This is a genomic window from Vibrio sp. 10N.286.55.E10 (assembly GCF_002872555.1).
Classification (GTDB): domain Bacteria; phylum Pseudomonadota; class Gammaproteobacteria; order Enterobacterales; family Vibrionaceae; genus Vibrio; species Vibrio crassostreae.
The window spans coordinates 57,672-145,759 of the sequence record NZ_MCSD01000006.1 but is presented as its reverse complement, the minus strand read 5'-3'; the positions used below and the strand labels follow the sequence as shown (position 1 = coordinate 145,759).

General features: G+C 45.8%; 84 protein-coding genes (1 of these 84 only partly in view). 34 read left to right on the top strand and 50 right to left on the bottom strand.

What is annotated here, in order from left to right; all coding sequences use genetic code 11:
- The 9 genes from BCV39_RS05690 to fkpA form a co-directional block, all read right to left on the bottom strand.
- Positions 1–233, bottom strand: a 233-nt coding sequence (locus tag BCV39_RS05690; protein WP_240698606.1) for a GTP-binding protein, incomplete at its 3' end; no start/stop codon positions are given.
- 147 nt (positions 234–380) lie between these two features.
- Complete coding sequence (gene fusA / locus BCV39_RS05685) at positions 381–2,477, bottom strand: elongation factor G (RefSeq protein ID WP_017061101.1); 2,097 nt, start codon at positions 2,475–2,477, stop codon at positions 381–383.
- A 166-nt stretch (positions 2,478–2,643) separates the two neighbouring features.
- On the bottom strand, positions 2,644–3,114 hold the full coding sequence (rpsG, locus tag BCV39_RS05680; protein WP_010435163.1) for a 30S ribosomal protein S7: 471 nt from the start codon (positions 3,112–3,114) through the stop codon (positions 2,644–2,646).
- 106 nt (positions 3,115–3,220) lie between these two features.
- Positions 3,221–3,595 carry a 30S ribosomal protein S12 gene (gene rpsL / locus BCV39_RS05675; protein ID WP_004737194.1) on the bottom strand — a complete coding sequence of 125 codons (375 nt, stop codon included), beginning with the start codon at positions 3,593–3,595 and terminating at the stop codon, positions 3,221–3,223.
- Positions 3,596–3,777: 182 nt separating this feature from the next.
- Positions 3,778–4,053, bottom strand: a complete 276-nt coding sequence (gene tusB / locus BCV39_RS05670; RefSeq protein WP_048659145.1) for a sulfurtransferase complex subunit TusB — start codon at positions 4,051–4,053, stop codon at positions 3,778–3,780.
- Between the two features lie 8 nt (positions 4,054–4,061).
- Positions 4,062–4,418: a sulfurtransferase complex subunit TusC gene (gene tusC / locus BCV39_RS05665; RefSeq protein WP_102433290.1), complete on the bottom strand. Its 357-nt coding sequence runs from the start codon at positions 4,416–4,418 to the stop codon at positions 4,062–4,064.
- On the bottom strand, positions 4,415–4,804 hold the full coding sequence (gene tusD, locus BCV39_RS05660; protein WP_017063709.1) for a sulfurtransferase complex subunit TusD: 390 nt from the start codon (positions 4,802–4,804) through the stop codon (positions 4,415–4,417). The genes tusC and tusD overlap by 4 nt, the downstream gene beginning before the upstream one ends.
- Positions 4,798–5,523: a transcriptional regulator gene (locus tag BCV39_RS05655; protein WP_004729851.1), complete on the bottom strand. Its 726-nt coding sequence runs from the start codon at positions 5,521–5,523 to the stop codon at positions 4,798–4,800. Before BCV39_RS05655 ends, tusD begins: the two co-directional genes overlap by 7 nt.
- 205 nt (positions 5,524–5,728) lie before the next feature.
- Positions 5,729–6,505, bottom strand: coding sequence for an FKBP-type peptidyl-prolyl cis-trans isomerase (gene fkpA / locus BCV39_RS05650; protein WP_048659147.1), 777 nt, complete (start codon positions 6,503–6,505; stop codon positions 5,729–5,731).
- A gap of 131 nt (positions 6,506–6,636) precedes the next feature.
- On the opposite strand from fkpA, the gene BCV39_RS05645 reads away from it, so the two are divergent.
- The gene (locus BCV39_RS05645) at positions 6,637–7,614 is read left to right on the top strand and encodes a PQQ-binding-like beta-propeller repeat protein (RefSeq protein WP_102433291.1); all 978 of its coding nucleotides are present in this window, start codon (positions 6,637–6,639) and stop codon (positions 7,612–7,614) included.
- A 5-nt stretch (positions 7,615–7,619) separates the two neighbouring features.
- The gene (locus tag BCV39_RS05640; RefSeq protein ID WP_009848930.1) at positions 7,620–7,847 is read left to right on the top strand and encodes a SlyX family protein; all 228 of its coding nucleotides are present in this window, start codon (positions 7,620–7,622) and stop codon (positions 7,845–7,847) included.
- A 115-nt stretch (positions 7,848–7,962) separates the two neighbouring features.
- Here the strand turns inward: BCV39_RS05640 and BCV39_RS05635 are convergent, their stop codons facing one another.
- The 5 genes from BCV39_RS05635 to kefG all read right to left on the bottom strand — a co-directional run bounded on the left by BCV39_RS05635 (position 7,963) and on the right by kefG (position 12,557).
- The gene (locus tag BCV39_RS05635; RefSeq protein WP_102433292.1) at positions 7,963–8,928 is read right to left on the bottom strand and encodes an isoaspartyl peptidase/L-asparaginase; all 966 of its coding nucleotides are present in this window, start codon (positions 8,926–8,928) and stop codon (positions 7,963–7,965) included.
- A 218-nt stretch (positions 8,929–9,146) separates the two neighbouring features.
- On the bottom strand, positions 9,147–9,737 hold the full coding sequence (gene slyD / locus BCV39_RS05630; RefSeq protein ID WP_102433293.1) for a peptidylprolyl isomerase: 591 nt from the start codon (positions 9,735–9,737) through the stop codon (positions 9,147–9,149).
- A gap of 94 nt (positions 9,738–9,831) precedes the next feature.
- A complete protein-coding gene (locus BCV39_RS05625) occupies positions 9,832–10,032 on the bottom strand; it encodes a YheV family putative zinc ribbon protein (RefSeq protein ID WP_029235422.1) in 201 nt (66 codons plus the stop codon).
- Positions 10,033–10,189: 157 nt separating this feature from the next.
- Positions 10,190–11,986: a glutathione-regulated potassium-efflux system protein KefB gene (gene kefB / locus BCV39_RS05620; protein WP_102433294.1), complete on the bottom strand. Its 1,797-nt coding sequence runs from the start codon at positions 11,984–11,986 to the stop codon at positions 10,190–10,192.
- Positions 11,973–12,557: a glutathione-regulated potassium-efflux system ancillary protein KefG gene (gene kefG / locus BCV39_RS05615; RefSeq protein WP_048659151.1), complete on the bottom strand. Its 585-nt coding sequence runs from the start codon at positions 12,555–12,557 to the stop codon at positions 11,973–11,975. The genes kefB and kefG overlap by 14 nt, the downstream gene beginning before the upstream one ends.
- A gap of 174 nt (positions 12,558–12,731) precedes the next feature.
- Between kefG and BCV39_RS05610 the strand changes: the two genes are divergently transcribed.
- The 6 genes from BCV39_RS05610 to crp all read left to right on the top strand — a co-directional run bounded on the left by BCV39_RS05610 (position 12,732) and on the right by crp (position 18,520).
- On the top strand, positions 12,732–14,654 hold the full coding sequence (locus tag BCV39_RS05610) for an ABC transporter ATP-binding protein (protein WP_048659152.1): 1,923 nt from the start codon (positions 12,732–12,734) through the stop codon (positions 14,652–14,654).
- Complete coding sequence (locus tag BCV39_RS05605) at positions 14,651–15,121, top strand: TIGR02444 family protein (protein WP_048605369.1); 471 nt, start codon at positions 14,651–14,653, stop codon at positions 15,119–15,121. The genes BCV39_RS05610 and BCV39_RS05605 overlap by 4 nt, the downstream gene beginning before the upstream one ends.
- 275 nt (positions 15,122–15,396) lie before the next feature.
- Entirely contained in the window at positions 15,397–16,389 is a 993-nt protein-coding gene (locus BCV39_RS05600) for a hydrolase (protein ID WP_102433325.1), read from the top strand.
- A gap of 97 nt (positions 16,390–16,486) precedes the next feature.
- Positions 16,487–16,699: a YheU family protein gene (locus tag BCV39_RS05595; protein ID WP_004729649.1), complete on the top strand. Its 213-nt coding sequence runs from the start codon at positions 16,487–16,489 to the stop codon at positions 16,697–16,699.
- Positions 16,700–16,776: 77 nt separating this feature from the next.
- Positions 16,777–17,646, top strand: coding sequence for a phosphoribulokinase (locus BCV39_RS05590; RefSeq protein ID WP_004729650.1), 870 nt, complete (start codon positions 16,777–16,779; stop codon positions 17,644–17,646).
- Between the two features lie 241 nt (positions 17,647–17,887).
- Positions 17,888–18,520 carry a cAMP-activated global transcriptional regulator CRP gene (crp, locus tag BCV39_RS05585; RefSeq protein ID WP_004729651.1) on the top strand — a complete coding sequence of 211 codons (633 nt, stop codon included), beginning with the start codon at positions 17,888–17,890 and terminating at the stop codon, positions 18,518–18,520.
- Positions 18,521–18,704: 184 nt separating this feature from the next.
- Here the strand turns inward: crp and BCV39_RS05580 are convergent, their stop codons facing one another.
- The 18 genes from BCV39_RS05580 to pilM all read right to left on the bottom strand — a co-directional run bounded on the left by BCV39_RS05580 (position 18,705) and on the right by pilM (position 39,396).
- Positions 18,705–19,496: a DUF1338 domain-containing protein gene (locus BCV39_RS05580; protein ID WP_102433295.1), complete on the bottom strand. Its 792-nt coding sequence runs from the start codon at positions 19,494–19,496 to the stop codon at positions 18,705–18,707.
- Between the two features lie 213 nt (positions 19,497–19,709).
- The gene (gene astD / locus BCV39_RS05575; protein ID WP_102433296.1) at positions 19,710–21,167 is read right to left on the bottom strand and encodes a succinylglutamate-semialdehyde dehydrogenase; all 1,458 of its coding nucleotides are present in this window, start codon (positions 21,165–21,167) and stop codon (positions 19,710–19,712) included.
- A 39-nt stretch (positions 21,168–21,206) separates the two neighbouring features.
- Complete coding sequence (astA, locus tag BCV39_RS05570) at positions 21,207–22,226, bottom strand: arginine N-succinyltransferase (protein WP_102433297.1); 1,020 nt, start codon at positions 22,224–22,226, stop codon at positions 21,207–21,209.
- Between the two features lie 107 nt (positions 22,227–22,333).
- Entirely contained in the window at positions 22,334–23,545 is a 1,212-nt protein-coding gene (locus BCV39_RS05565) for an aspartate aminotransferase family protein (RefSeq protein WP_048662993.1), read from the bottom strand.
- A gap of 464 nt (positions 23,546–24,009) precedes the next feature.
- Positions 24,010–24,588: an aminodeoxychorismate/anthranilate synthase component II gene (locus BCV39_RS05560; protein WP_048605375.1), complete on the bottom strand. Its 579-nt coding sequence runs from the start codon at positions 24,586–24,588 to the stop codon at positions 24,010–24,012.
- 200 nt (positions 24,589–24,788) lie between these two features.
- Positions 24,789–27,383, bottom strand: a complete 2,595-nt coding sequence (locus BCV39_RS05555; protein ID WP_102433298.1) for an ExeM/NucH family extracellular endonuclease — start codon at positions 27,381–27,383, stop codon at positions 24,789–24,791.
- Positions 27,384–27,768: 385 nt separating this feature from the next.
- Entirely contained in the window at positions 27,769–28,785 is a 1,017-nt protein-coding gene (gene trpS / locus BCV39_RS05550; RefSeq protein ID WP_016796005.1) for a tryptophan--tRNA ligase, read from the bottom strand.
- A gap of 151 nt (positions 28,786–28,936) precedes the next feature.
- A complete protein-coding gene (locus BCV39_RS05545) occupies positions 28,937–29,623 on the bottom strand; it encodes a phosphoglycolate phosphatase (RefSeq protein ID WP_102433299.1) in 687 nt (228 codons plus the stop codon).
- A 102-nt stretch (positions 29,624–29,725) separates the two neighbouring features.
- Entirely contained in the window at positions 29,726–30,400 is a 675-nt protein-coding gene (gene rpe, locus BCV39_RS05540) for a ribulose-phosphate 3-epimerase (protein ID WP_017068835.1), read from the bottom strand.
- A 203-nt stretch (positions 30,401–30,603) separates the two neighbouring features.
- Positions 30,604–31,449 carry a Dam family site-specific DNA-(adenine-N6)-methyltransferase gene (locus BCV39_RS05535; RefSeq protein ID WP_048659159.1) on the bottom strand — a complete coding sequence of 282 codons (846 nt, stop codon included), beginning with the start codon at positions 31,447–31,449 and terminating at the stop codon, positions 30,604–30,606.
- A gap of 69 nt (positions 31,450–31,518) precedes the next feature.
- On the bottom strand, positions 31,519–33,036 hold the full coding sequence (locus BCV39_RS05530) for an AAA family ATPase (RefSeq protein WP_055319910.1): 1,518 nt from the start codon (positions 33,034–33,036) through the stop codon (positions 31,519–31,521).
- A 79-nt stretch (positions 33,037–33,115) separates the two neighbouring features.
- A complete protein-coding gene (aroB, locus tag BCV39_RS05525) occupies positions 33,116–34,204 on the bottom strand; it encodes a 3-dehydroquinate synthase (RefSeq protein WP_017061124.1) in 1,089 nt (362 codons plus the stop codon).
- A gap of 25 nt (positions 34,205–34,229) precedes the next feature.
- Positions 34,230–34,748 carry a shikimate kinase AroK gene (gene aroK, locus BCV39_RS05520; RefSeq protein WP_017061125.1) on the bottom strand — a complete coding sequence of 173 codons (519 nt, stop codon included), beginning with the start codon at positions 34,746–34,748 and terminating at the stop codon, positions 34,230–34,232.
- A 176-nt stretch (positions 34,749–34,924) separates the two neighbouring features.
- The gene (locus BCV39_RS05515) at positions 34,925–36,619 is read right to left on the bottom strand and encodes a type IV pilus secretin PilQ family protein (RefSeq protein ID WP_102433300.1); all 1,695 of its coding nucleotides are present in this window, start codon (positions 36,617–36,619) and stop codon (positions 34,925–34,927) included.
- Positions 36,620–36,678: 59 nt separating this feature from the next.
- Positions 36,679–37,197, bottom strand: coding sequence for a pilus assembly protein PilP (locus BCV39_RS05510; RefSeq protein ID WP_102433301.1), 519 nt, complete (start codon positions 37,195–37,197; stop codon positions 36,679–36,681).
- Entirely contained in the window at positions 37,184–37,795 is a 612-nt protein-coding gene (gene pilO, locus BCV39_RS05505) for a type 4a pilus biogenesis protein PilO (RefSeq protein ID WP_048659164.1), read from the bottom strand. The genes BCV39_RS05510 and pilO overlap by 14 nt, the downstream gene beginning before the upstream one ends.
- Entirely contained in the window at positions 37,788–38,387 is a 600-nt protein-coding gene (locus BCV39_RS05500) for a PilN domain-containing protein (RefSeq protein ID WP_102433302.1), read from the bottom strand. Before BCV39_RS05500 ends, pilO begins: the two co-directional genes overlap by 8 nt.
- On the bottom strand, positions 38,371–39,396 hold the full coding sequence (pilM, locus tag BCV39_RS05495) for a type IV pilus assembly protein PilM (protein ID WP_102433303.1): 1,026 nt from the start codon (positions 39,394–39,396) through the stop codon (positions 38,371–38,373). The genes BCV39_RS05500 and pilM overlap by 17 nt, the downstream gene beginning before the upstream one ends.
- A 151-nt stretch (positions 39,397–39,547) precedes the next feature.
- Here pilM and BCV39_RS05490 point away from each other — a divergent pair, with 151 nt between their 5' ends.
- On the top strand, positions 39,548–42,109 hold the full coding sequence (locus tag BCV39_RS05490; RefSeq protein ID WP_170960798.1) for a PBP1A family penicillin-binding protein: 2,562 nt from the start codon (positions 39,548–39,550) through the stop codon (positions 42,107–42,109).
- 111 nt (positions 42,110–42,220) lie between these two features.
- Here the strand turns inward: BCV39_RS05490 and oxyR are convergent, their stop codons facing one another.
- On the bottom strand, positions 42,221–43,114 hold the full coding sequence (gene oxyR, locus BCV39_RS05485) for a DNA-binding transcriptional regulator OxyR (protein WP_102433305.1): 894 nt from the start codon (positions 43,112–43,114) through the stop codon (positions 42,221–42,223).
- Here oxyR and BCV39_RS23315 point away from each other — a divergent pair.
- From BCV39_RS23315 to BCV39_RS05470, 3 genes are all read left to right on the top strand, one after another.
- Complete coding sequence (locus tag BCV39_RS23315; RefSeq protein WP_102433306.1) at positions 43,113–43,292, top strand: hypothetical protein; 180 nt, start codon at positions 43,113–43,115, stop codon at positions 43,290–43,292. The genes oxyR and BCV39_RS23315 overlap by 2 nt on opposite strands.
- A 44-nt stretch (positions 43,293–43,336) precedes the next feature.
- The gene (locus BCV39_RS05475) at positions 43,337–44,065 is read left to right on the top strand and encodes a glutathione peroxidase (protein ID WP_102433307.1); all 729 of its coding nucleotides are present in this window, start codon (positions 43,337–43,339) and stop codon (positions 44,063–44,065) included.
- 289 nt (positions 44,066–44,354) lie between these two features.
- Positions 44,355–45,821 carry a dihydrolipoyl dehydrogenase gene (locus BCV39_RS05470; protein WP_055319906.1) on the top strand — a complete coding sequence of 489 codons (1,467 nt, stop codon included), beginning with the start codon at positions 44,355–44,357 and terminating at the stop codon, positions 45,819–45,821.
- A gap of 240 nt (positions 45,822–46,061) precedes the next feature.
- Here the strand turns inward: BCV39_RS05470 and BCV39_RS05465 are convergent, their stop codons facing one another.
- On the bottom strand, positions 46,062–46,409 hold the full coding sequence (locus tag BCV39_RS05465) for a RidA family protein (RefSeq protein ID WP_004729674.1): 348 nt from the start codon (positions 46,407–46,409) through the stop codon (positions 46,062–46,064).
- Positions 46,410–46,496: 87 nt separating this feature from the next.
- On the opposite strand from BCV39_RS05465, the gene BCV39_RS05460 reads away from it, so the two are divergent.
- On the top strand, positions 46,497–46,745 hold the full coding sequence (locus BCV39_RS05460) for a DUF3624 domain-containing protein (RefSeq protein ID WP_080967687.1): 249 nt from the start codon (positions 46,497–46,499) through the stop codon (positions 46,743–46,745).
- A gap of 254 nt (positions 46,746–46,999) precedes the next feature.
- Here BCV39_RS05460 and argH read toward each other — a convergent pair whose 3' ends face one another.
- The 4 genes from argH to argC all read right to left on the bottom strand — a co-directional run bounded on the left by argH (position 47,000) and on the right by argC (position 52,352).
- Positions 47,000–48,874, bottom strand: a complete 1,875-nt coding sequence (argH, locus tag BCV39_RS05455) for an argininosuccinate lyase (protein WP_017061136.1) — start codon at positions 48,872–48,874, stop codon at positions 47,000–47,002.
- 347 nt (positions 48,875–49,221) lie between these two features.
- On the bottom strand, positions 49,222–50,433 hold the full coding sequence (locus BCV39_RS05450) for an argininosuccinate synthase (RefSeq protein WP_017632086.1): 1,212 nt from the start codon (positions 50,431–50,433) through the stop codon (positions 49,222–49,224).
- 113 nt (positions 50,434–50,546) lie between these two features.
- Positions 50,547–51,335: an acetylglutamate kinase gene (gene argB / locus BCV39_RS05445; protein WP_102433308.1), complete on the bottom strand. Its 789-nt coding sequence runs from the start codon at positions 51,333–51,335 to the stop codon at positions 50,547–50,549.
- A 12-nt stretch (positions 51,336–51,347) separates the two neighbouring features.
- The gene (gene argC / locus BCV39_RS05440; protein WP_102433309.1) at positions 51,348–52,352 is read right to left on the bottom strand and encodes an N-acetyl-gamma-glutamyl-phosphate reductase; all 1,005 of its coding nucleotides are present in this window, start codon (positions 52,350–52,352) and stop codon (positions 51,348–51,350) included.
- Between the two features lie 154 nt (positions 52,353–52,506).
- On the opposite strand from argC, the gene argE reads away from it, so the two are divergent.
- The 3 genes from argE (at position 52,507) to BCV39_RS05425 (ending at position 57,420) form a co-directional block, all read left to right on the top strand.
- Entirely contained in the window at positions 52,507–53,643 is a 1,137-nt protein-coding gene (gene argE / locus BCV39_RS05435; protein WP_102433310.1) for an acetylornithine deacetylase, read from the top strand.
- A 251-nt stretch (positions 53,644–53,894) separates the two neighbouring features.
- Complete coding sequence (ppc, locus tag BCV39_RS05430) at positions 53,895–56,531, top strand: phosphoenolpyruvate carboxylase (protein ID WP_170960799.1); 2,637 nt, start codon at positions 53,895–53,897, stop codon at positions 56,529–56,531.
- A 349-nt stretch (positions 56,532–56,880) separates the two neighbouring features.
- Entirely contained in the window at positions 56,881–57,420 is a 540-nt protein-coding gene (locus BCV39_RS05425) for a PadR family transcriptional regulator (protein ID WP_102433311.1), read from the top strand.
- A 137-nt stretch (positions 57,421–57,557) separates the two neighbouring features.
- On the opposite strand, the gene metF is transcribed toward BCV39_RS05425, so the two are convergent.
- From metF to BCV39_RS05410, 3 genes are all read right to left on the bottom strand, one after another.
- On the bottom strand, positions 57,558–58,457 hold the full coding sequence (gene metF / locus BCV39_RS05420; protein ID WP_029405383.1) for a methylenetetrahydrofolate reductase: 900 nt from the start codon (positions 58,455–58,457) through the stop codon (positions 57,558–57,560).
- Positions 58,458–58,733: 276 nt separating this feature from the next.
- Positions 58,734–61,145: a bifunctional aspartate kinase/homoserine dehydrogenase II gene (locus tag BCV39_RS05415; RefSeq protein ID WP_102433312.1), complete on the bottom strand. Its 2,412-nt coding sequence runs from the start codon at positions 61,143–61,145 to the stop codon at positions 58,734–58,736.
- A gap of 2 nt (positions 61,146–61,147) precedes the next feature.
- Positions 61,148–62,329, bottom strand: coding sequence for an O-succinylhomoserine (thiol)-lyase (locus tag BCV39_RS05410; protein WP_102433313.1), 1,182 nt, complete (start codon positions 62,327–62,329; stop codon positions 61,148–61,150).
- A gap of 208 nt (positions 62,330–62,537) precedes the next feature.
- Between BCV39_RS05410 and metJ the strand changes: the two genes are divergently transcribed.
- The gene (gene metJ, locus BCV39_RS05400; protein WP_004415993.1) at positions 62,538–62,858 is read left to right on the top strand and encodes a met regulon transcriptional regulator MetJ; all 321 of its coding nucleotides are present in this window, start codon (positions 62,538–62,540) and stop codon (positions 62,856–62,858) included.
- Between the two features lie 163 nt (positions 62,859–63,021).
- Here the strand turns inward: metJ and BCV39_RS05395 are convergent, their stop codons facing one another.
- Entirely contained in the window at positions 63,022–64,311 is a 1,290-nt protein-coding gene (locus BCV39_RS05395; RefSeq protein WP_102433314.1) for a malic enzyme-like NAD(P)-binding protein, read from the bottom strand.
- Positions 64,312–64,643: 332 nt separating this feature from the next.
- Positions 64,644–64,862, bottom strand: coding sequence for a 50S ribosomal protein L31 (gene rpmE, locus BCV39_RS05390; protein WP_004729688.1), 219 nt, complete (start codon positions 64,860–64,862; stop codon positions 64,644–64,646).
- A 331-nt stretch (positions 64,863–65,193) separates the two neighbouring features.
- Here rpmE and priA point away from each other — a divergent pair, with 331 nt between their 5' ends.
- From priA to rraA, 7 genes are all read left to right on the top strand, one after another.
- Entirely contained in the window at positions 65,194–67,395 is a 2,202-nt protein-coding gene (priA, locus tag BCV39_RS05385; RefSeq protein ID WP_102433315.1) for a primosomal protein N', read from the top strand.
- Positions 67,396–67,635: 240 nt separating this feature from the next.
- Complete coding sequence (gene cytR, locus BCV39_RS05380) at positions 67,636–68,640, top strand: DNA-binding transcriptional regulator CytR (protein ID WP_048659182.1); 1,005 nt, start codon at positions 67,636–67,638, stop codon at positions 68,638–68,640.
- 122 nt (positions 68,641–68,762) lie between these two features.
- Positions 68,763–69,302, top strand: coding sequence for an SPOR domain-containing protein (locus BCV39_RS05375; RefSeq protein WP_029405385.1), 540 nt, complete (start codon positions 68,763–68,765; stop codon positions 69,300–69,302).
- Between the two features lie 223 nt (positions 69,303–69,525).
- Positions 69,526–70,074: an ATP-dependent protease subunit HslV gene (gene hslV / locus BCV39_RS05370; protein ID WP_004729692.1), complete on the top strand. Its 549-nt coding sequence runs from the start codon at positions 69,526–69,528 to the stop codon at positions 70,072–70,074.
- 58 nt (positions 70,075–70,132) lie between these two features.
- Positions 70,133–71,473, top strand: coding sequence for an HslU--HslV peptidase ATPase subunit (hslU, locus tag BCV39_RS05365; protein WP_048605412.1), 1,341 nt, complete (start codon positions 70,133–70,135; stop codon positions 71,471–71,473).
- Between the two features lie 155 nt (positions 71,474–71,628).
- Positions 71,629–72,546, top strand: coding sequence for a 1,4-dihydroxy-2-naphthoate polyprenyltransferase (locus BCV39_RS05360; protein ID WP_048659183.1), 918 nt, complete (start codon positions 71,629–71,631; stop codon positions 72,544–72,546).
- 73 nt (positions 72,547–72,619) lie between these two features.
- Positions 72,620–73,138, top strand: a complete 519-nt coding sequence (gene rraA / locus BCV39_RS05355) for a ribonuclease E activity regulator RraA (RefSeq protein ID WP_102433316.1) — start codon at positions 72,620–72,622, stop codon at positions 73,136–73,138.
- 110 nt (positions 73,139–73,248) lie between these two features.
- On the opposite strand, the gene zapB is transcribed toward rraA, so the two are convergent.
- A complete protein-coding gene (gene zapB, locus BCV39_RS05350; protein WP_008219652.1) occupies positions 73,249–73,491 on the bottom strand; it encodes a cell division protein ZapB in 243 nt (80 codons plus the stop codon).
- 324 nt (positions 73,492–73,815) lie between these two features.
- Here zapB and glpX point away from each other — a divergent pair, with 324 nt between their 5' ends.
- The 3 genes from glpX to BCV39_RS05335 all read left to right on the top strand — a co-directional run bounded on the left by glpX (position 73,816) and on the right by BCV39_RS05335 (position 76,113).
- Complete coding sequence (glpX, locus tag BCV39_RS05345; protein ID WP_048659185.1) at positions 73,816–74,823, top strand: class II fructose-bisphosphatase; 1,008 nt, start codon at positions 73,816–73,818, stop codon at positions 74,821–74,823.
- Between the two features lie 199 nt (positions 74,824–75,022).
- Complete coding sequence (locus BCV39_RS05340; RefSeq protein WP_102433317.1) at positions 75,023–75,643, top strand: metalloregulator ArsR/SmtB family transcription factor; 621 nt, start codon at positions 75,023–75,025, stop codon at positions 75,641–75,643.
- A gap of 122 nt (positions 75,644–75,765) precedes the next feature.
- Positions 75,766–76,113, top strand: a complete 348-nt coding sequence (locus BCV39_RS05335) for a DUF3135 domain-containing protein (protein ID WP_102433318.1) — start codon at positions 75,766–75,768, stop codon at positions 76,111–76,113.
- A 54-nt stretch (positions 76,114–76,167) separates the two neighbouring features.
- On the opposite strand, the gene BCV39_RS05330 is transcribed toward BCV39_RS05335, so the two are convergent.
- Both BCV39_RS05330 and BCV39_RS05325 read right to left on the bottom strand, forming a co-directional pair.
- Positions 76,168–76,596 carry a DUF805 domain-containing protein gene (locus BCV39_RS05330; protein WP_048659188.1) on the bottom strand — a complete coding sequence of 143 codons (429 nt, stop codon included), beginning with the start codon at positions 76,594–76,596 and terminating at the stop codon, positions 76,168–76,170.
- 45 nt (positions 76,597–76,641) lie between these two features.
- Positions 76,642–76,989 carry a 5-carboxymethyl-2-hydroxymuconate isomerase gene (locus tag BCV39_RS05325; protein ID WP_017061157.1) on the bottom strand — a complete coding sequence of 116 codons (348 nt, stop codon included), beginning with the start codon at positions 76,987–76,989 and terminating at the stop codon, positions 76,642–76,644.
- A 249-nt stretch (positions 76,990–77,238) separates the two neighbouring features.
- Here BCV39_RS05325 and tpiA point away from each other — a divergent pair, with 249 nt between their 5' ends.
- Complete coding sequence (tpiA, locus tag BCV39_RS05320) at positions 77,239–78,009, top strand: triose-phosphate isomerase (protein WP_017061158.1); 771 nt, start codon at positions 77,239–77,241, stop codon at positions 78,007–78,009.
- Positions 78,010–78,159: 150 nt separating this feature from the next.
- Here tpiA and pfkA read toward each other — a convergent pair whose 3' ends face one another.
- From pfkA to BCV39_RS05305, 3 genes are all read right to left on the bottom strand, one after another.
- Positions 78,160–79,122: a 6-phosphofructokinase gene (pfkA, locus tag BCV39_RS05315; protein WP_017061160.1), complete on the bottom strand. Its 963-nt coding sequence runs from the start codon at positions 79,120–79,122 to the stop codon at positions 78,160–78,162.
- Positions 79,123–79,439: 317 nt separating this feature from the next.
- Positions 79,440–80,348 carry a CDF family cation-efflux transporter FieF gene (gene fieF / locus BCV39_RS05310; protein ID WP_102433326.1) on the bottom strand — a complete coding sequence of 303 codons (909 nt, stop codon included), beginning with the start codon at positions 80,346–80,348 and terminating at the stop codon, positions 79,440–79,442.
- A 164-nt stretch (positions 80,349–80,512) separates the two neighbouring features.
- Positions 80,513–81,022, bottom strand: a complete 510-nt coding sequence (locus tag BCV39_RS05305; protein ID WP_102433319.1) for a CpxP family protein — start codon at positions 81,020–81,022, stop codon at positions 80,513–80,515.
- A gap of 187 nt (positions 81,023–81,209) precedes the next feature.
- On the opposite strand from BCV39_RS05305, the gene BCV39_RS05300 reads away from it, so the two are divergent.
- From BCV39_RS05300 to trmL, 4 genes are all read left to right on the top strand, one after another.
- Positions 81,210–81,899: a response regulator gene (locus BCV39_RS05300; protein WP_048659190.1), complete on the top strand. Its 690-nt coding sequence runs from the start codon at positions 81,210–81,212 to the stop codon at positions 81,897–81,899.
- Positions 81,899–83,278 carry an envelope stress sensor histidine kinase CpxA gene (gene cpxA, locus BCV39_RS05295; RefSeq protein WP_102433320.1) on the top strand — a complete coding sequence of 460 codons (1,380 nt, stop codon included), beginning with the start codon at positions 81,899–81,901 and terminating at the stop codon, positions 83,276–83,278. The genes BCV39_RS05300 and cpxA overlap by 1 nt, the downstream gene beginning before the upstream one ends.
- Positions 83,279–83,354: 76 nt before the next feature.
- A complete protein-coding gene (locus BCV39_RS05290) occupies positions 83,355–83,972 on the top strand; it encodes a superoxide dismutase (protein WP_102433321.1) in 618 nt (205 codons plus the stop codon).
- Positions 83,973–84,049: 77 nt separating this feature from the next.
- Positions 84,050–84,529, top strand: a complete 480-nt coding sequence (trmL, locus tag BCV39_RS05285) for a tRNA (uridine(34)/cytosine(34)/5-carboxymethylaminomethyluridine(34)-2'-O)-methyltransferase TrmL (RefSeq protein WP_009844716.1) — start codon at positions 84,050–84,052, stop codon at positions 84,527–84,529.
- Positions 84,530–84,672: 143 nt separating this feature from the next.
- Here the strand turns inward: trmL and BCV39_RS05280 are convergent, their stop codons facing one another.
- Positions 84,673–85,197, bottom strand: coding sequence for an FxsA family protein (locus BCV39_RS05280; RefSeq protein WP_076656755.1), 525 nt, complete (start codon positions 85,195–85,197; stop codon positions 84,673–84,675).
- Between the two features lie 284 nt (positions 85,198–85,481).
- On the opposite strand from BCV39_RS05280, the gene aspA reads away from it, so the two are divergent.
- A complete protein-coding gene (gene aspA, locus BCV39_RS05275) occupies positions 85,482–86,933 on the top strand; it encodes an aspartate ammonia-lyase (protein WP_102433322.1) in 1,452 nt (483 codons plus the stop codon).
- A 180-nt stretch (positions 86,934–87,113) separates the two neighbouring features.
- Positions 87,114–88,088: the 5' portion of an anaerobic C4-dicarboxylate transporter gene (locus tag BCV39_RS05270; protein ID WP_102433323.1), read on the top strand. The gene runs 333 nt beyond the window's last position; the window shows 975 of its 1,308 coding nt (coding positions 1–975); its start codon is at positions 87,114–87,116; the stop codon falls past the right edge of the window.

The window sequence follows — 88,088 nt, the reverse complement described above, 5'->3', positions numbered from 1 at the left end:
GCGTAGTGACGTGCTGGAGTGTCGTACTCAACGTGAGAAGTTGCGATTGTGATACCGCGCTCACGCTCTTCTGGAGCGTTATCGATAGATGCGAAATCTTTAGCAACACCGCCGTATACTTTTGCAAGAGTAGTACAGATAGCAGCAGTTAGAGTTGTTTTACCGTGGTCAACGTGGCCGATAGTACCAACGTTTACGTGCGGTTTCGTACGTTCAAATTTTTCTTTAGACACAATCGTGTTCCTTCCTAGTTATGATTCGCCACGTTCATTATTGAGCGAGACGCGCCAGAAATTGCTATTTTATGCGCCAACTCTCGTTAGCGCAATATTTGGACGCATTGTTCTTTCAAAAAATGAAAAAAAATGCCTTCCTTTTGTTTAACCACGCTCTGCAATGATTGCTTTTGCAACATTGTTAGGCACTTCAGCGTACTCACTAAACTCCATAGAGTAAGAAGCACGACCTTGTGTCGCAGAACGTAAATCAGTTGCGTAACCGAACATGACAGACAACGGAACTTGTGCACGAATTATCTTCAGGCCAGCTGTCCCCTCGTCCATACCTTCGATGATGCCGCGACGACGGTTAATATCGCCAACAACGTCACCCATCCAGTCTTCTGGAGTAGTTACTTCAACTTTCATCATAGGCTCAAGCAAAACTGGTTGCGCTTCAAGTGCACCCGTTCTGAAAGCCATAGAGGCAGCGATTGTAAACGCCATCTCACTTGAATCTGTTTCATGGTAAGAACCATCATATAGTGTAGCTTTGATATCCAAAACTGGATAGCCAGCAAGCACACCATTGTTCATCTGCTCTTCAACGCCTTTAGCGACTGAAGCAATAAACTCTTTCGGTACGATACCATTGGCAATTTCATCCACAAAGACAAAGCCTTCGCCAGCTTCTGATGGTTCCAGTTTCAGCCATACGTGACCGTACTGACCTTTACCACCATGTTCACGGATAAATTTACCTTCCGCTTTCGCTGTACCACGAATAGTCTCACGGTAAGCCACTTGCGGGTTACCAACGTTGCAGTTCACGCTAAATTCACGCTTCATACGGTCAACGATGATATCTAAGTGTAGTTCACCCATACCAGAAATTAGAGTCTGACCAGTTTCCGCATCCATATCAACGCGGAACGATGGGTCTTCCGCTGCTAGTTTACCTAGAGCGATAGTCATTTTATCTTGATCAGCTTGAGAGCTTGGCTCTACAACGATCTGAATAACTGGGTCTGGGAACTCCATGCGCTCAAGAACAATCTTATGGTTCTGGTCACAAAGGGTTTCACCAGTAGTCACATCTTTCAGGCCAATGATGGCTGCGATGTCACCTGCTCGTACTTCTTTTACTTCTTCACGCTTGTTTGAGTGCATTTGAACAATGCGACCTAAGCGTTCACGTTGTTTCTTCACAGAGTTGTAAGCTGTTTTACCGCTTTCAACAACACCAGAGTAAACACGGATGAAAGTTAAAGTACCAACGAATGGGTCTGTTGCAATCTTGAATGCTAGCGCTGAGAACGGTTCTTTGTCGTCTGCGTGACGCTCTGCTTCGTTCTCGTCTTCATCGATACCCTTAATTGCAGGTACATCGACTGGAGAAGGAAGGAAATCAACAACTGCATCTAGAACAGCTTGTACACCTTTGTTTTTGAATGCACTACCACAAGTAGCAAGTACGATTTCATTATTAAGGGTACGAGTACGAAGACCTTGTTTGATTTCAGCTTCTGTTAGTTCACCTTCTTCAAGGTACTTATCCATCAGCTCTTCATTTGCTTCTGCAGCAGCTTCAACAAGTTCTGTACGATATTCTTCAGCCATTTCTTGCATGTCTGCAGGGATATCTTCGTACGTAAAAGTCATGCCTTGGTCAGCTTCGTTCCAGTTAATTGCCTTCATCTTGATAAGATCGACAACGCCTTGGAAGTTTTCTTCAGCACCAATGTTCAGTTGAATTGGAACAGGAGTTGCGCCTAGGCGGTCCTTGATCTGTTCAACTACGCGCAAGAAGTCTGCGCCGGTACGGTCCATTTTATTAACGAAAACCATACGTGGAACTTGGTACTTATCAGCTTGACGCCATACTGTCTCTGACTGAGGTTCAACACCAGATGAGCCACAGAACACAACAACTGCACCATCAAGTACACGCAAAGAACGTTCTACTTCGATTGTGAAGTCAACGTGTCCAGGAGTGTCGATGATGTTGATACGGTGGTCCGAGAACTGAGCTTCCATACCACGCCAAAACGTAGTGGTTGCTGCTGAAGTGATCGTAATACCGCGCTCTTGCTCTTGCTCCATCCAGTCCATGGTTGCTGCACCATCGTGAACTTCGCCGATTTTATGAGAAAGACCGGTATAGAACAGAATACGTTCACTTGTGGTTGTTTTACCTGCATCTACGTGAGCAACGATACCGATATTACGGTATTGCTCTATAGGAGTTTTACGAGCCACGGTTGAATCCTCTTATTAGAGACTTAGGGACTATTGCTATGCCTAGATTATGCGTTAAAAGCGATGCTTCGCTAAAAATTGCTTGCCCTAGAAATAGCAATAGTTCCTAGCATAAGCATAGGAACTAAAGAAGTGCTGCAAGGAACCTTGCAGCACTAAAAAGGTATTACCAACGGTAATGTGCGAACGCTTTGTTTGCGTCAGCCATGCGGTGAACGTCTTCACGTTTCTTAACCGCAGTACCTTTGTTCTCAGACGCGTCTAGCATTTCAGCAGCTAGGCGTTGAGCCATAGATTTTTCACCACGCTTACGCGCAGCTTCAACTACCCAACGCATAGCAAGAGCGTTACGGCGAACCGGACGAACTTCTACAGGTACTTGGTAAGTTGAACCACCTACACGGCGAGATTTAACTTCTACCGCTGGGCGAACATTTTCAAGAGCTTCTTCAAATACAGCTAAGTGGTCTTTACCAGACTTCTCAGCCATTGAATCTAGTGCAGTGTAAACGATTTTCTCTGCAGTAGATTTCTTTCCGTCAACCATAAGGATGTTAACGAATTTTGCCAGCAATTCAGATTTGAACTTAGGATCTGGAAGGATCTTACGCTGACCTATTACGCGACGACGTGGCATGGATATTCTCCGTTGTCTTCTTCAGGTTTTTTCCAAAACTTTTCAGAATAATAAATAAAATAGTGTTTGGCCTTACTTAACGCTTTCTTTTAAAAAAGAAAATGCATTAAGACTTAGGACGTTTCACACCGTACTTAGAACGACCTTGTTTACGGTCGTTAACGCCAGCACAGTCTAGCGCGCCGCGAACAGTGTGGTAACGAACACCCGGAAGGTCTTTTACACGACCGCCACGGATTAGTACAACACTGTGCTCTTGAAGGTTGTGACCTTCACCACCGATGTACGAAGTTACTTCGAAACCGTTGGTTAGACGTACACGACATACTTTACGTAGTGCCGAGTTAGGTTTTTTAGGTGTAGTAGTGTAAACACGAGTACATACACCACGTTTTTGTGGGCACGCTTCTAGTGCAGGCACGTTGCTTTTAACAACTTGCTTTACACGAGGCTTGCGAACCAACTGGTTAATAGTTGCCATTAACTAGCTCCTGAAATTTACTTGAAAGTAAGCTTTGTGAAAAATCTATCCCTAATCACAAGTCGTAATTAGGGACGCAAAATTCTATTCAGCAGTGGGAGGTGTGTCAAGAAATATACAGATCTTTTTTAGCCGTCTAGAGCTCAGGATGGTCTAATTTTAACCAAACTGATAAAACACGCTTACCAAGTCACTGATTTGTCTTTCAAAACCGTCAGTTTAACGAAGCCATCGAAGTCAACTTGATCAATGGTACTTGAGACAAGTAGTTGTAAACCTCGGCTATCGAGATCTGGTTTTAACACCGACACCTGCTCTACTGCGCAGATTTGAGTGAATAACTCATGATTTGGAAGGCAAACATACACCGCATCTTCCACCAAAAGGAACTGATCCTGTGGCTGAGAGTAGGTCAATGCGAGTTTAAGTTTGTCGACTGATTTTACGATATGAAGCATAGCGTCCCTTAGAAAGTCAGTATCTGTTGGCACTGAGATAACTTCTGCGTTAACTCGTCGGCTTCAACGGTGGTCACATCGATCAACAGGTTGTCTGCTGAAAGACCAAACTGACTCAGACTATGCTGACACACATACACCTGTTCGATGTCGTAAAGGTCCATAAGTTTGAATGCAGAGATGTAGTCACGCGATAGTGTTTCGTCGGGCTGCTGCGCTTTAAGAAGCTGAGTCACCCCATCACCAACAAAGAACACGGCAATGTCTTCACTGTATGCGGACGCAGCAAGCAGGGCGTCTAACCCTTCTCTACCCGCAGCGGTCGTATGAGGGTAACTGTTAAATATAAAGGCTAACTTTCTCAAAACTGCACCACCCTATCTTGCGTTAGTAGTGCTTCCGATAAGCTCCCTAATCCGGCCTGAGTAAATCCAGTTGCTAGGTTAGAGGCACTTAGTTGATGTTGCTCTGCTTCTTCAGAGCTAATCACTCCGCGTCTTAGCGCAGCAGCCACACAGGTTTCAAGGCTAACATCGTGCTCATCAGCCAGCTTTTGCCAAGCTGAAGCTAAGTCAAATTCATCGTTAGCCGGTACGGTAAGGTCTGAGCCGTTACTGACGCCATCTTGATAGAAGAACACACTGTGAAGTTTGTGGCCCTGTTTAATCAGAGCCACGGCAAACTGGTAGGCACTTCTTGCTGACTGTGAGCCATACACCGGCCCATTAACTAGGAGTGTATAGCTTAGCAACCCTCTTCATCCTCTGTTTTACGTTGGCGGATGTATAGGTACACGGTGTGCTTAGAGATGTTCAGTCGCTCAGCAACGCGGTTAATCGCGTCTTTGATGTCGAAAATACCTTTATCGTACAACTCCATCACGATCTGACGGTTCTTAGTATTATTCGATACCGATTTGTCAGCGTTAATTTCTTCTATGGTGCGTTCAACCGTTTGGTCGACAAGTTCTTCAACGTCACTAGCGAAGTTAACCGATGATGCGGCTTCGTCTGCGTCTTGCGTAGGCATGAACGATTGCAGTACTTGTGAGAATGGCGCGTCTAGGTTCACGTTAATACACAGTAGGCCAATCACTCGGTCTTCACCGTTGCGGATAGCAACCGTGATCGACTTCATCAACACTCCACCTTTAGCGCGAGTGAAATATGAACGTGAGAAGTTACGCTTAGAACCTTCAATATCTTTTAGCATCTTCAATGCAAGATCGGTGATCGGCGAGCCAACCTGACGACCTGTATTTTCGCCGTTGGCAATTTTAATCGCAGAAGTATTGAGGTCTTCTAAAGAGTGCAAAACGATTTCACAAAACGGACCAATAAGGCTCGCAATACCGTCAACAACGGCCTCATAAGATCTTAGAATGATTTTATCGTGTTCACTGAATGGCATAACGTGGACTGATTCCATTTCAAGTAACACATCTGCATTGACTGTTTCTGTAGTAGTCACTTATTCCTTACCTTCGTGTGAAAAATCAACAAATTTATGTAAGTTTATCAGAAAATTTTAATTGCACACCTAGCTAACATTGCAACTAGTGATTTAGAACAAGTTTAAAAATCAAATACTCATCTTCAAATCATAAAAAAAGCCTAACTCAAAGTTAGGCTTTTTATTCAATCAACGTATTTTAGTACGAGGCTTTTGACCGATATTACTGTGCAGGAGCTGCTTCAGCGTTATCGATGTTTAGTAGCTCTACTTCGAATACTAGCGTTGAGTTAGCTGGGATAGTCGGTGTGTCTTGCTCACCGTATGCTAACTCTGGCGGGATAACGAACTTGTACTTAGAACCGACTTGCATCAGCTGTACGCCTTCAGTCCAGCCTGGGATTACGCGGTTTAGTGGGAATGTTGCTGGTTCGCCACGATCGTAAGAGCTATCGAACTGAGTACCATCAGTTAGTGTACCTTTGTAGTGTACTTGAACTGTATCGGTGTCTTTTGGAGAAGCGCCTTCACCTTGTGTCATTACTTGGTAAAGTAGGCCAGATTCAGTTTGCTTAACGCCTTCAGTTTTAGCGAACTCAGCACGGAAGTCATCACCAGCTTTCTTCACTTCTGCAGATTTTTCTGCCGCTTGTGCTTGCATCGTTTCAGCAACACGCTTGTCTAGAGCTTCAAGAGCTGCGCGAGTTTCTTCTTCGTTAAGTGCTGTTTTCTCTGCAAATACGTCTTCGATACCTTGAAGAACCATATCTTTGTCTAGGTTGATACCTAGCTCGCTTGGCTTATCAATGCTTGTGCTTAGGTAGTTAGCGAAAGATACACCGATTGCGTAAGCCGCTTTGTCATCTTCTGTTTTAAAGTTTACTGCTTCAACTTTAACTTCTTCTACCTGTGGAGCTTCTGCCTTTGGTTCTTCTTTCTGACAACCAACTGCTAGCATAACCGTTGCGGCAAGCAGTGATACTTTTAAAACTGATTTCATTGAATTCTCCAATTAATGGCCAAGCCATTGGTTATTGTGCACAAATCTAATGATTAGATTGGTGTGAATACGTTAGTTATAACAATATACTAGTCATATGTCTTTCGACAAAAACCGGATTATTAGACGTGATGCAAATATTTTTCCATTCATTGCTATGTGCAATTGTCATCACCTTGTTAAATGGATGTTTTTTCTTCCAAGGTGATGAGCAACGTTGGGAAATTGAACCCAACGGTGCCACCAGCTTTGCACTCAGCAGAGATGGACGCTTCGCCCTGCTCTACTCTCAGCAAAAACAACTACTGCTTTGGGATCTCGCCCAAAACCAAGAGTTGGCTCAGCTTGGCCCACAAGATCAGTTAGAAAACCAAGTATCACGTATCCGTATCTCGGACAATGGCCGTTTTGCCATTACCGCGAGCCAAATGAACTTCGCCGTTTGGGACTTATCTTGGACTCAAGCACAAGGGCTATGGTCTATCTCAGACGGCTTGATTCGCGATGTCGATATCTCTAGCAATGGTGAAAAAGTACTGCTTGGCCTTTCTAATGGCAAAGCCATCTATGTGGACTTAGTCACCGGACGCCGTCTGGAGTTCCTCGCTCACCGAGAAAAAGTGAATTCCGTGTCCCTTTCATCCAATGGTCGCTACGCCTTATCCGGTGGCAACGACTACAAAGCCTACCTTTGGGATACTGAGTCGGGCTTGGTATTGCGCTCCTTTGAGCATGAACAAAGAGTAGTACGAGTCGCGCTACAACGCGATGGTGAGCTGGCTTTTACCTCTGATGGCGGCAACCAAGCAATGATTTGGGATCTTGAAACGGGCGAACCTCAAGCACAACTGCAAAGCTGGTCTCGACAGTTGATTTTCTCGAGTGCTCGTTTTTCTGATGACGGCAGTATGTTGGTGACAGGCACACCATCTAGCCAAGTGAGTGTGTGGAATACTCAGGATGGCAAACGAATTTCTCGCCACGATGCTGAGCCACTAAAAGATGCTCGCCCTCCTCGTGCGGTAGTGTATGATGCAGCCTTTGATGATAAGAACCGTGTGATATCGGGCACCTCTGCGGGCATTGCCCAAGCTTGGAATGTGGATTAAGAACGATGACAGAAAAGCGAGTTGAACAACTAGAAAGCCGCGTTAATGACCTAGAGTGTCAGCTAGCTTTCCAAGAACAGACCATTGAAGAACTCAATGAAGCGCTTAGCCAACAGCAAATGTTGATCACGAGAATGCAAGATCAGATGAAGTTCGTGGTTGGCAAAGTGAAAAATATGGATGGCTCTAACCTAGCAGACGCATCAGAAGAGACGCCACCTCCACACTATTAAGTTCAATTCAAATGGGCTACTGCTCATTTGCCATAATTGAAAAACAAAGGGCGGCAGAAAATATCTGTCGCCCTTTGTTTATGTACTTGGTAATTTAATTTACGCCTGTATGAGATTACTCATCAGCATAAATCTTCACTTCTACACGGCCTTGAGTATCAACGCTTGCACGATACATCCCAGAGCTGTTCATACCAAAATGAATATCGCCTTGGTCATCGATAGCGATCAAGCCACCTTCCCCGCCCATGGTTTTCAGTTCACCTTGGATAATGTGTTCACAAGCGGTATGCACATCTTCTTTGAGATAACGCATTCGTGCCGCCACATCACTCGCAACCATCTTTCTTAAGAAGAACTCGCCCATCCCGGTTGTTGAGACAGCAACGTTGCCATTTTCAGCCATGGTTCCTGCACCAATAATCGGAGAATCCCCGACACGACCGTATTTCTTATTGGTCACGCCACCGGTACTGGTGGCTGCCGCTAAGTTGCCCGCTTGGTCTAATGCGACTGCACCGACCGTGCCGTACTTTTTGTCGTCAGGGTATTTCTCAGCTTGCTGTTCATCATATTTCGCTTCAGACAAAGCAAAAATGCCTTTCTCTTTCATCGACTGAAGCTGGTCATAACGGCGTTCAGTAAAGAAGTAGTCTTGCTCAGTAAACGTATATTCATGCTCAAACGCAAACTTCTCGGCGCCTTCACCAATCAATAGTACATGGTCGCTTTTCAGCATCACATCACGCGCAAGTTCAATCGGGTTTTTGATATGACGAACGCCTGCAATTGCCCCCGCATCCATTTCGCGGCCATGCATCACAGAAGCGTCCATTTCAACAAATTCATCATGCGTTAGAACCGAGCCTTTGCCGGCATTAAAGTGGGGACTGTCTTCCATCACCTTAACCGATGCGACTACCGCATCCAGAGCATCACCACCCGATTGCAATATTTTATAACCAGCCAAAACCGATTTTTCCAAAGCCTCGGTAATACCCGCTTTTAATTCATCGCTCATTTGCTCTCGCAAGATGGTTCCTGCACCACCATGAATGGCAATTGAAAAAGGCTGTGACATACAAACTCTCCACTGACGTCGTCTTATAATATTGTGCTATCAATACCACATCCATGGTTCGATGTCTGATAGCGAAAACCAAACTTTTTGCGAATGCTTAGACTTTCGGACACTTGGTTTGGTGGATAAAAGCGAGATCAAAAAGCTAGAATCCTAAACACAAAAAGCCTCCACAAGGGAGGCTTTCAAGATTCTTAAACTAAACCGTTAATTCGGTATTATTGAGAACCACAGCTACCGCCGCCGCAGCAGCCGTCTTTTTTCTCTTCACCGTGGTCATGGCCTTCGCCACCACAGCAACCGCCTTCGTGGTCATGATCGTGGTCGTGACCGCCACAGCCGCCTTCTTGGTGTACGTGACCGTGTTGAACTTCTTCTTCAGTCGCTTCACGAACCGCTACAACTTCAACGTCAAACGTTAGAGTTTGGCCAGCTAGCATGTGGTTACCATCAACAACAACTTCGTCGCCATCTACTTCAGTAACTTCTACTGGGATTGGACCTTGGTCAGTATCCGCTAGGAAACGCATGCCAACTTCGATTTGCTCAACACCTTGGAATACGTCAGCAGGAACACGTTGAACTAGTGCGTCGTTGTGCTCGCCGTATGCGTCTTCTGGAGTAACCGTTGCAGAGAACTTGTCGCCAGCTACTTTGCCTTCAAGCTCTTTTTCAAGACCTGTAATTAGGTTGTTGTGACCGTGAAGGTAATCTAGTGGAGCTTCTGCAGTTGATTGGTCAACTACTACGCCATCTTCAAGTTTCACTTGATATGCAACACTAACTACTACGTTCTTTTCAATTTTCATGAGAGCTCCAAGGAGGTTTGGACTAAGCTCGAACAGTTGAGCTTAGGAAAAATTCTGTACCCGGATATTATGGGGATCAATTAACGAAACTCAATCATTCAGGCTTAAAAATACCGATCATTTCTTGATTCGCGTGTTCAGATTTCTCTACAGTTTTCGGTTTACGCTGTTCTGTGAAGTCACAATCGACACATTCCACCAGCTCGATATTATTTTCAATCCACCAACGGAGTGTGTCTTGAGTATTACAACTTGGGCAGCTTGCTCCTGCGATAAAGCGTTTTTTCTGTTTCACGTTCTTATCCTTTACTACTCTGGATTCGTAGTTCTTCCACTCTAGATCTATTTAAGAAAAAGCAGAGACCACGTTTATTATTAGATTAGTTATCTAGACTGTTATTTCTTAGCTCAAGCTATATCTCTAAACTCAAGCTATTAGTTATCAATTCAGTCTACTGCCAATAGTTTCGAGACTGGTGATCGTTTTCCATCTCGTGTCCAAAAATCTCTTCAAGCTCTTTACGAGCCTCTTTCGCTCTTTGGGCCAACTCGGCATCTTCGTTATGCTGAGGCAGTAACTCTTTGAGCATACCATTATCCAACTTTCTAAAGTGTGCTTCTGCTCGCTTCGCTTTATATGGATGCATACCAAGTTCAGTCAATGTTTGACGACCTAAATCCAGTGCACCAAGGAAGGTTTCACGAGAGTAGTTACTCACACCGTGGTTAAGTAATTGATATGCTTCAACACGGCTTCGTGCACGAGCTAAGATCTTTAAGCGCGGGAAGTGCTGCTTACATAAATCGACGGTTTTCATGATTTCATCGGGAGAGTCAGTACACAGCACAATCGCCTCTGCTTTGTCAGCACCAGCTGCGCGTAACAGCTCGAGGTGAGTCGAGTCTCCGTAAAATACTTTGTAGCCAAACTTTCTAAGGATATGGATTTGGCTGGCATCACTCTCAAGAACGGTAATACGAATCTTATTGGCATACATCAAACGACCAATGATCTGACCAAAACGACCAAAGCCTGCAATGATCACTCGAGGACTGCGATCGACAACATCCGAAGACATTGCGTTTTCGCTGATTTGGTTAAGTTGACGAGCAAAGAATCGGTCTTGCAGCTTGAGCATCAATGGCGTGGTCACCATCGACAAACTCACAACCACCAGTAAGAACGACACTTGTTCACCACTTAAGATACCTTGAGCACTCGCCGCGGTAAAAATAACGAAAGCGAACTCACCACCTTGGCTGAGAATCATCGCCATGCGACTACGGGCTTTGGCTTGAGTACCGAAAACACGAGCTAGCCCATACAGCACTAAGCCTTTCAAAACCACGAGAGCTAATACAGCAATCAGTATCGCGAATGGGCTTTCAGCAAGTAAGCCTAAATTCACCGCCATACCCACAGAGATGAAGAACAGACCAAGCAACAACCCTTTGAATGGGTCAATCGCAATTTCAAGCTCATGTCGATATTCACTTTCAGCCAGAAGTACGCCCGCTAGGAAAGTACCCAATGCCATCGACAAGCCAATCTGTTGCATGATGACGGCAATACCAATCACAAGTAACAGCGCTGCAACAGTAAATAGCTCACGCACACCACTCATAACGACGTAGCGGAACAAAGGCCTCAATAAGAAGTGGCCACCGACCAGCAGACCAATCACACCACCCAGCATCCAAAGCATGTCCGCCCAGCTGCCGCCTGTATTACCTGCTAGCAAAGGTAGCATTGCTAGCATAGGGATTACTGCAATATCTTGGAAAAGTAACACTGCAAAGCCAGACTGCCCCGCTTCTTTACCACCGAGTTCACGCTCTTCAATAACCCGCAACGCGATTGCGGTCGAAGACAAAGCTAAGCCCATACCTATCACTAGGCTAGTTTGCCACGTTAAACCGAACATACAGGCGATGGCGGTAATAATCAGGGTGGTGATCAGCACTTGCGCGCCACCCAGCCCGAGAATGGGGGCTCGCATCTGCCACAATTTTTTGGGGTTAAGCTCTAAGCCAATCAGGAAGAGCAGCAGTACTACCCCGAATTCGGAGAAGTGCAGAATCGCCTCTACGTCACTGATTAAGCCAAGTCCCCAAGGGCCAATCGCGACACCAGCTAACAAGTAACCGAGTACTGAACCCAAGCCAGCTCGCTGCGCGATAGGAACCGCAACCACAGCAGCCGCTAAAAATATAACGCTACTTTGTAGAAAATCATTAGTCAGAGCCATCATCTGCTCCTATATCTTGTAGCGGGTCTCGCAACCAATTTCGATACGCTTCTGCGTGTTGGTAACGCGTCATATCGGTAACATTTCGTGCCCAGTGTAAAACCAAAGGGGATATCCAATTCATCTGACACAAAGCAGCGGTAAGCTCGAATGGTTGCAAAATCTCTTGTAATGGATATTTATTATAGCCTGCGGCACCAAACGCCTCTTCTTTACCACCGGTTGTGATAACGCTACGCCAGTGTTTGCCCTTAAGTGCGCTTTGCTCACCAAAGGCAAAACCCTTACCTAACACGCGATCAAACCACTCTTTCAACAACGAAGGACATGAATACATAAACAAAGGGTGTTGGAACACAATCACATCATATTCAAGCAGCAACTCATGCTCGGAAGGCACATCAATAAAGAAGTCCGGATAGATGGCGTAGAGATCGTGGATTTTGACATTCCCAAGTGACTCTATCTTTTTAACCATGATCTGGTTAGCGATAGAGGTTTGCGGCTCAGGGTGCGCATAGATGACCAGCACCTTTGGCACGGGTTTGTCTGTCGAGGGAGTATTACTCATTCCTTTGAAACATTCCTTTGAAGGCTAAACGGTGGCAAGGCCACAAGAATTTAAGCAAAAGTTATTAATATGTTATTGGCATCATAACGCAAATTGCATTGTGATCGACTTTTATCTGGTTTCAGCCTACTATGCAGGCGTCTGTTCACCTCTAATTTCTATGCTATTTCAATTATGATTACTTTCTCTGATATTCAATTGCTACGCGGCGGTAAGCCACTCCTCGACCAAGCATCTGCGACTTTTCACCCTGGCGACAAGATCGGTTTGGTTGGTAAAAACGGCTGTGGTAAATCTACGCTATTCGCCTTAATTAAGGACGAACTGTCTATTGATGCAGGCTCATTCAGCAAACCTGCCCATTGGGAAATGGCTTGGGTTGCTCAAGAAACACCAGCATTAGAAAGAACAGCAATTGAATACGTGATTGATGGTGACCGTGAATACCGCGGCCTTGAAGATCAACTAGAGAAAGCTGAACAGGCCGACAACGGCACCTTGGTCGCAGAGATCCACGGCAAGATTGAAACCATTGGTGGCTACAGCATCAAGGCTCGCGCTGCCGAGCTGTTAGACGGCCTAGGCTTTAGCCAAGAACAAATGGCGTGGAACCTGACTCAATTCTCAGGTGGTTGGCGTATGCGTTTAAACCTAGCGCAAGCCCTACTATGTCGCAGTGACCTACTGCTACTCGATGAACCTACCAACCACTTGGATTTAGACGCAGTAATGTGGCTAGAGCGTTGGTTACAAAGCTACCCTGGTACGCTAGTGCTTATCTCGCACGATAGAGACTTCTTAGACCCTATCGTCAACCGCATCGTGCATGTTGAAAATCAACAGCTCAATGAGTACACGGGTAACTACTCATCGTTCGAAACCCAACGAGCGCAAAAACTGATTCTGCAACAAGCGATGTACCAAAAGCAGCAGAAACAGATGTCTCACATGCAGAGCTACATTGACCGTTTCCGTTACAAAGCGTCAAAGGCTCGCCAAGCGCAAAGCCGTATTAAAGCGCTAGAGAAAATGGAACAAGTACTACCTGCTCAGTTTGATAACCCATTCAGCTTTGAGTTTAGAGAGCCAGACGCACTACCAAACCCAATCATGATGATGGATGAGGTATCTGCGGGCTACGACGACAACCTAATTCTAGAAAAGATTCGCTTGAACCTAGTACCGGGCAGTCGTATTGGTTTGCTTGGTCGAAATGGTGCTGGTAAATCCACGCTGATTAAGTTGCTTTCAGGCGAACTGAAACAACAAGGCGGCGAACTGAGCTATTCGCAAGGCGTTAAGATTGGTTACTTTGCACAGCACCAATTGGAAACGCTGCACCCTGAAGAAACCCCGCTGCAACACATGATGCAGATTGCGCCTAAACACACCGAACAACAACTGCGTGATTACCTAGGTAGCTTCGGTTTCCAAGGTGAAAAAGCGCTCGATAAAGTAGCACCTTTCTCCGGTGGTGAAAAAGCACGTTTAGTATTAGCGCTACTGGTATGGCAAAAACCAAACCTGTTGCTACTCGATGAACCAACCAACCACTTGGATCTCGACATGCGTCAAGCGCTGACTTTTGCCCTGCAGACGTTTGAAGGCGCAATGGTTATCGTATCGCACGACCGTTACCTATTGCGTGCAACTACCGATGATTTATACCTTGTACACGACCGCCAAGTAGCACCGTTTGATGGTGACTTAAGCGATTACTACAAGTGGCTAACCGAACAGCAGAAAGTTGAGCGCAAAGAAGCACAAGCATTGGCACCAGCAAAAGACGGTGCCAACAGTGCAGCAGCGAAAAAAGAGCAAAAACGTAAAGAAGCCGAGTTCCGTAAACTGACGGCACCACTGCGTAAAAAGCTTACTCAATTTGAAAAACAGATGGATAAATTAACTCAGGCTCTTGAAGAAGCCGAGCAAGAATTATCCGACACTTCACTGTATGAAGCTGAAAATAAGGCTAAACTGAATAAAGTACTCGCTCTCCAAGCGAGCAGTAAGTCACAGCTAGAAGAAGTTGAAATGGATTGGATGTCCACTCAAGAAGAGCTTGAGCAGATGGAACAGGATATGGATAGCTTATGAGCCCAGAGCACGCCCCAATATCACTAACACTGGAACGACTATGGCAATTTAGCCTTCAGTACTACAGTGTGCGCGGTGTAAAGGATGCGTGCCTAGCTTTGCAAAACCAGTTCCACGGCAACGTCAATTTACTGTTGCTTCTCAAATGGCTTGATGAGCAGCAATTGTCTTTTGCTGAAGAAGAGTGGCACAAAGTACAACAATGCTTGAGCCGCTCTGAAACCCTGCTTCATAGTTATCGAGAGCTACGTAAACACCTCAAAGCACACGTTGTCGACTCACTATACCGTGAAGCCTTACAGTTTGAGTTACAGCTTGAAAAGCAACAACAGTCCGATCTCGTCGACTGTATAAACTCCCTACAGCTTTACGCTAACCAGCAATCACCGCTCGCGTTTCAGTACTGTCGTTTATTAGGAGCAGAAAACCTCTACGACGCTTTTTCTGAACCAGCACCTCAGCCCTAGCTCATTCTCTTTCCTTTTTCTTCAATCAAGATCCAAGCTTAACTGCTCCCTGTCTCTCTTCATTTGCATGCACTGACTAATACGCACAATTAAGTGTTTAACGCACCTAACATTGATATTATTCAACTGGTTACCCATAGCCTGTTTTTGTGTCTCGTATAAGTGAAAGCCTTGCGCTTATGCCGAGAATCAACCAAGCTCAAATAAAAACGTGGGCGTTTCACTGCAAGCTCAACACGTTATCAAAGCCCATCAAAGAAGCATGGATCGTTTTTATGACAATATTTACCGCAGCCGCTGGTCTCTCTAATCCGCACTTACAAACCTTAGTGCCACGGTTTATTAGAAAACAGGCGCTGTTTCATCCTCACTGGCAAACCTTAGAAACTCCCGATGGTGACTTTCTTGATCTTGCTTGGAGCGAATCACCAGACTGTGACAACCCAAGCAATGATGATCGAAGTAACAAGCCGATATTCGTTCTATTCCATGGTTTAGAAGGTAGCTTTGAGAGCCCTTACGCCAACGGACTGATGAATGCGTTTGCTAAGGATGGTTGGTTGTCCGTGATGATGCACTTCAGAGGTTGCAGCGGAAAGCCAAATCGCTTAGCTCGTGCTTACCACTCTGGAGAAGTCGAAGATGCGCGCTTCTTTTTAAGGCATCTACACTCAAGGTTTCCCAATAACCCTAAGGTTGCGGTTGGCATATCGCTAGGCGGCAACATGTTGGCTAATTATCTCGCCGACTATGCTGATGATCCGTTAATCTCAGCGGCGACGATTGTTTCAGCCCCCTTTGACCTTGCTTGTTGTTCAAGCCGTATTGAACAAGGCTTCTCCAAACTCTATAAGAAGTACCTGCTCAATTCTTTGAAATCGAATGCATTGAAGAAACACAAGCTGCTGCAAGAGAAGATTGGTATATCAGCGGAAAGCATCAAGAAGATCGACAAGCTGTATGAGTTTGATGAGCGAATTACTGCGCCTCTGCACGGCTTCAAGAATGCACAAGATTATTATGCTCAATGCTCTGCCTTGCCGAAGTTGAATCGGATTAAGCTACCCACACAGATCATTCATGCGAAAGATGACCCTTTCATGACTGACGATGTGATTCCAAAATTCGTTCTACCTGACAATATCGATTATCGTCTGTTTCAAAAAGGCGGCCATGTGGGGTTCATTACCGGTAGCACGCTCAAACCAAGGTTTTGGTTAGAAGAAGCATTACCCGCCTACTATGAAAGTATTCAAGATTCGGCATAATGGCCGAGCCTTTTAAGGGCTGAGTGATAGGCGTCGCTAGACACACTAATCAACACATCAATAAACCTATTTATGAACATAAAAGAGAGAAGTATTTATGATCATCCCATGGCAAGACATCGCACCAGAAACGCTGGAAAACCTCATTAAAGAATTCGTGCTACGTGAAGGCACAGACTACGGTGACGTAGAGGTTTCACTGCAAAACAAAATTGACCAAGTGAAACATCAATTAGCCTCAAAGGAAGTCAGCATCGTGTTTTCTGAGCTGCATGAAACCGTTGATATTCAAGTCACAAAACGCTTCTAAGCTGCGCTCATAAAGGAGCCGTGTTATAGTTGTAAACGATTGCTAACAAGTAAGTTACTCAAAAGACAAGGGTTGTCATGTCCGCTAAACATCCAATTATTGCGGTGACGGGTTCATCTGGAGCCGGCACCACCACTACCTCAGAAGCCTTCCGCAAAATGTTCAATATGATGGACGTGAAGGCAGCTTGGGTTGAAGGGGATAGTTTCCATCGCTTCACTCGACCAGAGATGGATGTCGAGATCCGTAAGGCGCGCGAGCAAGGTAAGCACATCAGCTACTTTGGTCCACAAGCTAACGATTTTGGCGCATTAGAAGAGTTCTTCCGTCAATACGGAAATGAAGGCACGGGTAAAGTCCGTAGCTATCTACATACCTTCGATGAAGCCGTTCCTTACAACCAAATGCCCGGCACCTTTACGCCATGGCAAGAGATCCCTGAAAACTCGGATGTGATGTTCTACGAAGGCCTTCATGGTGGCGTAGTCGATGGCGACATTAACGTCTCGCAACACGTCGATCTGCTTATCGGCATGGTACCGATCGTAAACTTGGAGTGGATCCAGAAATTCGTTCGTGACACACGCGATCGTGGGCACTCTCGCGAAGCGGTGATGGATTCTATTGTTCGCTCAATGGATGATTACCTTAACTACATTACCCCGCAGTTTTCGCGTACTCATATCAACTTTCAGCGTGTCCCTACCGTAGATACATCGAATCCACTTAACGCCAAGGGGATTCCAAGTTTAGACGAAAGCTTCGTAGTTATACGTTTGCGCGGCATCAAAAACGTCGATTTCCCTTACCTTTTGGCTATGATTGATGGCTCATTTATGTCACGTCATAACACGCTCGTGGTGCCAGGAGGCAAGATGAGTTTTGCTATGGAGCTCATTGTAAGGCCAATTCTACAACAACTAATCGAAACCGGAAAAATAGGTTAACAAAACGACATTCTGGTTGATTACTTTTCATACCGTGATCATGTGCACAATTTTGCGTAAAAAATCGTAGCTTGGTCACGATTAAAATCAAGAAATAGTACCTGAAAAAGGATACTATTCTTAAACGAAACACAAGATAGCTTGCAGCACTCAACGAGTGCTCTTATCCTAACTGAGTCAATTCAGGCTTAGCTAAAATACGGAAAGCGGCAAGCATACCCTGCAGAGGAAGTGAGATATTATGGTTCTAGGTAAACCTCAAACCGATCCAACATTAGAGTGGTTCCTTTCACACTGTCATATTCATAAGTACCCTTCAAAAAGTACTTTGATTCATGCTGGTGAAAAGGCAGAAACCTTGTACTACATCGTTAAAGGTTCTGTGGCTGTTCTTATCAAAGACGAAGAAGGTAAGGAAATGATTCTTTCTTACCTAAACCAAGGCGACTTCATCGGTGAACTTGGACTTTTCGAAGAAGACCAAGAGCGTACTGCATGGGTTCGTGCTAAATCTCCTTGTGAAGTAGCTGAAATTTCTTTCAAGAAATTCCGTCAACTTATCCAAGTGAACCCAGATATCCTGATGCGCCTTTCAGCGCAAATGGCAAACCGTCTACAAGTAACTAGCCAAAAGGTTGGTGACTTAGCGTTCCTTGACGTTACCGGTCGTATCGCTCAAACGCTACTTAACCTAGCGAAACAGCCAGATGCAATGACTCACCCTGATGGCATGCAAATCAAGATCACTCGTCAAGAGATTGGCCAGATCGTTGGTTGTTCTCGAGAGACAGTAGGTCGTATCTTGAAGATGCTTGAAGAGCAGAACCTAATTTCTGCACACGGTAAAACTATCGTGGTATACGGCACTCGTTAATCTCGATTAACTGAGCCAAAAATTTGAAAGCCACCAAATGCAAATTTGGTGGCTTTTTTGTTTTCTTAAGATCCAGAGAGCAGATGCGAGATGCGAATAGAGGACCTACCGCGTCCCAGCGCAAACACTCTCGATGCGAAGCGTACCCGCACCTTTAGGGCAAAGCCCGTGCTCGTATCTTTCTTTAACCGTTGGTGCTTTCAAAGATTTTGTCAGCTGATGCCGCGACAAATCCGGTATAAAGATCACCATTGGCCATCGCATAACGCTTAGCGAACTCATAGAAGCCACCAGGAATCATCTCATTGCCTTCAACAAATGAAACTGGGACTTTATCTGCCATTGTTGATGATTGCTCTAATAAGACCTCTGGAGAGCCTTTAACCTCACCGCCAGATGCGTTGATAGTAAAGCCAGACTCGCTCAGGTAGTCATTCACCGCCTGCACTTCATCAAAGTTATTCAGCTGGTTCACACTTACCGTAAAGTGGTTTGCACCATATCCATGAGCCGCTAGCCAAGATGCGTATTCGCTCTCTTTAGCTAGTACTTGGAAATCAGCGAGGCTCAAATCCCATTGGCGACCACCAAACAAGAACTCATGACCTTGAAGCTTGCTTGCATCAACCTGCTCAACTAACTTAGCAACGATCTGTTGTAATTCACTAGAACACTCTTCGACCTTCAATTCACTAATGAACACTTTTGGCTGCTTCGGGTCTGGGTGCTCGTAGTGTTTAGCCACTAGCTTCTTGCTCTCAAACAGGTAGTCGCCACACGCCTTGTAACCCAGTTCAAGGAAAGGCTTAGCTAGTGTTTCAATACCGAGAGGGGCAACATTAAAAGTACGCAGTGCAATATGGTCGTTGATCAGCGCTTCATCTTCTTTCAGCAAGTGATGCACTTTCTCAGCCGATGGACACAGCCTGTGAATGTAATCGTCCCATAGTGATTTAAAGAGTAGATCGGGCGTCATGGTGACTCCTTGTCAGAGGTTCTAGCAAGCTAGTAATTTGGATTAGAAAGGGAGAGGCTGAGACACAGAGTCAGCAGCCATCAGCCTGTGACATACTTGTTCTATTATTATCTACCGCCCAATCTAGGTGTCGGACGTGATGGAAAAGGGAAGCGATAACACCACTTCCCTGTTTCAAGCTTAACCAATGAGCCTAAGACTCATTAGCCTAAATTAAAGCTCAATACCTGGGCTAAACGTAGCTGGCAGTTGAGTTTCACCGCCTTCCATTGAAGCCATAGGGTAAGCACAGTAGTCAGCCGCGTAGTAAGCACTTGGGCGTAGATTGCCTGAAGCACCCGGGCCACCAAATGGTGCATCACCACTTGCGCCTGTTAGCTGGCGGTTACGGTTAACAATACCCGCACGGATATGGTCAACGAAGTATTCCCACTCCGAATCATCTGTTGATACTAAGCCAGCAGACAAACCAAAGCGTGTGTCGTTAGCTAACTCAACCGCTTGCTCTAGCGATTGGTAACGAACCACTTGCAGCAATGGGCCGAAGTACTCTTCATCTGGCAGTTCAGCAATGTTGGTTGCATCGATAATACCCGGAGAAACAAACGCCGCTTGACCCGCTTTTGCTTCTACTAGGCTGACACCACCTAACGATTGCAGATTAGCTTGCGCGTCTAGAATAAATTTAGCTGCAGCTTCAGAGATCTGAGGGCCCATGAAAGGTGCAGGTTCAGCGAATGGCTGATCGACACGAATCTTTTGCGTAGCTGCGACCAGTTTATCTAGAAGCAGATCGCCCTTCTCGCCAACAGTCACATACAAGCGACGAGCACATGTACAACGCTGACCCGCACTGATGAACGCCGATTGGATGATAGTGTATACCGTTGCGTCTGCATCACCGTATTGGTCGCTGATCACCATAGGGTTGTTGCCGCCCATTTCTAGTGCCAGCATCTTGCCCGGTTGGCCCGCGAATTGACGATGCAGGATATGACCAGTATTCGCACTACCCGTAAATAGCACGCCATCAAGACCTTTAGCATCAGCCAGTGCGATACCTGTCTCTTTAGCGCCTTGCACTAGGTTGATTACGCCAGCAGGAAGACCCGCTTCTTGCCATAGCTTCATTGCGAATTCACCCGTCCAAGGTGTCTGCTCTGAAGGCTTGAATACTACGGTGTTGCCCGATAGCAGAGCTGGAACAATATGACCGTTAGGTAGGTGACCTGGGAAGTTGTAAGGGCCAAATACAGCCATAACACCTAATGGACGATGACGCAGTACGATTTGGTTACCTGCCGCTTCACGCGAAGCTTCACCAGTACGCTCGTGGTATGCACGAATAGAGATAGCGATCTTGCCCGCCATCGCGCCCGCTTCAGTGCGAGTTTCCCAAATCGGTTTACCCGTCTCTTTTGCAATAATCTGTGCAATCTCTTCGCTGTTCTCTTTTACCTTCTCAGCAAAGTTCAACACGATCGCTTCACGCTCTGCAAAGCTCAATTTTTTCCAAACCAAGAAGGCTTCACGAGCTGCTGCTACTGCAGATTCAACCTGCGCTGGTGTTGCGCTATCACCCTGCCACACTACTTCATTGTTGTATGGGCTTACTGATGTCATGGCGTCACCTTGACCTGCCACCCACTGTCCTGCTATCCACTGAGTCATACTTCTATCCTTAAAATCTTCGACAGATAATCGCCGCTCTTACTGAGCCAACATGCGAACAAATTCGCCTTCTTTTACTTCAAGAGCGCTCGCTACTTCAGATGATAAAATCACTGTGTCGCTTGCTTGGTCATACGCACCTTTCGCGGCTACTGCGCGGAAGTTCTCAAACGAGGTATTACCAATTAGGAAGTCTTTAGAGCTAGAATGCTCTGCAATTTGAACCTGTGCTCTAATTGAGTGACGCACCGATTCGATGTTTCTTAGATCACACTCAACCGTTGGGCCTGCATCAAAGATATCGACATAGCCACGGTTAGTGAAACCTTCACGTTCCAACAACTTAAGTGCAGGGCGCGTATTGTCATGAACCTCTCCAATCACCGCCTGAGCTTCTTTGCTCAATAGGTTCACGTAGATAGGTAGCTTTGGCATTAGGTCAGCAATGAAACCTTTCTTACCTATACCGGTTAGGTAATCCGCAAGCGTGAAATCAATCGAGAAGAAATGCTCTTGCAGCCATTGCCAGAAAGGAGAATTACCTTCTGCATCCGATACACCACGCATCTCAGCAAAAATCGTTTTCGAAAAACGCTCTGGGTGCTCAGACATGATCAGGAAGCGACACTTCGACATCAAACGACCATTCAATCCACCACGGAAAGCTGGGCGCAAGAACAATGTGCAGATCTCACTGCATCCTGTGTAGTTATTACCGAAAGTCAGTAGCTTCACGACGTTATTCACGCCAAGCTTTTGCGATGAGTGAACCACTTTGCTGATGTGGTACGAATAAAACGGGACATCCCAGCCAATTGAGGCTTCAATGCCAGTCGTACCCGCAACTTCACCGGTTTCTGTGTCGAAGCCAACCATCAGGTAGCCTTCGTCACCGGGCTCAGTCACGTTTTGCTTGGCAAAGCTGTATTCAGAGTGAGTAATACGGTTAGTTAACAGTTCTTCGTTAACCGGAAGAGATGTGAATCCGTGACCAGATTCAACCGCGCAGGTATGCAGCGCATCGTAATCAGATAATTTTATTGGGCGAACAACTAGCATCAATATTCCCTCCAGATGCAAAATAGGCCCAAAACCAGAAGCTTGGGCCTTTAGCAGAACGTCATGGGAGCGCTCTATTGGCGATCATTCCTATGACGCCGCTCAGGCTAAACTAGCGTAGCGATTGCTTTGTCTAGTTTTGATAAGCCTTCTTCAATTTCTTGTGTAGTAATAACCAGTGATGGCGTGAAACGAACCACGTTTGCACCCGCAACCAGTACCATCAAGCCTTGTTCGCCTGCTGCTACCAATACGTCACGTGCACGGCCTTGCCACTCTTCGTTAAGTGCAGCACCTAGTAGTAGGCCTTTACCACGAACTTCACTGAAGATTTGGTACTTGTCGTTAATCTTAGCTAGACCATCGCGGAACAGAGCTTCACGCTCTTTCACGCCAGCTAATGTTTCAGGTTGGCTAACCACATCAACAACCGCCTCAGCAACAGCACACGCCAGTGGGTTACCACCGTAAGTAGAACCGTGCGTACCAACTTTTAGATGTGTCGCGAGTTCAGTGGTCGTAAGCATTGCACCGATAGGGAAACCACCACCTAGAGATTTAGCCGTGCTTAGAATATCTGGTGTCACACCTAGGCCTTGGTAAGCGTAAAAGTTACCGGTACGACCATTACCCGTTTGCACTTCATCAAAGATAAGCAGTGCATTGTGTTTATCACACAGTTCACGAACCGTGTTCACGAATTCAGACGTTGGAGAGATGATACCGCCCTCGCCTTGCAGAGGTTCCATCATGATTGCACAAGTACGATCAGAGATGTGCGCTTCTAGCGCTGCAATATCGTTGTAAGGCAGGTGAGTCACATCGCCCGGTTTAGGACCGAAACCATCAGAGTAAGCTTCTTGACCACCAACCGTTACGGTAAAGAAAGTACGACCGTGGAAACCTTGTTTGAATGCAATGATTTCAGATTTCTCAGGACCGTGAACATCCGCCGCCCAACGACGAGCTAGCTTCAATGCTGCTTCATTCGCTTCTGCGCCAGAGTTGGCAAAGAATACTTTTTCTGCAAAACATACGTCGGTTAGCTTTTTCGCTAGACGCAGTGCAGGTTCGTTGGTCATCACGTTACTTAGGTGCCAAATCTTGTTTGCTTGCTCAGTAACTGCGTTAACCATTGCCGGGTGACAGTGACCCAAACAGCTCACAGCGATACCACCAGCAAAGTCGATATACTCTCGGCCTTGTTGGTCCCAAACGCGTGCGCCTTCCCCTTTTACTGGGATCATTTCCATTGGGTTATAACAAGGCACCATCACCTCATTAAACAGACTACGTTCTACTTTATTTTCCACTGTCATCGTACATTCCTTCTCGATACCGCAAGCTTCGCAAATAAGCGTAATGGTTCATAAGTGAGACAAAGATATTTTGTCTCGCCATAATCCCGCTGCAGCATTATATTTACATTTAATTAACCTTTTCAATAGTAGATTATTCTTTAGCCATCCCTCACAACCAGCTAAACGTCACTACCTATGACTATTTATGCATCAATTAATCTGTTTTATGAAGCTTTTTTTACCTAAACGTATGACTAGTAATAGCAAAGCCTTACTGGCACAGCGGTATATAGGGTTCGAGAGGAAATAACGCGAATAATTTTGCATAGGCTAAAAACTTAGCGAAGCGAGAGAGAAATGTTATAAAAAGTGATCGGCGTCAGAGGGAGAGAGACGCGTAAAGCCCGAATTTAAACGCTTAACGAATGGGCTGACAGGTTTAACTGGCTTATTTAGGCGGAGAAAGGGTCAAATTTAAACACTTAGCGTGCTAGGAAGTTAGCGAGAAGTTGGTGTCCTTGCTCTGTTTTAATCGATTCAGGGTGAAATTGCACCGCATCAATCGGCAAGGTTTTGTGTTGATAACCCATGATCTCATCCATGCTGCCATCTTCAAACTCCGTCCAAGACGTCAGTTCAAAGCAATCTGGTAGCGTGCCATTTTTCACCACTAGTGAGTGGTAACGTGTCACGGTCAATGGGTTGTTCAATCCCTGAAAAACACTCTTGCCATTGTGGCGTATCGGAGAGGTTTTACCGTGCATCACTTGTCTGGCTCTCACCACTTCACCACCAAACACTTGGGCAATGGCTTGATGACCAAGACACACTCCTAAGAGCGGCAGTTTACCAACGAAGTGTTCGATGACTTGTAGAGAAATGCCCGCATCATCCGGTGTACAAGGACCCGGCGAGATAACAAGATGACTAGGATTTAGCGCTTCGATGCCCGCAATATCAATCTCATCGTTGCGAACAACTTTTACAGTTACCCCTAACTCACAGAAATACTGATACAAGTTATAGGTAAAGGAGTCGTAGTTATCGATGATAAGTAACATGGGTCGAAATCGTTTGCTAAATACTAAAGGATTGGGAGATATAGGGGCGGTATTGTGCAATACCCATAGCGAAAGGCAAGTGGAAACTGCATTTCGCCAATAATTAAGGCCAACCTAAGTTGACCTTAATTGTTTACAGATAGCCTTAAGTTACCTGAATTGGCTTGCTTGTATGGCTTGCCAATCTACTTACGATTTAGCTACTTGCGACGACGCCACATTGCTAGACCAAACAATGACATCAATGCACCCAAGCCGAATGAACCGCCGACTCTGAGCTCAAGAACCGCAGGATCATGATCCGATGAACGGAAGTGATCTTGGTACTTAGGCAGATCGCCTTTATACTCTTCGTTGTAGTCAAACAACGTCGATTCGCCACCGTTAATGTGCCAGTCAGTTGCATCCACAACCATGTCTTTCAGGCTGTCGCTGATCAACAGGTGATCCAGTGCGCCCACTTCGTCATTGTATGAGTAGCTCCAGCTGTCTGGGTGCTTTTGAGCCACAGCATTAATGTAACCGTAGTTCTTAGTAATCACCGCGCCGTTATCACCAAACTGTTCAACACCATCAATGTAAGTGTTACGAGCCGCTTTGATTTGCTTACCGTATTTCTCTTCAGAGTAATCCGTTAGCACCAGCATTGGATCTTCCATGCCGTACGAGTTCATATCACCCAGGATCACTTTGTGACCTTTGATACCATCGAGCGCTTCACCCAGTGCCACCGCCGCAGCTACGCGGAAGTTCTCACATGAGCCTTGCTTGTCGGCATCAACACCACCTTGACCACCCTGTTCAACCGGTGCTGCATCTTCCCAACACTTAGAGCCTTTAGATTTAAAGTGGTTAATCGCTACGGTCAGTTTCTCTTTGGTACCTTTGACCTTGAAAGTTGGCGCTAATGAGTCACGCTGGTAGTTCTTACCGTCCTCAATCACCTTACCTGAATCGTCTAACACCTCTGGTGCTTGTTGGCTTGGCATCGCGATAACGCGGCTGTCTTTTAGCTTAACTACCTTCTTACGGTAAATAACACCCGTTGTGATTACGTCAGTACCAATCGAGTCCATCTCGTCGGTTACGCCATCTTCATTTGAATCAACAGCGACAAACGTATAACGGTCTTTCTTACGCTCAATGCGATCATTCAGCTGGTTAACAAGCTGTTGAATCGCTGAACCTTCACCAAAGCCGTTGTTCTCAATTTCCATCAAACCAATGATGTCAGCGTCTAGACGAAGAATCGCGTTCACAATCTTCTCTTGCTGCATTTCAAACTCAGTGATGGTGTTCGCGCCACGGTTGTTGCCGTGCTGGTTCGCGTCACCGCCAAATGGAGAGTTGAAGTAGTTCAATACATTGAAGGTCGCAATACGCAGGTCACCTTCATCCATGTCTGGTTTGTCAGTACGTGGGTCGTTACGAACGAAGTTTTCAGCCGAGATCTGGTTAGTCGCAATTAAACGGTATTCACCGTAGCTGTAAGTCAACACACCTTCTAGGCCGACAATGGTGTCATCGATACGGATGTAGTCTTCGGTCGAACCATCTTGGTCGATGTCGGTACGGCCAAAATCTGGGTAGAAAGGAACTTGTCCGTCACCCGCTTTTTGATCCGTTTCAACGAAAAGGCGACGATCAGCGTTGTCTTCTGTTTGTTGTTTCGCTTCATCAGAACCGGCAGCAAAAAGCTGGTTCGGCTGCATGTTGATACGCTCATGGGCTAATACCATGTTGTTACGACGACCTGCGTAGTCATAACCGAAGGTACGCGTCACTCGCATATCAAGCGCTTCGGTTGTTTTCAGCAACATGCCTTCGTAGCGTTCAAGCGTTGCAGCGAAGTTCTCATCACTGTCTAGCGCTTCAATCGCCGTCGCTTCAGGGGATTGCTGTTCGCCCTGCTTTAGCCATTGGTTGTTTTCAACTTTAAGCTGAGTGTGGCTGTAGTATTCTTGAACCTTACCTTTCACACACACCACATCACCCGCAACTAAATCTGAGCTTGACTGGTTAGTGTGAATAAATAGACCTTCAGAGGTACTTGAATTGAAGTCATCCTCAATCGCTTGCAGATAGAAGCCTTTGGTTAGGCCAGTAGTCACTGCGCTAACTACACCTTTTACGAAGTATTCATCGTCGGTGATGTACGGGTAGCCATCGATGAACGGTGATGTTGCACCCTCGCCTTGGATCTCTTGAATGGTGGTAAATACCGGGTCTGAGCCATCTTCTGTACAAGTAAAGGCTTCTGGCAGCTCAACACTGTCTAGTGAACCTAGCCCTTCAATACTGTCTTTTGGTAGCGATACCCATTGTGAAGCATCAAACGTCGCAGAAGGTGTTTGTGTCGCACGAACCAAAGTAACATCTTTGCCCCAGTCCACATCGCCCATCAAACCAACAACATCATGCACCGAACCATCTGCATTCAAGATAGCTAGCGGGTCGTCACCATTATGATTAGCCAATGAAGCATTTAGAATGTCAGCGACCGCCTTAATCTCATCACTAGCACTGGTATGAGCAACAACAAGCACCTCACCGGGCGCTAAAACGTGGCCATCTAAAGGTAAAGTGGCGCCCCATGATCCGTTGCCATTGGCAGACTTCGCCAGTGAGTAACCATCTAAGTTAATGCTGCTATCGCCGTTATTGGCGATCTCAACCGCTTTGTTGTAGCTGCCGCCTTCCACATATTGTGAAATAAACAAATCAGCGTGTGCGCTTGTGGTTAACAAGCTACCAATTGCCACTGCTAGCAATGAAGGTTTGTGTAAAAGAGCCATCCGTTTCACCTGAGTTCATTGATTTATAGTCACTGCCATCTATGGGCAGTCATGTATTTTGTGGTAACTATCAGGTTTATTTATGAAAGGAATAAGTCAGTTGGCAAGAAAATGAGGAACTTATCACTTTGGAATCATCAATTGTTTGGCACGTTATATATTTCCAACATATATAGAAATGAGTATGAATTTATAAAGTTCAGAAGTGCTGAATAAGATCATCTGCACAGCATTAATATGATGGATATGCTAGTCAGATACTGCGTAAATTATCAATTCAAACAAGGGGTTTTCGAGGAAGGTAAATGGAATGGGCATTAAAAAGCCCAAAGTAAACAAAAGCTACTTTGGGCTCAAATTTTCAAGCGAGTCGTGTTAGTTCACCCTATGGGCGAGTAACAAAACCTACTGCTTCGTATGCTTTTTTCAGTGTTACTGCAGCACGCTCAGACGCTTTTTCAGCACCCGCTTTCATTACTGCGTCCATGTAAGCACGATCAGCACGGATACGGTGGTATTCAGCTTGAATCGGCTCAAGCATCTCAACTAATGCTGCGCCTACATCTTTCTTGAATGGACCGTACATCTCAACACCTTGGTATTGCGCTTCGATCTCTTCAAACGTTTTACCTGTCGCTGCTGAGTAAAGACCCATTAGGTTAGAGATACCCGCTTTGTTTTCCCAATCGTGAGCAATACGTGGCGGTGTTTCTGCATCAGTTTGCGCTTTGTTGATCTTCTTGATGATCGACTTAGGCTCTTCTAACAGAGTAATCACGTTCTTACGGTTATCATCCGACTTAGACATCTTCTTAGTCGCATCTTGCAGGCTCATTACACGTGCATTCACTGTTGGAATGTAAGGTTCTGGCACTTGGAAGATTGGCGTTTCAGGACCGTAGATGTTGTTGAAACGAGTTGCGATATCACGCGCTAGCTCTAGGTGTTGTTTCTGGTCACTACCTACTGGCACTTGGTGAGCACCGTAAAGCAGGATGTCTGCAGCCATCAACACTGGGTAGTCGTATAGGCCTACGTTTACGTCGTTTGAGTGACGTGCAGACTTATCTTTAAACTGAGTCATACGGCTCAGTTCACCCATTTGCGTGTAACAGTTAAGAAGCCAACCAAGTTGAGCATGCTCTGGTACGTGTGACTGAACAAATAGCGTGCTCTTCTTTGGATCAACACCGACAGCAAGACAGATTGCGAGTGCGTCTAGAGTCGCTTCATGCAGTGCTTTCGGGTCTTGGCGAACCGTAATTGCGTGAAGGTCTACAACACAGTATTGGCAATCGTAATCATCTTGCATCTGTTGCCATTGACGTAGAGCACCCAAGTAGTTACCGATACTTAGTTCACCAGATGGTTGAACACCACTCAATACGATGGGCTTGCTCATGGTTTTAATTCCTTTGCTTATTCGCTAAGTTTATTGAACGCTTAGCTTCTTAACTTAAATATAGAAAAGCCGCACAGCTCTTTCTGCGCGGCTCATCCAGTGTACTCATTGATAAGTATTTTGCTAGTGGGTTAGCTAACTTTTGTCCGCTTTATGCTGAAACTAGAACGACATCTAGTAATTGAGCAACGTTATCCGCCACATAGTCAGGGTTTGATGCTGAAATTGGCTCACCGTGATTGTAGCCATAAGTCAGACCAAACGAGTAGCAACCCGCATTCTTAGCCGCTTTGATGTCGTTGCTTGAATCACCAACCATCAACATCTCTTCCGCTTTAACGTTGTGCTTTTCTAGCAACCAGTTCAGCGCTACTGGATTCGGTTTTTTCTCTGGGAAAGAGTCGCCGCCTAAAACATCAACAAAGTACTTATCGATACCGTGTTGCGCCAGAACGTCGGGTACAAACTTCGATGGTTTGTTGGTCACAAGCGCCATAGTGAAACCCGCATTATGCAGCTCTGCCAGCGTCTCTTTTACTGATGGGTAAAGGTGGCTCAGCTTGTGGCCGCCCTGCTCGTAGAAATCATCAAACAAGATGCGTGCTTTCTTCAGCAGCTCAGGATCTAGGCTTGGATCAACAGTTAGGTTACGGCTGAGTGAACGCCCGATAAGCACGTCAGCACCATTGCCAACATAGTCGCGAACTTGTTCTTCACTCACTGAAGGGAAACACAGCTCCTGACAAGCTTGGTCAGCGGCGACAGCTAAATCAGGCACGCTGTCTAACAAGGTTCCATCCAAATCAAAGGCGATCAGTTTTATTGAGCTTAATGACATCTTACTTTCCTATTAATTATATTCGTCTTATGTGTTGAGCGATAAGACGTAAAAAAGGGGCCAATGAGCCCCTTAATATTCAATCTATCTGTAGTTTTACGATTATGCGTTTACTTTTGCAAGCTCTGCACGCATCTCATCAATCACTTCTTTGTAATCCGGTTGGTTGAAGATAGCAGAACCCGCAACGAACATATCTGCACCCGCTTCTGCGATTTCACGGATGTTATCCACCTTCACACCGCCATCAATCTCAAGGCGAATGTCGCGGCCTGACTCATCAATCAGCTTACGAACAGCACGTAGTTTATCTAGCGTGTGAGGAATGAAAGATTGACCGCCGAAGCCAGGGTTCACAGACATTAGTAGAATCATGTCTACTTTGTCCATGATGTAATCTAGGCAAGAAAGCGGTGTTGCAGGGTTAAGAACCACACCCGCTTTACAGCCGTGCTCTTTGATTAGCTGTAGAGTGCGATCGATGTGCTCTGAAGCTTCAACGTGGAAGGTAATCATTGATGCGCCCGCTTTTGCAAACTCAGGAACAATACTGTCCACAGGCTTAACCATAAGGTGAACATCGATAGGAGCAGTAATACCGTAGTCGCGCAGCGCTTTACAAATAGGCGCGCCAAAAGTCAGGTTAGGTACGTAGTGGTTGTCCATCACATCGAAGTGCACAACATCAGCACCAGCTGCGAGTACTTTTTCTACGTCTTCACCAAGACGAGCAAAATCTGCAGACAAAATCGATGGAGCGATTAGAAAATCTTTCATACCAAACCTCTTAAGAGTGAGTAAATTACGAATGTCACCGTCTTAGTGATATCTCATACACAAATACAAGACTCAAGCCCAAGACTATTTGGTGTGCAATTCTACCTAAGCACCTAAGCAGATCCTAGCAGTTCGAAAGATTAGTTTAAGAAAGTATCCGTTGGTCACTCAATTTAATGAGTTTGGCGGCTGTTCTGACCAGACTATTCCGCTGATGTGTGTTGCTGGTTTTTCTCTTTATGGAAAAGCGCCAGCAGCTCATCAACTTTATTACGCCCAGCCCCATTACGGCTGATGGTGCGTTTCACCTTAACCACGTTCAACTCCGCACCATGATATAAGCGACGCGTTAGTGTCGTATCGTGATTTGAAATCAAAACAGGAATACCACGCTCCATTGCTGCTTTTTCAGCAACATCCGCCAATGCAGCTTGGTCATCTAAGCTAAAGCCATTACCTGCGTATGAGGTAAAGTTAGCCGTGTTCGACAACGGTGCGTATGGAGGATCGCAGTAAACCACACAGCCCTTGCGCGCGCGGCTAAAGGTTTCATGGTATCCCTCACAGACGAAGGTGGCCTTTTTCGCTTTCTCGGCAAAAAACTCCAGCTCGGCTTCTGGGAAGTAAGGTTTTTTGTAAGAACCAAATGGGACGTTAAAGCCGCCCTTCTTGTTGTAACGACATAGGCCATTAAAGCCAAATCGATTCATATACAAGAAAGCCAACGAACGATACATGACGTTATCTGTACCATTGAACTCAGCGCGAATATCTAAGAAGGCTTCTTTGCGGTTGTTCTCAGGACAGAACCAGCGCTTCGCTTCCGTGATATAAGTTTCAGGATCGGTTTTAAGTAGGTTGTACAGGTTGATAAGATCGGGGTTGATATCTGCAAGCAGGTACTGTTCAAAGTCAGTATTCAGAAATACTGAGCCGGCACCGACAAACGGTTCTACCAATTTACGAGCAGGTGGCAGGTGACGTTGGATGTCTTCAACTAGGCCATATTTACCACCAGCCCATTTTAGAAAGGCACGCTGCTTTTTCATTTACTGCTCTATCTATCAACTCAAAAATAAGGCTGCGGAATGTAACATATTTTGAGGCTAAGCTCAGGGTTATTTCGCACGTTCTATCTCTCGATGCACTTGATTCATCGATTTTGCCCAAGGTTCCAACTGTTGAAGGGGTTTTGATAACGCACTTACCGCGTCTCGCGCCACTTGAATCGTTGGGTAATCTTGATAAGTGATGATAAACCACTTGGTGTCGTTACGAAGTGTTGGGTAGATACGAACCTTGTTCTCAAGGTCATATTCTTCAATGAAGGATTGCACATCCTCCAATGAGGTCATCGCACTCAACTGCAAGGTATACGCGCGCGGCGAGATAGCTTGTAACTCTTCACGAGCAAATGAGAAGGTAATCTTTTTAGTCGGCGGTGTTGAATCAGTTAGATCTGATTCTTCATCAACTGTTGGTTGTGGTTCGGCTTGTGCTGCATCAGGTTGCGCGCTAGCCGCTGCCTCTGTATTTTCCTCAACAGCCGCATCAATCGCGCTGGTATCGGCACTTTCAGGCTTATCATCAAGCAGAGCATCAACCACGTCAGAGGTGATCACAACGCGTTGCTGATCTTGTTCCACTTCCCCAACACTCGCGGTATCTTCAACGACAGTTGGCGGCAAAGATGAGCTATCGTCGTCAGCGCCTTGGTAACTCATGTCAGCTTCGGTTTCAGAATCTACCATTCCGTCGATACCAGCTTGCTCGGTACCACTTTCCACTTCAAAAGTTGGGATAGCTGTCTGTTCAATCGGTGCGATAAGCGACTGCGCTTTATCGTCTGGTGTTGGCTGACTGAACATCCACCAATACCCACCACCAATTAAAACCAACAACAAGGCCACCACAATCGCGATATTGATCGGTGAGCCAATAATTGAGCGAATAATAATCCTTTTTTCCACTTTCAATTCTCCTAAAGCCATTAACTCACCAGGCAGAGGTTGCGCTTTACTAAACGCACGTCGCACGCGAGTTTCAGACTCATCATCAACATATCGAATCACCAGTGATTCAAAGAAATGTTCAGCTTCTGGTTGCGAAAGGTCATCGATCTCGAGATCGATAGGCTTGTGTTGTTGACCGTAACTCAAACGCGTTAATAACGTATCTAAGTGGCCAGGTTCCGAGAAGAGAACGATATTGATCGTCCATTGAGGGTTTGATTGAGCTTCTAGTACCAACATCCATAATTCGGATACCAATAGCTCAGAAAGTCGTTGGGCATCATCAACGACGATAACCACATTACACGGCTCTCCATCCAGTAACCTAGTCAGGCTATCTGATAAAGAATCATGTTGATTAAACAGGGGATCAGAAACAATTTGGCTAAGAATAAGCGCGCGGCGTTGTTGATCGTCTTGGCTTGGATGACAAAGCAGTAAACACTGATTTTTTTCAGTCGACCACGCTTCCAGATAACGCTGAGCTAACCAAGAACGGCCCGAGCCAGTTTTACCAGCAACCGTGACTAGGTTTGAACCAAAGTTAGTCAAAAGCTGTAAGCGCTCTAGCAGCTCAACTTGAGATTCTAACTCTAATACTCTTAATTCATGAGCCAAACTCATTGGGGATCCCTACTGATAAGATCGATCAGTAAAACGCTTCAGTTGCCTAGAGTTTAGCTAGGCAACCTCACAACCAAATTTAAAGAGTACGGCAGAAATCGATCGCTTGTTTAATGATGTCTTGAGGCACATCAGCAACCACTTCAGCAGTACCAATACTTGTTGGTAATACCAAACGCAACTGACCAGACAGCACTTTTTTATCGCGCATCATGTGCTTCATAAAGTCTTCAAAAGACATGCTTTCTGGCGTATGGATTGGTAATTTCGCATTCTTGAGTATAGAAATAATTCGCTCAAGTTGCTGCTGAGAGATCAGCCCCTGTAATTGAGCAGTTTTCGCTGCCATTACAGTGCCTGACGACACAGCTTCACCATGTAGCCAATTACCATAGCCTAGTTCTGCTTCAATCGCATGACCAAATGTATGACCTAGGTTCAATAACGCTCTGATTCCTGACTCTTTTTCATCTAAAGCCACCACTTCAGCCTTAATTGCACAACAACGAGCAATCGCGGTGATCAGTGCCTCTTCATCAAGTTGATAAAGTTTCTCTAGATTCTGCTCCAACCAATCAAAGAAGGCTTCATCGTAAATGATGCCGTATTTGATCACCTCAGCAATGCCAGCTGCAAACTCACGCTCTGGAAGCGTTGATAAACAGTTAGTATCGATGATCACAGATTTCGGTTGGTAAAAAGCGCCGATCATATTCTTACCAAGAGGATGGTTTACTGCGGTTTTACCACCAACAGAAGAGTCCACTTGAGAAAGAAGGGTCGTCGGGATTTGAATGAAATCTATACCGCGCTGGTAACAAGAGGCAGCAAAACCGACCAAGTCACCGATTACACCACCACCTAAAGCAATCACCACCACATCGCGGCTGTAATTTCCTTCAAGCATGTAGCTCATCACTGAATTGAACGTTTCAAGGGTTTTGTACTGTTCACCGTCTGGCAGCTCGAGAAGAGATGTCTGACAGCCTACTTGATCCAATAGCGATAAAATTTTATCTGCATAAAGAGGCGCTACTGTCACATTACTGATAACAACAACTTTCTGTTTGCCTGATAAAAAAGAAAGGTACGCCGGGTCTTCAAATAACCCGGCGCCAATAGAGATAGGGTAGCTACGCTCAGCTAGATTGACCGTAATCCGTTCCATGGGTTTGCTCTCCGAAAAAATGAACTTAACGTTCTTCTAGCATTTTTACGATCTGGTTGGCTACCACTTTTGCACTTTGGTCGTCAGTACGAACTGTATAGTCCGCCACTTCTTCGTATAGTGCGTTGCGAGATACAGCTAGATCTTCTAGCACATCACGCGGGTTGTCTGTTTGAAGTAGAGGGCGTTTCTTGTCGCGGTTAGTGCGAGCAAGTTGCTTTTCAATTGTTGTCTCTAGGTATACAACAATGCCTCGTGCAGATAGACGGTTACGGTTTTCTTTGCTCAACACTGAACCACCACCTGTCGCAAGAACAATACCTTGTTCTTCTGTCAGATCATTGATTACAGATTCTTCGCGCTTACGGAAACCTTCTTCGCCCTCAACATCAAAAACCCATGCGATGTCAGCGCCAGTGCGCTCTTCAATCACAGTGTCAGAGTCTAGAAACTCCATATGAAGTTGGGAAGCTAGGTGTCTACCAATTGTACTTTTGCCGGCGCCCATTGGGCCAACAAGAAAAATATTGCGTTTCTCAGCCATGTTTTTAGCAGTAATTTACAACGTTAATTCAATGACATCGCCACAAGGTAGGTCAGTACAAGTACTGAAATTAAAAGGCCCGTGGCACCGATTCCTCACAGATAATTCGTGATAAGACCCGAAATTATCAAGGTTAGGTGCCACTAATGCAACTTTATTTTTAATCTAATTGTTCATTACTGAATCACAACTTTGGGTGTGACAAAAATAAGTAGTTCACTTTTACCCACATTTTCATAGCTGCGACGGAACAATGCACCCAAAACTGGCAGGTCTCCCAACAGAGGAACTTTATCCACCGTGCTGCTTACGCTGTGTTGAAATATCCCGCCAAGAACGACAGTTTCACCATTATTAACAAGCACTTGCGTACCTATTCTTTGCGTGTCAATTGCTACCGCTTCCCCTGTTCCGGTCTTGACCACTTGCCCAGGTCTATCTTGAGTCACGCTCAAATCCAATACCAAACGATTGTCGGGTGTGATCTGCGGCGTCACCTTGAGGCTCAATACCGCTTTCTTAAATGCGACCGACGTTGCACCACTTGAAGAAGACTCTAAGTAAGGGATTTCAGTACCTTGCTCAATATAAGCGGGCTTTTTATTGGTGGTGATTAAGCGTGGGCTAGAAATAATCTCAGCTTTCGACTCTTGTTGAAGTGCCGACAGTTCAAGGTCGAGCAAAGTATCCGACCCAAGCTTGGCGACTTGAAAAGCAATGCTCGATGCATTCGGCGATGTCGCCCCCAAGTTAACGTTGAGGTAGTCATCAATCGCACTGTTGCCACCATCATCGTCATACGGTGTGATTTGTGATGGATGATTACCTTCTATTGAACCACCAACGGTGAAGCTTCCGTTGGTTGATGAAACGCCCCAGCGCACGCCAAGCTCATCAAGATTACCCTCAGTGACGGTCACGATACGCGCCTCTATCTGCACCTGTTTCACGGGAATATCTAAGGATTCAATGATGCCTCGTATCACGGTAATGTTCTCCTCCAACTCACGAATCAATAAAGAGTTAGTGCGCTCATCAATGGTAATCGAACCGCGATCAGACAACATGCTGACCGCACCTTCACCGCCAATCATGTCGGCAATATCGGTGGCCTTAGCAAAGTTAATCTTGATGATTTCCGACTTAAGCTCCCCAAGCTCCTCTTCTAAACGCGATTTTTCTAACGCTTGTTGCTCTCGAAGATCGAGCTCCGCTTTAGGTGCCACCAAGATAACATTACCATCAACTCGCTTATCCAAGCCTTTAACTTGCAAGATAATGTCGAGAACTTGCTGCCAAGGTACGCCATCTAAACGTAAAGTGAGGTTTCCGGCGACCGAATCAGATACGACTAAGTTAAAATCGTTATAGTCAGCAATCAGCTGCAGGACATTTCGTACTGGGATGTCTTGGAAGTTAATCGATATCAGCTTGCCCTCTTTCTCTAGAACGCTTTTTTCTTTGGTCACTTGATCGATAACTGGTTTGCTGATCACCACCTCAATAAAACGTCCCTTTAGATTGTATTCATACTGATAGTCATTGCTAATCGTCGCTAGAAGCCGAGTGCTTGGTGTCTCTTTATAGACTTCAATACCTTCAACCAAGGTAGCGAAGTCTTTTACATCTAGTAGGTAAAGCTTGTCATCATCAACCTGAGTATTGATCAACTCGATACTTAACCCTTCCTGAGCACGTTGAACATCCACCACAGCGGTGCTGGTCGCTAGCTCAATGATAATGACGGCGTCTTTATCCTTATTAACCCTAAAATCAATATTCTCTAATTTATTTGGTAGGCTCTCTGCGTAACTAAATACGCTAAAAACCAACATCACAGACACCATCAAGCCTTTCAGCCCTTTGTTCATTGACTCACTTATTCCTTTAATCATATTTACATCTCATATCCACATCATGTGACATTGGTTTACTTCAGAGCCAGCCTAACGTTGCGCTTATACCAACAACCTAAGCCATCTGGAAGAGTTTCATTAATCTGAACGTACTGGCTGGTCACCTTAGTAACTCGGCCATTGTTTAGGCCGATAAACTGGCCTTTCTTGACGTTTACCACGTTGCCTTTCGGTGTTTGCACTAGCCCAAACACACTTGAACCACTGCCCATTACACCTCTTAAACGAAGCTTGCTCAGCGGGTACTTCTCTAACTTTCCGTTACGAGAGCGAGCGCTAGGTTGCCAACAGTCTTTCTTAACCAAAGGCTGGTTTTGCACAATGGCTTCTTTAGGAAGTTCAAAGGGAGGACGAAAGGCTCGGCGCTGATAAGTCGCCGCCGTGAATTCAGTTGCTGGGACAAGTTGCTCGACATCTTTTCTCGCCTTAGTTTCAACCTGTGCCACGAAGTCTGGGAGTGAATCCTGATTTGCTTTGCAGCCTGACAGTGCAAGCAGCAACACGATTGAGTAAAGCGCGCTATTGGGTTTCATCATTGACCTCCGATTTAAACTGGTAGGTATAAGCTCGAACCCTAAAGTGCAGAGTGCTACTTTCTTGGCTAACTCGCTGCCAGTTCACATCATCAAAGCTAATGATGCGCGGCAGCTTAGCGATGGCAGCCGAAAAGTCACCAATCTCATGGTAGTCACCCGTCAGCTCGATATTGAGCGGTAAACGATAGAGAAACTCCTTGTTCTGTTTTTGTCCCCAATCGATTCGAGTAAAGGTCAGCGAATTATCCAAGCCGAGTTCATTCACAGACGCCAACATACTGGCTAGCTCTTTTTGAACAGGCAGCTGCTCTAACAGGTAATCGTAGCGACTGGTTAGTTCATCCAGCTGACTCTGCAATTTAGGCAAGGCTGCAACCTTATTGGCCTTAATTCGCAAGGTCGTCTTTAAGGTTTGTTCTTGTTGCTTCATCTGTTGCAGTTCATCGTCGAGTGGCAACACATAAAGCCAAGTGCCTACACCTTGGATTAACACTATCAACACCAGAATCACGAGAAGCTGAGGCAGCAATGGCCACTCGGTGATCTCATCAACATCGAGATCTTGCAAGCTCATTCTATTTTGAAGGTTAGCCATGATGCGTCTCCTTCTCTTTTCTGCTCGCGGTTGTGTTTTCTAAAGAGACAGGGCTAAACACAAAAGAGACCTTGAAGGTCTGAAATTCTTTATTGAAGCGTTTGCGGTTATGAACGATAGAGTGCATCTCGACCCCTTCCAGGGAATCTGAGCGCTCTAAGTTGTCCAACATAGTCGCAAGACGAGCGGTACTGTCACTGATGCCCGACATCTCAATCTCCTGACCATTCATCTTTATCTTGTCGACATACACGCCCTCAGGAATCAGCTCTGGCATCAGGTTCATGAAGTCGGTGGTTTTATTGCGGCCAAGCTGCAAAGACTCCACCACATCAAGTCGAGTGAGAATGGCTTTGTGCTCTTGTTCGGCGACTTTTAATGACTGAATTTGTCGGTCGAGCTCAGCGATGTATTGATTAAGATAATTGAGGCGCGCTTGCTGCCTGGCTTGTTGGTCATAAAAGTAGTTACCGACCGCCCATTGCCCACCAAGCGCAATGATGACGCCAAGAATAACCAAATGAACAAAACGCTTCTTATGCTGAGCACGAATCTCATCACGCCACGGCAGCAAGTTAATTTGATGCAACATGCTTTTCTCCCTGCCACTTGAGTCCGCTCATCGCCATACCCGCGGCAATACCAAAGTGTTGCCAGTCCATTGGCAGTCGACGTCTCTTGGCGACCTTGTTCTCAAACAGAGACAAAGGATTCAATGACTCACAGCTCAGCTGAAAATGGCGCTCTAACTCTTCGGTTACCATAGGAATACTCGCACCCTCACCCATCAGCCAGATCCCAGAGATAGGTTGCTGCGCATTTCCCGATGAATAGAGCTGTAATTGGCGCTTGAGCTTCTCAATCAAATGAACAATGAATTGATGGGTATCTTCAGCCGTGCCGAACACACCTTCTATATCACTTGGGTTATCCGAGCTGCGAAGATCTTGAGTACCAAAAGCGATGTCTTTATAGAAAGGCGCTGAATTCTGCGGGATAACTCCTAACGACGTTTGGTCGATTCCAACATCCACCAGCAACCAGTTATTCTTATCGGGATACAAGCGCGAAGCCAATTGCCAGATGTTTAGCAGCCCATGGGCCTGTGTATCTACCACCACAGGTTTAAAACCAGCCTTAGTTAATGTATCCGCTCGGCTATCGACGACTTCCTTACGAGTGGCGTACACCTGATAACTGCTTGTCGAACCTTTACCAAATCGTTTGTCTTCCAGCTTTACAAAATCTAAACTCAGCTCCTCGATAGGAAAGGGAGATTGATGGGCGAAGGTTTGATAGATAGAAAACTCTTTTTCTCTGTCTTCTAACTCACTCTCTATTTGTAGTACTTTGCTGATCACCGTGTTATCAGGTACCGAAATGGCGACGTTGCGACAGCCAAAAGGCAGTCCTTTCCTAAGTTCTTTAAGTTTCTTAACAGTTTTCTGATACTCCAAAGTATGGTTAGCTGTAAAAATGTCGTCCGAAATCGGCAGCTCTTTGTATCCCACTAGGGCATACAACTCCCCCACGGGTTTTAGTACCACGGCTTTGATGCTGTGATGATTTATATCTATACCTGTAATTAATGATGAACCCATGTGACCTAGCTCCTGAAGTGCCAAGCATTTCGTTGATTATCTAGGGGTTGTGATTATTAGTTAAATAAGCGTTAATAAACGAAAGCTAAGTTTTTAGCCTAGAGTACAAGGGTTTGCTGCTTATCAGCCTTAACTAATCAGGGATTATCCGGTGAAGTTCATAAAGCGATTATTCATATTTACATTGATTTGCATGATTCTTGGAGTCAGTACAATTTTCGGGTTTTATTATTACGTAAAACCAGAGTTGCCTGATGTTGCCACTTTGCGCGACGTAGAACTCCAAACGCCGATGCAAGTCTTCAGTCAAGACGGTAAGTTGATCTCTCAATTTGGCGAAAAGCGTCGTAATCCGGTGACTTATGACGAGATTCCTCGCCACTTAGTTGAGGCTCTGATTGCCACCGAAGATAGCCGTTTCTATGAGCACCCTGGTATTGACCCAATCGGTATCACACGTGCAGCACTCGTGGTTGCAATGTCGGGTTCAGCAAAACAAGGGGCGAGTACCATTACTCAGCAGCTTGCGCGTAACTTCTTCTTATCTAATGAGAAAAAGATTATGCGTAAGATCAAAGAGATCTTCATTGCGATCCACATTGAGCAACTGCTTAGTAAAGAAGAGATCATGGAGCTTTACGTAAACAAGATCTTCCTTGGTCACCGTTCGTATGGTTTTGGCGCTGCAGCACGTGTTTACTTCGGTAAGGATCTTCCTGATCTAACACTGAGTGAAATTGCGACACTTGCGGGTATGCCCAAAGCACCTTCGACAATGAATCCTATTTACTCTGTTGAGCGCGCGACTAACCGTCGTAACGTCGTATTGCGTCGTATGTTAGACGAGCAATACATCACTCAAGCAGAGTTCGATGACGCTCGTAGCGAAGAACTTATCTCGAAATACCACGGTGCAGAGATCGAACTGAGCGCGCCGTATGTTGCAGAAGTTGCACGTGCTTGGATGGTGGAACGCTACGGTGAAGAAGCTTATACATCAGGCATGAAGGTCTACACGACTGTTGATTCGAAACTGCAAAAAGCAGCGAACCAAGCCGCAATTAAGAACCTACTTGGCTACGATGAGCGTCATGGCTACCGTGGCGCTGAAAAAGTATTGTGGCAGACTGCGCAATCAGCGTGGGATCAAGAACAAATCGTTAAACACCTTAAGTCTCAACCAACCTATGGTGACCTAGTCCCTGCTGTTGTTACCGCAGTTAATTCGAAAAGTGCGCAAATTTGGGTTAAGAACCAAGGTAAAGGCACTATCGAATGGCAAGGTATGAACTGGGCACGCAAATTCCTAACGGATAACCGCCAAGGACCAGCGCCTTCTCAAGCAAAAGAGATTCTAGCTGTTGGTGAACAAATCTGGGTTCGCCATGAAGCCGTTACAGGCGATGAAGTCTCTGAAGAGCCGACAGAAGAGTCAGCGACTGCAGAATCAGAAACACCAGTTGTATGGCGACTTAGCCAAGTACCTAATGCGAACACCGCATTTGTTGCAATGAATCCGAACAACGGCGCTGTGTTGTCGATGGTGGGTGGCTTTAACTTCGTACACAACAAGTTCAACCGTGCAACGCAATCTATTCGTCAGGTGGGTTCTGGTATCAAACCATTTATCTACTCAGCAGCGATTGAGAAAGGCTTAACGCTAGCCTCACTGATCAATGATGCCCCGATTAACCAATGGGATAAGAGCCAAGGCACAGCATGGCGACCAAAGAACTCGCCACCGACTTATGTGGGTCCAACTCGTCTACGTATTGGCTTAGCTCAGTCTAAAAACGTAATGGCGGTACGTGTACTACGCGAAGTAGGCCTGGATGATACTCGTAACTACCTTACTCGATTTGGTTTTGATATTGACGAAGTACCGCGCTCTGAAACTATTGCGCTAGGTGCTGGTAGCTTAACGCCAATGAAAGTAGCGCAAGGTTACTCGGTATTCGCTAACGGTGGTTACTACGTTGAACCTTTCTACATCAGCCGCGTTGAGACTCCATTTGGCGAGACTGAGTTTGAAGCGACACCAAAAGTCGTCTGTAAAGAAGATTGCAAACAGACCATCACAGCCGATCCAATGGCGGATGAGTTTGCAGAGCAAGACGTGGATGCGAAAGTTCAATACGCACCTCAAGTTATCTCTGAGCAGAACGCATTCCTAGTTCGTGAAATGATGTACAGCAACATCTGGGGCGGCGGTGATTGGAGTGCGGGTACAGGTTGGAACGGTACAGGTTGGCGTGCACAACCACTGAAACGTCGTGATATTGGCGGCAAAACCGGTACGACTAACGACTCGAAAGATACTTGGTACAGCGGCTACGGCCCTGGCATGGTTGCAACGGTATGGGTTGGTTTTGATAACCACAACCGCAACCTAGGCAGAACCAAAGCGAACTCAAACCTTGGTAAGAACCAAATTACGGGTGCAGAAGCTGGCGCGAAAACAGCAGAACCTGCATGGGTTGATTTCATGGGTACTGCGTTAGCGGGTGTTCCTGCTGAACGTAAAGAGATTCCGGAGAACATCGTTCGTGTTCGTATCGACCGTGAAACTGGCTTATTGACTAATAAGTTCGATAGCTCATCAATGTTCGAGTACTTCGAAAAAGGCACTGAGCCAACCGAGTACATCACAGAACGTTTCAATGACGACATCTACTCAACCTCATCAGGTGAAGCAGTAGAAGAACTGTTCTAGCTAGGGTTTGTTGAACCTAGTAAGTTGAACCAACAAAAAGGGTTGATATGAATTCATATCAACCCTTTTTTTATATCTATACCTTACCAGCTTGGGCTCTGAGATCGAGTGTTAAGCTGTTTTCTCCAGTTGAGTTCGGATAGTCTCAGCCAATTGCTCGAAACGTCCCTTCAATGGAGAACCCGGACGGTAAGCCACGACAATTCTACGTGAAGGCGTTGGATTCACCGCAGGTACGTAACACACACCGTCTTTCTGCTTCTCTTTCGGCACAGATAGCTGAGGAAGCAAGGTAATACCCGCCCCCGCCGCAACCATGTTACGCAGCGTTTCTAAGCTAGTCGCCTTAAAGCGCTCATCATCTTTGGCGCCCGCCGCAAAACAGAAGCCCAAGGCTTGGTCTCTTAAACAGTGACCGTCACCTAGCGCCAGTACGGTCTGTCCATTTAGCTGCAGCATATCGATAGTGTCTTGCTGAGCCCACTCGTGGTCACATGGAACGGCAACACTTAAGGGCTCGTCATACACATCAATCTCTTTGAACACCGCGGTTTCGTCAACTGCAGCCAGTACCAAGCAATCAAGCTTGCCATCTTCAAGTTGACTCACTAGCTGATGGGTCTGAGCTTCATGCAAGTAAAGCTCAAGATCTGGGAAGCTCTCTTTAAGATGAGGAACAATCTTAGGCAAGATGTAAGGACCCACGGTTGGAATAAAACCAATGTGCATTGGCCCCGTCATCGCTTCACCGTGGCCACTCGCCATATCTTTAAAAGTTTTCACTTCATTGAGAATACGCTTGGCTTGTTCAACAAGTTGTAACCCTGATTCTGTAAATATCACCTTCCTTGGACTACGCTCGGTTAACTGAAGTCCGATTTCATCTTCTAGTTTGCGTATTTGACCGCTTAGTGTTGGCTGACTGACAAAGCACGCTTCTGCCGCTTTTCGGAAGTGTTTATGCTCTGCGAGCGCTACCAAGTATTCAAAGTCACGAATGTTCATGATCAGTCTCTTACCTCAGGTTTTAATAAGAACAAGGGTTCTAACAAAAACATTTAAAAGAAAAATGCCATTGATAGAATTTACCTATCAAAACCATAACATCAAACGATTAGAGCTATCAAAGGATTTATCTAATAATGGGCTCAACGAAACGAAACAGAGCGAAGAAAAACGTTAAGCTCTGATAGAACAAAATTAAAAATACTATTTAAGGAAATCAATATGTTTGCATCTAAAGAAGGTCAATCAATCCCTCAAGTAACATTCCCAACTCGCCAAGGTGATGCATGGGTTAACGTAACGACTGAAGAGCTATTCAAAGACAAAACAGTTATCGTATTCAGCCTACCAGGTGCGTTTACGCCAACATGTTCTTCAAGCCACCTACCTCGTTACAACGAGCTACACTCTGTATTCAAAGAAAACGGTGTTGATGACATTCTGTGTGTTTCAGTAAACGACACATTCGTAATGAACGCTTGGAAATCAGACCAAGAAGCAGAAAACATCACATTCATCCCAGATGGTAACGGTGATTTCACAGACGGCATGGGTATGCTAGTTGAGAAAAACGACATCGGTTTCGGCAAACGTTCATGGCGCTACAGCATGCTGGTTAAAAACGGCGTGGTAGAAAAAATGTTCATCGAAGAAGACGTACCAGGCGACCCGTTCAAGGTTTCTGATGCAGATACTATGCTTAACTACCTTGCTCCTGAGCACAAAGAGCAAGAGTCAATCACAGTATTCACTAAGCCAGGCTGTCCTTTCTGTATGAAAGCAAAACAGAACCTAATCGACAAAGGTCTGAACTACGAAGAAGTGGTTCTAGGTAAAGATGCAACAACAGTAAGCCTACGTGCAATCTCTGGTCGCACTACCGTTCCTCAAGTATTCATCGGTGGCAAACACATCGGTGGTAGCGAAGAACTAGAAGCTTTCCTAGGTTAATCACTTAGTCGCAAGTAAACGCTTAGTAAATAAATAGCAGTAATACCAGCTAACCCACCCTCTTGTGGGTTAGCCATTCCAAACGCTCTTATCTGAGTTTTGGAAAAAAGAATATAGCTGGTGACTCGCCTGTCTTTTACTAACCTATAGTTAGTAACAAAAAGCAGAACCACAAGCTAAACCTAATAAAACAGAATCACAAAACTGACCCACTATCCTGACTCTCAAAAAATCACCAGAGTTGGAGGGGTTCGTTCAAACCAAATTTAGCCATTGCGAGAAAATTATTATGAAACAAGTCAATGTAGATGTAGCAGTTATCGGGGGCGGTACGGCAGGTTTAGGTTCTTACCGCGCTGCAAAAGCACACACTGACAGTGTCGTGATGATTGAAGGCGGCCCTTACGGTACAACCTGTGCTCGTGTTGGTTGTATGCCATCTAAACTGCTTATTGCAGCAGCGGAAAGCGTACACCAAATCGAGAAAGCACCAGCTTTTGGCGTTCACCCACAAGGTGATATCGTGATTAACGGCCGTGAAGTGATGGACCGAGTGAAGTTTGAACGTGACCGTTTTGTTGGTTTTGTTTTAGAAGGTGTTGATGAAATCCCAGAGCAAGACAAGATCTCTGGCTACGCAAAGTTTTTAGACGACAGCACACTACAAATTGATGACCACACGGTTGTCACCGCTAAACGTATTGTTATCGCAACTGGCTCTCGCCCTGCATACCCTGCCGTTTGGAATGAGCTTGGAGACCGTCTGATCATTAACGATGACGTGTTCAGCTGGGATGATTTACCAGAATCGGTTGCAGTATTTGGCCCTGGTGTTATTGGTCTTGAGCTTGGCCAGTCACTACACCGCTTAGGTGTGAAGACCAAACTGTTCGGTTTAGGTGGTCAAGTTGGCCCAGTAACCGACCCAGAGATCATGGCTTACGCAGATAAAGCCTTCAATGAAGAGTTCTACCTAGATGCCGACGTGAAAATCGAAAGCATGAAGCGTATTACCACTGAATCGGGTGAGGCTCGCGTCGAAATCCAGTTCATCAATAAGCAAGGTGAACTAGAAACTAACGTCGTTGAGTACGTACTGGCAGCAACGGGGCGTCGTCCCAACACCGACAAACTTGGCCTAGAGAATACCTCTCTAGAACTTGATGAGCGTGGTGTTCCAATCGCTGACCACTACACGCTACAAACATCATTGCCATCAGTATTCATTGCAGGTGATGCAAGCAACCAACTGCCTCTGCTACATGAAGCAGCAGACCAAGCCCGCATTGCAGGTGACAACGCTGGTCGCTTCCCTGAGATTCGTGCAGGTCTACGCCGCTCTAAAATCTCAGCGGTATTCTCTGACCCGCAAATCGCGATGGTTGGTGAATCCTACAAAGAGATCACCACCCGCTTAGGCACATGTGGTTGTTTCGCAACGGGTGAAGTGTCGTTCGAGAACCAAGGTCGTTCACGAGTGATGCTACGCAACAAAGGTATTCTGCACGTTTACGGCGAGCAAGGTACAGGCCGCTTCCTTGGTGCTGAGATGATGGGACCAAACGCAGAACACTTAGCTCACTTGTTAGCATGGGCACACCAGAACAAGATGACGGTTTCTGAAATGCTAGACATGCCGTTCTATCACCCAGTAATTGAAGAGGGTGTACGAACAGCGCTGCGTGACCTCAACGCGAAACTGCACTTAGGTCCAGAGATGGTGAAACACTGTCTAGATTGTGGACCTGGTTGTTAATCTCGGTTGATTGAGACAGAACACATAAATTAGATACTAAAAAGGAAAGCCATTGGCTTTCCTTTTTGTTTTTCGGCAACGAACAAATAACAGATTCCCGACTACGCTCCTTCGTCGCTTTCGGGAATGACGTTGATTTATTTAAGCCACTAAACCAAAACTTAAACCGTCATTCCAGAACCGAGGGACGAGGTATCTGGAATCTCTTAAAACCGTTACTTATCGCTAAATGCGAGAGAATTACTTCTCAGCTGCAATCACAGAGATCTCAACTAGCAGTGCTTCGCGAGCCATGTCGCCAGTCACACATGCGCGAGCTGGAGCGTGACCTTCTGGAACCCATGCATCCCATACTGCGTTCATTTCTTGGAAGTCTTTCATGTCTTTCAAGTAAATCGTTGCTGACAGCATGTGCTCTTTGTCGCTGCCTGCTTGCTCAAGTAGCGCTTCTACTTTATCTAGCATGGTCTGTGTTTGTTCAGTGATGTCTTTAGTTGCATCAGCACAAACTTGGCCACATAGGTAGATAGTACCGTTGTGTTTAACAATACGGCTCATACGTTGCTTGGTTTCTTGGCGCTCAATCATCGATCTTCTCTCTCTATGTCACCGTGATCCAATATCTTGTGACGTGGTATTATCAGGGCAACAAGCATAACGCGAATCAAGCCCAAGATGACATGTATTCATTGCAATAAAAATGAAAAAATCTTCAACAAACTCGGTCGCTGCCAACGTTGTATGAACCAACTCATGGTGCTGTCGCTCTTGAGTTGGGGAACATGGTGGTTACTTTTCAGGGAAGACCCGAAAACCATCAATGCCATCGCCTTGATGATGGCCGCTTTCGCGTTCAGTGGCTTGTTATCGCTGCATTGGATAATGAAGTTAGTGGTGCTGCCTTTAAGGAACAAAAAGCGTTAGCTGAGGAGTTTGCTGGATAGGCAATAATGGTTAGATGATAGGTTCAATACATCAATCGTGCACCGTAATTATCGAGCTATTATCATTTACCAAACAGCGGATAGAAAAAAGCCCCAGAACCAATCGATTCTAGGGCTTTCTTAGAAAATTCTAAGAAAAAGCAGTGGTACTTTAATAGACTGGGCTTTTCTTAGTTTGTTCCCAAAAAAGATCAGATTTTTGATCTTTTTTTTAGGAGCTATAAAATCAATGTCTTATGCAACATTAACCTTAGCGATAATCTGCTCTACCAAGTTCACTTCCAACGCCACTTCATCACACGCATGTTGACGAGGACACTGGTCACAATCTTTCAGTACCTTCTCAGGCAGTAGAGATTTCGATGTCGGTAAGAAATCATGCTTCATGAAGAACTCTGGTGTACGAGTCAGCACAAACACCTTCTTGATGGCCATTTGTCGCGCTTTCTCAACCAAGTGCTGCACAATCGCAGTACCCTGCCCTTGACCTTGCCAGCCAGCCTCAACACCGAGTGAGCGAATTTCTGCTAAGCCAGAGTCATACACATAGAGTGATGCACAACCTGTCACCTCTCCATGATGTTCCGCGACCGCAAACGAGCCAATATCACGCACCAGTTCATTACGAGAACGAGGTAGATTTTCACCCATGTTCGCCCAGTAAGCGACCATGCCTTCTAACGCTTCAATATCAGTCAGACGAGCAGGACGAACCTTAACGATGGAAGTGTCACGCTGTGATAAACGTTTCTCAGCTTGGTCAACCGCGTAAGCCACTTGCTGTGGAGATACACCACCTAGCGCGCTACGTTTTTCAAGACACGATTCAATGGTCAGGATGTCATATACATCCTCTTCAATCACCTCAGAGAACTCTTTCATCTCTGCGATGGTTAATTCTTCTAATGCACAGCCTTTAGCAATCGCCGCTACTACTGTTACACCGACAATATGGTGAGCTTCACGGAAAGGAATCCCTTTCGCTACTAGGTAATCAGCCAGTTCAGTTGAGTTCGCGTAGCCTTGTTTCGCCGCTTCAAGTGTACGTTCGCCGTTCACTTTAATGCCGTCAAAACAGAGCGCTGCCATTTCCATACAATCATTCCAAGTATCTAAAGCGTCGAACAGACCTTCTTTATCTTCTTGCATGTCTTTGTTGTACGCCAAAGGCAGAGCTTTTACTGTCATCATCATTGCAGCTAGTGAACCGTAAACACGGCCAGTTTTGCCACGGATAAGTTCTAACGCATCCGGGTTTTTCTTTTGTGGCATCAGAGATGAACCTGAAGTCACGGTATCTGCTAACTCGATGAAGTTTGATTCACCTGAGTTGTAGAAAATCATATCTTCTGCAAGACGCGAAAGGTGAAGCATAGAGATAGAAGCGATCGACATCAGCTCCATCACATGGTCACGGTCAGAGACTGAATCTAGAGAGTTGCGCGTTGCACGACGGAAACCTAAGTTGTGAGCTAACTCTTCACGGTCCATCGGGTAAGCAGTTCCGGCAAGGGCACCAGAACCCAGCGGACATGTATCTAGACGCTTAATCGCATCATTCAAACGAGAATAATCACGCTCAAGCATTTCAACGTAAGCCAAGCACCAGTGAGCAAAAGTTACCGGCTGAGCACGTTGTAAGTGAGTGTAGCCAGGAAGCACAGTTTCTTGATGCTGAGAAGCAACGTTGACCATTTGGCTCTGTAGGCGATCCAATGCCAATAGCAGTTGGTTACCTTGCTGACGACACCACAGTTTCAGGTCGGTCGCCACTTGGTCATTACGAGAACGGCCTGTGTGAAGCTTTTTGCCCAAATCACCGACTTTGCCGATAAGTTGTTGCTCAACCCAGCTGTGAATATCTTCTGCATCAGAACGTAGAATCTGTTCAGGATCTTCCATCACCTCAAGTTTTAGCTCATTCAGCGCTAACTCAAGCTTCTGCTGCTCTTCTTCTGTTAATACGTTGACCGACAGTAGAGCTTTAGACCAGGCAATTGAGCCCACAATGTCTTGCTCAGCCAATCGGTAATCAAAACGAAGAGAATCGTTAAAATCTTTGAACCGGGTGTCTGCTGCTTGGGTAAATCTACCGCCCCATAATGCCATTGTGTATCTCCTAATTGCACAGTGCTCACTGTTTTTGCAAATGATAATTCTGATTAAGATTCAGTATTTTTCTGATGGTTTAAACTTACGGCAATTCAAAATGAAAATAAAGTATTAATTCATTATTTTAACATATTTATTCACCAGAAGTTCAATCCATTGATTATTTTCAGCGTGGAGCGCGAATTATATGCCATTCGATAGTAAAAACCGAAGCTGATTTATTCGGCGAATAGAAACTAAAAAGCCCACTCACTAATCAATAGTGAATGGGCTTTGCATAATAATGTCTGTTTACTGACCTTTAAGCTTTCATCAAAGGCTAGCTCACTAACTCATTGTTAGCATTACTTTTGGCTATTCAGAGCACGAATACGACTTGATAGCGAGTAAAGACGGATGAAGCCTTCAGCGTGGCTTTGGTCGTAAACTTCATCTTCACCAAAGGTTGCAAACTCTTCTGAGTACAGGCTGTTGTCAGAACGCTTCTGAGTCACCGTTGCATGGCCTTTGTAAAGTTTGATAACCACTTCGCCATTCACGTCTTGTGCTAGTTCTTCTGTCGCTGCAAGGATTGACTTACATAGCGGAGTGAACCAACGACCATCGTATACAAGGTGAGATGCTTTAACACCTAGCTCTTCACGGAATTCGAATGCCGCTTTATCAAGAACCAGCTGCTCTACTGCACGCAGTGCTTCCATCATGATTGTGCCACCCGGAGTTTCATAACAACCACGAGACTTCATGCCAACAAGACGGTTTTCTACGATATCGATACGACCAACACCGTGCTTAGCGCCCTTCTCATTTAGGTAAACCAGTGCGTTGTATGGCGTCATTGTTTCACCATCAACCGCTACCACTTCGCCTTTTTCAACTTTAAGCGTCACTGTTTCAGATTCGTTTGGTGCCTGCTCTGGGTCTACAGTCCAAGCCCAGCAATCTTCGTTCGGTGCGTTCCATGTATCTTCTAGAACGCCACCTTCTGTTGAGATGTGCCATGCGTTTGCATCACGCGAGTAAATCTTAGTCAAAGAAGCAGTACAAGGAATGTTACGCTCTGCTAGGTAATCTAGACACTCTTCACGGCTCACTAGATCCCACTCACGCCATGGTGCAATTACGTGTAGGTCTGGTGCTAGTGCTGCGAATGCACCTTCAAAACGAACTTGGTCATTACCTTTACCAGTACAACCGTGACACAGTGCGTCTGCTCCTACTTTACGAGCAACTTCAACCTGCGCTTTCGCAATGATTGGACGAGCCATAGAAGTACCTAGTAGGTATTTGCCTTCGTAGTAAGCGCCCGTTTTTAGCGTTGGGTAGATGTAATCTGCCACCATCTCTTCTTTAAGGTCAGCGATGTAACACTCAGAAGCACCCGAAGCTTTCGCTTTCTCTTCGATACCAATCAACTCTTCGTCGCCTTGACCAACATCCGCAACAAACGCAACCACTTCACAGTCATAGTTCTCTTTCAACCATGGAATGATTACTGATGTGTCTAGACCGCCAGAGTAGGCTACTACAACTTTCTTTACGTTAACTTTGCTCATTTTCTTTCTCCTAGTTTCCATACTGCACATGGCGGTCAGCGTTGGAAATGACTTCATAATTATATGTTTATTTAATTTGTCTAAATTCTTTAAGTAGTGACTCGTTGTAAGACCTACTGAGGTAAAAACTGTGTTCCTATGCTTTTACCTGAAAACAGTTGTGTTAGCTTTTCTGGGTATCGCCAAGTGGCAACTTCGATTGGTCGTCCAAGGTCGTTAGCGGCTTCTAGTGCAGCTTGAACCTTAACGATCATGCCGTCAGTAATCACTTTGCCTGTAATAAGGTCATCAGCTTGCTGTTGATTAAGGCTTGGAATGAGGTGGCCTTTGCCATCCAACACACCACTTACATCAGAAAGTAGCACCAGTTCAGCATCAAGTGCGCCTGCAACGGCAACCGCTGCTTGATCGGCATTGACGTTCATCAGTTGGCCTTGCTCAGTCAGACCAATTGAGCTAATGATTGGCAGTGCGCCCGCATTAAGAATCGCTTGCAGAACGGTTGAGTCGCCCGGCTCCGCTTTTCCTACTGCGCCCAGCTCAGGGTTCAGTTCGCTCACTTTGCATAAACCACCATCTGCAAGGCTCAAACCAACGGCATTGATACCATCTTTAATTGCCTGACCTTGAAGTAGTTTGTTGGCCGTGCCCGCTAGTGCACCAGCGATCACAGGGATCTGGTCATAAGGAGTAACACGTAGCCCTTCTTTCTTGACGGTTTCGAGGTTCAACTTATTCATCAAATCATCAACAAGGTAACCACCACCGTGAACAATCACGATTGGTCGTTCTGCCTGTTGTTGGTAAGTAGAGATAGCTCCAAATAACTTGCTAAGTGTTTCACCACAAGATAGCGCAGCGCCACCTAACTTTATGATTAATGGTTGATTATTAAGGCTCATATCTAGATTTCCTTACACTAACGCAGTTAATGGCGCAAAACCATAACGTAAATTTAAACACTGCATCGCTTGGCTAGATGCACCCTTTAATAAGTTATCAATCGCTGAAACAACGATGATGTGCTGACCTTGAACCTTCCAACCTAAGTCGCAGAAAGGCGTCTGTTCTACATCTTGAATTCTTGGCAGTGTCTCTTCGAGTAGTCTCACTGCAGGTTTACCTTGGTAAGCTTGCTCAAAGGCATCTTGTATCTGTTGCTCTGTCACGCCTTCAGCCAGTTTCATGGTGATGGTCGCTAAAATACCGCGCTTAAAGTTGCCGAGGTGCGGAGTAAAAATCACATCACATCCTAAATGTGCAGCCATTTCAGGCTGATGACGGTGATTGAATACGCCGTAAGCTTGCAGACTCACTTCGCAGAAGCTGTTAACCATAGTCGCCTTACGACCCGCTCCAGTAACCCCGCTGGTCGCGTTAATCACCGGCCATTGGTTCTCATCCAGCAACTTCGCTTCAACCAAAGGCTTAATCGCCAATTGTGATGCGGTTGGATAACAACCCGCGACTGCGACAAGTTGAGCCTCTTTAATCGCTTGCTCATTCCATTCCGCTAAACCGTAAGCGGCTTTATCTAGCCATTGTTCGTGTTGGTGTTCAAAGCCGTAGAACTCTTGGTAGAAGTTCTCGCCTTTAACTCTGAATGCACCCGATAGGTCGAAGACTTGGCAATCGTTTTCTAGAAAAATTGGCGCTAGGTCGTGACTTACTTCGTGTGCGGTAGCTAAGAAAATCACATCAGACTGCTTTGCTACTTCTTCTGGATTCGTTAATGGCTGTACTGGCATATCAATCAAGCCAGCTAACTTACCGTGCAGTGCCGCAATAGGTTTACCTGCGTCTACACTATTGGCTGAGACATATAAACCTGATAGCGTGAGCTCAGGGTGTCTGTTTATCATTAGAGCCAGTTCTGCTCCTGTGTAGCCGCTTGCGCCAATGATCGTGGTTTTCAACATCTCAACACATCCATTCCTGAGGTAAGTTACATTTCAAAATTTGACTATTCATACTTAATTTTTGGCTTTATTTGATTTCTTATGCATTAAATATGATTTAATATGTGTTTTACCGACTTATAGTTTTCCTGTCAATAGTAGAAGTGAAGATATTATGCAATTACCGAGTTTTCTTGAGGTCTACAAAGGCCTAATTTCCACCGACTCTATTAGTTCTACCGATCCAAGCTGGGATCATGGCAACGAAAAAGTGATCGAAAAAATGGCTCAATGGTTTAAAGACTTAGGCTTTAGCGTTGAGGTCGTGGAGGTCGAGCCCGGCAAGCATAATATGGTCGCAAAGATGGGCTCAGGTGAAGGTGGCTTGTTATTAGCGGGACACAGCGACACAGTGCCATTCGATGAAGGGCGTTGGAACTTCGATCCTCACGCACTAACAGAACACAACAATCGCTTCTATGGGTTAGGCACGGCCGATATGAAAGGCTTTTTCGCTTTCGTTTATGAAGCGGCAAAGAAGATGGATTGGAGCAAACAGGCGAAGCCACTTTATGTATTGGCAACCTGTGATGAAGAGACCACCATGCTAGGCGCACGTCACTTCACGGAGAATGCACCATTTAAACCGGATTACTGCATCATTGGTGAGCCAACCAGCCTTGTGCCTATACGTGGTCATAAAGGTCATGTCGCCAATGCCGTGCGAGTAACCGGTAAATCAGGTCACTCTTCGGATCCTGCATTAGGTGTCAACGCCATCGAAATCATGCATGAAGTGCTGTTTGCTTTGATGCAGCTGCGTGACAAGTTAGTCAAAGAGTATCACCACCCGGGTTTCGCTATTCCAAGTCCGACTCTAAACCTTGGCCATATTCACGGCGGTGATAGCGCTAACCGAATCTGTGGCTGTTGTGAACTACATTACGACGTTCGTCCTTTACCAGGCATCAGCTTAGATGGGTTGGATAACATGCTGCGCAGCGCACTCAAGGAAGTAGAAGCAAAATGGCCGGGCAGAATTGAGATTACTCCGCTGCATGAGCCGATTCCGGGTTACGAGTGCCAACACGATCATCCATTTATTGGTGGTATGGAATCAGTGTGCGAGATTGAATCGCAAACCGTGAACTACTGTACAGAGGCACCTTTCCTTCAAGAGCTGTGTTCAACCTTAGTACTAGGTCCGGGGTCAATCGACCAGGCTCACCAACCGGATGAGTTCTTAAGCTTCGATTTTATTGACCCAACAATTGATGTTCTGAGTAAATCGATCCGTAAATATTGTTTCTAGTTATTGCTACCCGTTCGATATTTTTATACAAAAGCTACCCCAAAAGGTGGCTTTTATTCTGTTACCTCTGACATAGCCTGTTCTTGTAATTAAATTTCACTTTATTCCACAGTATTGAAAAATTCACTTCTCCCACATTTCTAAACCTAATAATTGCAAACTTAGAATGCTTTATTTGACTAGATACAGCAGTTTTCGCTAGATTGTGTACTTAACAAGGAACAATGGATGTAATTTTTTTACGAGGCAGGATGACAATGAACGAGAAATACGCCGCTCTCAAGAGTAACGTAAGCATGCTGGGACGCTTGCTAGGTAACACAATCCAAGATGCACATGGTGACGTTATCTTAGAGAAAGTGGAAACTATCCGTAAACTTTCCAAATCCGCCCGCGCAGGCAACAAAGCTGACCGTGACAGCCTAGTTGAAGAAATCAAAAACCTGCCGAACGAACAACTCACTCCTGTTGCTCGTGCATTTAACCAATTTCTCAACCTCACCAACATGGCAGAGCAGTACCACACCATCTCTCGCCACTGTGAGGAGCATGTTTGCGAACCAGACGTGCTGCAATCTCTATTTTCCAAATTAAACCAAAACGACATCAGCAAGCTAGATGCGGCTCAAGCTGTTCGCGACCTGAACATTGAACTCGTTTTGACTGCACACCCAACAGAAATCACTCGTCGCACCATGATCAACAAGCTGGTTAAGATCAACGAGTGTCTGTCTAAATTAGAATTAAGCGACCTATCACACAAAGAGCGCGTGAAAACCGAACGTCGCCTAGAGCAACTTATCGCTCAAGGTTGGCACTCAGATGTGATTCGTCAACAACGCCCAACGCCACTTGATGAAGCTAAGTGGGGCTTTGCGGTTGTAGAAAACTCTCTATGGGAAGCAGTACCAGATTTTCTACGCGACATGGATGGCCGACTAAAAGGCTACCTTGGTGAAGGCCTGCCGATCGATGCACGCCCAGTACACTTCTCATCTTGGATGGGCGGTGACCGCGATGGTAACCCATTCGTAACGCACACCATCACTAAAGAAGTGCTGCGCCTATCTCGCTGGAAAGCTGCAGACCTTTACCTAGGCGACGTTAATGAGCTGATTACCGAGCTGTCGATGACTAAGTGTAATGATGCGGTTCGTGAACTAGCAGGTGATGAGCACGAAGCTTACCGTGCAATCCTTAAGAGCCTACGCACTCTGCTGAACAACACGCTAGAAGTGCTTGACGCAAAACTGCATGATGCTGAAGTACCGAAGAAAGAAACACTGCAGAACATCGACCAACTTTGGACACCACTTTACGCGTGTTACCAATCGCTGCACGAATGTGGCATGGGCGTAATCGCAGATGGTTCTCTGCTTGATACCCTACGTCGCCTAAAAGCATTCGGTGTGCATTTAGTTCGTCTCGATGTTCGTCAAGAAAGTACACGTCACTCAGATGTCCTATCTGAACTGACTCGCTACCTAGGCATTGGCGATTACGACCAGTGGAGCGAGCAAGACAAGATTGCTTTCTTAACCAATGAATTAAGCTCAAAACGCCCACTGCTACCGCGCGACTGGGAGCCATCTGAACAGGTCAAAGAGGTTTTAGACACCTGTAAGGTAATTGCAGCTCAACCTCGTGAAGCCTTCGGCGCTTATGTGATTTCTATGGCTCGTACTGCATCGGATGTACTGGCTGTTCACTTGCTTCTGCAAGAATGTGGTTGCCCATACCGCATGGACGTATGTCCACTGTTCGAAACGCTAGACGATTTGAACAACTCAGAAGCGGTAATGAAGCAGCTAATGAGCATCGACTTGTACCGTGGATTTATCCAGAACCACCAAATGGTGATGATCGGATACTCTGACTCAGCGAAAGATGCGGGCGTAATGTCTGCAGGTTGGGCCCAGTATGACGCGATGGACAAGCTGGTTAAAGTTTGTGATGAAGAAGGCATTGAACTGACTCTATTCCACGGTCGTGGCGGTACGGTTGGTCGTGGTGGTGCGCCAGCGCACGCTGCTCTTCTTTCTCAGCCACCTAAGAGCTTGAAAGGCGGTTTACGTGTAACTGAGCAAGGCGAAATGATCCGCTTTAAGCTTGGTTTACCAGACGTTGCTGTAAACAGCTTTAACCTTTACGCAAGTGCGATTCTAGAAGCGAACCTTCTGCCGCCACCAGAGCCAAAACAAGAGTGGCGCGACCTAATGGAAGTGCTGTCTCAAGTCTCTTGTGAGGCTTACCGTAACGTGGTTCGTGGTGAAGAGAAATTCGTACCTTACTTCCGTCAAGCGACGCCTGAACTGGAGCTAGGTAAACTGCCTCTTGGTTCTCGCCCTGCAAAACGTAACCCGAATGGCGGCGTAGAAAGCCTACGTGCAATTCCATGGATCTTCTCTTGGAGCCAAAACCGTTTGGTACTTCCTGCATGGCTAGGTGCTGGTGAAGCCATTCAATACTCTGTAGACCAAGGCCATCAAGCGCTACTGGAAGAGATGTGTCGTGAATGGCCATTCTTCTCAACTCGTCTGGGTATGTTGGAAATGGTGTACTCGAAGTGCAACATGGAAATTGCGAAGTACTACGATCAACGTCTTGTTGACGAAGAGCTATTGCCTCTGGGTGAGTTACTGCGTGAACAGCTACAAAAAGACATCAAAGCGGTACTGAATGTAGAAAATAACGAGAACTTGATGCAGAGCGACCCTTGGGGGCTTGAGTCAATTCGCTTACGTAACATCTACGTTGAGCCACTAAACATGCTTCAAGCAGAACTGCTGTACCGTACTCGTAAGTGTGAAACACCACCAGCAGAGCTAGAAGAAGCGCTAATGGTGACGATTGCAGGCATTGCAGCAGGTATGCGAAACACTGGTTAATTAGTGATTTCTACTATAAAAAGAACAAAAGGTCGCCACGCGCGACCTTTTTATTTTGCAAAATAACCACTAGTGAGTATTTTGTCAGTTTTTTGGGTTATTTTGTCCATGTATTCTACTTTATGCTTATTATTTAGATATACTACTGCTCCGCTGCGGAAACACTCCAAAAAAATAATCTGCAGCAATTTGATCAATAAACTGGTCAACCTAGGTGATAAACGGCTTTGTAAGGTGACATAACCAACCGATGAGTTGGTGCTACTTAGACATAACCAATATAACGTGCCATTAGAAGCACACTTGTTGTTTAAGTATTTGTTTACTGTTTACCATTTGGATTTCAGACATGTCATTACCACACGTAATTCTAACCGTTTTAAGTACACGCGATGCTACTGGTTACGATATCACAAAAGAATTCTCCGCAAGCATTGGTTACTTCTGGAAAGCTAGCCACCAACAAGTTTACCGCGAGCTAAATAAAATGGCTCAGAACGACCAGGTAACTTGCGTGCTTGAGCCTCAAGAAGGCAAACCAGATCGTAAAGTTTACTCTATCACTGATGCTGGCCGTAGCGCGCTAGGTGAATGGTTTGAACAACCAACTGCACACCCAACCGTTCGTGACGAGTTCTCAGCTAAGCTAATGGCTTGTGCTGTACAACCTTCTGACGCTTACCGTGTACAACTTGCTGAGCTAGTAGAAGAGTCTCGCAAACTGGTTTCTCACTACAAAGAGATTGAAGCAGCTTACTACGCAACGCCATCAACTCTAGACAAGCAAGCACGCCTTGAGCGTCTTACTCTTCGTCGTAACCTACTTATCCGTGAAGCATGGATTGTATGGGCTGAAGAAGTACTGCTTGAACTTGGCGCTCTTGCTTAAGTTAAGCTAGAAGCTAGAAGCTAGAATAGCAAAAGGCTTGAACTCTTAGAGTCCAAGCCTTTTTTGTATCTATAGGATTTGAAATTTTACAGCCAGAGGCTTTTACAAGCACTTAGGCTTTACTTCTTAGACTTTGCTTAAAGCGCAGCGACTTGTGGACGAACACCTAATGTGTGGCAAAGTGCGTAAGTCATTTCTGCACGGTTTAGCGTGTAGAAGTGGAAGTCTTTCACACCTTCACGGCTCAGTGTACGAACCATATCAATTGCTTGGCTAGCACCAACAAGCTGACGAGTCGTTGGATCATCATCCAAACCTTCAAACTGCTTCGCCATCCAACCCGGTACTTTTACGTTGTTCATCGCAGCAAAGCGAGACGCTTGCTTGAAGTTAGAAACCGGTAGGATGCCCGGAACAATTTCAACATCTACACCAGCCGCCACACAGCGGTCTCGGAAACGTAGGTAGCTTTCAACATCGAAGAAGAACTGAGTGATAGCACGGTTAGCTCCCGCATCGACTTTACGCTTAAGGTTAATAAGATCCGATTGAGCGCTTTTTGCTTCAGGGTGAACCTCAGGGAATGCCGCTACTGAGATATCAAAATCGTGGCGAGATTTAAGTAGCTCGACTAGGTCAGATGCGTACATATCTGGCGCGCCGCCGCCTGCTGGAATATCACCACGCAACGCAACAATACTCTCGATACCATTCGCCCAGTAATCGTCGGCAATTTGAATCAGCTCTTCGCGACTCGCATCAATACACGTTAGGTGCGGTGCTGCAACTAAGCCTGTTTGGTTCTTAATCTCTTTAATGATTGAGTGGGTACGGTCACGTTCGCCCGAGTTTGCACCGTAAGTTACCGATACAAACTTTGGTTGAAGTGTTTTAAGACGGTGAACAGAATTCCACAGGGTCTCTTCCATCTTCTCATTGCTTGGTGGAAAAAACTCAAATGACACATTGATGTTGTCAGAAAGCTCAGCGATATTCTGATTTAAAGCGTCGATATGACTAGCGTGTGTGTATCCCATCTTACTCTCCCTGTGGCAAAAGCAACCACTAAAAACTCAAATCCTTAAACGACGTTTAGACGTCTATATGTCTGTAGAATGTATTGAATACGATTTAATGTCAACAGATCCATTATGAATTTTTTTCAAGTAGATCGTGAGTAAAACTCAAGTCGTTAGATGGGTCGCAAAGCAGAAATAAGGAAGAAAAAAGGCTGAGAAACACATCGTGCTTTCAGCCTTATTTATCTTAGTGAATAGTATGCTATTTAAGTGTCATAGCAAATGATCTGAGTATTAGAACAGGCTCGACATTCGGTTCAAATCAGACTGAATTGCACCAGCCGTCACTTCACGTCCAGCACCCGGGCCACGAATAACCAATGGATTATCTTTGTACCATTTACTCTCGATCGCAAAGATATTGTCGCAAGGCAGCAAGTTCGCCAGAGCGTGCTCTTTAGATAGGGCTTCAACACCTACGGTTGCCTTACCGTTCTTCTCTAAACGCGCTACGTAACGTAGAACTTTCTGTTGAGAGTGCGCTTTCTCTAAACGCTCGGCCAACTCTTCGCTTAGCACCGAAGCCTTATCAAAGAAGTCATCTACCGACAGATCTTGCAACTCTTCAGGGACCAGTGATTCCACTTTGACGTTTTCAGGCTCGATATCTAAACCCGATTCACGCGCCAGAATCACCAGCTTACGCATCACGTCTGAACCATCTAGGTCAGCACGAGGGTCAGGTTCAGTCAGGCCTTGTTGCCACGCTAAGTCAACCAACTCGCTGAATGGCACGGTGCCATCAAACTGTTGGAACAACCAAGACAGCGTGCCTGAAAAGATACCTGACAGCGCAATAATGTCATCGCCACTTTCACGCAAGTCTCTGACTGTGTGGTTAATCGGCAGGCCTGCACCAACGGTCGCGTTGTACAACCAGTGACGGCTGATCTTAGCGAAAGCATCCTGTACTTGATGGTAATACTCGCTCGATGCAGAACCAGCCACCTTGTTAGCCGAGATCAGGTGAATACCTTGTTGTGCGACTTGCAGATATTTTGCTGCAAGCACTGGGCTTGCCGTAACATCTAACACAACCGCTTCATCGTAGCCCTGAATAGAACCTAAACGCTCTAACCAGTCGTTACCATTATTGGCAATGGCTTCATCGTCAAAACACTTACTCACTGAGGTCGCATCAATGCCTTGATCGTCGAACCAATAGGTTTGGCTATCAACCACGGCTACCAATTCGAAGTTCATTCCACGGCGCTTTTCAAGTTCCGCTTTTTGCTCTGCAAACAGGCTTAACCAACTTGAACCAATGTTGCCCTTACCACACAAAGCAATCGCAACACGCTTCTGCGCTTGGAACAGTTGAGAGTGAATGCCTTTCACTAGGCTTGATGTTTCACTCTTACGAATGACTGCCACTAAGCTTAAGCCTGAGTTCGCTTCTGAGATGAACTCAACCGGCGAGCTCTTAAGTTGTTGGTAGAAACCGTAGCAATGGTTCGGGTTCTTAGTCACACCCGCACCCACAGCAGCAATCAGAGAAAAACCTTCTTTAAGCTTAATCTCAGCTTCAATCGCGTGGTCTTGAAGATATTCTAATGCACCACCAGCTATCTCTTCCGTGTAGGCAAGACGCAAGCAGTGTTGATCCGGTTCAAGCTCATAGGCAAGCGGCTCCAGTTGAGCACGCTTAAGCCCTTCAAGGACTTCACTCTCGAGACGGTCGAAATCATGGCCGTGCCCAAAGGTCAGTTGCACGATAAGCACTTCATCCAGAGAGGTAATGATTTTGGCGCCACGACCCGATGCCAGTACGCGCTCAATCTGTGTAGAGCCCGCCTCCGGCTGGTAGCTGCAGCGTAAGCTGAGATCCATAGCACTTTGAGCCACAGGCTGTAGCGTTCGGCTATGAAGCACTGGAGCGGCAAGACGAGCCAATTCACTGGCTTCATCAAGGCGAAGTAGAGGCAGTAGACACGCATCTGAAACCAAACGAGGGTCAGCGCTGTAAACGCCCGCCACATCACTCCAAATCGTCACGCGTTCAACTTCAGCCAAAGCACCAATCACGGTTGCTGAGTAATCCGAACCGTTACGACCAAGTAATACCGTTTCACCCTCGAAGTTCTGAGCCATAAAGCCCGTAATCACCACGCGGCAATGTGCATGCTGCGCTAAGGCTTCTTTGATCAGAGGATAAGAACGTGCGCGGTCAACTTCAGGTTGAGCACCCGCTTCTGCACGTAAAAAGGCACGTGCATCTTGAGCAACTGCTTGTAAGTCATGCTGGCATAACAAAGCAGCGAGTAGACGTGAAGACCAAACCTCACCGTGTCCAAGCACTTTTGCTTTTTGTGCTTCACTTAAAGGAGCCGTTAGCTCCCCCAAAGCGGTAAATTCTTGTTGAATGGTTGCCGTTAGCTGAGCCGAAGACTCACCTTCAAGCAGTGTTTCAATCAGTTCAAGCTGGAACTGACGAAGTGCCTGTAGGCATTCATGAGCAATACGACCATCTTTGTCGAGCGCTTCAACAAATTCAATTAAGCGGTTGGTTGTTTTGCCCGCTGCTGATACCACCACCAAATCAGTTGCTGTTGAGTATTCTCTAAGAATGTTGACCACGCGCTGATAACACTCAGGATTCGCTAAACTGCTGCCACCAAATTTATGTAGCTGGCGAAAGGTTGCCATTATTAACCCTCCCCTTCAGCGATAAAGCCTTGTGTCTTTTCAAACGCTTGCTTGAGGTCGTCAATCAAGTCATCAGCATCTTCAAGGCCAACAGAAAGACGCAGTAACTGTTGAGAAACACCCGCCTCTGCCAGTGCTTCTTCGCCCATCGCACGGTGAGTCATCGACGCAGGGTGACAAATCAAGCTTTCCACACCACCCAGTGATTCAGCCAAAGAGAACAGCTCTAATTTATCGACAAAGTACTTAAGCGCTTCGAATGAACCCGCAAACTCAAAGCTCAACATTGAACCAAAGCCAGACTGCTGTTTCTTCGCAATATCATGACCTGGATGTTCAGGGAGGCTTGGGTGATAAATAGTGCCAACGAGATCTTGCTGCTGCAGAGACGCCAGAATTTCACGTGAGCTTTCTTCGTGAACTCGCATACGCGCACCTAGCGTACGAATACCACGTAAAGTCATGTAGCTATCAAATGGTGTGCCGGTCGCACCAATACAGTTGCCCCACCAGGCTAGCTCTTCAGCGTGCTCTTCTGTCTTAGTGACCACAACGCCACCAATCACATCTGAGTGTCCATTGATGTACTTAGTGGTTGAGTGGATAACAAAATCCGCACCCAGCTCTAAAGGCTTTTGGAACACAGGTGTCAAAAACGTGTTGTCGACAGCAACCAGAGCACCAACCTCTTTCGCTTTGCGGCAAGTTTCTGCAATATCAACCACACGAACCAGTGGATTCGATGGGGTTTCGATTAAGATCAACTTTGGCTTAAGCGCGATCGCCGCATCTAGCGCAGCTTGATCCGATTGATCAACGAACAGAACTTTGAAGTCACCTTTCAGTGAGCGAGTGTTAAACAGACGGTAAGTACCGCCGTAGCAGTCGTGTGGTGCAATAATAAGATCATCGCCACCTAAGAAAGCAGAAACCCATAAGTTAAGCGCCGAAGTACCACAGTTAGTGACCACCGCGCCTTTGCCCGATTCAAGCTCAAACAGTGCAGTTTCTAGTAAACCGCGGTTTGGGTTACCAGAACGGGTGTAATCATACTTTGGCACTTCACCAAAAGCGGGAAACCCATAGTTAGTCGAAAGATAAATAGGTGGGACAACAGCATGGTGTTGCGTGTCTGACTCGATACCAGTACGTACTGCGATGGTTGCTGGCTTCCGGCTGCTCATAGGTGCTTCCTTACAAGTTTTGCGTCTGAGAATCACAGCTGCTTGTCGGCATTTTGCGGCTGTGTTAGATATATGTTATTCACTTTACTTTCATAAACGTGAGACGTCAACACTTCTAGACGTCTATATGTCTTTGCTTATGGCAGTAAATCCCGCTAAAATCACCACTATTAATTTATTCTAACAACTAAAGTGATGAAGGTACGCAATGGCCGACTGGAATGGTGAATACATAAGCCCATATGCTGAGCATGGAAAGAAAAGCGAACAAGTAAAGAAAATTACAGTTTCTATCCCTCTAAAAGTGTTAAAGGTTCTTACTGACGAGCGTACTCGCCGCCAGATTAATAACCTACGCCATGCAACAAACAGTGAGCTACTGTGCGAAGCCTTTCTACATGCGTACACAGGCCAACCACTACCAACGGATGAAGACCTTCGTAAAGATCGTCCTGACGATATCCCTGCTGAAGTTAAAAAACTGATGACAGAAATGGGTATCGAGTTCGAAGCGTTTGACGAAGAATAAAACAACTCAGTCACTGCCTTCATTATTGATTCGCTATAGCTGACCCATCTATCACATTATGCATTGCGTTTTTATGACTACGCTGCGAATGATAGACATAAAAAAACCGACTCCAGATGAGTCGGTTTTTTATTATCCTTTTCTCTCAATAGAGCAGCAGCTACTACGCCATGTAGTTAGCAGGCATCTCGATACGAGCTACGCCAGATTCAACAGCCGCTTCCGCAACTGCTCGTGCTACGCGAGGAAGTAGACGTGGGTCCATTGGCTTAGGAATGATGTAGCCTTTACCAAATTCCAGTGCGGTCTCACCCGCCGCTGCTAGTACTTCAGCTGGAACTGCTTCTTTCGCCAGTTCACGAATCGCTTTAACCGCCGCTAGCTTCATTTCGTCATTGATTTCGCTTGCACGCACATCTAATGCACCACGGAAAATGAATGGGAAACAAAGTACGTTGTTTACTTGGTTAGGGTAATCACTACGGCCTGTACCCATGATAAGGTCAGAACGAACTTCGTGTGCAAGCTCAGGTTTGATCTCTGGATCTGGGTTTGAACATGCAAACACAACTGGCTTATCAGCCATCAACGTTAGTGCTTCAGCAGGCAGTAGGTTAGGACCCGATACACCTAAGAACAGGTCAGCGCCTTCGATAACATCTTCAAGTGTGCGCTTATCCGTGTTGTTTGCGAATAGCTCTTTGTATTCGTTCAGATCATCACGACGAGTGTGAATCACGCCTTTACGGTCAAGCATGTAAATCTTCTCACGCTGAGCGCCACACTTAATCAGTAGTTCCATACATGCAACCGCTGCTGCGCCAGCACCTAAACAAACGATCTTACACTCTTCAAGTTTCTTACCTTGAAGTTCGATCGCGTTCAGCATACCCGCTGCCGTTACAATCGCAGTACCGTGTTGGTCATCGTGGAATACCGGTACATCACAACGCTCAATCAGGCGACGTTCAATCTCAAAACAGTCTGGTGCTTTGATGTCTTCCAGGTTAATACCGCCGAATGTATCTGCGATATTCGCAACCGTATCAACGAACTCATCGATTGTGCGGTGTTTTACTTCAATATCGATAGAATCTAAACCAGCAAAACGCTTAAACAGTAGCGCTTTACCTTCCATAACAGGTTTAGAAGCAATAGGGCCAAGGTTACCTAGGCCAAGAATCGCTGTACCGTTAGAGATAACTGCAACCATGTTGCCTTTACCTGTGTACTTATAAACGTTATCAACGTTCTGTGCGATCTCGCGAACAGGCTCAGCCACGCCTGGGCTGTATGCAAGTGCTAGGTCTTCTGCAGAGTTTGCAGGCTTCGTCAGTTCTACGGCAATTTTGCCTGGAATTGGGAACTCATGGTAATCAAGAGCTTGCTGACGGAATTGTTCTTGAGGCGATAACGCTTGAGAGGATTGATCTTGGCGGCTGTCTTCAGACATAGGTGTAGGTTCCTAGGATATTATTATTTGGGGGATCTTGTTCATGTTAATAGATGTACTTCAAAGTTCCTAGGTGGTTAAAGCCTCTGTCTCATTAAAAAACGAGATTTCACTACTAATAAGACCAGTGAGCAGTTGAAATTACTATCGCTTGTTGAACTTTCGAGCGGATTTCGAGAATGGAGTGTGGGGTGTAAGTTATGAAACAAAACTCAAGCGGGTTGCCTATCGTTTTCGAGAAGTTGATGGCTGAATAAGATTCAGCGTTTTCTTAAATTTCAGGCAACAAAAAAGGACACCGAAGTGTCCTTTTTATGTCTAAATAGCGAGAATTACTTCTTGCTAGAAAGAGCACCGAAACGCTTGTTGAAGCGATCAACACGGCCGCCAGTATCTACGATACGTTGCTTACCAGTGTAGAATGGGTGACATTTGTCACATACGTCTAGGTGGATAGATTCTTTTGCAAGCGTTGAGTTGAACTCAAATGTGTTGCCGCAAGAACAAGTTGCAGAAACTGCTTTGTATTCTGGGTGGATACCAGTTTTCATGGGATAACCTCAAGTAGGCCGTGTCGCTATACGATTCTAAGCCGCACACCACACGTAGTTAAAAAATAAAATAAAGACACCGCTGCATCACTAAACTGCGATAAAGCCATACCTTTAAGGCGCAGTATAGTAATGAATCTATAAGGCAGGATCAACTGATTTGATACATTTTTCACCAATAGCCTCTTTATTTCCTTTGTCGGCCTGAGATTTCGGGCTCTCGTTATATTCCTGCGTTAACTCGATACTCTCATCCAAACTGCTCCTCGAATTTAACGCCCTTATCCATTAGACTGTTCGCTCTCGTCAACTCAGATAAAGCTGTCCCTTTATGCGTCCAATGATTGCCCGCGTGGCACTGCCTGTTCCACTAGACAAGCAGTTCGATTACAAGATTCCTAACCACCTATTCCCGATTATTGGTGGACGAGTCTCTGTGCCTTTTGGACGACAAACCTTAACAGGTATTGTTACAGCTCTGGTTAACGAATCTGAATTCGAGCTAGACAAGCTCAAGCCCATTAAAGCCTTATTAGACAACCAACCCGTTTGGCCAGAATCGGTCTACTCACTCTTGGTATGGTGCAGCCAGTTCTATCAGTATCCACTGGGTGAAACCTTGGCTAATGCTCTTCCAAGCGCTTTACGAAAAGGCAAAGCTGCCGACTTCGCAACGCTTGTCGAGTGGCAATTGACCCCGTCAGGCAGAGATCAACTGATGCAAGGCTTTGGTCGTGCGGTTAAGCAAGCCAAAGTGATGCATATGCTTGAGCACGGCCCTGTTCCTCATCAAGAATTCATTGATGATGAAGTCGGGAGCGCGGTGCTTAAGACGTTGGAAGAGAAAGGTTGGATTGAGTCGGTAGAGAAAAAGCCAAAGCGCCAACCGTGGCCAGTTGAGCTTGAAAACGAACAAGACAAGCCGAAGCTCAATGCTGAACAAGCGATCGCGATTGCGACAGTAAATAGCCAAACCGATTTTAGTTGCTTCTTGCTAGAGGGGGTTACCGGCTCAGGTAAGACCGAAGTCTACCTGAATATGATCAAGCCGATTCTCGACCAAGGTAAACAAGCGTTAGTCTTGGTACCGGAAATAGGCCTCACTCCACAAACGATTAATCGCTTTAAGCGTCGTTTTAATGTGCCTGTTGAGGTGATTCACTCTGGATTAAACGATTCTGAACGACTGAATGCTTGGTTATCAGCGCGAGACAAAATAGCGGGCATTGTGATTGGTACGCGCTCGGCTCTGTTCACTCCCTTCGCTGATCTGGGAATTATCATTGTCGATGAAGAGCACGACGCCTCTTATAAGCAGCAAGATAGCCTACGCTACCACGCTCGTGATGTAGCCATCATGCGTGCTCATAAAGCGCAGATTCCGGTTGTGTTAGGCTCGGCGACTCCGGCTTTTGAAACACTGCACAACGCTCAGATCGGTAAATACAGTTACCTCACCCTGACCTCACGTGCGGGTGTCGCGCTGCCGACCACCAATAAAGTGTTGGATGTAAAGGGTGAATATCTAGAAAGTGGCTTGTCTGCTTCTTTGATTGCTGAAATGCAAAGACACCTCAAAGCAGGCAACCAAGTGATGTTGTTTCTCAACCGCCGTGGGTTCTCTCCAGCACTGATGTGTCACGATTGTGGTTGGACAGCCGAGTGTAAACGTTGTGATGCTTACTATACCTATCACCAATACAGTAATGAGATGCGCTGCCACCACTGTGGTTCTCAGCAGCATATCGTGCACAATTGCCAAGGTTGTGGGTCTGCGAACTTAGTGACAGTGGGTGTCGGTACCGAGCAGTTAGAGGCTCAGCTTGGCCAACTATTCCCTGAATACAAAACCATTCGTATTGACCGCGACAGCACCCGCCGTAAAGGCAGCTTAGAAAGCGCACTCGAGTCGATTCGTAAGGGTGAATTCCAAATTCTTATCGGCACTCAGATGCTTGCTAAGGGTCATCATTTCCCTGATGTGACACTTGTGGCGTTATTGGATGTCGATGGCTCTTTATACAGCAGTGACTTCCGAGCGTCTGAACGTCTTGCCCAGCTATTCATCCAAGTAGCGGGACGCGCAGGACGAGCAAGCAAACCCGGTGAGGTGATCTTACAGACTCACCACCCAGAACATGGGTTGCTGCAAGCTTTGCTGCATAAGGACTACAACCACTTTGCTCAGACGGCGCTGGCAGAACGTAAGCAGGCAATGTTACCGCCTTATACCTTTATGACTCTGTTTAGAGCAGAAGCCAATGACACTCGCTTGGTGGAAGAGTTCTTGCGTCAGGTTCGTCACACATTGGAATCGCACCCGCTGTTTGATCAATATTGCATGGTGCTAGGACCAACCCCAGCCCCATTAGCAAAACGAGCAGGCAAATCGCGCTGGCAGTTAATCTTACAGACTCAAACTCGCTCGTTAATGCAGAAGCTATTAATGAGCGCTAAGCCGGCAATTAATATGTTACCCGCCGCGAAAAAAGTTCGTTGGTCACTCGACATAGAGCCGCAAGATCTGAGCTAAACCCCTTCGGGTTAAAACTAATGATAAGTTTGTTCACAAATATTTCATATTTCTCGTGAGCAAGTTCACACGAGTCATGTGATTTTTGTTAATCTAGCCGTAACTTTACACGGATTAAACGAATAAAATATTGCAATAAAAAAAGTGTTAGCAACACTTTCATAATATCTATTCGATTACATTTATTATTCACGCCTTAGATACTTAGGCGACAAAGGAACTTAAAAGAGGGTTTAATTTATGGCGACAATGAAGGATGTTGCCCAGCTAGCAGGCGTCTCAACAGCCACGGTATCACGTGCATTGATGAACCCTGAGAAAGTCTCAGTTTCGACTCGTAAACGAGTGGAAACAGCAGTACTTGAAGCTGGATACTCACCCAATACATTAGCTAGAAACTTACGTCGCAACGAATCAAAAACCATCATCACTATCGTTCCTGATATCTGTGACCCTTATTTCGCCGAGATCATTCGTGGTATCGAAGATGCCGCAGTAGAAAATGACTACCTTGTCTTACTGGGTGATAGCGGCCAACAAAAGAAGCGTGAGTCTTCATTTGTTAACTTAGTTTTCACCAAACAAGCTGACGGTATGCTATTGCTTGGCACTGACCATCCATTTGATGTCAGTAAATCTGAACAAAAGAATTTACCACCAATGGTGATGGCGTGTGAGTTTGCCCCTGAGCTTGAACTGCCTACCGTACACATCGATAACCTGACCTCTGCATTTGAAGCGGTGAACTACTTAGCTCAGTTAGGTCATAAGCGTATCGCTCAAATATCAGGGCCAGTATCGGCAACGCTGTGTAAGTTCCGCCAACAAGGCTATCAACAAGCGCTGCGTCGCGCTGGAGTATCAATGAACCCTGCCTATAGCACCGTCGGCGACTTTACTTTTGAAGCCGGTGCTCAAGCGGTTCGTCAATTGTTGGCACTTCCTGAACAGCCTACAGCTATCTTCTGTCATAACGACGCGATGGCCATTGGCGCGATTCAAGAAGCGAAGAAGCTGGGCTTACGCGTTCCTCAAGACCTATCGATTGTCGGCTTTGATGACATCCAATTCGCTCAATACTGCGATCCTCCGCTAACCACCATTTCTCAACCTCGTTATGAGATTGGACGCCAAGCGATGTTGATGATGCTTGATCTACTGAAAGGCAACGATGTGCAAGCAGGTTCGCGTCTACTTGAAGCTAAATTAGTGGTTCGAGGCAGTACAGCACCACCTCGTATGTAACCTTCAAAAATACCCTTACAAATCTGCGGCACATTTTGATGTGCCGCTTCCATTTCTGTACTATTATCCTCGCGCAATCTGGATTACCATGAGGGCAGAATCAGCAACTATTGAAATGTCTTGTGGCTAATAGAGATTATGTAAAGCGCGGTCGTGGTACGAAAAAGCCGACCAAAAAACAAGCTCCTCGCCGTAAACCTTGGCGCAGTGGTCTTTTGGCGATCCTCCTTGCCGGTGGTTTTGGTTACGGACTTTACCTATTGAGTAATGATCCTGAGCCGCCAGCACCTGCTCCTGTGGTAACCAAACCAAAACCTAAGCCAAAACCAGCGAAAGTGATTCCGCCGCCTCCTGAAGAGAAATGGGACTACGTTGAAACGCTGCCAAGCCGCGAAATCGAAGTGAAAGCCAAAGAGCAAGAGATCTCGAAGATCCCTTACATCATGCAGTGTGGCGCTTACAAAACCTCGTCGCAGGCAGAAGCTCGTAAGTTGGATATAGCCTTCCAAGGTATCTCGAGTGAGATCCGCAAGAAAGATGGCAGTAGCTGGTACCGTGTGGTTCTAGGTCCATACAAGTTGAAGCGTGACGCAGAGCGAGATCGCCATAAGCTGCAACGAGCGAAAATCGAACCTTGTGCTATTTGGAAAGACACCGAGTAATTTAGATTCAGCGGCAGTCTCGGTCTTAGTAAAAGCCGAAAACCAAACACCGAAAGCCTCCCACTGTGGAGGTTTTCTTTTATCCCCTCCCCTTTAACCAAATTTCCTTACAACTTCCGCCGATAAGTTTGCACGACATCACTCACCCTTCCTTGAATTATCCGAGCGCCATCCTCATATACTTTTTATACCCAAAGATAAGAAATATTAAGAGGCCCTACTCGTGACTACCATTGTATCTGTACGTCGTAATAATAAAGTCGTCATCGCGGGTGATGGACAAGTATCTCTAGGCAACACTGTAATGAAGGGCAATGCCCGTAAAGTACGTCGCCTATACAACAACAAAGTACTGGCAGGTTTTGCTGGCGGTACCGCTGATGCTTTCACGCTATTCGAAAAATTTGAAAGCAAGCTGCAAATGCACCAAGGTCACCTAACCAAAGCTGCCGTTGAGCTGGCGAAGGATTGGCGTAGCGACCGTGCTCTACGTAAGTTAGAAGCACTGTTAGCAGTAGCGGATGAGACCGCTTCACTGATCATCACAGGTAACGGTGACGTCGTTCAACCTGAGAACGACCTGATTGCGATCGGTTCGGGCGGTAACTTCGCTCAAGCAGCAGCTACTGCACTATTAGAAAATACTGATTTAGATGCGCGTGAAATCGCAGAAAAGTCGCTGAACATTGCGGGCGACATCTGTGTCTTCACCAACCATCACCACACTATTGAAGAACTAGAAAGCACCGTTGAGCTGCCAAAGCCAGAGTAACGACCGCTTCCATCAATAACGTTGTATTCAACAGTGATTAAAGAATTAAGGAAAAACCATGTCTGAGATGACTCCTCGCGAAATTGTTCACGAACTCAATCGCCACATTATCGGCCAAGACAACGCTAAGCGTTCAGTAGCTATCGCTCTGCGTAACCGCTGGCGTCGTATGCAGCTTGAAGAAAGCCTGCGTGTTGAAGTATCACCAAAGAACATCCTAATGATTGGCCCAACAGGTGTCGGTAAAACTGAAATTGCTCGCCGCCTAGCGAAATTAGCAAACGCGCCTTTCATCAAGGTAGAAGCGACTAAGTTCACCGAAGTTGGCTACGTTGGTAAAGAAGTTGAGACCATCATCCGTGATCTAACGGACGTTGCAATCAAGATGACACACCAACAAGCGATGGAGAAAGTACAGTACCGCGCTGAAGAACAAGCTGAAGAACGCATTCTTGATGCCCTTCTACCACCAGCACGTGATGCTTGGGGTCAGAACGAGCAATCAACAGAAGACACCACCTCTTCAAACACTCGCCAGATTTTCCGCAAGAAACTGCGTGAAGGTAAGCTAGACGACAAAGAGATCGAAGTTGATGTAGCCGCGCCGCAAATGGGTGTTGAAATCATGTCACCTCCAGGCATGGAAGAGATGACAAACCAGCTGCAAGGCATGTTCCAAAACCTAGCAGGCGACACCAAGAAAAAGCGTAAGATGAAAATCAAAGACGCATTCAAAGCACTGACGGAAGAAGAAGCTTCAAAGCTTGTGAACCAAGAAGAGCTAAAAGAGAACGCGATCTTCAACGCTGAAAACAACGGCATCGTATTCATCGATGAGATCGACAAAATCTGTAAGCGTGGCGACAGCTCAGGCCCAGACGTATCTCGCGAAGGTGTTCAGCGTGACCTACTGCCTCTTATCGAAGGCAGCACAGTATCAACCAAGCACGGCATGGTTAAAACTGACCACATCTTGTTTATCACATCAGGCGCATTCCAAGTGGCTAAGCCATCTGACCTGATCCCTGAACTACAAGGTCGTCTACCAATCCGCGTAGAACTTGAAGCACTATCAGCACATGACTTCAAACGCATCCTGACTGAACCAAAAGCATCTCTAACAGAGCAATACATTGCCCTAATGAAAACAGAAGATGTGAGCATTGAGTTCACTGAAGATGGCATCAACCAGATTGCGGACGCAGCATGGCGCGTAAACGAAACCACTGAGAACATCGGTGCGCGTCGTCTACACACGGTAATGGAGCGTCTAATGGATGAGATTTCATTCGAAGCAACAGACAAAGCTGGCAGCAAGCTTGTTATTGATGAAGCTTACGTAACGTCGAAACTTGGTGAGTTCGTAGAGGACGAAGACTTAAGTCGCTTCATCCTGTAGCACACCAAACTCCAACTTATTGCTCTATCTCAAAGAAATAGCAGCTAATAAGCGAATTCAAGGCCCACTTTCGAGTGGGCTTTTTATTACCCGAAAAATGGGCGTATACTCAAATCACAGTTTGAAACGAAGACTTACAAAGAAATAGACCTACGATGAAACAATCTCTACTGATTTGGCTTGATGCCGCACGACCAAAAACTCTGCCTCTTGCACTCGTCTCTATTCTTACAGGAAGTAGTTTAGCGTTCGCCGGCGGTCAGTTTTCTTTATCGATAGCACTACTGGCTTTTCTAACCGCCACCCTATTACAGATACTGTCGAACCTAGCCAATGACTATGGCGACGCAGTTAAGGGCACAGACAACGAAAATCGCCTGGGACCAACACGCGCCATGCAATCTGGCGCGGTAACAGCGAAAACCATGAAGCAAGCGATCATTCTCAACATCGTGTTTACCATGGTCGCTGGGCTGATTCTTATTTTTCACGCCTTAACCTCGATTGAAAGTATCTTATCTTTCATTGCATTAGGCGTATTAGCCATTGTTGCAGCCATCGCTTACACCGTCGGTAATAAACCTTATGGCTATATCGGCCTTGGCGACTTATCGGTGTTTATCTTCTTCGGTTTGTTAGGTGTATCGGGGACTTACTTCTTGCACACTGGCCATGTTGAACCAAGCCTGTTTCTCCCCGCACTGGGCTGCGGACTGATGGCGGTTGCGGTACTCAATATCAACAACATGCGTGATATCGAAAACGACAGCGAATGTGGTAAACGTACCATGGCAGTTCGCCTAGGACAGCGCAAAGCTAAGCACTATCATTTCGCCTTGCTTGGTCTCGCCCTTGCGTCTTTCGCTATTTACCTACTGATTCAAGAAAAGCCAGCCTGGATCAGCCTGCCGTTTTTACTGAGTATTATTATTGTTTATAAACATGGCAAAGCTGTTTGGGAAACCGAAAAACCCGCGCAGATTGCACCAATGATGCCAGTGATTGTGAAATGCTCACTGGTCACTAACCTATTGTTTGCAGGGGTTGTCGTAGCTCAAACTCTATTGAGTTAAATGAGACTAATCATTGCAAAGGGATCAAGCACCGATATACTCAAAGTAAGCTCATTGTTCAAAAGGTATACGAATGGAATACAACACTTCAGCACTGTGCGACATATATTTGGATCAAGTTGATGTCGTGGAACCAATGTTCAGCAACTTCGGTGGACGTGCATCCTTCGCAGGACAGATCACGACATTAAAGTGTTTTGAAGACAACGCTTTGATTCGCTCTGTACTAGAGCAAGATGGTCTGGGGCGTGTGTTGTTAATCGACGGTGGTGGCTCGCTGCGTAAAGCGCTGATTGATGCTGAGATTGCCCTACTTGCCGAAGACAATGAGTGGGAAGGTATTGTGGTTTACGGCTGTGTTCGTGAAGTCGATGAGCTTGAAGACATGAACTTAGGCATCCAAGCCTTGGCTTCTATTCCCGTTGGTGCGAGCCAAGAGGGTGTCGGTGAGTTAGACGTTCCAGTGAACTTTGGTAGCGTGACCTTCTTACCAGAAGATTACCTCTACGCCGACAACACCGGTATCATTCTTTCAGCCGAACCTCTAGATGTAGAACTCGATCTGGATGTTGAGCAAGAAGAGGTCGAGTAACTCACTCGGCTTTGAATACTAAAACAAAGCATAAGAATACGAAGTATTAGAACGCAAACAAAAACGCCCGCTACTGAGTAGCGGGCGTTTTTTTAAATCTGAAGAGTCGATTACTCTACTTCATCCATTTTACCAAGAAGGTTACGGATGCGATCTTGCCATGCTGAATGCTCTTCCTGCATTTGCTGAGTTTTTTGCTCTAGTTCGTGACGGCTTGCTTTAAGCTCACCAGCTTCTGTTGCTAGTGCTTGTTTCTCTTCTTTAAGCTCTTCCACTTCCATTTGAAGAAGTGCAATTGTATCTACTGCTGTTTGAATTTTTGCTTCTAGCTGCTCTAGTACTTCAAAAGACATTCTGGCCTACCTTTAAGTTATCCGTTTGATGGTGAAGGTTCACTCCACTTATTTCCCCATTCTACTCAGCAGAGCAAGGATAAACACTCAATATATTCGATATTTTGCGCCATTCGATGAAAAAAACAGCGCTTTTTACCGAATATTGACGTGAACGATTAGCGCCACAACGGCAAACCGATTATTTTGATGAATAATAACTGTTTTCCACTGCGAATTGATCGAGAGCAATCTCCAAAAAACAAAAAGGCAAACGTTTCCTTTTGGATATGGTAAAATTCGCCGCGAAATTTCTATTCCCCCTTTGAAAATTTTGGAGTCCGCATGAAACGCGATTTAGCAATGTCATTCTCTCGTGTCACAGAAGGTGCAGCACTAGCTGGTTACAAGTGGCTTGGCCGTGGCGATAAAAACGCTGCAGATGGCGCTGCTGTAGAAGTAATGCGTAGCCTATTAAACAAAACTGAAATTAGCGGTGAGATCGTTATCGGCGAAGGTGAAATCGATGATGCACCTATGCTGTACATCGGCGAAAACGTAGGTGTGGGCGGCGATGCTGTCGACATCGCAGTTGACCCAATTGAAGGGACACGCATGACAGCAATGGGCCAATCAAATGCATTGGCTGTATTGGCTGCAGGCGAAAAAGGCAGCTTCCTTAAAGCACCTGATATGTACATGGAGAAGTTGGTTGTAGGCCCAGGTGCTAAAGGTGTGATTGACCTAGAACTACCATTAACAGAAAACCTAGAAAACATCGCTAAAGCGTTAGGTAAAACACTCGATACTCTAGTCGTAACCACACTGGCTAAGCCTCGTCATGATCAAGTCATCGCCGACATGCAAGCTATGGGCGTTCGTGTATTCGCTGTGCCAGACGGTGATGTTGCGGCTTCTATCTTAACGTGTATGCCAGACAGCGAAGTGGACGTCATGTACTGCATCGGCGGCGCACCTGAAGGTGTGGTTTCTGCCGCGGTAATTCGCGCACTTGATGGTGATATGCACGGTCGTCTACTGCCTCGCCACGAAGTGAAAGGCGACACAGCAGAGAACCGTAAACACGGTGAACTTGAGCTTGAGCGTTGTGCTGAAATGGGCGTAACAGCGGGTATCGTGTTGAAGATGGAAGACATGGCTCGCAGCGACAACGTTGTATTCTCAGCAACGGGCATCACTAAGGGTGATTTGCTAGAAGGCATTACTCGTCAGGGTAATATCGCAACAACAGAAACTCTGCTTATCCGTGGCCGCTGCCGTACGATTCGCCGTATCAAATCTATCCACTACCTAGAGCGTAAAGATCCAGAAGTAGTAGGTCATATCCTGTAAGCCTAAACTCGGTGAAACAGAATATTCGAAGGCTGATACCAAGTATCAGCCTTTTGTTTTTATTGGCGCACCAGAATCTCACCATGGCTGCCGATAGAGTAAAACGCGAGCTATAGAGTAAATCATCATCAATATAGTAAATGGTTTGCTTTATAAACACCTTGCCTCATAATAGTAAGGTTCATGAGGTAGGGATAGTATGAAAACAAGCGACAAAATCTTACAGACCATTAAGCGTCAAGGCGCGGTAACCGCGAAACAACTGTCAGAAGAATTTGGCATGACGACAATGGGTGCAAGGCAACATCTGCAAAGCCTGGAAGATGACGGTATTCTTGCGTTTCATGATGTGAAAGTGAAAGTGGGTCGCCCGACTCGCCACTGGTCACTGACTCAACAAGGCCACAGCCAATTTACAGACCGACATGGTGAACTCACTATTCAAGTGATTGATGCTGTGGAGAATCTATTTGGTAAAGAAGGGCTGGCTAAGGTTGCGGCCGAGCGTGAACAACACACACTCAAGCAGTATCAAACTGCGCTGTCTGACTGTGATTCACTCATCAGCAAGCTTAAAAAACTCACTCAGCTTCGTGAAGACGAAGGCTACATGGCAGAGCTTCAAGAGCATGACGATCACTACATCTTGATTGAGAACCACTGCCCTATCTGCAAGGCTGCAACTCGCTGCCCTAGCCTGTGCCAATCTGAGCTCAATGTGTTTACTGAGTTACTAAAAGGTGAGTGTCACGTGAGCCGTACAGAGCACATAATTGCTGGCGAGAGACGCTGTACTTACACATTAACACCCGCACTTTGATCGTAACGGTAAACGGTTGATACTGTCTCAATATTGAGAAAACACAAATAGATTAAAATTTGTACAGATTTCTTTCTTAAGCTTATAGCATATGAAACACGCTTAATGCTAAGGAAGGAATGATGGCGCATCCTCAACCCGCTCAAAAACTGCCACCCTTTGACGAACTTGTCCAACTCGCGAAAAGCGATCCTAAAGCATTCAACCAATTCAAACACGAGATGTGCGAACAGATGATTTGTTCGGCTTCAGAGACCATGCAAGGTAGGCTTCGCGCTCAACAAAGTCACATCGACTTAGTGGTTAGTCGCTGTAAAAACCCACATCATGCCAATGTCGTGCTCATGCAAGAGTTGCGCTGTCAGGTCTGTAAGTTCCAAGATGCACTCGAAGGGCGCAGCGGCTTTAAAGAATCTCTGCCTGAAAATGTCGTGCCTTTTAAGCCGAATACCGAACCTAAAATGTACTGAAAGTAGCAAGGCATTAAAAAGAAAAAAGGGAGCCTAATGCTCCCTTCTTATCTATCAATATTTACATGGGTCTTCGCCGTAGTCATTACGGCCTTCAGTGCCCTTCAACAAGCCACACTCAATCAGAATCCATAAGCCACACACTAATGCCGCGACGGTTGCCGCCATATGAATTGGCGATACCGGCTCTGTCGTAGTCGCAGCCATTGGCGAAGCTAAACGACCCAGTACTAGCGGCACATTTAGCAATAGCCAGTAATTCGACTTATTGCGGTCGTGCCAGCGCTTAGCGGTGACCGCAAGATCTGGGATCACAAGCATCAATAGGAAGATTGGTAGCAGGATATACGAATAAGCAGGGAACAACACAGAGATACCAGAAGCAAAACCAGTAATCGCTATGTAGTAGAAAATATTCCAAATCCAGTAAGTCTTACGACCAATTCTCCCCTTGAAAGAGAGCAGTAAATCTTTCATCGACATCTTAAATACTCAAATTTATACGCCGCTAAAAGTCAGCAGCAATGGTTAGTTTATTACTTTTTGAAAGCAACTTTTATCCATATCACGAATGTTCACCGTTAAGCTTCTTACATGACTCGCTTGCTCTTGCAGGATCTGCATTAACGATCGTGACAATTCTCGCTTTTGCTCTTCCGTTCGTCCCGAAAGTAACTCAAAGCTGATATGAATAAAGTCTACACTATCTTCCTCATCACCGACCAACCAATTGTGGCAACGCAGTGAACGAGACTTCACCGACGGCACATCAAACAAGCCGCATGTAAGTGCGACTTGGTGGAGGTCTTCCAGTAAGCCTTGGATATTTACTCGCTCATCCACTGAATTGGAGTACTCTAGAACTAGATTCGGCATTGTTACTTCCTGTTGTTAACGCAATCGTTTGTCCCTTAATAACAACTAACGATGAAAAATCCGAGAAGTTAGCTATTATTCTGTCTGCCGGATCACTGATATATGCTCAAAATCTACTCTGACCATTGAGTAAGATCCAAGAAAGTCATGACCACAGTCATGATCTGTTGATATTAATCTGTTATATTATTTCGTAATAAAGTTTACTTTTTTACATTCGATTTATTTAAATACTTTGGAGATATTCCTATGCGTCATCCTGTAGTTATGGGTAACTGGAAACTAAACGGCAGCAAAGAAATGGTTGTTGATCTACTAAACGGTCTTAACGCTGAACTTGAAGGCGTAACAGGCGTAGACGTAGCAGTTGCTCCACCAGCACTTTTCGTTGATCTTGCTGAGCGTACGCTTACTGAAGCTGGCAGCGCGATCATCCTAGGTGCTCAAAACTCTGACCTAAACAACAGCGGTGCATTCACTGGCGACATGTCTCCAGCAATGCTTAAAGAGTTCGGCGCATCTCACATCATCATCGGTCACTCTGAGCGTCGTGAATACCACAACGAATCAGATGAGTTCGTAGCTAAGAAATTCGCATTCCTAAAAGAGAACGGCCTAACTCCAGTTCTTTGTATCGGTGAATCTGAAGCACAAAACGAAGCAGGCGAAACTGTTGCAGTATGTGCTCGTCAACTTGACGCTGTTATCAACACTCAAGGTGTAGAAGCTCTTGAAGGCGCTATCATCGCTTACGAACCAATCTGGGCTATCGGTACTGGTAAAGCAGCTACAGCTGAAGATGCACAACGCATCCACGCTCAAATCCGTGCACACATCGCAGAGAAATCTGAAGAAGTTGCTAAGAAAGTTGTTATCCAATACGGCGGTTCTGTTAAGCCAGAAAACGCAGCAGCTTACTTCGCACAACCAGACATCGACGGTGCTCTAGTTGGCGGCGCAGCTCTAGACGCGAAAAGCTTCGCAGCTATCGCTAAAGCAGCAGCTGAAGCAAAAGCTTAATTTAAACCTCACCGTTTAGATTAGATGAAAGGTCAACTTAGGTTGGCCTTTTTTGTTGCCTGTCATTCCAGAAACCTCAAACGGCAGGCACAAAAAAACCGCTGAATAATCAGCGGTTTTTAAATTCTTCAAGCAAACGCTAAGCGTGGCTTAGAACAACTCTTCTGCAACGCGGAACAGTTCAGAACGGTCTGGGTTCTGCATGTTCTCGATACAGTCGATGATGTCGTGGTGAACAAGTTCTTCTTTCTCGATACCAACACAACGACCACCGTGACCTTCTTGAAGAAGGTGAACAGCGTAGTTACCCATGCGAGAAGCCAGTACACGGTCAAATGCAGTAGGACGACCACCACGTTGGATGTGACCAAGAACCGTTGCACGAGTTTCACGACCAGTTGAAGATTCGATCTCTTTAGCCAGTTCGTTCGCATCCATCATTAGCTCAGTTAGAGCGATGATTGCGTGCTTCTTACCTTTAGCAATACCATCTTGGATGTTGCTGATAAGCTGTTCTTTATCTAGGCCAGTCTCTGGAGTAATGATGTACTCACAACCACCCGCGATTGCTGACATAAGCGTAAGGTCACCACAGTGACGGCCCATGATTTCAACAATAGAAATACGCTGGTGAGAAGAAGACGTGTCACGTAGACGGTCAATTGAATCAATAACAGTATTAAGCGCTGTTAGGTAGCCGATTGTGTAGTCAGTACCCGCGATATCGTTATCGATTGTGCCTGGAAGACCGATACATGGGTAACCCATTTCAGTCAGTTTCTTAGCACCCATGTAAGAACCGTCACCACCGATAACAACAAGTGCTTCGATACCGTGCTTCTTAAGGTTCTCAATGCCTTTCTCACGAACAGCAACGTCTTTGAACTCAGGGAAACGTGCAGAACCTAAGAAAGTACCACCACGGTTGATCACGTCAGATACGCTTGAACGGTCAAGCTTTTCGATACGGTCTTCAACAAGGCCTTGGTAGCCGTCGTAAATGCCGTAAACTTCAATGCCAACTGATAACGCAGTACGAACAACGCCGCGAACTGCTGCGTTCATACCTGGAGCGTCACCACCACTGGTCAAAACACCGATCTTCTTAATCATGCTCACCCTCGATTTTTGGGAATCTATTATTCAATTCTTGTACTTGCTGATTGTATATCAACAAGATTTTAAATCTGTATTTGTGCTTTATGTTACATTTCCTCAAAGGGAATAGCACTTAAATCGCGTAAATTTATGTAACATTTCTACTTCTGTAAGAGTATTACAGTTTTACTCAGTAACTTTGTTGATTCACATCAGAATCAACATTAATTGTTACTAAGGTGGTTTTTGAATCACCAAAGAGTTAGTAATTTTTACTCACTTTAGTTCAAAAGCCACCCACTTACCATTTGCCAGCTAATTTTTAGCACGCATTACCACGAGTGGAATTTCTGCTGCTTCTCTGGTCCAAATACGACCGAATACGGGTCTTGGTGAATTAATACATCAGCATCAGGGAACACGGAGATAAGCTTAGCCTCTACTTCGTCTGAAATGCGATGCGCTTCAATAAGTGGGATATTATCTTCTAATTCTAGATGCAGTTGAATGAAGCGAATTGGCCCCGAACGACGCGTTCGTAATTGATGCACACCCAACACGCCTTCGATGCTCAACGATGTCTCTTTTATCTGCTTTAGCTCTTCATCCGGCAGCTTATGATCAAGCAGAGACTGAACCGCTTCCATCGCCATTTGATAAGCGCTGTACAGAATGTAGATACCGATACCCACCGCAAATACAGAATCCGCTTGGCCAAGCCCAAACCAACTCAATGCCAGTGCCAGCATAATCGCGGCGTTCATATAAAGGTCTGATTGATAATGCAATGAATCGGCTGCAATAGCTTGGCTACCCGTTTTGTTGACCACATGTTTTTGGAAGCGAACCAGACCAAAGGTCATCACTATCGCGAACAGGCTGACGTAGATACCAATTTCTGGAGAGTTCAGTTCATGAGGTCGGAAGAAGCGCTCAATACCATTGAGAATAAGGAAACATGCTGAGCCTGAAATAAACATCGCTTGCGCTAATGCAGCAAGGGATTCGGCCTTACCATGACCAAAGGTGTGCTCTTTGTCGGCAGGCTGCAGAGAGTAGCGAACCACGATAAGATTAACGACAGAGGCTGCGATATCAAGCATGGAGTCCACGACGGAAGCCAACAGACTCACAGAACCTGTCACCCACCACGCTGCAACTTTCACTATCAATAAAATAGTGGCTATGGTTGTGGCTGCCCAAGCGGCGAGCGTAACTAAACGTGCGTATTCTTGTTTCATAACTTGGCTATAAAGTGACTGATAGCACAAAGTATAACCTGCAAACAACCAATTGAATATGACAGCCATGATGTAAAACATTCATTTTTAAGGATCAAAAAAAGCGGCACACGGCCGCTTCTTTCTAAACACTTTCATTCAACGCTGATTTCTCAAGCAATGAATTACTTGTCTTTGTTCATGCGTTTTTCCATTTTGTCAGCACACTTAGTCATGCGCTCTTGTTGGATTTCTTTCAGTTGAGTCTTTTGCTCAGGTGTTAGTACGCTCATCATTTGATGTTGTTTCTTAAGCATTGCTACGTGACGCTCAGTTTGCTTCTCAACCATTTGGCTTGCTAGGTCGTTTGCAGCTGCTTCATCGAAGTTGTCAGCCAGTACCAATGCTTGAACTTTCTCTTGATGCGCTTTCATTTTCGTCATCTTGTCAGCTTTATTGCCTGAGTGTTTTGCTTTCATCTCAGCGCGGTTCGCTTCACGCATCTCTTTTAGTTCTGCTTTTTGAGCATCAGTCAGGTCTAGCTGACGCATCACTTTCTTATCGAAGCCGCCACATTTACCGTGCATGCCTTTGTGGTCGCCTTTATCACCACCACCGTAAGCATATGCGCTTGCTGTACCAAAAATAAGTGGAAGTGCCGCAGCTGCTAGTACAAGTTTCTTAGTCATTTTCATAATTGTTGCCTCAATTCGGTATAATAAGTCATGTGTTGCGTCTGTTTCTCAGCGCTTGAATATAGATTAGTCTTTCCCTCGTAAAGTGACGTTTAGAAAGCGTAAAGAATCGTAAAGAGTGAAAGTTGACGAATAATTAGCAGTATTATTAACCTGTAAATAGCAGATAACCGATTAAGGCTTCCCAATGGCGAACATTCTTCTTATTGATGACGACACCGAGTTAACCAGCTTACTCAAAGACATTCTGAGCTTTGAGGGCTTCACTGTTTCCGAAGCCAATGATGGCTATGCGGGACTTGAAGCTATCAATGATGAGATTGACCTGATTCTTTTGGATGTGATGATGCCGCGTCTTAATGGCATGGAGACACTAAAGAAACTGAGAGAAAATTGGGAAACGCCCGTGCTGATGCTGACCGCAAAAGGCGAAGAGATCGACCGTGTAATTGGCCTTGAACTTGGCGCAGACGATTATCTACCTAAGCCTTTCAGTGACAGAGAGTTGTTAGCGCGTATTCGTGCCATTTTGCGTCGGACTCAAACCACCACTGCACCTAAAGCGGTCAGTGACAAGGTTCAATATCAAGACATCGAAGTCTTCCCTGGTAAACAAGAAGCCTACTGCAATGGTCAGCTCATCGACCTCACCACAACCGAGTTCGCACTACTGAGTCACCTTATCCAAAATCCAGGGCAAGTGATCACCAAAGAAGCATTGAGCCTAGATGTGTTAGGTAAAAGGCTTGCGGCGTTTGACCGCGCAATTGATATGCACATCTCCAATCTGCGTAAAAAGATTCCTGAGCGCAGCGACGGCAAATCTCGCATCAAAACCTTACGAGGCCGTGGTTACTTATTGGTAGAGGAAGATTAATGCGTATCCCTAAAATCACCAGCTTATATGGACGTATCTTTGCTATCTTTTGGTTCACCATGTTACTGGTGCTTTTGTCGGTGCTGTCACTTCCCCATTTAGATCCACGTGTAGCACGTGATGTGCCCGCGGATCATCTCAATAAGTTAGAGCGTATCGCTAAATTCACAGAGAAACGCTACGCCAAAGAACCGAATCTGGGCAAAATTGTGTTCCAACTTGAGGCACCACGTAGCCGCAAGGATTCTCGCGCCCGCATCTACTTAACCGACCTTGAAGGAGCAGTCCTTACCTCTAAGAGACATTCAGACTACAAGTTGAAGGCAATTCGAAACTTTGTGACCTCAATTGAGAACCCTGAAGTGCCGAAGCAGAAGCTATACGGGCACTACATGGTGGCTGGGCCTGTGCCTATTACGCTTGCCGGTGAAGAGTTGCTGATGTACGCAGGAGTGAAATGGAATCAACCACCGCCATTCTTGTTACGCCTGTTTGATAAACCTCTGCAGCTTTTGCTTGCCGTGATGTTAGCCAGTACCCCGCTATTATTATGGTTAGCTTGGGCATTGAGCCAACCTGCTCGCAGGCTCGAACGCGCAGCTCAGCGCGTAGCGAAAGGTCAATTTGAAGTCGATCCAACACTTGAAAAAGGCACTTCAGAGTTTAGACAAGCAGGTGAAAGCTTTAACCAGATGGTAGAAGCGGTGAACCAAATGATTTCGGGGCAACAGCGACTGCTCTCTGATATTTCACACGAGCTCCGCTCCCCACTGACTCGTCTGCGTATGGCCAATGCTTTGGCAATTCGTAAACAAGGTGAGAGCCAAGAGTTAGAACGCATTGACACCGAAGCACAGCGTTTGGAACAGATGATCAGTGAGCTACTGACGCTATCTCGTATGCAGGTCGACAGTCACATTACTCGTGAGGTTCAGCCTATCTCGAGCCTATGGGAAGAGATCTTGAAAGACGCACAGTTTGAAGCCGAACAGATGGGTAAACAGCTGACGTTCTCGGAGATCCCCGAGCGTTCTATTTCGGGTAACCCTAAGCTGCTGATGAGTGCGCTAGACAATATTACGCGTAATGCCATCTACTACGGCAAAGACCAAGTCGATGTGCAGTTCCACGTGGTGCAAGATCAGCTAACAATTTGCGTCAACGATAATGGTGATGGTGTGCCTGATGATGAATTAGATTCTATTTTCAGACCTTTCTATCGCGTTTCTACTGCCCGTGATCGTAATACCGGTGGTACAGGGCTTGGATTAACCATTACTGAGAGTGCGATTCGCCAACACAGCGGAGCCATCACAGCAACCCGCAGCCAGTTAGGTGGGTTACAACTCGAAATCACCCTACCTATCTTACCGGTGTAATACCCCCACAAAGATCACAGTTGATAATGATTGCTATTATCATTATGGTAAATCCTCTAATTATGGAGGATTTACCATGTCGCACACTTTCCCTGATCTACCCTACGCTTACGATGCTCTAGAACCTTACATCGATGCTAAAACGATGGAAGTGCATTACAGCAAGCACCACAGAACCTACTACGATAAGTTTGTTGCGGCGGTGTCTGGCAGCGAACTAGAACAGCAATCTCTGACTGAGATCTTCGCTAACATCTCGCAGCACAGCCCTGCCGTTCGCAACAATGGTGGCGGCTACTACAACCACATCTTGTATTGGAACTGCATGTCTCAAGACGGCGGTGGTGAACCGACTGGCGAGCTTGGTGATGCTATCAAGAGCACATTCGGAGATTTCAAGACGTTCCAAGATCAGTTCGCTCAAGCAGCAATCAATACCTTCGGCTCAGGCTTTGCGTGGTTGGTGGTAGAACAAGGACAACTGAAAATCATCTCAACCTCAAACCAAGACAACCCGTGGATGGATACCATCGCCAGCAATGGTGAGCCAATTCTTGCGCTGGATGTTTGGGAACACGCTTACTACATCAGCTACCAAAACCGTCGCCCTGATTACATCAACGCATGGTGGAATGTGGTGAATTGGAATGCCGTATCTGAAAACTACGCACAAGCACTTACGAATAAAGCGTAAGCGAATGGTGGTGAACTGTACTCACTCAGCTTGCCACCGTATACTCGGGCTATCTTTGATTATTCTTGTGAACCAACATGTTTGATATCGCTCTATACGAACCAGAAATTGCGCCCAATACGGGTAACATCATCCGCCTATGTGCTAACTGCGGCGCAAACCTGCACCTGATTGAACCGCTTGGCTTTGATTTTGAAGAGAAGAAAGTTCGTCGTGCTGGCTTGGATTACCACGACCTTGCGCGAGTGAAGCGTCACAAGAACCTAGAAGCCTTCCTTGAGTATCTAGAAAATGAACGCGAAGGTGACTTCCGTATTTTTGCTTGCACAACGAAAACCACAGGTCACCACGTGGATGCAAAATTCCAACAAGGTGATGTGTTGATGTTTGGCCCAGAGACACGCGGCCTGCCTGCTGAGTTCATCGAAAGCATGCCAATGGAACAACGCATTCGCATTCCAATGATGCCAGACGCACGCAGCCTAAACCTGTCTAACGCGGTTGCGATTATTGCTTTTGAAGCGTGGCGACAAATGGGGTTTGAAGGCGCGGTATAACCGATCGCTTACTAGGGCGGTTATCTGCTACCAATGATCGCTAACACGCAATAAAAAAGGCTCTTACCATTATCACTTGCTTGCGAAGGATAAAGGTAAGAGCCTTTTCTGTTTTTCCTCTATATAAGAAGAGAAAAAATCAATTAGTTTAATCGGTTACGATCGTTGTCGTCGTCTTTCTTCTCAAACTCACCTTCAAAGGTGTTGCCGTCTTTTGACTGGTCAAATGGGTCGCGATTGAATGGGTCTTGTCCAAAAGGACTCTGACCAAAGCCAGCTTGCCCACCGGTATGGAAACCACCAGACATATTTTTAACCACCATTTTTTCCATCATTTTCTTGGCAATCATGGCTCTTGGTGCTGGTAGCAACACCAACATACCCAACGCGTCTGTCATGAAGCCCGGAGTCAGCAGCAATACGCCTGCAACCGCAAGCATCACGCCTTCAAGAATCTGTTGTGCTGGCATTTCCCCTTGTTGTAATCGACCTTGTACAGACATAAGTGTCTGAATGCCTTGGCTACGAACCAGTGAGGCACCAACAAATGCAGTAATCAACACTAACGCAATAGTTGGCCACAATCCTAAGAAGCCACCAACTTGAATAAATAGCCCAATCTCAATGATGGGTACGAAGATAAATAGTAATAATAAGATAGGAAACACACGCCCTCCTTTGTTGCATTCAGTTTACGCTGAAAGCCCTATCAATCTCAAATTTATCCTGTAAATAAGCGTGTTTATTGACCGAGAATAACTTTGCAAAATATTGACGAAACAAAACCGAAAAAGGTGATCAACTTAATATTTTTATGCGCTAAGTACAGTATCATGTGCCACATAAGTCAGGACGGATTTATCAGCCCAATATTCTAGCGAACGGAGTATTTGCACACAGAATAGGCTAATAACTAACTATATAATCAGAATAATTCTCTAAGGATCCTGTTATGGCTACTCTATCAGAAGCACAAGTTGATGCTCCTCAAGCTACTCGTCTCGAAGAAGATCTTTTAGGTCAACGTCATGTTCCGGCTGATGCTTACTACGGCATCCACACTCTACGCGCAGTTGAAAACTTCAACATCTCAAATGTAACGATCTCAGATGTACCTGAATTCGTTCGCGGTATGGTGATGACAAAGAAAGCTGCGGCTTTAGCAAACAAAGAGTTAGGTGTAATTCCTAGCGAAGTGGCTAAATACATCATCCAAGCTTGTGACCTAATTCTAGACACGGGTAAGTGCATGGATCAGTTCCCATCAGACGTTTTCCAAGGTGGTGCTGGTACTTCTGTAAACATGAACGCGAACGAAGTGGTTGCGAACGTGGCACTTGAGCTTATGGGCAAAGAAAAAGGCCAATACGAGTTCATCAACCCGAACGACCATGTAAACCGTAGCCAATCTACAAACTGTGCTTACCCAACTGGCTTCCGTATCTCTGTTTACAACAGCGTACTAAAACTGATCGACGCGATTGAATACCTAAAAGGTGCATTCGAGCTTAAGAGCCAAGAATTCAACACCATTTTGAAGATGGGTCGTACTCAACTTCAAGATGCAGTTCCAATGACGGTTGGCCAAGAGTTTCACGCTTGGGCTGTAACCATCAATGAAGAAATCAAAAACCTAGAATACACCTCAAAGCTACTGCTTGAAGTTAACCTAGGCGCAACAGCTATCGGTACTGGTCTGAATGCAGCTCCTGGCTACCAAGGCCTAGCAGTTAAACACCTAGCAGAAGTAACGGGCCTTGAGTGTGTAGCGGCTGAAGATCTTATCGAAGCAACGTCTGACTGTGGCGCATACGTAATGACGCACGGCGCACTTAAGCGTCTAGCCGTTAAGCTATCTAAGATCTGTAACGATTTACGTCTACTTTCTTCTGGCCCACGTACTGGCCTGAACGAACTGAACCTACCTGAACTACAAGCTGGCTCTTCAATCATGCCTGCTAAAGTAAACCCAGTTGTACCTGAAGTAGTAAACCAAGTTTGCTTTAAAGTTCTAGGTAATGACAACACGGTTTCTTTCGCAGCAGAAGGCGGTCAGCTTCAATTGAACGTAATGGAACCTGTTATCGCACAAAGCATGTTTGAGTCTTTAGACATCCTAACAAACGCATGTGTGAACCTACGCGACAAGTGTGTAGACGGCATTACTGTGAACAAAGAAGTGTGTGAATCTCACGTATTTAACTCTATCGGTATCGTAACTTACCTAAACCCATACATTGGCCACCACGAAGGTGACATTGTTGGTAAGATCTGTGCAGAAACAGGTAAGAGCGTGCGTGATGTGGTTCTAGAGCGCGGTTTATTGAGCGAAGAAGAGCTTGATGACATTTTCTCTGTTGAAAATTTGATGCATCCTCAGTATAAAGCGAAGCGCTACGAATAAAGTTAGCGAGAAAGGGCTCCAAACGGAGCCCTTTTTTAGGCTCCAATACGGTTAACCATGTTTATTTTGTGGATTTCTGTATGTTGCACTTTTGCTTAATTGAACCTAAACCATAGAACTATTATGTGAACATTCCAGCGGCGAATGTTCACATAATAAAATCTAAATGAGGTGTTACTTATGATTGCAGTAGAACTATTTGTCGTCCTGCTCTTTATCTTTTTGGGGGCCAGAATTGGCGGTATCGGTATCGGTTTTGCCGGTGGTGCTGGTGTTATTGCCCTTTCACTTATTCTTGGCGTTCCAACAAGCCAATCTTTCATCCCGATCGACGTAATCTTGATCATCATGTCTGTTATCACCGCAATTGCTGCAATGCAGGTTGCTGGCGGTATGGACTGGTTGGTGCAAATTGCAGAAAACTTTTTGCGTAAGCACCCTGAACGCATCACCTTTTATGCGCCAATCGTGACCTTTGTAATGACGCTAATGGCGGGTACTGGTCACACAGCATTCTCAACACTTCCTGTTATCGCAGAAGTAGCGAAAGGCCAAGGCGTTCGTCCTTCTCGTCCACTGTCTATCGCAGTTGTCGCTTCTCAAATCGCTATCACGGCTTCGCCAATCTCGGCAGCGGTTGTGGCTTTCGCGGCAATGCTGGCACCGTTCGGTGTTGATTATCTAACGCTACTGATGGTTTGTATCCCAACAACCTTCATCGCTTGTATGGTTGGCGCGGTTGTCGCTAACTACATGGGTAGCGAGCTGAAAGACGATCCTGTTTACCAAGAGCGTCTAGAGAAAGGTCTAATCAAACTAGCAACAGAAGAGAAACGCGAAATTCTGCCAACAGCGAAGAAAGCAACGTACATCTTCCTAGCAGCGATTGGTTTCGTGGTGTGCTACGCAGCAGCTATCTCTAGCTCTGTTGGTCTAATTGAAAACCCTGCGCTAGGTCGTAACGAAGCGATCATGTCTGTGATGCTGGCAGCAGCTGCGGCTATCGTTCTGTTCACTAAGATTGATGCAGCTAAGATTTCTTCAGCGCCAACATTCCGCTCTGGTATGACGGCATGTGTATGTGTACTTGGTGTGGCTTGGTTAGGTTCAACATTTGTAAACGCACACGTTGTTGAAATCAAAGACGTAGCAGGC

Coding starts and splice junctions, on each gene's coding strand:
- rpsG (WP_010435163.1), bottom strand. CDS start 3,114: ATGCCACGTCGTCGCGTAATAGGTCAGCGTAAGATCCTTCCAGATCCT.
- rpsL (WP_004737194.1), bottom strand. CDS start 3,595: ATGGCAACTATTAACCAGTTGGTTCGCAAGCCTCGTGTAAAGCAAGTT.
- tusB (WP_048659145.1), bottom strand. CDS start 4,053: ATGCTTCATATCGTAAAATCAGTCGACAAACTTAAACTCGCATTGACC.
- fkpA (WP_048659147.1), bottom strand. CDS start 6,505: ATGAAATCAGTTTTAAAAGTATCACTGCTTGCCGCAACGGTTATGCTA.
- BCV39_RS05645 (WP_102433291.1), top strand. CDS start 6,637: ATGCAAATATTTTTCCATTCATTGCTATGTGCAATTGTCATCACCTTG.
- BCV39_RS05640 (WP_009848930.1), top strand. CDS start 7,620: ATGACAGAAAAGCGAGTTGAACAACTAGAAAGCCGCGTTAATGACCTA.
- BCV39_RS05635 (WP_102433292.1), bottom strand. CDS start 8,928: ATGTCACAGCCTTTTTCAATTGCCATTCATGGTGGTGCAGGAACCATC.
- slyD (WP_102433293.1), bottom strand. CDS start 9,737: ATGAAAATTGAAAAGAACGTAGTAGTTAGTGTTGCATATCAAGTGAAA.
- kefB (WP_102433294.1), bottom strand. CDS start 11,986: ATGGCTCTGACTAATGATTTTCTACAAAGTAGCGTTATATTTTTAGCG.
- kefG (WP_048659151.1), bottom strand. CDS start 12,557: ATGAGTAATACTCCCTCGACAGACAAACCCGTGCCAAAGGTGCTGGTC.
- BCV39_RS05610 (WP_048659152.1), top strand. CDS start 12,732: ATGATTACTTTCTCTGATATTCAATTGCTACGCGGCGGTAAGCCACTC.
- BCV39_RS05605 (WP_048605369.1), top strand. CDS start 14,651: ATGAGCCCAGAGCACGCCCCAATATCACTAACACTGGAACGACTATGG.
- BCV39_RS05600 (WP_102433325.1), top strand. CDS start 15,397: ATGACAATATTTACCGCAGCCGCTGGTCTCTCTAATCCGCACTTACAA.
- BCV39_RS05595 (WP_004729649.1), top strand. CDS start 16,487: ATGATCATCCCATGGCAAGACATCGCACCAGAAACGCTGGAAAACCTC.
- BCV39_RS05590 (WP_004729650.1), top strand. CDS start 16,777: ATGTCCGCTAAACATCCAATTATTGCGGTGACGGGTTCATCTGGAGCC.
- crp (WP_004729651.1), top strand. CDS start 17,888: ATGGTTCTAGGTAAACCTCAAACCGATCCAACATTAGAGTGGTTCCTT.
- BCV39_RS05580 (WP_102433295.1), bottom strand. CDS start 19,496: ATGACGCCCGATCTACTCTTTAAATCACTATGGGACGATTACATTCAC.
- astD (WP_102433296.1), bottom strand. CDS start 21,167: ATGACTCAGTGGATAGCAGGACAGTGGGTGGCAGGTCAAGGTGACGCC.
- astA (WP_102433297.1), bottom strand. CDS start 22,226: ATGCTAGTTGTTCGCCCAATAAAATTATCTGATTACGATGCGCTGCAT.
- BCV39_RS05565 (WP_048662993.1), bottom strand. CDS start 23,545: ATGACAGTGGAAAATAAAGTAGAACGTAGTCTGTTTAATGAGGTGATG.
- BCV39_RS05560 (WP_048605375.1), bottom strand. CDS start 24,588: ATGTTACTTATCATCGATAACTACGACTCCTTTACCTATAACTTGTAT.
- BCV39_RS05555 (WP_102433298.1), bottom strand. CDS start 27,383: ATGGCTCTTTTACACAAACCTTCATTGCTAGCAGTGGCAATTGGTAGC.
- trpS (WP_016796005.1), bottom strand. CDS start 28,785: ATGAGCAAGCCCATCGTATTGAGTGGTGTTCAACCATCTGGTGAACTA.
- BCV39_RS05545 (WP_102433299.1), bottom strand. CDS start 29,623: ATGTCATTAAGCTCAATAAAACTGATCGCCTTTGATTTGGATGGAACC.
- rpe (WP_017068835.1), bottom strand. CDS start 30,400: ATGAAAGATTTTCTAATCGCTCCATCGATTTTGTCTGCAGATTTTGCT.
- BCV39_RS05535 (WP_048659159.1), bottom strand. CDS start 31,449: ATGAAAAAGCAGCGTGCCTTTCTAAAATGGGCTGGTGGTAAATATGGC.
- BCV39_RS05530 (WP_055319910.1), bottom strand. CDS start 33,036: ATGAGTTTGGCTCATGAATTAAGAGTATTAGAGTTAGAATCTCAAGTT.
- aroB (WP_017061124.1), bottom strand. CDS start 34,204: ATGGAACGGATTACGGTCAATCTAGCTGAGCGTAGCTACCCTATCTCT.
- aroK (WP_017061125.1), bottom strand. CDS start 34,748: ATGGCTGAGAAACGCAATATTTTTCTTGTTGGCCCAATGGGCGCCGGC.
- BCV39_RS05515 (WP_102433300.1), bottom strand. CDS start 36,619: ATGAACAAAGGGCTGAAAGGCTTGATGGTGTCTGTGATGTTGGTTTTT.
- BCV39_RS05510 (WP_102433301.1), bottom strand. CDS start 37,197: ATGAAACCCAATAGCGCGCTTTACTCAATCGTGTTGCTGCTTGCACTG.
- pilO (WP_048659164.1), bottom strand. CDS start 37,795: ATGGCTAACCTTCAAAATAGAATGAGCTTGCAAGATCTCGATGTTGAT.
- BCV39_RS05500 (WP_102433302.1), bottom strand. CDS start 38,387: ATGTTGCATCAAATTAACTTGCTGCCGTGGCGTGATGAGATTCGTGCT.
- pilM (WP_102433303.1), bottom strand. CDS start 39,396: ATGGGTTCATCATTAATTACAGGTATAGATATAAATCATCACAGCATC.
- BCV39_RS23315 (WP_102433306.1), top strand. CDS start 43,113: ATGATCAGTCTCTTACCTCAGGTTTTAATAAGAACAAGGGTTCTAACA.
- oxyR (WP_102433305.1), bottom strand. CDS start 43,114: ATGAACATTCGTGACTTTGAATACTTGGTAGCGCTCGCAGAGCATAAA.
- BCV39_RS05475 (WP_102433307.1), top strand. CDS start 43,337: ATGTTTGCATCTAAAGAAGGTCAATCAATCCCTCAAGTAACATTCCCA.
- BCV39_RS05470 (WP_055319906.1), top strand. CDS start 44,355: ATGAAACAAGTCAATGTAGATGTAGCAGTTATCGGGGGCGGTACGGCA.
- BCV39_RS05465 (WP_004729674.1), bottom strand. CDS start 46,409: ATGATTGAGCGCCAAGAAACCAAGCAACGTATGAGCCGTATTGTTAAA.
- BCV39_RS05460 (WP_080967687.1), top strand. CDS start 46,497: ATGACATGTATTCATTGCAATAAAAATGAAAAAATCTTCAACAAACTC.
- argH (WP_017061136.1), bottom strand. CDS start 48,874: ATGGCATTATGGGGCGGTAGATTTACCCAAGCAGCAGACACCCGGTTC.
- BCV39_RS05450 (WP_017632086.1), bottom strand. CDS start 50,433: ATGAGCAAAGTTAACGTAAAGAAAGTTGTAGTAGCCTACTCTGGCGGT.
- argB (WP_102433308.1), bottom strand. CDS start 51,335: ATGAGCCTTAATAATCAACCATTAATCATAAAGTTAGGTGGCGCTGCG.
- argC (WP_102433309.1), bottom strand. CDS start 52,352: ATGTTGAAAACCACGATCATTGGCGCAAGCGGCTACACAGGAGCAGAA.
- argE (WP_102433310.1), top strand. CDS start 52,507: ATGCAATTACCGAGTTTTCTTGAGGTCTACAAAGGCCTAATTTCCACC.
- ppc (WP_170960799.1), top strand. CDS start 53,895: ATGACAATGAACGAGAAATACGCCGCTCTCAAGAGTAACGTAAGCATG.
- BCV39_RS05425 (WP_102433311.1), top strand. CDS start 56,881: ATGTCATTACCACACGTAATTCTAACCGTTTTAAGTACACGCGATGCT.
- metF (WP_029405383.1), bottom strand. CDS start 58,457: ATGGGATACACACACGCTAGTCATATCGACGCTTTAAATCAGAATATC.
- BCV39_RS05415 (WP_102433312.1), bottom strand. CDS start 61,145: ATGGCAACCTTTCGCCAGCTACATAAATTTGGTGGCAGCAGTTTAGCG.
- BCV39_RS05410 (WP_102433313.1), bottom strand. CDS start 62,329: ATGAGCAGCCGGAAGCCAGCAACCATCGCAGTACGTACTGGTATCGAG.
- metJ (WP_004415993.1), top strand. CDS start 62,538: ATGGCCGACTGGAATGGTGAATACATAAGCCCATATGCTGAGCATGGA.
- BCV39_RS05395 (WP_102433314.1), bottom strand. CDS start 64,311: ATGTCTGAAGACAGCCGCCAAGATCAATCCTCTCAAGCGTTATCGCCT.
- rpmE (WP_004729688.1), bottom strand. CDS start 64,862: ATGAAAACTGGTATCCACCCAGAATACAAAGCAGTTTCTGCAACTTGT.
- priA (WP_102433315.1), top strand. CDS start 65,194: ATGCGTCCAATGATTGCCCGCGTGGCACTGCCTGTTCCACTAGACAAG.
- cytR (WP_048659182.1), top strand. CDS start 67,636: ATGGCGACAATGAAGGATGTTGCCCAGCTAGCAGGCGTCTCAACAGCC.
- hslU (WP_048605412.1), top strand. CDS start 70,133: ATGTCTGAGATGACTCCTCGCGAAATTGTTCACGAACTCAATCGCCAC.
- BCV39_RS05360 (WP_048659183.1), top strand. CDS start 71,629: ATGAAACAATCTCTACTGATTTGGCTTGATGCCGCACGACCAAAAACT.
- rraA (WP_102433316.1), top strand. CDS start 72,620: ATGGAATACAACACTTCAGCACTGTGCGACATATATTTGGATCAAGTT.
- zapB (WP_008219652.1), bottom strand. CDS start 73,491: ATGTCTTTTGAAGTACTAGAGCAGCTAGAAGCAAAAATTCAAACAGCA.
- glpX (WP_048659185.1), top strand. CDS start 73,816: ATGAAACGCGATTTAGCAATGTCATTCTCTCGTGTCACAGAAGGTGCA.
- BCV39_RS05340 (WP_102433317.1), top strand. CDS start 75,023: ATGAAAACAAGCGACAAAATCTTACAGACCATTAAGCGTCAAGGCGCG.
- BCV39_RS05335 (WP_102433318.1), top strand. CDS start 75,766: ATGGCGCATCCTCAACCCGCTCAAAAACTGCCACCCTTTGACGAACTT.
- BCV39_RS05330 (WP_048659188.1), bottom strand. CDS start 76,596: ATGTCGATGAAAGATTTACTGCTCTCTTTCAAGGGGAGAATTGGTCGT.
- BCV39_RS05325 (WP_017061157.1), bottom strand. CDS start 76,989: ATGCCGAATCTAGTTCTAGAGTACTCCAATTCAGTGGATGAGCGAGTA.
- tpiA (WP_017061158.1), top strand. CDS start 77,239: ATGCGTCATCCTGTAGTTATGGGTAACTGGAAACTAAACGGCAGCAAA.
- pfkA (WP_017061160.1), bottom strand. CDS start 79,122: ATGATTAAGAAGATCGGTGTTTTGACCAGTGGTGGTGACGCTCCAGGT.
- fieF (WP_102433326.1), bottom strand. CDS start 80,348: ATGAAACAAGAATACGCACGTTTAGTTACGCTCGCCGCTTGGGCAGCC.
- BCV39_RS05305 (WP_102433319.1), bottom strand. CDS start 81,022: ATGAAAATGACTAAGAAACTTGTACTAGCAGCTGCGGCACTTCCACTT.
- BCV39_RS05300 (WP_048659190.1), top strand. CDS start 81,210: ATGGCGAACATTCTTCTTATTGATGACGACACCGAGTTAACCAGCTTA.
- cpxA (WP_102433320.1), top strand. CDS start 81,899: ATGCGTATCCCTAAAATCACCAGCTTATATGGACGTATCTTTGCTATC.
- BCV39_RS05290 (WP_102433321.1), top strand. CDS start 83,355: ATGTCGCACACTTTCCCTGATCTACCCTACGCTTACGATGCTCTAGAA.
- trmL (WP_009844716.1), top strand. CDS start 84,050: ATGTTTGATATCGCTCTATACGAACCAGAAATTGCGCCCAATACGGGT.
- aspA (WP_102433322.1), top strand. CDS start 85,482: ATGGCTACTCTATCAGAAGCACAAGTTGATGCTCCTCAAGCTACTCGT.